A 115,343-nucleotide genomic window follows, 5' to 3' on the forward strand; every position below is an offset into this window, starting at 1 on the left:
CTGATCCAGCAGGCCCAGGTTCTGGTTGTTGACATAGGCGTTCGCCAGGTGGCCGTTGGCCGGGTTGCGCGAGACCAGCTTGCACAGCGGGTTGTTGGCCGTCGGGTTGGTGATGTAGCAGCTGGTCAGGGCGTTGACCGGCTGGATGACGCCGATCGCCCCGGTCAGGTTCAGCTGGTAATAGTCGACCGTGATGTTCAGGTGGGGAATGAAGGTGGGGGTGATGACCGCCCCGATGGTCTTGGTCTGGCCGGTTTCCGGCTGGATGTTGGCGTTGCCGCCGTAGAAATACTGGCCCTCAAGGTACGACGGCGCGAAGGAATTGGTGGAGCCCACCGCCGGCGCGCCGAAGCGGGCGCACTGCGCGGCGTTGCCGGTGCCCAGCACGCAGGGATCGCCGGCGTAGCGCGGCGCCAGGCGGGCCACCGTCACCAGGTTGTTGAACGGCAGGGACGAGGTGGCGGCCGCGTATTCGCTGAAGTTCGGCGTGCGGATGACGCGCTGCATGGTGCCGCGGAAACGGATGTTGTCATCCACCGTCCAGGTGAATTCGCCCTTGGGCGTGCCGTCGGCCCCCCACAGCGAGTATTCGGAGTAGCGGTAGGCGCCGCCGACGTCGAAGCCCTTGATCAGCGGCAGGTCCTTCAGGACCGGCACCAGCAATTCGCCGTATATTTCCTTCACGTCGAAGCTGCCGCTGTAGGCGGCCTGCACACCCTGGCGGAAGGTGTTGCCCGTCAGCAGGGCGGAATCCTGCGTGTAGTTGCCGGTCTCGTTGCGGTACTCATAGCCCAGGGAAAAGCCCACCGGGCCCGCCGGCAGGGAGAACAGGTCGGCCGAGGTGCCGCTCAGCACGCCCGAGCCGATCAGCTGCTCGCGGGTGCGATGGAAGGCGTCGAAGGTCAGGCCCAGCTGCTTCACGCTGGACTGGTTGGGGCCGAAGAAGTCGATGGTGTTGGCCAGCGAGGCGACGTTGTTCACGCCGGCGGCGCTGGTGACCAGGCCGTCGCCGGTGATGGGCGAATCTTCGGTGGAACGGCCGTACTGCACATAGGCATCCCACTTGATGTTCTTGGTGATATCGCCGCGCAGGCCGGTCTGGACCTGCTCCGTCTCGCGATCGGTGTGATAGGTGATCAGGCCCAGCTCGGCCAGCGACCGGGTGATGCGCATCTGCGCCGTGCCGTTGACGAAGGTCAGCTGGTTGGCGATCTGCGGCGTCAGGAAGGGGTTGTTCTGGCTGATGGAAACGACCTGGTCGATGGACGGCGGATTGGGGCCGGGCGTGCCCGACTCCTCCGTCTTCGCGCGGGTGTACATGGCGCGGCCGTAGAGTTCGACATTGTCGAACAGGTCATAGTGGTAAAGGGCGGTGGCGTTGTAGCGGTTCAGCGGCTCGATCAGCGGGTATTCGCTGCTGATGTTCGAGGTGGCGGACGGGCTGGTGGTGAACTGGCCGCTGCCGTCGAAGCCGAATTTGCGCCCGCTGGCCACATCGGTGAAGACGCCGCCCACGTTGGGAATGGTGCTGGCGGGGGTCAGCGCCCATTTGCGCGACCCGGAATCCACCTCATCCCGCTTGGTGTAGTTCAAGGCGACGACGACATGGCCGCGGCCGTTGTTGATGTTGCCGCCGAAGGTCAGGTCGGCACCGTATTCGGAGCCGCCATGCTGGGCGCTGCGGTCGGTGACCGTGCCCTCGATACCCTCGAAATCGCGATCCAGGATGAAGTTCACCACGCCGGCCACGGCATCGGCGCCGTAGACCGCGGCCGCACCGCCCGTCAGCACGTCCACCCGCTTGATCAGCGCCACCGGGATGCTGCCGACGTCGACGGAGTTGCGGAAGCTGAACGGCGTGGCACGGGTGCCGTCGATCAGCACCAGCGACCGGCTTTGCCCGAAGTTGCGCAGGTCGAAGACCTGGGCGCCGAAGGCATCGCTGCCCTGGGATGAGGCGCGCACGCCACCCGCCAGCTGCGGCAGCTTGGTCGAGAAATCCTGCACCGTCAGCGCCTGCTGCAGGCGAATGTCCTCCGACGAGGTCGAGGCCACCGGGCTGGCCGCCGTCAGGCTGGGCCGGGGAATGCGCGTGCCCGTCACCACGATTTCTTCCAGGCCGGAATCCGCCGGCTCGGCGCCGGCCGTGGCGGTGGTTTGCGCGTAGGCGCCGCCGGCCAGCGCCGGCAGGAAAAGCAACGGTGCCGCCAACGCGGCACGCCAATGTTTGTTCCGCATGCTCCAAGCCCCCCTGTTTTTTGATCGTGGACATACCACTTTGCGGCATATCTCTCGCCGATTAATACCAATCGAAGCCAACTTGCGTCAAGCGCTTCGTTGCAGATTCCCTACCATGCTAGCAATAAGGCGAAGGGATTCCGGATAGATCTGCGTCGACAGAGAGAGATGCCGACCAAGAGGTGGACTCTATTGGTCTACATTGACGCCAGACACCTAAGACCAGTCAGCCCAGCATGTCCCGCGCGGCCAGCAGGGCGTCGGCCAGGCGGTCGACCTCGGCAGGCGTGTTGTACAGCGCGAAGGAGGCGCGGCAGGTGGCGGTGACACCGAAGCGGGCCAGCAGCGGCTGGGCGCAATGGGTGCCGGCGCGCACGGCAACGCCGAAGCCATCCAGGATGGTGGCGACATCCAGGGGATGGGCGCCGCCCAGGGTGAAGGCTAGGATGGGCCCCTTCCCCGCCGCCGTGCCGATCAGGCGCAGTGAGGGGATGGCGGCCAGACGCTCCTGCGCGTAGGCCAGCAACCCCGCCTCATGCGCGGCGATGGCGGCGGGACCCACGCCGCGTAGGTAGTCCAGGGCGGCGCCCAAGCCGATGGCCTCGACGATGGGCGGGGTACCGGCCTCGAACCGGTGGGGCGGCTCGGCATAGGTGACGGTGTCGCGCGTCACCTGGCGCACCATCTCGCCCCCACCCAGCACGGGCGGCAACCGCCGCAGCCACGCCGCCTTGCCGTAGAGGGCGCCGATGCCGGTGGGGCCGTAGAGCTTGTGACCCGTCAGGACATAGAAATCGACATCCAGGTCGCGCACGTCCGCGCCCAGGTGGACGGCCCCTTGCGTGCCATCGGCCAGCACGGGGATGCCCCGGCCGTGGGCCAGGCGCACAATGTCGCGCAGCGGCGTCACCGTGCCCAGGACGTTGGACATGTGGGTGATGGCGACCAGCCGCGTCCGGGGCGTCAGCGCCCGTTCCACCGCGTCCAGCGCCAGGCCGCCCTCCTCATCCACATCCACCCATTTCAGCACGGCGCCGTGACGCTCACGCAGGAAATGCCAGGGGATGATGTTGGCGTGATGCTCCATGACCGAGAGCACGATCTCGTCCCCCGGCTGGACGATGGCCTCGCCAAAGGCGTGGGCCACCAGGTTGATGGCCTCCGTCGCCGATTTGGTGAAGACGATCTCCTCCGCGCTTTCCGCGTTCAGGAAGGCGCGGACGCTGTCCCGCGCCCGCTCGAACCCGTCCGTCGCCCGGTTGGCCAGGGTGTGGGACCCACGATGGACATTGGCGTATTCGGCGTAGATGGCCTGGGTCATGCGGTCCACCACCGCGCGCGGCTTCTGCGCCGAGGCGGCGTTGTCCAGATAGACCAGCGGCCCGCCCTCGACCTCCAGCGACAGGATGGGGAAGTCGGCGCGCAGGCGGTCGACGTCGTATGGGGTCGTCACGGTTCCGTCCATCACCGCCTCCCTTCCCTGGCTCCCGGCCGTTCAGATGGTGCCCTGGTCGCGCAGCCGCTCGACCTCCGCATCGTCGGCGCCCAGCCATTCCTTCAGGATGTCGCCGCTGTGCTCACCGATGGCCGGGGCGCCGTGGCGCACGCTGGTGGGCGTTTCCCACAGGCGCACGGCCGGCGCCTGGAAGGGGACGGAGCCCAGGACGGGATGGGGCACGTTGATGATCTGCTCGCGCGCCACCACCTGGGGATTGGTGACGACATCAGCGATGGTCGCCACCCGCTCGCACGGCACCTCGGCCTCATGCAGGCGGGCCAGGATGGTTTCGCCGTCCAGGGTCAGCGCCCATTCGTTGATGATGCTTTCCAACAGGCCGACATTGGCGTTGCGCGCCACGAAGGTGGAAAAGCGCGGGTCCTGCACCAGGCCCGGCATGCCCATGGCATTGGCGAAGCGGGGGAAGTGGGCGTCGTTGCCGGCCACGACGTAGATCCAGACGCCATCGCGGGCGCGGAAGCAATGCGAGGGCGAGAGGTAGCGGTCGCGGTTGCCCAGGCGCGGCGGCGCCGCCCCGTTCAGCAGATATTCCGGGATAGCCGTGGTCATCAGCGCCATCCCGCTGTCCATCAGCGTCGCCTCCACCACCTGGCCCCGCCCCGTCTTCCCCCGCGCCTGCAGGGCGGCCAGGGCGCCGATGGTGGCATAGAGGGCGGTGGTGTAATCACAGACGAAGACACCGGACATGGTGGGCGGGCCGTCATGGGCGCCGGTCATGCTCATGATGCCGCTGATGGCCTGGGCGGCGCCGTCGAAGCAGGGATGCTGCGCCAGCGGCCCCTTCTGCCCGAAGCCGGTGACGCGCACCAGGATCAGGCCGGGGTGGGCCTCGCTCAGCACATCCCAGCCCAGGCCCATGCCCTCCAGCGTGCCCGGCCGGAAATTCTCGATGAGGATGTCGGCCTTGGCCGCCAGGCGGCGGATCAGGGCCTGGCCGTTCGGGTCGCGGAAATCGACGGCGAAGCCGCGCTTGTTGCGGTTGGCGGACAGGAAGAACAGGGTGTCGCCGGCCACAGCCTCCCCCACGCGGCGGCCGTCCTCGCCCCCATCGATGCGTTCCACCTTCACCACGTCGGCGCCCAGATCGCCCATCAGCTGGCCGCAGAACGGACCGGCGATGTATCGCGTCATGTCAAGAACGCGAATACCGTCAAGTGATCCCAGCATAGTCACCTCGCCTTTTTCTATAGAACGACCAGACACGATAGGCTGTTGAAATCATCATGCCGATGAGCAATAGTATCCGAAACAGGAGGCAGCCATGCGCATCGCTTATTTTTCCTGGCTTCGCGCCAAGACCGGCACCGCATCGGAACAAATAGACTTGCCGCAGAACTGTAACACGGTGAACGATCTGATCGATTACCTGTCTGGCCGGCATCCGGCCCTGGCGGAAATCGCCACCGCGCAGGGCAGCCTGCGCTACACCGTCAACCGCCGCTATGTCGAGAAATCGCATCCGCTGACGGCGACGGATGAGGTGGTCCTGTTCCCGCCCGTCACCGGCGGCTGACCGGCTTTTCCTTCCTGGGCCGCCCCGCAGCAGGGACAATTCTCCCGGCGTGGCAGTTCCACCTTGGTGACGTCGCAGCTCCAGGCGTCATACATCGCCAGGGTGCCGGACAGGCTGGGCTCCACGCCCAGAATCTCCTTGATCACCTCGATGGCCTGCAGGGCGCCCATGACGCCCACCGCCGGGCCCAGCACGCCGATTTCCGAACAGCTGGGCGCCAGCGCCGGCACCTCGGGATAGAGACAGCGAAAGCAGGGGTGAGAGCCCCCCAAATGGGATTTGAAGGTGGTCAGGATGCCGTCGGCCAGTTGCACGGCGGCGCTGACCAGGACGATGCCGGCCCGGCGGCAGGCGGCATGCACCGCGTCGCGGGTGGCGAAGTTGTCGCAGCCGTCGGCCACAATGTCGTACTGGGCCACCAGCGCGTCCGCGTTCCCCGCGTTCACCGGCACCGCGTGTTCCACCAGCCGCACATGCGGGTTGATGCGGGCCAGCGTGAGGGCGGCACTCCGCACCTTGGGCATGTCCAGCCGGTCGACGCCGTGCAGGATCTGGCGATGCAGGTTGGACGGCTCGACACAGTCGTAATCAGCGAAGCCCAGCGTGCCCACCCCCGCCCCGGCCAGGTACATCAGCAGGGGGGAGCCCAAGCCGCCGGCGCCGATGACCAGCACGCGCGCAGCCTTCAGCCGGGCCTGGCCAGCGGCGCCGATCTCCGGCAACACCACCTGGCGCCGATAGAAACTGGCCTCATCAGGAACGGTCGACATCACCCAGGCCTCCGGTTCCGGTTTTCTTGATGGCTCAGGCCGCGGCGGCGGCCTCGCGGATGCGCTTCACGATCAGATGCACGCCGTTGGCCCGGCTGGGCGCGAGGTTGCGCCCAACGGCCAGCCGGTCCAGCACCGCTGGACTGTGGGCCAGGATCGCGGCGGGCGGCCGGCCGTCATACAGCCGCAGCACCAGGGCCAGCAGGCCCCGCATGATCAGGGCGTCGGAATCCGCCCGGATACGCAGGGCCGCCGGCGTCCGCTCGATCACCAGCCACAGTTGCGACTGGCAGCCGGTGACCTGGTCCTGGTCCCGGCGCTGCTGCGGCGGGATGCCGTCCAGGGCGCGGCCCAGGTCCATCAGGTGCTTCAGGCGGGCGGACCAATCGTCCAGCCCGGCGAACTCCGCCTCCAGCGCCGCGGCGGCGGCGTCGATGTCCGCGACGGTGAATACGGTGGGGTCGGCTAGGTCGGTCATGGGGTCCGCCCCTGCCCTCAGCGCTTGTGCCGCGCCACGATGCCGCCCGTCATGGGCGCCTTAACCCCCGTGGTCTTGGGGAAGCTGATGGGCAGGCCGGCCAGCACGCGGGCGGCGAGATAGGCGAAACACTCCGCCTCCACCGCGTCGCCGCGCCAGTCCACCGCCTCGGCCGGCACGGCCTCGATCTTGGCACGCTCGCCCAGGGCGGCCATGATGGCCGGGTTCTTGCGGCCGCCGCCACAGACGATCAGCTTGGTCGGGCGGGTGGGCAGCAGGTCCAGCGAGCGCCCAACCGTGCCCGCCGTGAAAGCGGTCAGGGTGGCGGCGCCATCCTCCAGCGACAGGCCATCGGCCATGTCGGCGGTGAAGTCGTAGCGGTCCAGCGACTTCGGGTATGCCGCCGACAGGTAGGGATGGTCCAACAGGCGGGCCAGCCGCGCCTCATCCACCCGGCCGCGCCGGGCGATGGCGCCGTCCACATCCATCTCCCCAGCCCCGTGGCGCATGATCCAGTCATTGATGGGACCATTGGCCGGGCCGGTGTCGAAGGCCTCGAAATGGTCCTTGCCGTCCCACCAGGTGACGTTGCCCACGCCACCCAGGTTCAGGGCCGCGACCTCAGGCCCGGCGTGGACCCGCTTCAGCAGGGCGGCGTGGTAGCTGGCGGATAGGGGCGCGCCGTGGCCGCCCGCGCGCATGTCGGCAGTGCGGAAGTCATAGACGACGTCGATGCCCAGGATGTCCGCCATCAGCTGACCGTCGCCCAACTGGCGGGTGTCGCCGAAGCGGCCGGGAACCGGCGCGCGGTGCAGCACCGTCTGGCCGTGGAAGCCGACGGCCGCCACCTCATCCGGCCGCATGCCGTTCTCAGCCAGGAACTGGGCCACCGCCTCGGCCTGGGCGCGGGACAGGGCCCGTTCCGCCTCAGCGAAAATCGGGGGCTCCGCGCCCTCGAAGCGCCAGGTGAGCGCCTGGGCCACCGCCTCCCCCAAAAGGCCGCGCAGGTCCGTCGGATAAGGGGCCAATTTCCAAGGACCAAAGTCGAACACATGGACGCCATCCGTGCGGATGCACGCGATATCGATCATCCCGTCCAGCACTGTGCCCGTCATCAGGCCGATGGCCCACATCGGTTGCATTCATCAATCTCCCTGAGTTCCCAAAGGTTCTTCACTGTATCACGCCCGCGCACCATCCCGGCGTCAGGCGTATTGGCGGGCAGGCTCGCGCCCGTCCGCACGCCGCAACGCGGCGGTATGCTTGGCGTGGATCTCACCCTCCGGCTTGCGGCAGCCGGCGCAGAGCAGGATGGATTGCCGCCCGTCCTCCGCCATGCGGCGCCGGAAGTCGACGGCGCGGCCCACCACGGTTTCGGCCGTCTCCGTCATCAGGTTGCCGACGACGCCCTGGGCGCCGTGGCTGATCACGCAGATCGACGTCTCGCCATCCGGAGCCATGCACAGGGTGTGGCCAGCCCAGAAGCAGGCGCCGGTGGGCACGGGCAGGGACGGGTTGATGTCCTGCGACATGCGCCGGTGCAGCGCCTCGTCACTTTCCAGGTCATCCAGCTCCCGGATCTTGTGGTGGGCGCCGCCCGGCAGCAGGGGCGTGACCTTCACATGGTTGTCCACCCGCGCCACCAGCTCCAGGAACTCCGAATCATAGTCCTCAAGCGGTTCGTTGAGGTCGATCTGGTACACCCCCACGCGGACATGGCCATGGTCCCGGCCGCGCAAGTCCAGCAAGGTCCGCAGGCCGCGCATGGTCTTCTGGAACGAGCCCTCACCCCGGTTCAAATCATGGCTGGCCTGGTTGCCGCCATCGATGGACACGTAAATGGTGTGGGAGTAAGGCACCGCCAGAATTTCCTTAACCCGTTTGGGCGTCAGCAGCGTACCATTTGTATGCCATTGGAGGGGGGAGTGGGGCAAAAGTCGCCGCGTAATGGCCAACAATTCAGCGAAATACGGATTCATCAAGGGTTCACCACGCCAATTCAGGTGTATTCCCTTGACCTTCATCGCTGATGACGTGGCCAGTTTTATCAGTACTTGTTCAAGATCATCAGGCTCCAGATCCAATTTCCCATGGCTTTGCTTTGTATAGCAAAGACGACAGGACAAATTGCACCGGGTTGTCGGATCCAACCATAGCCATATTGGATGTATCTGGTCAGACTGGTCATGCAATGGTTTGAACAACGTACACCTCCGACCGTTTATTGTCATACAGGGGCGGCCCGTTGAGCCCCAGGCGGGAAGGATGTCGTGCCCAGATGTGTACCAGATTAATACCATAAAGACATCACTAAATTCACACGATATGGGTGGAAAAGATTTAAGGCGGCGAAGAGACTGGCCCGGATCGCGGAAAACGGGTGGCCCGGGACGCGAGGCAGAGACGCGAGGCCAGGCCGCCACGGGCCCAGGCCATCACGGGCAAGGAGGAGGAACGGTTGCTGCAGGTCTGCGCGTTGATTTCGGATGCCGGCGGCCCCTTGCCCAACGAGGACGCGGCCGGCCATCACGGTGATTGGGCTTGGGTCATTGACGGGGCCACGGGCGTCAGCGGCGCCACCATCGAGGGCTTGAGCGACGCCGCCTGGTTCGCCCGCGCCGTGGACCAGACCCTGCGCCGTGTCCTTCCCGACAGCGGGCACCTGCCCACCGATGCCGTGCTGCGCCGGGTGGTGGAGGACTGCACCCAGGCCTTCGCCCAGGCGACGCGCGATGTTCCCCGGGCGTGGCACGAGCGGCCGTCCGCCGCCTTCGCCCTGCTGCGGCGGTTGGGCGAGCGGCTGGAGATGACCACCCTGGGCGACTGCCAGATCATCCACCGCGCCGAGGACGGCCAAGCCCGCGTCTTCGGCGCCTCCGCCATTCCCGCCTTCGAGGAACGCACCCTGGCCGCCGCCCGCCGGGCGCTGGATGAGGCGCCCGACCTGACACCGGCGGGCCTGTGGGACCAGGTGGTGGACCAGTTGCGCGCCAACCGCCGCTGCATGAACGCCGGAGGCGGCTATTGGGTGCTGAGCACCGACACGGACGCCCTGGCCCATGTCGACCGTGCCACCATCCCAGTGGACGGCGGCCCAGTGGCGCTGGCCAGTGACGGCTTCCTGCGCCTGATCGACATGTTCGGCCGGGCGACGGCGGCGGATTTCCTGGGCCTGGACGATCAAGCCAAGGCGGAATCCGCCCTGCGGGACCTGCGGCGCATCGAGGCCGCGGACGATCCCCACCATGGCCATCTGCGGCTGAAGCGGTCAGACGACGCCAGTTTCATCCTGGTGCGCCCAGCCTGAAGATCAATCCGACGCCCGCCCCGCCAGCGCCAGGGCGCCTGTCATGGCATCACCCAGGGTGGGTGACAGGCGGCGGCGCACGTCGGGGGCCAGCCAGGCCTCCAGGGCGCTGGCCAGGCCGCCGATCAGGCTGACGCGCGGCGCCCCTTCGGCCAGCAGCGCCCGCACCAAGCCGTTCACATGCTCCGCCGCGTCCTGCACCACGTGGCGGGCCACGGCGTCGCCCTGGTCGGCCTGACGCAGCACGAGGGGGGCGAAGGTCGCGTAGTCGGTGGCCGTCGACCGGTCCATCCACAGCACCACCTCCGCCGGGTCATCCTGGAAGCGGGCCATCAGCTCCCGCGTCAGGACGCTGCCGCCCTCGCGCCCGTCATGGGCGCGCAGGCTGTGCTGCAGGGCCCTCAGGCCCAGATAGGCGCCGCTGCCCTCGTCGGAGATGGGGAAGCCATAGCCGCCGAACTTCATCTCCCGCCCGTCGATACGGCCGATGGCGCATGTGCCGGTGCCGACGATGACGATGCCGCCATCCCGGCCCCCGTGCGCGCCCAGGCAGGCGATCATGGCGTCGCTGGTGAAGGCGATGCTGGCATAGGGGTGGCGGATGGCCTCCAGCGCCGCGCGGGCGCCCTTGCGGCCGATGCCGGCCACGCCCACGCCGGCGCGGATGCGGCCCACCTGCGTCCCATTCAGTCCGGCCTCCTCGATGGCGTGGCGGGCCGCCGTCTCGATGGCCTGCCACGACGCCTCGATGCCGAAACGGGTGGCGGCAGGGCCGGCGATGCCCTGCCCCAGGACGGTGCCGGCCGCATCCTCCAGCCGCGCGCGGCAGCCGGTGCCGCCGCCGTCCACGCCCAAGTACAGCGCGTCGTCCATCAGCCGGGCACCCGCTCGATATCGGCGCCGCAGCGCACCAGCTTGCGCGCCAAATCCTCATAGCCCCGGTCCAGGTGATAGACGCGGTTCACCACCGTCTCCCCCTCCGCCACCAGCCCCGCCAGGATAAGGCAGACCGAGGCGCGCAGGTCCGTCGCCATGACGGGCGCACCGCGCAGCCGCTCCACCCCGCGCACCAGCACGGATGTGCCCCGCAGGGTGAGGTCGGCGCCCAGGCGCGCCAGTTCCGGCACATGCATGAAGCGGTTCTCGAAGATGGTCTCGCGGATCATGGCCGCCCCCTCCGCCACCGACATCAGGGCCATGAACTGGGCCTGCAGGTCGGTGGGGAAGCCGGGATAGGGTTCGGTCGAGACGTCGGTGGCGCGCAGATGCCCCGCCCGTTCCACCATCAGGCCCCGGTCGGTGGGATAGACGCTGACCCCCGCCCGCTCCAGGATCTGGCATTGCACCGCCAGGTGCTCCAGACGGGCGCCAATCAGTTCCAGCCGGCCGCCGGTGATGGCGGCGGCCACGGCATAGGTGCCGGCCTCGATGCGATCGGGAATCAGCGTGTGCGTCGCCGGACGGAAGCTGGCCGGCCCCTGCACCAGGATGCGCTGCGTGCCAGCACCCTCGATATGGGCGCCCATGGCCACCAGGCAGGCGGCGAGGTCCGCCACCTCCGGTTCGCGCGCGGCGTTCAGGATTTCCGTTTCGCCCCGCGCCGTCACGGCGGCCATCAGCGCCGTCTCCGTGGCGCCCACCGAGGGCAGGGTCAGGACAATGCGGCCTCCAGCCAGGCCGCCGTGCGGCGCCCGGGCGGTGACATAGCCGCCATCCACCGCCACCTCGGCGCCCAGGGCGGTCAGCGCCTTCAGGTGCAGGTCGATGGGCCGCGCGCCGATGGCGCAGCCGCCGGGCAGGGAAACGCGGGCGTGCCCGAAGCGGCCCAGCAGGGGCCCCAGCACCAGGGCCGTCGCCCGGGCGCGACGCACGGTGTCGTAATGCGCCTCGGCATTCACGGCGGCCGCAGCGTCCAGCGTCACCTGGTGGGCCTGTCCGCGCGTCACCCGCACGCCATAGCCGCCCGCCAGCACCTGCATGGTTTCCACGTCGGTGATGGCCGGCAGGTTGGCCAACGTCACCGGCCGATCACTCAACAGGCTGGCGGCGATCAGGGGCAGCGCCGCGTTCTTGGCGCCAGCGATGTCCACCGTGCCAGCCAGCCGCCGCCCGCCGCGGATGATCAAGCGATCCATGAGGTTTTCCGCATCCTAGCCGTTCGCCCCGCACACCCTGTCTATCATGCCAGTTCGCCAAGTGGTGACAAACTGGTTTTATACTGTTAGCCTCGGCACCGATCCCAATCGACCGAGCAGAAGTCCAACCGCGATGCCTGCTGCACCGATCCATCCAAGCTTGACCCCAGATCAGGCCCCCGATCAAGCCGGCCCGACCCAGACCGCCGGCGCCACCTGCGAAATCTTCATCAACCGCCGCCGCTTCGCCATCGGCAACCAGATGGTGACCGCCGCCGACATCGCCGCCCTGATGGGCGTGCCGGCGGACAATGCGGTGGTTGAACGCAGTGACCCCACCGGCGAGTGGGTGGCCCTGCCCCTGGCCGACACCCTGGACATCCACTCGGGCGACACCTTCCTGGTCACCCGCCAGTTCGTGATGGGTGGGCATGGCTGAGCGACTCTCCCCGAACGGCAAGCCCTACCGCGCCACGCCCACAGGCTTGCTGCGCCTGGCCTCACCGGAGAAGGAGGCGCTGTTCGCCACCGCCTTCACGGGACAGCCGGATCGGGAGGGCGGCTGTTTCGCCCGTTTCGGCTGGAGGGTGACAGGCACGCATCTGGCCATAACCCTGGCCGCCATCGACACACCGCTGCCGGGCGATATCGAGGGCGGCGGGGCAGAGATCAAGATCACGGCCAACGCCCTGCGCCGCGCCGCCCTGGCGGCCAGCGACCATCCGCTGGCCGTCGGCTTCATCCACGCCCATCCCGCCAGCGTGGCGCCCAAGCCCAGCGCCCTGGATGACGAGATGGACCGCTACATGGCCGGCTATTTCGCCGACCTGGTCCCCGGCCGCCCCTTCGTCAGCCTGATCGTCGCCAAGATCGGCAACGACACCGCCATTTCCGGCCGCATCTTCTACGACGACGCCTGGCATGAGATCGGCCGCGTGGCGGCGGAGCGGGACCCCACCGTGATGGCCTGGCCGCAGGGGGAACCACCGCCGGAGCCGCCCATCCCGCCGGAGCGGGTGGCCCGCCTGACCAGCGCCTTCGGGCGGGAGGCGTACCAGCGCCTGCAGCGTTCCACCGTCGCCCTGATCGGCGCCGGCGGCACCGGCTCCGCCGCCATTCCCATCCTGGCGCGGGCCGGCGTGGGCCGCCTGATCATCATCGACAGCGACCACGCCTCGGAATCCAATCTGGAACGGCTGCACGGCAGCACCCCGGCCGACGTGGCCAACCGCGTGCCCAAGGTCACCATCGCCAAGCGCTCCGTCGCCGAATATGCCCCCGGCACGGTGGTGGAGGCCATCAACGGCCGCCTGCCGCAACCCGAGGTGCTGGACGCCGTGCTGCAGGCCGACGTGCTGATGGGCTGTACCGATCAGCATTCCAGCCGCATGGCGGTGGCCGATATCGCCACCCGCTACCTGATCCCGGCGGTGGATTGCGGCGGCCTGATTGAGGGGCGCGACGGTATCGTCACCGGACAGCTGGTGCAGATCGTCCGCTTCCTGGCGGCCGACCCCTGCCCCCGCTGCCGCGGCATGATCTCCGCCACCCGGGTGATGCAGGAGATGCTGCCCGTGGTGGAGCGACTGGCCCCGGCGGACCAGGCGGCCCTGGCGGCGGCGCGTGGCGAGCGGCCGGACCCCATCCTGACCGCCGTGCCACAGATCGACACCGTGGGCTACATCACCACCACGGCCGGAACGCTGGCGGCGGGTTTCGTCATCGGCTGGCTGACCGGCCGCTTCTCCCCCACCTTCGAACGGCTGCAACTGGATCTCGTGTCGGACTGCCTGGGCGCCGTGGATCGGCCGCAGCGCGCCCGGCCGGGGTGCAGCTGCACCACCACGCGCGGCTATGCCGACCAGGCGGCCGACGCGGCGCCGTTCCAGCCACCCGCCCACTGGCCCGCCCCAGTCCGGCCGTAAGGGGCCGCCTCTAGAATCCCGGCCCGGCCACCGGGCGGTGGCAGGAACAGCCGACGAAATGGCTCGACAGCGCCTCCAGCGAGCGCAGCTGCGCGCCGTTGGTCACATGGTCCTCCCCCGCCGCCGGCTCCACCTCCAGCACCAGGTCGCCGTCGGTGCCGAAGCGGGCCGGCAGGTCGGCGAAGGGCAGGCTGCCGGTACCCAATTCCAGCCCTTCGGAGGAGATGGCGCGCACCAGGGCGGCCGCATCCAGGCCCGGATCGGCGCAGGCGCGTTCATCTAGGCGGATGGCGTCGGAGACGTGCAGATAGCTCATCCGCTCATCCACGAAATCGAAGGGATCCAGCCAAGCCGTCCGGTCCAGGTCATCAGCGGTGATCCAGCCGAAACGGGCGTCGCCGTCGGTCAGGCGCGGCTGGGCGCGGCGGCGGTTGAACAGGTTGGCCGACAGGGTGGCGTGCGCCACGTCGATGAACGGCTCCACCCCCGTCAGCCCGTGCCGGTCCAGCGCCTCGCGGAAGCGTGCAATCTCCCACGGAAAGAAATGGTCCAGCGGCCCGGTCATGTAGGTGCGGCCGTCGCGGGGCAGCAGGGAATAGTGGCCGACATTCTCCACCAGCAGCCGCATGCCGCCCGCCAGGCGCGCCAGGTCGCGCACCGCCTCCTCAAAGCCCTGCGCGGCCTCGTCCCGGTCGTGGGCGCGGGGCGGGGCCTGGCCGAAGACCATATCGAAATAGCGGTGCAGGACGACAGCCTGGGCCCCGATCTCTGCCGCGAAGGCCAGAGTATGCCGGCATTGGTCGGCATCGAAGCCGACCCGGGTGACCAGGGGCACCGACTGCGGCGGGATGTGAACGATCAGCGCGTCCACCGGAAATTCCTGTCGCAACCGGGCGATATTCTGCCGGGCGAGGGCGAGACCGGCGGCGGAGGTCACGTCCCGCTCCCCAAAGGTGTGCAGCTCCAGCCGTACCGGTCGCCCCTGGGAGACGAGATAGGCGGCGCGCGCGGCCAGTTGGCCGTAATCGGCCACGGCGGCCTTCAGGACAAGGTTGGGCATGCTCACCTCCCCGCCGGATCGCTGACGCCAGGGTGGCACGGCCGGCCAACCTGGACAAGCTGGTATTCATATGGTATGCAACCAGTGGTCCGGCGGCCTGCCTCAGGCGGGGTTGCCGACCCTTCCGTTCAGGACAAGAACACCGGGGGCAGGCCCCATGCCGGAAACAGGGTTGGAACCAGTGTTGGATGCGCCGCCGGTGGCTGACGACCTGTCGCCCGTCGGCATCCTGGACCGCACCCGCCAACTGCTGCCCCTGGTCGACAACCTGAAGGCGGAGGGGGAGCGTCAGCGCCGAGCCCCCGCCGCCCTGATCGACGCCATCAAACAGGCTGGCCTGTTCCGCCTGTTGCAGCCCCGCCGTTATGGCGGCGCCGAATGTCATCCCGCCACCTTCTTCGCCGTGCAGGCCGCGTTGTCTGCCGGGGACATGTCCGTCGGCTGGCTGCAGGGCGTCATGGGCATGGTGGCCTTCCACCTGGCGCTGTTGCCGGCGGAGGCGCAGGACGATGTCTGGCGCGATGATCCGACGGCGCTGCTGGCCTCCAGCTACATGCCGGCGGGCAAGGCGACCCGGGTACCGGGCGGCTTTCGCCTCACCGGCCGCTGGGGTTTCTCCAGCGGCGCCGACCACGCCGACTGGTTCATGCTGGGCGCCATGGCGGTGCTGGAAGGAGAAGGGCCGGAGCATGTTATTTTCCTGGTGCCGCGCGCCGACGTGCGCATCCACGACACCTGGGACACCATCGGGCTGCGCGGCACGGGCAGCCACGACGTGTCGGTGGAGGACGGCTTCGTCCCCGCCCACCGCCGCCACGGCGTGCAGGAACGTTTCCTGATTGGGGGACCGGGCCGGGCGGTGAACCTGGCGCCGCTCTATCATATTCCCCTGCCCCAGATGCTGTTCCGCGCCATTTCCACCCCGGCGCTGGGCGGCCTGCGCGGCATGCTGGACGCCTTCATCGAGCATAGCCGCCGGCGAGCTGGCCCCAACGGCGGCGGCCCCCTGGTGGACCCCGTGGCCCAGCTGGCCTGCGGCGAGACGGCGGCGGAGCTGGATGAGATGACCCACACCCTGGAAGGCAATTTCGACCGTATGCTGGACCATGCCCGCCAGGGCCGGGACGCGCCCATCCCCGACCGCATGCTGTATCGCGTCCAAGCCACCTCGGTGGTGGAACGATGCGACCGGCTGGCACGGCGCCTGTTCAAGGCCGCCGGCGCCTCCGCCCTGTCGGTCGCCAACCCGCTAGGGCGCGTCTGCGCCGACATCCAGGCCGCCCGCCAGCACGCCGCCAACCAATATGAGATCTATGGCCGGACGCTGGGCGCCCACCTGTTCCAACTGGACGTGAAGGATACTTTGCTTTGAGCGGACAGCCGGACCAAAACCCCTCCCCGCCCCTGCCCTTCAGCCTGGGCTACGACGACCGGGATGAGGAAGAGATCATGCGCCGCTGGCGCGCCATCCTGCGGTCCAACAAGTGGAGCCACGCCGCTTATCTGGAAGAGTTCGAGGATGCCTGGCGGGCGTGGAACGAACTGCCGGCGGTCGCCTTCGACAATTGGGCCGGCGGCGCCATGGCCGTGCTGGACCATTTCAAGGTCCGGGGCGCCACCGTGCTGTGCCCGTCCAACACCTTCCTGGCCACGCCCCGTGCCGCCCAGCTGTCGGGGGCGGAGGTGGTGTTCTACGACTGCAACCGCCACGATTTGTGCGGGTCCTTCGATGATTTCGTGGCCAAGGCGGAACGGCATCGTCCGGCCCTGGCCTTCATCGTCCATATCGGCGGCCACATTGCCTTCGACATCCACAAGATCGCGGCCTATTGCCGGGACAAGGGCATCATCCTGGTGGAGGATTGCGCCCATGCCGTAGGCGCCGACTGGAACGGGCAGAAGCCGGGCAGCTTCGGCGATGCCGGCATCTTCTCCCTCTACGCCACCAAGACCATCACCACCGGCGAAGGCGGCGTGGTGGTCAGCCGCCATGAGGACGTGCTGCGCCACGCCCGGTCCTACCGCGATTACGGCCGTGGCTCGGGCTACAAGGTGCAAAGCCTGAACCACCGCATGGATGAGTTCCGCGCCGCCTTCGGCACCGTTCAAATCCGGCGCATGCCGGAAATCGTGGCGTGGAAGCAGACCTACGCCCGCGATGTGCTGGACCCGCTGTACCCCGACCGGGTGCGCCTGCCGGAGGGCATGAGCAGCGGCTTCTACAAGTACATCGTCTTCCAGAGCATCCCCACCTCGACCGGCAAGGTCTACGAGCTACCCTGCCATCGCATCATGGGGGTGGAGGCCGACCTGCCGAACACGGAGTGGGTGGCCAAGAACCACTGGTGCGTGCCGCTGTATTACCCTCGCTCATCGCCGGATTAAAGGTCCCCGGAGTGAGGGGAACCGGGAAGGCGGGTCCCTCCCACCGCCTTCCCGGTTCGTTTTCTTAAATGACGCGGCGGATCCAGCCATCCACCAACGGGGCCTGGGTGCCGCGCTGCATGCCGACCAGGCGTTCGCGCAGGCTGGCCGTGGTCGACCCGCCCTCGCCATTGCCGATGACGAAGTCGCCCTCGGCCGTGCGCACGGTGCCGATGGGCGCCAGCACGGCGGCGGTGCCGCAGGCAAAGGCCTCGCGCACCCGGCCGGTGGCGGCATCCTCCTTCCACTGCGCCAGGGAATACGGCTGCTCCACCACCGTGTGGCCCAGGCTGCGCGCCAGCTGGATGATGCTGTCGCGGGTGATGCCGGGCAGGATGGTGCCGCTGAGCGGCGGGGTCAGCAGACTGCCGTCGTCGCGGACGAAGAAGACGTTCATGCCGCCCAGCTCCTCGATCCAGCGATGCTCCGCCGCGTCCAGGAACACCACCTGGTCGCAGCCGTGCTTGCTGGCCTCCAGCTGGGCGATCAGGCTGGCGGCGTAGTTGCCGCCGCACTTGGCCGCACCGGTGCCGCCGGGGGCGGCGCGCGTGTAGTTCTCCGGCGCCCAGATGGTGATGGCCTTGGCCCCGCCCTTGAAATAGGCGCCTACCGGGCAGGCGATGACACAGAAGACGTACTCCGACGCCGGCCGCACGCCTAAGAAAGCCTCGTTGGCGAACATGAAGGGCCGGATGTAGAGGCTGCCGCCCTCGCCGCCGGGGATCCAGGCCTGGTCGATCCGCACCAGCTGTTCCACCGCCTCCAGGAACAGCTCCTCCGGGATCAGGGGCATGGCCATGCGGCTGCCTGAGTCCCGGAAGCGCTTGGCGTTGGCGTCGGGCCGGAACAGGGTCACACCGCCGTCCGCCGCGCGATAGGCCTTCATGCCCTCGAAGATTTCCTGGGCGTAGTGCAGCACGGCGGCGGCCGGATCAAGCGCGAACGGCACCCGCGCCGTGACCTTGGCGTCATGCCAGCCCTGGCCTTCCGTCCAGCGGATCGTCACCATGTGGTCGGTGAATACCTTGCCGAAGCCGGGGTTTTCCAGGATGCGGGCCAGGGTAGCGGCATCGGTCGGATTGGCGGTGCGCTCGATGGTGAAGGTCATGGTGGTTCCAAATGTGCCGGGATCAGATGTGGATAGCGTGGCCCAGGGCCTTCAGGGCGCTTTCGTGCACGCCCTCGCTTAATGTCGGATGGGCGTGGATGATGCCGGCCACATCCTCCAGTACGGCGCCCATCTCCAACAGCGTGGCGAATTCGCCGGCGAGTTCGGAGATGTGGCGGCCCACGGCCTGCAGGCCCAGGATGCGGTGGTCGGCCTTGCGCGCCACCACCCGGACGAAACCGCCGTCGTCGCCCGCGTCCATGGACAGGGCGCGGCCGTTGGCGGCCCAGGGGAATTGGCCCACCACCGTTTCCACCCCCGCCGGCACCTCGTCGGGGCCTAAGCCCGCCGTGACGATCTCCGGCTCGGTGAAACAGACCGCCACGATCGATACGGGGTCGAAACGACGGCGCTTCCCGGCGATGATCTCCGCCACCATCTCGCCCTGGGCGGACGCCTTGTGCGCCAGCATGGGCTCGCCCACCACGTCGCCGATGGCGTAGACGCCCGTCGTCGGCGTGGCGCAGCGGTCGTCCACGGCGATGAAGCGGCCGTTCATGGCCAGGCCCATGGCCTCGCGCCCCCAGCCCTCGGTATTGGGCCGGCGCCCGACCGTGACCAGGATATGGTCAGCCGGCAGCACTTGGCGCTGGCCGTCCCGGGTCTCGATAGCCAGGCCCTCGCCTTCCTGGCCAATGGCCTTGGCGCCCAGATGCACCGTGACACCGTGCTTTTCCAGCCAACGGCGCACCGGCTGGGTCAGCTGGGCATCGTACAGCGGCAGGATGCGGTCCTGCGCCTCCACCACCGTGACCTGGGCGCCCAGCTTGGCGTAGGCGATGCCCAGTTCCAGGCCGATATAGCCGGCACCCACCACGACCAGCCGCTTGGGCACCGCCGACAGCGACAGGGCGCCGGTGGAGGAGATGACTTTACCACCGAACGGCAGGTTGGGCAGTTCCACCGGCAGCGAACCAGTGGCCAGGATGACGTTCTCCGCCACCACGGTGACGGGGCCGTCCGCCGTCTCCACGGTGCAGCGCTTGGCGTCGCCGAACACCGCTTTGCCGGCCAGGGTGCGCACCTTCGCCCGCTTCAGCAAGGCGGTGACGCCGCCGTTCAGCCGGTCGACCACGCCCTCCTTCCAGGCCATGGTCTCGGTGAAGTTCAGCGCCGGCCTGGCGTCCAGGTGGATGCCGAAGCGGCCGGATGAGGCCGCCGCCAAGGTCATTTCCTCATAGAGGCCGGCGGCGTGGATCAGCGCCTTGGACGGGATGCAGCCGCGGATGAGGCAGGTCCCGCCCAGGCGATCAGCGTCCACCAGTACGGTGTCCAGCCCCAGCTGGCCGGCGCGGATGGCGGCGACGTAGCCGCCGGGCCCGCCGCCAATGACAAGCACGCCAACATTGAGGACGGGTGTCTTGATGGTCTCGGCCATGACGTCAGTCCATGAAGATGAGGGCGGGGTGTTCCAGCAGGCGCTTCAGCCGCTGGATGAAACGGGCGGCGTCATAGCCGTCGACGATGCGGTGATCGAAGGAGGACGACAGGTTCATCACCTTGCGCACGGTGATGAAGGACCCATTGACTACCGGCCGTTCCACCAGCTTGTTGGGGCCGATGATGGCGACCTCGGGATGGTTGATCACCGGGGTGGCGGCAATGCCGCCCAGGGCGCCTAAGCTGGTCAGCGTGATGGTCGACCCGCTCAGCTCATCCCGCGCGGCAGTGCCGTCGCGGGCGGCTTTGCTGACCCGCACCAGCTCGGCGGCGCAATCCCACAGGTCCCGCGTCTCGGCATGGCGCACCACCGGCACGATCAGGCCGTTGGGCGTCTGCGTGGCGATGCCGATGTGCACGCCGTCATAGGTGTGCAGCACCCCGGCATCGTCGTCGTAGCGGCTGTTGATGTGCGGGAACTCGGGCAGGATGCGCACCACCGCCCGCATGAAGAAAGGCAGCAGGGTCAGCTTGGGCTGGTCGTCCCGCTTGTTCTCGTTCAGGTCCTGGCGCAGGGCCTCCAGCTCCGTCAGGTCGCATTCCTCCACATAGGTGAAGTGGGGGATGCGACGCTTGGAGTCCTGCATCTTCTCCGCGATCTTGCGGCGCAGGCCGATGATCTTGGTCTCCTCCACGCCGTCCCGCGCGGTGTAGCGCGCGTCACCCGTGGGGATGGCGCCACCGCCGGCGATGTAGGCGTCCAGATCCTCCGGCGTGATGCGGCCGCCGGGGCCGGTGCCGGGCACGTACTGCAGCGGGATGCCCAGCTCATGCGCCCGCCGCCGGGTGGCGGGGGCGGCCAGGGGCGCATCCTCGGCCAGGCGGGTGGTGAAGGCCGCCGCCTTCGCCGGCTGGGGCTTGGGCTGCTCCACCGGCTTGGGTGCGGGCTTCGCTTCACCCTTCACCGGTTCCGGTTTCGGCCCAGGCTTGGGTTCCAGCTTGGGTTCCGGCTTGGCCTCCGCCTTGGGTGCCGGGCGGGCGGCGTCGGCGTTGCCGGCGCCCTCGACCTCCAGTTCCACCAGCACGCTGCCCACGGCCATCATCTGGCCGACCTCGCCATGGATGGCGGTGACCACGCCGTCCACCGGCGCGCTCATCTCCACCGTGGCCTTGTCGGTCATGACATCGACCAGATCCTGGTCCTCGCGCACATGGTCGCCCGGCTGCACTCGCCATTTGACGATCTCGGCCTCGACCACGCCTTCGCCCACATCGGGCAGGCGGAACAGGTAGGTGCCCATGGGTCAGTCCTCCATGACGCGCTTCAGGGCGGCGGCAAGGCGCGCGGGCCCGGGGAAATAGTCCCACTCGAAAGCATGCGGATAGGGCGTGTCCCAGCCCGCTACCCGGCCGATGGGACTTTTCAGGTGATAGAAGCAACGCTCCTGCAGCAGGGCCGACAGCTCGCCCCCGAAGCCGCCGAAGCGCGAAGCCTCATGCAGGATGACGCAGCGGCCGGTCTTCCTGACCGAGGCGACGATGGTGTCGATGTCCAGCGGCACGATGCTGCGCAGGTCGATCAGCTCGGCATCCACGCCCGATTCCTCTATGCCCGACTTGGCCACGTGCACCATGGTGCCATAGGCCAGCACCGTGGCCTCACGCCCTTCCCTCACCACCGCCGCCTTGCCCAGCGGCACGGTGTAGTGCCCCTCCGGCACGTCCGAGCCGGGGGACTCGGCCCAGGTCTTCAGCGCGCGGTCGTGGTGGCCGTCGAAGGGGCCGTTGTAGATGCGCTTGGGCTCCAGAAAGATGACGGGGTCGTCATCCTCGATGGACGCGATCAGCAGGCCCTTGGCGTCATAGGGGTTGGAGGGGATGACCGTCTTCAGGCCCGTCACGTGGGCGAAGATGGCCTCCGGGCTCTGGCTGTGGGTCTGCCCGCCGAAGATGCCGCCGCCGTAGGGGGAGCGCACGGTGATGGGTGCCCAGAACTCCCCGCCCGAGCGGTAGCGCAGGCGGGCAGCTTCCGACACCAGCTGGTCGAACGCCGGCAGGATGTAGTCGGCGAACTGGATTTCCGCCACCGGGCGCAGGCCGTAGGCGCCCATGCCGATGGCGGTGGCGATGATGCCGCCCTCGGAAATGGGCGTGTCGAAGCAGCGCTTCAGCCCGTGCTTCTTCTGCAGTCCGTCGGTCACGCGGAAGACGCCGCCGAAATAGCCCACGTCCTCGCCGAACACCAGGACGTCGGGGTCCCGGCTCATCATCACGTCCAAGGCGGAGTTCAACGCCTGGATCATGTCCATCTTGGGCATGGGATCAGACCCCCAGTTCACGGCGCTGTTCCAGGACGCGCCAATCGGGCTCCTTGAACACGTCTTCGAACATCTCGCGCACGGGCGGCTTGGATTGGCCCAGCGTGCCGATGCGTTCGCCTTCCTTCACCGCGGCGCGTACGCCGTCGGCCAGTTCAGCCTCCATCTGGGTGTGGCGCTCCGCCGACCATTCGCCGCGCGCGATCAGGTGGGTCTTCAGCCGTTCGATGGGGTCGCCCAGGGGCCAGCACGCCGCCTCCTCCGCCGGGCGATACTTGCTGGGATCGTCGCTGGTGGAATGGCCGGCGGCGCGATAGGTCACGAACTCGATCAGGGTGGCGCCCTTGTTGGTGCGCGCCCGCTCCGCCGCCCACACGGTGGCGGCCCACACCGCCAGGAAGTCGTTGCCGTCCACCCGCAGGCCGGGCAGGCCGTAGGCGATGGCCTTGGCGGCAAAGGTGGTGGATTCCGCCCCGGCGATGCCGGCGTAGCTGGAAATGGCCCACTGGTTGTTGGTGACGCACAGGATGGCCGGGGCGCGGTAGACGGCGGCGAAGGTCAGCGCCTCATGGAAGTCGCCCTCCGCCGTGGTGCCGTCGCCGACATAGGCCAGCGCGATCCTGGTGTCGCCGCGATAAGCCGAGGCCATGGCCCAGCCCACCGCCTGGCTGAACCGGGTGCCCAGATTGCCCGACAGCGAATAGAAGCCATAGTCGCGGGCGGAAAACAGGATGGGCAGCTGGCGGCCCTTCAGCGGGTCGCCCTCGTTGGAGAAGATCTGGTTGACCAGGTCGAGCATGGGATAATCCCGCGCCCACAGCCAGCTCAGCACCCGGTACGTGGGGAAGCACATGTCGTCGCGGTCCAGCATCATGGACTGGGCGGCGCCGATGGCCTCCTCCCCCGTCGACTTCATGTAGAAGCTGGTCTTGCCCTGGCGCTGGGCACGGAACATGCGGTCGTCGAAGGCGCGGGTCTGGGCCATGACCTTGAGGCCGCGACGCAGCGTCTCGGCATCCAGGCCGGGATCCCAGGGGCCAACCGCGTTGCCTTCGTCATCCAGCACGCGGATGAGGCCGTAGGGCAGGTCGCGCATCTCCGGCTCCGCCACGCCGGGATCCGGCCGCCGGATGGCACCGGCGGGGGAAAAGGGCAGATGGTCGAAGCGGGGCGCCTGGCCCGGCCGGGCCGGCGGCTCCGGTATGTGCAGCTGTAGCGGCGGCCGGTTCGACGCGCCGATTGGGTCTTGGGGTGACATATTTCCTGGTCCCTCCCGTGCCTTCCTGTTGCCCCCAAGGATGTGGGGTGGGACCTGGAAAAAAAATATCTGATACGTCTTAAGTCAGCCCGTAATAGAAATGGACAACGCGCGAAACGGGGAGATTTTAGGATGGCGATTGCGTTGGACCGTCTAGACCGGCGTATCCTGCTGGCCTTACAGGAAAATCCCGACATCTCCACCGCCGACTTGGCGGCCCAGGTCGGCCTGTCGCATACCCCCTGCTGGCGCCGGCTGAAGCGACTGGAGGAGGAAGGCATCATTCTGGGCCGGGCCCTGCTGCTGAACGCCAAGGCCCTGGACCTGCCCATCACCGTCTTCGCCGAGGTGCGGCTGAAGCAGCATGACGAGGACACGCTGGAGGCGCTGGAGCAGGTGGTGCGCACCCGGGCGGAGATCGTGGAATGCTTTTGCATGGCCGGCGGCGAGGGCGACTACCTCATGCGCATCATCGTCAGCAGCGTGGAAAGCTATGAGCATTTCCTGAAAAAGGTGCTGTTGCACCTGCCGGGGGTGGCGGCCGTCAATTCCCGCTTCGCCCTCAGCTGCGTCAAGCTGACCACAAGCCTGCCCATCGTGGCCTGAAAAACGCCGCGGGCCGGGCAGGAAAATCAGCGCCAGGCGTAATTGAAGCTGAGGGAGATGCGTTCCTCATCGGCGCGGTTCAGGGCCACCTCATGCCGCAGCCAGCTTTCCCACATCAGCAGGGTACCTTCCTGCGGCGCCACGGCGATGGTGGGCTGCAGGGTGCGGTCGGCCTTGGCCTTGCGCGGCGGGGCCGCCATCATGAAGGGCAGGCGCGGGTCCTCGAACTTCAGGACGGAGGCGCCGGCCGGCACCCGCACATAATAGGTGCCGCTGATGACGCTGTTGGGATGGATGTGTGACCCGTGGGAACCGCCGGGGTCCAGCACGTTGATCCACAGGCTGTCCAATTCCAGCTTACGCCCGCCCAGGTCCCAATCCTGCACCTTGGCGAAGGACTTGGCATGGCGGTCCAGCTGGGCCTTCAGCTTCTTCAGGATGGGGAAGCGCCAGATGAGGTCGTCCAGCGAGGCATAGCTGGTGTAGCCGGTATAGCCGTGCTTGTCCGACCAGCGTTGCCCCGCCCCGTCATCCTCCGCCGCTGTCCGGCAGCAGGCCGCCACCTCTTCGTTCAGGGGCAGCATCTCCACCAACTCAGCCCGGTAGATGCGGGTGACGAACAGGGTATCGATGGTGGCGGCGGGCGCGGAGGCGGGCGTTTCTTCGGTCATGCCCAGGGCTTTAGCCGGGCGGCGCGGTGGCGTCAATCGCGCCGGGAGAAAAAGGCCGGCGCCTCCCCGATCAACCCGCCTAGACCGAAAACAGTAGGCTGCGGGCCCGCACGCTTTGGGTATAAAGGAACCCCTGGGGGCGTTCGCCCTTGTCACCAGGACATGTCCCAAAACGAAGATCGGCCCAGGCACCCGCCCCGCATGCGGAGGCCCCGGGACCGGCACCGCCCACGGAACGCGCATCCCATGCAGTTGGCCACCGACGCGCCACCACCGGACGTCCGCAAGGACGACCCCCATGCCGGCATCGGCTTCACCGAATTCGTCCTGATGGTCTCGGCCATGATGGCCATGAACGCGCTGGGCACCGACAGCATGCTGCCGGCGCTGGGCCAGATCGGCCGCTCGCTGGGTGTGCTGGAGGAACCGCGCTGGCAGTGGATCGTCACCGCCTTCCTGCTGGGCTTCGGCGGCGCGCAGATCCTGTATGGGCCCATTTCCGACCGTTACGGCCGCCGGCCCATCCTGCTGTGGGGCATCGTCTTCTACGCCCTGGGCAACTTGGCCGCGGCCCTGGCCCCCACGTTCGAGCTGCTGCTGGCCGTGCGCGTGGTGCAGGGCATCGCCGTCGCCTCCACCCGCATCGTCGTCGTGTCCGTGGTGCGCGACTGCTACGCCGGGCGGCAGATGGCGCGAGTCATGTCGCTGGCCTTCATGATCCTGCTGGCCGTGCCCATCCTGGCGCCCAGCCTGGGGCAGCTGATCATGCTGGTGGCGCCGTGGCGCGCCATCTTCGCCTGCCTGGCGGCCTATGCCCTGGCGGTGGTCTTCTGGCTGTGGCGGCGCCTGCCGGAAACACTGCACCCGGAATACCGCCGGCCCATCGACGTGCCCACCATCCTGTCCGCCGTCTGGCAAACGGTGACGGACCGCCAGGCCATCGGCTACACCCTGGCGCAAACCCTGATGATCAGCGCCGTCTTCGCCTACCTCAACAGTATGCCGCCCATCTTCGAAGAGGTGTTCAAGGCGCCGCAGCTGTTCCCGCTGATCTTCGCCCTGACCGGCATGTCGTTGGCCGTGTCCGCACTGCTGAATGCCCGCATTGTCGTCCGCTTAGGCACCCGGCGCCTATCGCACAGCGCGCTGCTGGGCTTCATCCTATTCACCGGCATCCACACCATCATCGCCCGGCATGGGGAAAGCCTGCTGGTCTTCACCGTGCTGCAGGCCCTGACCATGTTCTGCTTCGGCCTGGCGACCAGCAACTTCGGCGCCATGGCCATGGAACCGGTGGGCGCCATCGCCGGCACCGCCGCCTCGGTCCAGGGGTTCATCAGCACGGTGGTGGGGGCCCTGGTGGGCTTCGTCATCAGCCAGCACTTCGATGGCACCACCCTGCCCCTGGTCGGCGGGTTCCTGTGCTGCGGCGTCGGCGCGCTGGCCATCGTGCTGGTGACGGAACGCTTCCAGCTGTTCCACCCGCGCATGGGGAAATGACCGGCGCCCGGCGTTTCAGGGGACTACTTATGCTCCGGCTTGTCTTCGGCCAGAGGCTGGCCCTCGTGCAGGTAGGGCGGCGCCTCGATCAGGACGAAGACGATGCGGCACGGGGTGGTGGCGCTGGGGTTGCGCCATAGGTGCATGGTGCCGCGCTGGATGATGATGCCGCCGGTGCCCACAATGGTCTTGACGCCGTCGTCCAGTTCCAGCTCCACCTCGCCCGACAGGACGATGCCGTAGTCGATGCTGTTGGTGCGGTGCATGGGCGAGGAGCTACCGGGCAACATGTCCACCACCCGGATGACGGAACCCTGGTTCAAGGTCAGGCCGGCGTCGCGCAGGCGACCGTCCGTCTCGTCATTGTTGTCGGCCGGGACGGTGGGCGTGGTCCAGATCAGGGTGAAGGCGGCATCGCCCGAGGGGATGCGCCGGGTCGGGAACTCATCGTCCGATTTGAAGATGGCGCGCGCGCCGGCGTCGTGCCCCGTCACCACGCGGCGGATGGCGGGCAGCCCTGAATCACTGATCATGGCATCGAGCTTTCTGCAGGGAATCAGATATCGGCCAGCAGCGCCATCTGCGCCTTGGCCATCATGGCGCCCATGATTTCGGGCGAGACGTGGTCTTGCTGCGCCTTGCCGATGGCGACACTGCTCTCCACCACCAGGCGACAGCGTTCGAAGCGCCGGTCGGTGAAGGCCCGGAAGGCGGCGGCCAAGTCGTCGTGGCGGGCCAGTTCCTCCACCAGGACCAGGGCGTCCTCCACCGCGATGCCGGCGCCGGACGCCAGGTGCGGGGTGGTGGCGTGGGCGGCGTCGCCGATCAGGATGCTGCGGCTCTTGAACCACTGATGGGGGGGCAGCAGCACGGCCTCCAGCGGGCGGACGTTGACCCAGGAGTCCGCGTTCAAATTCTCCCGCAAGATGCCCACCGGGCCGCCGAAGGGGGCCAACAGCTGGGCCAGCTGCTGGTAGGCCGTGGCCTCATCCACCCGGCGCATCTCGGGCACGTTTTCCAGCAGCCACAGGTACATCAGGTCCTGGCTGACCGGCACCAGGCCGCAGGTCACCGGCGCGCCGACAAAGAAGTGCGAGCGGTCGATCTCAGGCGGGCGCCTGGCCACCACGCGCCAGCAATACTGGCCGGTGTAGGTGGGCTTGGGCGCGTCGGGGAACAGGAAGGACCGCGCCTTGGAGAAGGCGCCGTCGGCCGCGACCACGAAATCATAGGTGCCGGCGCCGCCGTCGCTGAAACGCACGTCCACACCATCGCCGGTGTCGGTCCATTCGGTGGCGGTCAGGCCCAGGCTGACCCGTACCCCCGCCTCACGCGTCAGCCGCGACAGCAGGGCGTGCAGGTCGGGCCGCATGATGCCGCCGGACACCGGCAGGTCGGGCTGGATGGGCCTGTCTTGCAGGTCGGTCACGGCCATGCCGTTGGGAGCGCACAGGCGCCCGCCCTTCGTCACATGGAAGCCCTGGGCCTTGAGGTCGTCCAGGATACCCAGGGTCCGGAAGGCACGGTATGTGGGCCCCGTCACGGTGATGCCGGCGCCATAGACACGCCAGTTGGGATCGGCCTCCACCACATGCACGGGCCACCCGGCGCGGCTGGCCAGGATGGCGAAAGACATGCCGCCGATGCCGCCGCCCAGGACAAGGATGGGGGCGCGGTCCGCGCGCGGTAAAGACTGAGGCATCGCCAACTTCTCCCGTTTCTTCCCTAGCGCGCCCTCTCGAAGGGGGCGCGTCATGGGCGATCCTAGAAGCCGCTCATCTATTGTTAAAATTGATTTGGAAGATATCTTGGCAGCTGTCCGGCCGATGGATTCAGCCTGTGCCGCCGGTACCGCTGTCGGCCGGACCGATGGGAAAAGTCGCCACGCCGGCCAACGACGCCTGACGGCCGACGGCCGGCCGGCCTACTCCGCCGCCAGCACCTCGCGCACCACCGTCTGCAGCTGCCGGCCGAACACCGGCTTGTACAGGATGGCCGCGGGATGGTCCTGGTTCATGCGTTCCAGCATCGCCGGTTCGCGCGAGGCGGTGATGAAGATGACCTTGGAGCCGACGAACTCATGGATGGCGAGAGCCGCGTCCACGCCGTCGCCCACGCCCTTCAGCCGCATGTCCATCAGCACCAGGCGGGGCCGTTGGGCCTTGGCCAGGGCGATGGCGTCGGCGGCGGTCGCGGCGGTGCCGCACACGATCAGCCCCATGTCCTCGATCTGGATGCTGAGGGTTTGGGCGATCAGGAATTCGTCATCCACGACCAGGACGCAGTCTTGCAGCCGATCGCTCATGGCGCCGCCATTTCGACGGGGGAACCCGCCACATCCACCACCGGTGTCGGCAGGATGATTTCCGCCCGTGTGCCCTTATCGAACCGCATCTCGATCGTTCCGTCCAGCTGCGCCACCAAGCCCTTTACGATGGTGCCGCCCAGACCGCGCCGGTAGCCGCCCCCATCTTCCCCCGCCGGTGGAGAGGTCGGGATGCCGTCGCCGTCATCCGCCACCACCAGCAGCACGCCTCCCTCCTCCCGGCGGCGCATCGCTATTGTGATGGTACCACGCCCTTCCGGGAAGGCATGTTTCAGCGAGTTGGTGATCAATTCAGTCACCAGCAGGCCCAAGGGGATGGCGAAATCCAAATTGACCGTCAGCGGGCAGATGGCGATGTCCAGCCCCACCCCGTCATCCGCCCCCGACAGCAGGATGTTGCGGGCCAGTTCATCCAGGAAGGGCGCGATGTCGAAGCTCTCCAGGTCGGGGGAGGCCATCAGCTGCTGATGCACCAGGCCCAGGGCATAGACCCGGCTGCGCAGCCCCATCAGCGCCTGGCGTCCATCCGGATCCTTCAGCTGCAGGGCCTGCATCATCACCAGGCCGTCGATGATTTGCAGGTTGTTCTTCACCCGGTGATAGACCTCGCGCAACAACAGGTCGCGCTGTTTCAAGGCGGCGGTACGCTCGGCCACCACCAGTTCCAGGTCCGCCTTGGCCTCGCGTAGCGCTGCCTCCGCCTCCGCCCGTTCGGTCACGTCGATCAGCACCCCGGTGGCGCGGGTGGGGGCCCAGGTGACCGGATCGCGCGCCACGATGGCGCTGCGATGGGATAGCCAAATCCAGCCCCCGCCCCCCTCCGCCGCGTCCGGGTCGCCGTCGGCCCGGCGCACCCGGTACTGCATCTGCACCAGTTCCGCGGCACCGGTCTGCAGCAGACTCAGGCCGGCCGCGCGTTCGCCCCGGTCATCCGGATGAACCCAATCCGCCCACGCGGCGTATTCGGGACCATGCAGGGGGAACCATCTCTCCGCCGGCAAGGTGCCGCCCGTGACCTCCGCCGTGCGCCGATCCACCCAGCCCAGGCCCCGCGCCAAATCCAATTCCCAGATGCCCAGCTTGGCGCCCTCCGCCGCCAGGCGCAGGCGCGTCTCGCTTTCCTTCAACGCCAGGGCCGTCTTGTGCATGGTGTCGATGTCCTCGACCACCGCCAGCAGCAAGGGCGGCAGCCGGGCACCGGCCTTGCGCATCCCCGCGCCACGCACCAGCGTCGCGGACACGCGGCCCCAGACGGGTGTGCCATCCTGGCGCCGGAAGCGCAGCTCGCGGACATAGACGCTGGCCTCGCCCGCCAGCAGGCGCGCCAACTCCAGCCCCTGCGCCGCGCGATCCTCCCCCCACAGCAGGTCGGGCCAAGCCATCCGGCCAGCCAGGTCGGCCCGATTGTAGCCCAGCATGCTGGCGAAGGCGTTGTTCACCCGCAGCATCAACCCGGTCTCCGGATTGACCTGCACCTTGCCCACGGCTGCCGCCTCGAAACTGGCGCGGTATTCCGCCTCGCTGCCGGCCAGGGCCTCCAGCGCCGCCGCCCGTTCGGCCAGGGCCTCCGTGAGCTGGGCGTTCGCCGCGCGCAGTTCGGCCGTGCGCTCGGCCACCCTGCGCTCCAACTCGGAATTGGCGGCCAGCACCTTGGCCTCGCTCTCCCGCAGCAGGGCGGCGGTGCGCTCCTGCTCCTGGATGGTGCGGGTCAGGTCGGCGTTCAGCCGGCCCAGCTGCGCCGGCGTGGGCAGGGCCAGCACGCGCGGCACCAGGGGCCACAGCATGGCGGCGGTGGCCACCGACAGCAACGCCGTCACCAGCTTCACCACCCCCTCCATCCCATAGGCCGGCATCCACAGGGTCAGGATGGACAGCATGTGGGTTAGGCCGCAGGCCAGGATGAAGGCCACGAACAAATGCCCCACCCAGCGGTAGGCCAAATCGTTACGCTTGCGTACGAACCAAGCCAGCGCCAGGGGTATGGAGAAATAGGACAGGCCGATGACGGCGTCGGAACCGGCGTGTAGCCAAATAAGACCCGGCAGCCAACTGAGGCAGAAGCCATGCGGCGTCAGGCCGGATGGATCCAGCAACCAGTCCGTCAAACTCATAAGCGACCTCCGCCACCGGCACATCGCCAAGTCCAGAGGTTTTACCCCCAAACCTTTGCGAGTATGGAACGGTGGCGCCGGGCATCGCGCCCGTCAAGTCGCGCGTTCGATTAGATTGACCAAGTCCTGCACGCACAGGGTGAGGCTTGCGACGCCGGGGCCGGCGTTGGCTGGTGTCAGCGGGCCGCCTCCTCCGCGGCCTCGGTCACCTCGCGTCGAACCAGTTTGTCCAGCAGGGGGAACTGGGGGTCGCCCAGCCAGGCGCGCACGGCGGCCACGTCGGCCAGGGCGTGCAGGGCGGCCGTCGCCTGCTCCGGCCGGCCGACCTTGACGGAGATGCCGCCCAAGGCATGCACGCTCTCGAACGCATGTTCATCCGGCACGTCGTCGCCGATGAAGATGGGACGGCGGCCCTTGAACGGTTCCACGGTCATGAAGCGATAGACGGCATCCCCCTTGAGGGCTGCGGCCGGCAGCAATTCCACGCCCACATTGCCTTCGACCACCCGGTAGCCGTCGGGCAGGCCGGGTAGCGCCGCCTTGGCCAGCCGGGTGATATGGTCCAGGGATTGCGGGTGCGGCCCGGTGTGGATGGCCAACACCGGGCCCTTGCGCTCGATGACGATGTTGGGGGCGCGGCCCAGTTCAGCCTCAGCCCGATCCGCCAGGGCGGCCAGGGCCGGGGGCTCCTCCGCCGCCACCGCCGGCTCGTCCGGAGACAGCCGCAGCTCGATCCCGAACAGCCCGCCGGCGCGCAGCACCATGGGCTGGAACAGCGTGTCGATGGACGCCAGCGAGCGGCCACTGATCACCGCGACAGCCCCGCCCAGCTGGCGGTCCAGGTTGGACAGCAGGGTGCGCAACTCGTCATCCACCACCACGCCGGTGGGGTCCTTGTGGTGTTCCAGCAGCGTCCCGTCAATGTCCAGGAACAGGGCCCAGCGGTCCCCGGCGGCGGGCGCCAGGGCGGGGGACGGCATCGCTTCAGAAATGGCTCGGCTCAACGTTCTTTCCTTTCCCCATGCTGACCAGGCGCACCACGTTGCGGCCCAGGGGTGTGCGACCCAGGGCACCGCGCGCCGAGTGCTGCCTGGCCAGGCGGGCGGTGACGTTGGCGGTGTGGTGGCGTTTGCGCAGGCGGGCGCCGTCCAGCAGCATGTTGCCCGCCCAGCGGTAGATGTTGTTTTCCCGCACCGTTTCGCGCATGCGGCGCATACGCTCACGCTGTTCCTCCGGCGACATGGTCAGGCCGCGCAGCAACGCGTCGGCCATGCCGCAGGTGTCGTACGGGTTGATGATGATGCTTTCGGGCAGCTCCTTGGCGGCGCCGGCGAAGCTGCTGAGCAGCAGCACGCCCTGCTCATCCTCCCGGGCGGCCACGAACTCCTTGGCCACCAGGTTCATGCCGTCGTGCAGGCTGGTGACCATGCACAGGTCGGCGGCCCGCAACAGGCCGTAGACCTCGTCCTTGCCGTAGGATTCGTTCAGCAGGTGGATGGGCTGATAGCCGTCATGGCCGTAGCGGGCGTTCAGCTCGTCCACAAAATCCAGGCACTCCCGCTGGCACTGCTGATAGGCCGGCAGGGCGGTGCGGCTGGGGGCCGCCACCTGCAGGACCACCATGCGGCCGATCCATTCCGGGTGGCGCTTGAACAGTTCCTCCACCGCGCGGAAGCGGTCGATGATGCCCTTGGTGTAGTCGAAGCGCTCCACCCCCACACACAGCTTCATGTCCGGCGCCAGGTTGAAACGGTCGAAGATGGCCCGGCGGCTGGCGGGCACCGGCGGCTGGCGCGACAGTGAGGCCGGCGGCCATTCGATGGAGATGGGATGGGCGTGCACATGGGTGGTGTGGCCGCCGAAGGTGACGGCCGACGAGTCCCGCTCGATCCGGCTTTCGAGGAAGCGGTCCACCGTCTCGATGAAGTTGTTGCAGTAATACTGGGTATGGAAGCCCATGACCGAGCTGCCCAGCATGCCGTCCAGGATGCGTTCCCGCCACGGGCAGATGCCGAAGATCTCGGCGTTGGGCCAGGGGATGTGCCAGAAGGTGATGATGACGGCGTCGGGCAGCCGCTCGCGGATCATGCGGGGCAGCAGGGCGAAGTGATAGTCCTGGATCAGGACCACCGGACGCTCGTCCCGCGCCTCCTCCACCACCACGTCGGCGAAGCGCTGGTTCACCGCCTCGTAAACCTCCCAATCCTCGGCGTTGAAGCTGGGCCGGGTGAAGGCCACGTGGCACAAGGGCCAGAGGCCGTCGTTGGAGAAGCCGTAGTAATAGTGCTTCTCCTCACGCTCGCTCAGCCAGACGCGGCGCAGGGTGTAGCTGGGGTTGTCGGGCGGCACGGCGATGCGGTCGTCCGCGTCCACGGTCAGGTGATCGGCCGAGCCGCTGCCGTGCGCGATCCAGGTGCCGGCGCAGGTGCGCATGACCGGATCCAGCGCCGCCACCAGGCCGCCGGCCGGCGCCCGCAGCTTCACCGCCCCGCCCTCCTCCAAGTCATGGATGAAGGGCTCGCGGTTGGAGACGACGATGACCTGTGCCCCCGTCAGTTCCGTCTTCAGCAGGTGCCGCAGCGTGTCCGGCGTCCAGGTGCCCAGCCGGTCGGTGGCGACGCCCTCGCCCTTGGTGGACCGCAGGGCGCGCTGCGCCGCGGCATGGGCGTCGCGCGCGCCGACCACAGGCGAAGGCGCCCGGTCCCCCTCCGCCAGAACCTGGCGTCGCGTCTCTTCGTAGGTGGGAATGGCGGCCTCCGCCACCGGCGCATGGCGGTTGCGGCTCCAGCGCAGCAGCAGTGCGCTGGAAAGCACAAGGGCCGCAACGGATAAGAGTAGGCTGGCCCCCACCAGGTAGACGGCGGCGGAGTCCTGCGTCAGCAGCGCGCCCAAATCGATGTCCATCATGGTGATACACCCATACCCTATCGGTTAAGAAAACTATGACCTGGTGTTATGATTGCAATAATCAGGTCATATATCGCGCAGATCGAACAGATATAGCCGTAACGGCGTTTTCTATTGCTCCGCCCCTCAGTATTCATGTAGGAATTCTAGAGACGAGATTGTGTTCCAAAAAAGGCAACCGCGGCGGAGGCGGGACCGAAAATCCGCATAGGCAGCGTAAGACCGTGGCGGAGCATCCGCCGGTTCCTTGGTCCCATCGCCGTAGACCTATCGGCCCTTACGAGCGGACGATGAGCGGCACCAGGCCTTCCTCGTGGTCAGAGATGGAGGCGATGACCTGCCCCCCCATGCGCTGGAAGAAAAGATCGACGGTGTGTTCCCCCACCGTCACGCGGCGCACGGTCAGTTGATCGATACCGATGGGCAGCTTGGGGCGGTTGACGTGGATTTCCCCCCGCCAGCCGTCGACCTCGATGCCCAGGCAGGCCTGCAATAGCATGAAGACCGAACCGGCGGCCCAGGCCTGAGGCACGCAGGCCACCGGATAGGCGATGGGCGTCTCCCCCTGTTCACGCGGGAAGCCGCAGAACAGCTCGGGCAGGCGCATACCGAAGCGCACCGCCGCCTCGAAGGTGTCGCTCATCAGCTTCACCACGCCCCCGCGCACGCCATAGCGCGCCAGACCGGCGGCGCAGATGGCGGTGTCGTGCGGCCACACGGAGCCGTTGTGGTAGGACATGGGGTTGAAGCAGACCTCGGTGTCCGCCAGCGTGCGGATGCCCCAGCCGGTGTGGAAGGCGCCGGCCAACAGCTGGTCCGCCACGCGGTGCGCCCGCTCCGGCGAGGGCAGGCCCACGAACAGCAGATGCCCGACGTTGGAGGCGCGCACGCGGCAGGGCCTGCCCTTGCCGTCCAGCGCCAGGGCGTAGAAGCCCATGTCCTCCATCCAGAAATGGGTTTCCACCGCCTGGCGCAGGGCCTCGGCCCGATGCTGCCAGTAGGCGGCCTGCGCGTCCTCCCCCCGCCGCTTGGCCAGGCGGGCCAGGCCGCAATAGGCGGCGTAGACGTAGCCCTGGACCTCGACCAGGGCAATGGGCCCCTCCGGCAGGCTGCCGTCGGCATGCTGGATGCTGTCGAAGCTGTCCTTCCAGCCCTGGTTCGCCAAGCCGGATTCCTCGGCGCGCTGGTAGTCGACGAAGCCGTCGCCGTTCTGGTCGCCCGCCCCTTCCATCCACGCGGCGGCGGCGCAGAGCGAGGGCCACAGCTGGTCGATGAAGGCCATGTCCCCGGTGCGGTCGGCGTAGACCGAGGCCAGGTAGATGTAGAGCGGCGTGGTGTCGACGCTGCCGTAATAGCGGCCGAAGGGCAGCTCACGCAGCACCGCCATCTCCCCCTTGCGCGTCTCATGCAGGATCTTGCCCGGCTGAGCGTCGCTGAAGGGTGCCGTTTCGGTGGCCTGATGGGTGGCGAGGAAGGCCAGCACCCCCCGCGCCAGGCGGGGGTTCAGCCACATCATCTGCAAGGCGGAGATGATGCCGTCGCGGCCGAAGGCGGTGGAGAACCAGGGGATGCCGGCATAGGGGTAGGGGCCGGTGGCCAGTTCCGTCGTCAGCAGGGCGGTGTCCGCCTGGGCGCGCGCCAGCCAGTCGTTGAACACCCGGCCGGAGCTGTAGACGCTGGCGCCGCGGCGGCGCTTGGTGCGCATCTCCAGCCGCGCCCGCACCGCGGCGGCACGGAAGCGCACGCGGCTGGGCGTGTCCGTGCGCTCGGTTCCGACCTCGATGTACAGGACGTGGTCGCCGCGTTTGGGCAGGTTGATGTTGAACACGGCGCGATCGCCCTGCAGCCGGTCGGGGGCCTGACTGAAGGACAGGGTGGACTGGCGGGTCACCTGGTCCAGGCCCTCATAGCTCAGCGTCACGCCGTCGCCGGACAGCTGGGCCTCATGCGTGCGGCCGCGCAGTTGGCGGGTGGAGCCCCGCACCTCGAACATGTCGCGGAAGTCTGCGGCGAAATTGAAGGTCAGCGGCACGACGATGTCGCTGCCGCCGAAATTGGACAGGGTCACCCGCTCATACAGCCGGTTCTGCCACAGGATGCGCGTGCGCTCGATATGGATGACACCCCACAGGGTCATGCCGCCGCCGGGGGCGGGCATGGGCACATTGGTGCTGTTGGCCGTGAACAGGATGTTGTCCTCGCTGAGCGAGGCGCCCAGCAGCGACGGCTCCTTATCGCCGATGCGCAGCTGATAGCGGGACAGGATGCGGGTGTCGTCCACGAACAGGCCGTCGCCCTGGCCCAGGATGTCGCCATGGGCGTCGGCCACGACGAAGCAATCGCCATGCTTCAGCGCGAACAGCTTGAAGGTCTCGCGCGGGCCGCTGCCGTCGGGGCCGGCCAGGCCGATGGCCGGGTCCAACTGTCGTTCGTCGAGGGCTGCCATGGGGTCCGGTCTCACGGCTCAGGGCGACGGGGCGGCGACGGCACGGCCGCCGGGCACGGAGGCGGCCCCGCCGCCCTTCAGCAAGGCCTCATAGGCCGCGACGTAGTTGCGCGCCATGGCCGCGACGGAAAAGCGCCGCTCGAACACCTCGCGGATGCGGGCGCGGTCCAGGGCGCGCACCTTTTCCACCGCATCCACGGCATCGGCGATGGTGTCGACGACGAAACCGGTCACACCCTGGTCGATGATCTCGGGCATGGCGCCGTTGTTCCAGGCGATGACGGGCGTGCCGCAGGCGAAGGCCTCGATCACCACCAGGCCGAAGGGTTCCGGCCAGTCGATGGGCATCAGCAGGGCGGCGGCGTCGCCCAGGAAACCGGGTTTACCGGCGTCGTCGATCTCACCCACGTGCTGAATGACGCGGCCATCGATGCGCGGTTCGACGTGTTCCTTGAAATAGGGACCGTCATCGTCCCCCACCTTGGCCGCCATCTTCAGCGACAGACCGGACTTCTCCGCGATCTCGATGGCGCGGTCCGGCCGCTTGTCGCGGGAAAAGCGGCCCAGAAAGGCCAGGTAATTGCCGGTGCCGCCCGGCCGGTCCGCCGGCGGGCGGTACAGGTCCAGCGGCAGGCCGTGATAGACGGTGGCCAGCCAGTTGGCATCCGCCAGGGGCCGCCGCTGGCGATCCGAGATGGAAATCATGGGGTAGCGCGGCCAAAGCCCGTAGGACGGCGCCAGGTCGACATAGTCCAGGCGGCCGTGCGGCGTGGTCACCGTGCGCTGCGCGCATTCCTTGAAGAAGGGAAAGTGCATGAAGTGGCTGAGATGGAAATGCAGCACATCGAACTCATCCGCGCGGGCCCGCACCTGTTCCAGCATGGCCAGGTGGGCCACCACCGGCGATTTCAACGGCGCATCATCCAGCCACAGGGCCTTGGGCCGCATGGGCACCAGCCTGGCCTTGGTCTGGGAGGCCCCGCTGGCGAACAGGGTCACATCATGGCCCAGGTCCACCAACTCATCCGTGAGATAAGATATAACCCTTTCAGTACCACCATAGTATGTGGGCGGCACCGTCTCATACAGCGGGGCGATTTGCGCAATCTTCATCGACGGTAATTCCCTAAATCGATGATGGAAATTGGCGCACACACCCATGAGTATTGGATGCGCCGCCAAAGGGACCGGCGCAACCGTATCATCGGTTGGTGGTAGCAACCATAATTCTTAATGAATAGGGCATGGGGGCGAGGCCGGCGCCCGAATTTGCCGCGCCGCCGCAATCCGGGCCTTTCGGCCTAGACCTGTTGCCGGGCGTCAGGCGGCGGGCTTGGCCTTGGGCGCATAGCGCTGGCGCTGGGCCTCATCGGCGCCGGGGCCGGCCGCTAGGCGGAAGTCGCGGCTGGTGGCAGGCTTGCCGCTCACCCGGTCCACCAGCACCAGGTCGGCAGGCTGGCCCGTCTGGGTGTCAACCAGTTGCACGGTCGGCCCCTCGGGCGCGAAGTGGCGGTTGCCCCAGGCCAGCAGGGCCAGCATGACCTCGCGGAAATCGCGGCCCCGCTCGGTCAGCACGTACTCGTATCGGGGCGGTCGTTCGCTGTACTGCCGTTTTTCCATCAACCCGGCCTCGACCAGGGCGGTCAGGCGGCGGGTCAGCATGTTGGGGGCGATATCCAGGCTCTTCTGGAACTGGTCGAAACGCGTCATGCCGTGAAAGGCGTCGCGCAGGATCAGGATGCTCCACCACTCCCCCACCCGTTCCAGGCTGCGGGCGATGGGGCAGGTCAGGTCCTCGAAACTTTTACGCTGCATATCGGTCACACCAGGGGTGGCGGATCACGCGTCCGCGACTTTCATGGTGCAAGTGTAGGGCCGCCGCAGTGGACTGCGCAAGGGATTACAGGGTGTGAGGCGCCCTAGAACCGCAAGCCCTGGAACCAGCGGAACAGGGCCTGCAGGCCAGTATACAGGCGCCCGGCGCCGATGGCGTCCATCCAATCCTGCCAGGCCTGCACCCAGCCGGACAGCCGGTCGGTGACCGGGTTGATGGGCAGGCCGTTGACCCAGTCGGCCAGCGGACGGGCGCCCAGCACCAACGCCACCAGGGTGGCCGCCGCCAGCGACAAGGCCACGGACCGCAGGCGGGAGGGGGCCGCCCCCTCGATCACCTCGACCGGGTTGTAGCGGGGGCGCACCGGCGGGGGCACGGGTGTGGCCTCGGCGGGGGCTGACAGGCGGCGGGTCGGGATGGCGTTCATGTCTCGGCCCCGTCAGAACTGGAAATAGATGAAGGGGGCGACGCCCTCGGGCGCGCAGGCCTGGATCAGCACCACGGCCAGACCCACGGCAGCACCCATGGCCGGAAGCGGCAAGCGGCGCACCCCGTCCTCGATGCGCGCCAGCCGGTCGGCGGGCAGGAATTGGCTGGCCAGGGTGCCGGCGATCAGCAGCAGGGTCAGGGGCGTCGCGGCGGTGGGCAGTACCTGCCAGCGGCCAAAGCCCGCCAGGAAATGGCCGGCCACCTCCAGCGTGGGCGAGCGGAAGAAGATCCAGGTGAAGCAGACGAAGTGGAAGGTGGCGACGATGGCCAGGGTCCGCCGCCAGCCGCGCAGGGGCGGCGCCTCCCACTCCCCGATGGTGATGGCGCGCAGGCGGTTCACCAGATGCTCCACCACCAGCATGCCGCCGTGCAGCGCCCCCCAGATGACAAAGGTCCAGTTGGCGCCGTGCCACAGGCCGCCCAGCAGCATGGTGATCATCAGGTTGCGGCAGTGCTTCCACGTGCCGCCCCGGTTGCCGCCCAGGGGGATGTAGAGATAGTCGCGCAGCCACGACGACAGCGAGATGTGCCAGCGCCGCCAGAATTCCCGCAGGGAGCCCGACCGGTAGGGCTGGTCGAAGTTCTGCGGGAAGCGGAAGCCCAGCAGGGCCGCCAAGCCGATGGCGATGTCGGTGTAGGCGCTGAAGTCGCAATAGATCTGCATGGCGTAGCCGTATGTGGCCAGCAGCAGATCCAGGGCGCCGTAACGGTCCGGATCCATGAACACGGCATCGACCAGGTCGGTCGCCAGGTAGTTGGCCACCACCACCTTCTTGAACAGCCCGCCCATGATCAGCAGGTAGGCGCGGGTGGCGCGAATGTCGTCCGGATCCGGCCGCTCCCCGATCTGGGGCAGGAAGTGGCTGGCGCGGACGATGGGCCCCGCCACCAGCTGCGGGAAGAAGGAGATGTAGAGCACCAGGTGCATCAGGCTGGCCGGCCGGCGCAGCGTGCCGCGGTAGAGGTCCACCAGGTAGGAGATGCCGTGGAAGGTGAAGAAGGAGATGCCGACGGGCACCACCATGTCCAGGAAGCCCAGCCGCACCGGCAGGCCCAGTAGGGTGGCGGTGTCGTTCACCGCGTGGCTGGTGAAGTCGGCGTACTTGAAGAAGGCCAGCACGCCCAGGTTCACGGCCACGGCCAGGGACACCGCCAGCGTGCGCCGGGCCGGGGTGTCCTGGCGCACGATGGCGTGGCCGGCCAGATAGTTGAACAGCGTGCTGCCGCCCAGCAGGAAAAGATAGCGCCAATCCCACCAGCCGTAGAACACGTAGCTGGCGGCCGACAGGAAGGCGATGCGCCCCTGCGGGAAGCGCACCAGTGCCCAGGCAACGGCGAAGACGATCAGGAAGAACAGGCCGAAGTTCAGCGTGGGGAACAGCATGGGGGTTCCCTCACCGGCCGGCCAAGGCAGCGGCGGCCGTATCGGGGCGCCCGGCCACCACCGGGCGGGGCGGCACGGCCCCGGGCTGGACATAGCCCTGGTACTGGTCCATCAGCCAGGCGAAGAAGGCGTTGGCCGTCAGGGTGTAGCCTTCCGGCGTCAGGTGCACATGGTCGGCCCGGGCCAGGGGCACGGCCTGGCGCACCCAGCGGTCCATGCCGCAGGCTCCCGGCATCAGTTGCGCCCAATCCCAGAACACATAGTCGCCGGACTTGGCGCCCTGGGCCTGCAGGGCCCGCACCCGGCCCAGCATGGTGGGCGTGTACCAGGCGCATTTCCCCAGGGGCGGCGGGGTATCCTGGCAGGGGAAGACGGCATCCTTGTCCGCCACCTTCTTGCAGGCGGCGGATTCCGCCTGGCCATCCAGGGGGCCCAGGACGACCACGGCCACCGGCCCGGCGTTCAGCCGGCGCAGGGCCGCCTTGAAACGCTCCTGATAAGCGGACAGGTCCAGGTCGCGGTCGAAGCCTTCGTTGGTGCCATAGGCCAAGATGACCAGGTCCGGCTTGCGCCTGGCCAGTTCCAGCGCGACCGTCTCAGGGTTCCAGCGGTCCATCGTGGTCAGCCGGGCGCCCACCACACCGGCACTGTCGAACACCACACCCGGCTTGGCCCGGTCCAGCGACCAGCCGGCGATGTCCACCGGCCGGCCATCGGCCGCAACCAGCTTCAGCTGCTGCGCCTGGCCGGCGGTGGGCAGGCTGATACAGTCGGCCTGGCCGGCGGGACCTTGGGTGGAGATCTGCTTCACCACCCGGTCGTCGATCAGCACCAGCAGATCACCGCCGCCGGGCTGCCGCACCACGGTGACGCCGGCGATGTCGAAGCCCAAGCCGTCCTTGGGTGTGACGGCGATGGCCGCCCCGCGCGCGCGGCTGCGAGCGATGAAACCGGTCATGCCCCAGCCCGGCGACGGGGTGTCGCTGAGGCTGTTGAAATACTGCCACTTGCCTTCCTGGGTCACCGCCACGTCGGCGCGGCGCGATCCGATGTAGGGCTTGCCCGCCGGCATGTAACCCGGTCCGGCGGAGCCGAAGCGTTCTTGCAGGGCGTCGCGCAGGCGGGTGGTGAAGACGCCGCCGGCGGTGTGGCTGTCGCCCAGTTGCAGGATATCGACCGTGCCGCCATGCCCAGCCTCGATGGCTGCCAGCCGCTGGAACAGCCGTTCAAAGCCCGGATTGCCGTCGTACGGCGAGGGTACGCGGGCCGGCGGCGCCAGCGGCAGGGTTCCGGTAGCGGCCACCTGGGTGGCCCCCTTCGGCAGGGGGGAGGCGGAATGGCCAGCGGGGGTGCCACTGCAGGCCGCCAGGGCGGCCAGCATCAGGCTGAGGGACGCAAGACGGCGGCGCATGGAGGTCAGAGCTGCCGCGCCGGGGTGGCCATGAGCGCCCGGCCGCGGGAGCCGATGGACGAGCCGGCCGCGGCGCCCGTGGCGGCACCGGGCTGCTGGCTGATGGGCGGGCTGGCCGGCAAGTCGGCGGGCATGGGCTTGGCGATGGGGGCGTCGGAAGGGGTGGAGGTGGTGACGGCCGCCGGCGTGACCGCCGGAACGGGGGCCGGGGCGGGGGAAGCAGCCGGCGCCATCGGGGCGGGGGCGGGCGGGGCGGCGGACGCGGCCTTGACCGCCGGCTTGGCCGCTGGCGCCCCGGCCAACTGCAGCCGGGTCAGCACTTTGCCCGCCACCAGCTGGTAGCCAAAGCCGGTAAAGTGGATGCCGTCGTCGGACCGCAGTTGCTGACTTTTCTGGCGGCTGTCGTCGATGCGCGCCATGAAGTTGCCGTCGGCGTCCAGATAATCCTGGTACAGCGGCAGGAACACGGCGCCGTACTTGCCGGCTTCGGTTTCATAAAGGCCGGTCATGAATTTGGCGTCGTCGTTCGTTTCCGGCTTGCGCATGACGGGCAGGCCCACCCACACCGTCGTGACATGGTGTTCCTTCAGCGTCTGCAGCAGCCAGTCGATGCGCTGCGTGTAGACGTTGGTCCAGCCCGGCGACTTGAAGAGGTAACCCTTGCGGTTCTCGTCCCGCACGCCCTGCATGTCGTTGGCGCCGAACATGATGACGGCGTAGCCGCCCTCCCCCGCCTCATCGATCTGGCGGGCGGTTTCCGCTTGCCAGCTGGCATAATCGGGCCGGGTCAGGCCGGCGCCCAGCTGGGAATGGCGAACCAGCCGTGTCTGCGGCTGGGATTTCAGCCGTTCGTACAGCCCACTCCACACCCCATCGGCCAAGGAATCGCCATAGACGGAAATCGTGACGCCAGCGGGGGTGGCGGGCGGTTGGGGGACCGCTGCGGGCGGGGCCACCGGCTCGGCGCGGGCGATGGCTGCGGACAAACCGAAAAATGCACTAAAAACAATAACGAACCGGCGGTTCATCGAGGGCCCCTGACTGCCGAACCTAATGAATCCCATGAGGGTGGTGCGGACGGCGTCAATACAGCCGTCCGCATCGTCATACCGGGAGTCCCGGCGCCTGTCACGCGCCGGCTGGGGATAGCTCCAACGCCTATGGATCAAGCCGTCAGGAACAGGGCCTGTTCCTTCTGTCGGCGGGCGGCGAGCCCCGGCAGCGTGACCAGCTGGCCGTTCACCGTCGCCTTGTCCCAGACCAGGAACTGTTCGGCGGCGCCAGCGTAATCGCCCTGGTTCAACAGACGCAGCAGCGTGGACTGGGTCAGGGCACCGACACCCAGGTTGAACGCGAAATCCGTCAGCGCGGCGTATTGGTTGTCGGTCAGCGGCACCGTCACCGCCTTGCTCACCCCATTGCCGGCGGTGGCCAAATCCTGGGCCAGCAGGTCCTGGGCCTGATCCTCGGTGATGGTCATGTCCGGCGTGACGTCGGGCCCGGTATGGCCATACCCGATGGTCAGGCGGCCGGCTGGGCAACGATAGGCGGTCAGTCGCAGTCCCTCGGACTGTTCGGTCAAGGCGATACCCGCGGCATTCACGGTCCTGGTCATTCCCACTCATCCCCGCATCAAGAAGCACAATTCAGGCTTGCCCTTATAGCCCCACCTTACACGTCACCCCACCGGAAAGCCGAGCCTTGGGGCGTCAATTTGCCTAAACGGTTGCAAATCTCCGCCTTTAGACCGCCATCCTTTGGGCACATTGGGGGGAGAGTATCGGTATCGTATTATCAGTCCCTTAAGGTCCCCACCGCCCCATCCGGCGCGGGCGGGTTACCCTGTAAGAACCAGCCTTCACAGAAAGGGCTCACACCATGTTCCGTCTGCGCCTGCCCCGCCTTCATCGCACCCCTGGGGGGCGCGCACGTTTGGCGGCGGCCATGTTCACCGCCCTGGTGGCCTTGCCCGTCGCGGCCAAGGCGGAATATGCCTACACCGCCAGCGGCACCATCCTGCGCGCCGGTCCGGGCGGCGGTTACCCGGCCATCGCCAGCCTGCCGCCCGGGGTATCGCTGAACGTCTATGGCTGCCTGGCCGGCTGGTCGTGGTGCGACGTGGATTTCCAGGGCTATCGCGGCTGGCTTTACGGCGGCAGCCTGATGTACCCCTACCAGGGCCAGCGGGTGTACCTGCCCCAGTATGGCGGCGTGATCGGCCTGCCCATCATCACCTTCTCGTTCAACGACTACTGGGGCCGCTACTATCGTGACCGGCCGTGGTTCGCGGACCGGCACCGGTGGGAGCGCTTGCCCCCGCCCCGGCCCATCTACCACCCCGGCCACGACTTCCGCCCCGGTCCGGGCCCAGGCCGGCCCGGCTGGGATCGGTGGGATCATCATGACTACCGTCCGGGCCCCGGACCCGGCCGGCCCGGCCCCGGACCCGGCGACCATCACGACGGCCCCGGCCCTGGCCGCCCCGGTCCCGGTCCTGGCGGTGATCATCATGGCGGTCCGGGGGGCGGCCCCGGCGGCGGTCCCGGGGGCGACCATCACGGCGGCGACCACCGGGGCGACGGGGACCACGGCCCCCATCGTTGACGGTCCGACCAGCCTCAGCTGGCCATGACGATGACTTCCGCCGGGCTCCCCGGCAGCGCCTGCGGGCCGTGCGACGCCGCCCGCAGGCGCAAACGGACCTGGCCGCCGGTGCCGACCGGCGCGCCCGTGACGTGATAAGCCGTGCCGGTGACGCGCCCCTGCCAGATCCAGTCGTCCCCGGCGGCCCCCTCCGCCGCGGCATAGACATCGTGATATGCCGCCGCGGGCTCAGGCGCCCATCGCAGGCGCGCCTCGGCCCAACGCCCGTCCACCGAAGCCGCACATGCCTCCACCGTCAATCCACGCGGCGGCGGCATCGTGACGCCGGCAGGCGGCGGTCCGACATAAAGCTCCCCAATGCGGATGTCGACCGGCAGCGGCGCGGCCGCCGCCGAAGCCGCCCCTAAAAGCACAGCCGCGATCGTCCGCCCGCGATAAGGCGCCAGCGGCAATGTCAGGCGCGACCAGCCCCCTGGAAGCGCTTGCCGGTGCGCGCCCTCCAGGGGCAGCCATGCGGGCGTGGCCGGCGCGTCGGCGAAAACAAGCCCCAGCCGCAGGGCACCGGCGCCCTGCCCCTTCAGCACCAGTTGGGCCACGCAGCCGGGCACGCCGTCTACCGCCAGCGCGGTCTTATACAACCACACCCGCGTCGCGTTGGCCGGCCCCAGCGCACCCGTGATGGCCAGGGACGAGCCGCCGTCGAACGCGGTGTCGTAGGCATAATCCACCGCCAGCAAATCCGCCCCGTGGGAGGCTGGGCCGGCCATGGGCTCGACCCGCCATTGCCAGGTGGGAAGGATGTCCTGGATGCCCAGGTTGAACCAGGGCCGATCCGCCACGACGGCGCCGCCGACATGGAAACGATCCCCTTCGCCGGTGTTGAACCGGGTGAGGAACGGGAAGGCGCCGATGACCGAGCGCTCGGCGATGAAATTGGCGACGCCGTAGGTCATGGGCAGGTTCAGCTGGTCCGTTGGCTTGGGCGCCGCCGCGTCATGGTCGGTGTAGCGGTGGCGCCCCCGGGGGCCGGGCAGATAGGCCCGCGCCTGCGCGGCGTCCGGTGCGTTCTCGTGCGCGGGATTCTGCGATTGTCCGCTGAAGAACATGCGCTCCAGCGTGCCGAGAATACGCCGGTCGGCCGTGGCGCCAGCCCCCTCCCCCGGGGCCAGCAGGGACGTCCGCACGGCGCGCAACAGGGTGCGCAGCCCATCCTCCACGCTGTAGACCTGCAAGCCGCCATAGGCGTAGGCGCCGTCGTTGGGGTGGATGACCCGGGGTGCCGCGGCGCCCAAATAGCCCGGCCCGGGGTACAGTTGAAGCCCGAAGTAAGCCACGGCGCGGGGGTCGAAGCCGTTCGCCAGGCAATAGCCGCGCACCTCCAGCGGCGCCACCGGCGCGCCGGAGCAGCAGTTGCCGGGCCCACCGTAACGGCTCCATCCCTGGTCCAGCATGGCGCTGTCAGGGAAAGCCTGGCCCGGCCGGCCGTCGCGGCGGCGCATGAGCCAATTCATGTCGGTGCCGCCGTCATAAAATTGGATGTGGAAATCGGCCAGGCCGCGCCGCTTCGCCTCGTCGCGCATGGCGGCGATCCAGTCCAGGACCTGGGCCTCCGCCGCCTCCGTCCCGTTCTCGAAGTTCACGAAATAGCCGTCGAAGCCGAAATAATCCGCCAAGTCGACCATACGGCGCGCGACCTCCGGCATTGGTACCGCGCTGCCGTCATAGAGACGGTGGTCGGGCTGGAAGATGGTGCCGAGGGCGAGGGCGCCGTTGCGGTGAGCCACGTCGACCAGCGCGGGATTGGGGATCATGCCGGTGCCGCGCCAGCCCACGATGATGTCGTGATAGGTGAAGATGCGCGGCACCTGCACGCCGCCCGGAAGCGGGGTGCCGTGACGCCGGCGCATCAGCGTTTCCTCGGGAATGCCCGCCGCCAAGGGGCCGTAGCAGTCGGACAGGCTGGCGACACCCGGCACCGGATCCAGTGCCGGATGGGCCTGGGTGGCGGCGAAGGGCGCGATACGGCGCGCGCGCTTTACCCGCGACTGGAAATAGGGTGCGTCGGCGTCGTCCCTGGGATCGTAGTCCATCAGCGCCTGGAACGCGTCCCACCCGGACCCGGCCGGGGCCAAGGGGTAGCGCGGCAGCAGGCGGCCGCCCCCCGCGGCCTCCCCTCCCGCGCGGGCCGCCGAAAGCGGGACAGGCACGGTCCCGGCCGCAAGCGCCGCCAGGGCCAGGGACGCGAAACCACGGCGCGTCAGCCCCGATGATCCAGGCAAGGGTCCCGCCAAGATATCCCCCATGCTGAGGCTCCTCAAAGGAATGGCCCCGCGCGACGCCTGCCGCACGGGGCCGGTACCGGCATCAGAACGAGACGGTGAAGCCCATCTGCACCATGCGGCCCAAGGCGTCATAAACCTGGGGGATGGTGTTCGAGCGGGCCAGCGAGATGTTGTAGGAGTTGGCCACGATGGGCGGCATCTTGTCCGTCAGGTTGTTGACGGTCAGCCGCAGGCTGATCTGGTCGTTGACCATATAGCCGACGGCCACGTCGAAGTAATCGTAGGACGGGATGTAGGTGAAGGTGGTGACACGGGTGGACGCGCTGGCGCCCAGCGCCGGGTCGTTGCTGTTGGCGGCGTTGGTGACGCCGGAAATGTGGCGCCAGTTGAGGGAGATGCTGTAGGCGCCGCCATCGCGCATGTAGGTGCCGCGCAGGTTGTGCGTCCAGGCCGGGAACGGCTGGTTGCAGCGCGGACCAAAGTAACCGACGCAGCTGGCGGCCAGCGAGTTGGGCGTGTCCTGACCGCCCGTGCGGGTGCTGAGCGAGCCGTTGAAGTCGAAATCGAGATGACCGCCCAGCTCAGCCACCGGCAGCAGATACTGGGCCTGGAAGTCGTAGCCCTCGGCGAAGGTCTTGTAATTGTTGGTATTGCCGTAGGTGACGAAGCCGGTACTGGGCGTGCCGCCGCGAACGGTGTCGTAGCTGGTGAGCGACCCGTCCGGGTTGCGGCTGAAGTGGCTGCAGTAATAGGCGGTGGCGAACAGCGCGCAGCTGCTGCTGTAGAAGTCGTCGTAGTTAAAGCCGATCGAGCTGTCGATCATGATCAGGTACCGGTCGGCCGACAGGGTCAGGCCGGGCAGGAAGCTGGGCTTCAGCACCGCGCCGTAGGTCAGGGTGTGGGCCGTTTCGGGGTCCAGCACGAAACCACCCTGGCGCGCCAGGCAGGCGTTGTCATCGCACTGCTTGATGTGCCCGTACTGGGCGGCGGTGACACCGGTCAGCTGGCACGCGGCGAGGCTGGCCGTGGGGTTGCTGCCGGCGCAGATGTCGGGGCCGCCCGAGGTGAAGTCGATGGCCTGGTTGTTCTCATAAATGTTGGGGGCGCGCGCCGCCTTGTTGTAGCTGGTGCGCAGGGTCACGTCCGGCACCGGGGCATAGGTGCCCTCGATCTTCCAGGTGGTGAAGGTGTCGGGATTGGTGTCGTACTTCGACCAGCGATACCCGCCCTGGGCGGACAAAAGGTGCACGAAGGGCTTGTCCTGCACCAGGGGCGCCTGCACCTCGATATAGCCTTCCTTCACGCTCTGGCTGGCCTTGAAGTTGCTGCCATACCCCGCGTTGCTGACGAAGGCGTCGTCGACGGTGTTGTTCTCCATGTCCTTGCGGTATTCGGCGCCGAAGGCCACCGCCAGGCCATCCTTCGCCAGGGGGCTGGTGACGCCATAGCGCCCCAGGTCACCGTTGACGTTGACCGTGGCGTCCCACAGGACGCCGACCTGTTCCTGCGTGCCGCCATAGCCGCCCTCATAGAAGTTGACCAGGGACTGGCTGCCGCCGTTGGCGACGAAGATGTTGGCGGGGACGCAATTGGGGCTGGTGCCGGCCACCTTGGCGGCGCAGGTAGGCGTGCCGTTGACGTTGACGACGTTCAGGGAGTCGGCCTGGGTCTGGTAGACCGGGTTCTCGAAAGCCGGCTTGTAGGTCTTGTCGAACCGGGCATACACGCCGCCGACGTCATAGTGCCAGGCGTCCCAGACCTTGCCGCGGAAACCGGCCGAGACGCGCTGGTTCTCGTTCAAATAATAGTCTTTCAGCTGCGCCGTGCTGTCGAACTGGTAGCGCACCTCGGTCGGCATCAGGGCGCCGGTGCCCGCCAGGGAGCCGCACAGCGCCTGCTGCTGCTGCGCCGACATCAGGGGGTTGTTGCAGTTGATGTTGTAGGCGGACTCGCCGAACGTCGACGGCGAATACAGCCGCGAGGTGCGGAACTGGTTGTAGGAGGTGTCGCTGGAAATCAGGTAGGAGCCATAAAGCTCCACGGAATCCGTCAGGTCATAGTTCAGGAACAGGCCGCCGTTGATGCGTTCATCCTGACGCTGCAGGTAATAATCCTGGTACGAATTATAGGCATAGGTCTGGTCGCGGGTGACGAAGGTCTGCGAGCCGTTCTTGGCGTTTGAGAAGACTTGGCCTGCGTTGTCCCCTGACTGCGGGCTGAAATAGCCGTACTTGGAATAGGTGGAGGTCTGGCAGGACAGCGGGCCGTCGGTGGTGGACTGGATCAGGCCGCAGGCGGAAAAGTCGCGGTCCTTGTACAGAACCGGCTCCGTCCGGCGATAGTCGGCGAAAGCGCGCACGTTCAGCCGCCCATCGGCGAACTTGCCGCCCCAGGCGGCGTTGAAATCCCCGCGCCCGCCGTCCCACGCCTGGCCGTCGGGCGAGCCGATGCCGTATTTGTCCGCCACCGGCTGCACGATGGTGCGCTGGTTGTAGTGATCGTAAAGACTGTAGTTGCCGCTGACCTGGAAACCGGTGAATTCCTTCTTCAACATGAAATTCACCACGCCGGCCACGGCGTCCGAGCCATAGGCGGCCGAGGCGCCACCACTGAGCACGTCAATACGCTCCAGGAAGGCGACGGGGATGATGTTGATGTCCAGGCCGATGTTGGTGGCCACGCGCTGGCCGTCGATCAGCGTCAGGGTGCGGCCGAAACCGATGCGCCGCAAATTGATCTTCTGCGCGCCGTCACTGTCCTGATAGGTCTGCTGGTTGTCAGGGGACACCTGGGGCAGGCGGTTCAGGATGTCCTCGACGTTCAAGGCGCCCGACTGCTGAATTTCCAGCGATGTCACCGAGGTGATGGGCGCCGCCGAGGTGATGTTGGGCCGGGCCGCAATGTGCGAGCCTACGACCACCACCTCCGTCAATTCGGAACCGTCGGCCCCGCCGTCGGTATTTTGCGCCACCTGCCCGCCCGCCGACGCGGACTGGCCCCCCGCCATCATCGGCAGGGCCACGACGCCTAGGACGGTGCCCAGCGTCAGGGATGCGATCCTTCGTGAAACCATCGTGAACTCCCGTTCTGCTTCGTTGCGTTTTTATGTTTGATAAATTTATTTTCATTAATCGTAGCATATGTGAAATCAGTTTCAATGCTAAAATGAAACCAGTTTCATAGGGTGCTTGCCGTGCTGGCGGAGGCGGACGGGAGCCTGGAAGGCGTCCAGAAGGCCGCATACGAATTCTTGTTGTGGTTCGCCCCCCCTCCTGTGCCATGAAGGACACGGTGGCTGGGGTTCCGGCCCCATGGACGAAGCCTGCGCAACGCCTTACAAGCGCAGGGAAATCAAGGGACAGGGAGGGGACGTATGGTGCCGGTTGCAGGCATGGCCTGGGTCGACTACGCCATCGTGGCGGTGTATCTCATCGGCATCGTCTCATTGGGGCTATACCTGGCCCGCCGCCATTCCTCGACCGAGGATTTCTTCCTGGCGTCGCGCGGCACCACTTGGCCCGTCATCGGCCTGGCGCTGCTGGCCTCCAACATCTCATCCACCACGCTGATCGGGCTGGCGGGGGCGGCCTACGGCACCGGCATCTCGGTGTACAATTACGAATGGATGGCAGCGGCCGTCCTGGTGTTCTTCTGCGTCTTCTTCCTGCCCTTCCTGCTGCGGTCCAAGGTCTACACCCTGCCGGAGTTTCTGGAGCGGCGGTACAGCGGCCTGGCGCGCAGCTATTTCTCAGGCCTGACCCTGTTCCTGAACCTGGTGGTGGACACGGCCAGCGCCCTCTACGGCGGCGCCCTGCTGTTCAAGCTGCTGCTGCCCGGCGTGCCCCTGTGGCAGATCGTGATCGTGCTGGCGGTGTCGGCCGGCATCTACACCATCGCCGGCGGCCTGCGCGCCGTGATTTACACCGAGACCATCCAGGCCGTGCTGCTGCTGACCGCGTCATGCGTCATCGCCGTGCGCACCTTCCTGAAGGCCGGGGGCTGGGATGCGGTGATGGGGGCGGTCGACCCCGCCAAGCTGTCGCTGATCCGCCCCTTGAGCGACGCGGCCGTGCCCTGGCCCGGCCTGCTGACCGGCGTGCCGCTACTGGGTTTCTACTTCTGGTGCACCAATCAGTTCATGGTGCAGCGCGTGCTGTCGGCCAAGGATGAGAACCACGGGCGCTGGGGCAGCCTGTTCGCCGGTGCCCTGAAGCTGCCGGTGCTGTTCCTGATGGTGCTGCCCGGCACCGCCGCCATCCTGCTGTACCCCAACCTGAAATCGCCGGACCTGGTGTTCCCCACCCTGCTGTTCGGCCTGCTCCCTGCCGGCCTGGTGGGCCTGGCGGTGGCCGGCTTCATGTCGGCACTGATGTCGTCCATCGCTTCCACCTTCAATTCGGCGTCCACCCTGTTCACCATGGACTTCGTGCGCCGCTGGCGGCCGGAGATGCAGGGCGCCGCCCTGGTCCGCGTGGGCCGGATGGCCACCCTGGTCATGGCCGTGGCCGCCATGGCCTGGGCGCCGCAGATCGAGCATTTCGGATCGCTGTGGCAGTACCTGCAGGTCATCATCGCCTATGCCGTGCCGCCGGTGATGGCGCTGTACCTGGTGGGCATCTTCTGGCGCCGGGCCAACGCCGCCGGGGCCGCCGCCTGCATCACCGCCGGTGTCCTGGGCGGGGCGGCCCTGTTCGTGGCGAACACGGTGCTGGACGTCGTCAGCATCCACTTCCTGTACGTGGCGCCCCTGCTGTTCGTGTTGTGCGCCATCGTGCTGGTGCTGGTCAGCCTGGCCACGGCGCCGGACGCGGCGGAAAAGTCGGCCGGCCTGGTCTGGACCCCCGCCTTCTTCCGGGAGGAAAGCGTGCGCCTGGCGCATGAGCCCTTCTGGCGCAACTACCGCGTCCTGGCCGGCCTGCTGCTGGCCGCCACCGCCGTCATCGTCTACACCTTCCGCTAAGGGCCCCGTCCATGGTTGATCCGCTGCGGGTGTTGCCGCCCGGCACCATCCGCCCTGACCTAATGGATCCCGAGCCGCGACGCGCATTGCGGGGACGCGGGACCGATTGCTATCATCCGCGCCCAGGGGAGCACCAAGAGGCCGGAAGCAAGGGGATGCGGGTCAAGCGTCCGACATCGTTCGACATCGCCGAACTGGCCGGCGTGTCGCAGTCCACCGTGTCCCGCGCCCTGCGCAACGACGCGATGGTCAGCGAGGACACCCGCCAGCGCGTGGCCCAGGCGGCCCGCCTGCTGAACTATAAGGTCGACGTCAACGCCCGCAATCTGCGCTCGCAGAAGACCAACACCCTGGCCCTGCTGCTGTATGAAGACCCGGTGACCAGCCAGTCACTGATCAACCCCTTCTTCCTGTCCATGCTGAGCAGCATCACCAAGGCGTCCGCCCGGCGCGGCTATGACCTGCTGATCAGCTTCCAGCAGTCCAGCGACGACTGGAGTGCGGACTACGCCGCGTCCAAGCGGGCCGACGGCCTGATCTTCCTGGGCTATGGCGACTATCTGCGCTACGTCGACAAGATCAGCCGCCTGGATGAGGTCAGCACCGCCTTCGTCACCTGGGGCCCCGTGGTCCCGGGCCAGCCCGGACACTTCATTGGGTCGGACAACATCCAGGGCGCCCGCGAGGGCGTGCGCCACCTGATCGCGCGCGGCCGCAAGCGCATCGCCTTCCTGGGCGACATTTCCGAGCATTGCCCGGAATTCCGCGACCGCTACACCGGCTATGTCGAGGCGCTGGGCGAGGCGGGCCTGCCGGTGATCGAGGCGCTGTACGCCGATGCCGCCGCGTCGGAGGAGGTCGGGCACCAGGCCATCCTGAACCTGATCGGCCGCGAGGGGCCTATCGACGCCGTGTTCGGCGCCTGCGACCTGCTGGCCATCGGTGCCATGAACGGCCTGCGCGAGCGATCCTTGCGCGTGCCCGAGGATGTGGCGGTGGTGGGCTTCGACGACATCGTCGCCGCCCCCTTCACCTCACCCCCCCTGACGACCATCCGCCAGGACACCGCCGCCGCCGGCGAACTGCTGGTGGAAAACCTGCTGCGCCTGATCGACGGCCGCCCCATCGAGACGACCCAGATCACCACCAGCCTGGTGGTACGGGGCAGCTGCGGCGGCGCCTGACCCCTTCGGGATGGCCGGCATACCCCGGTTGTTGCCAACATCCCAGGCGTACGGTATCCCGGTGGTGGGGACCGCAAGGGGGGACGTCGTTGGGGCGACCGGGCATACACCCCGATTGGAGTTGGACGTGCTGCAACGACCCAGCTACAGGCAATCCCTGATTTCGCTGCTGTCGGATCTGACCGGGCCGGACACCCGCGCCGCCGGGCTGGACGCGCTGGAGGCTGCCGGCTATCTCACGCCGGCGCTGCGGGAGGTTTGGGCGGCCGAACTGGCCCGGCCCAAATACGCCACCCGCTACCTCAGCGAAATCGTCTCCCAGGAAAAGGTGCGCATCGAAAAGCTGCTGCGCCAGGTGGGCGGGGAGCTAACGGCGGTCAAGACCCGCGCCGTCATCGCCAATTTCAGCCAGGCCCTGCAGGTCTGCAAGCAGGGGCATCGCCTGGACCCCGACCGCATCCGGCGGTCGCGCATCCTGGACTTCGGCGCCGGCGTATGGTCGTCCCTGTCCGCCTCCATCATGCTGTACGCCATCGGGTTCGAGCAGGCGGACGCGTTCGAGCCCTTCCCCATCGCGCCGGACATGGTGGCGGAGAGCGTCTTCCAGACCATCCGCTGGCTGTATGACACGCCGGACGCCTTCGCCGTCTTCGGCGCCACGCCGGCGACGATGAAGCAGCGCGTGGCCGCCCTGGATTTCTCCGGCCTGGAGGAAAAGCTGGACGGCCTGAACGCCGGCGGCCCGCGCGTGATCGATTTCGGCCCCGTCCGGCTGTTCAACAACACCGACATGATGGACAACGGGTATTACGACCTGGTGTGCAGCAATTCGGTGCTGGAGCATGTGGAGGACATGCGCGGCGCCCTGACCCGACAGCGGGAGATCCTGAAAGACGACGGCGCCTGCGTGCACACGGTGGACTTCACCGACCACCGCGCCATCTCGGCCGACCGGGAGGACATCGAGCATTCCTTCCACATGTACTACGACGGCATCCTGGACGAGGTGAACGGCCTGCGCGCCGGGGACTTGGAATCCCTGTTCGTGCTGAGCGGCTTCCACGGCAGCATCGTGCGGCTTATGGCGGCGCCTGACGGGTATATCGACCACACCCGCCTGCACCCCCGCTTCGCCCACTATTCCCCGGCGGACTTGGCAGCGGCGGTCAGCAGTTACGTGCTGACGAAGGTTTAGCCCCAGAGCGGGTGGCGGTGCTGAAAGCCCCGGAGCCGGCTTGGCTTCGGGGCTTTCATTTCCTTACGGCTTGGTCGCGTAGCGCACCGCCACGGGGGCGTAGAGGTCCCAGACCCCGCCGTCGTGCAGGGAGCGCAGCAACTTCACATACTCAGCATGCGCCCAGGCCAGCGGCGTCGCGCTGTCGGTGCCGGCACCGGCCTTGTAGCCGCGGCCGCCGTCGCTGCCAACGCCATCCCACACCTGTTCCGGGATCATCAGGCCCTGGTTGGCGAAGCGCTCCATAGCGCGGACGTAGGTGGCGCGGATGGCCTCCACCTCCGCCGGCTTGGCGCCGCCGGCCTTGGCCGCCGCCAGCGCCAGCTCGTAATGCCCGCGCTCCCCCGTCAGCAAGGGCCAGACGCGGCCGCGCTGGGTGGGGGTCATGCTGCCGCTGACGGCGTAGTTGGCGCCGGTCGCCCGGTCCTCGCCATAGCCGTCGTTGCCGTAGCGGCGCCAGCCGGGATAGGCCGTGGGGTCGCCGGCAAAGTGGAAGGTATACTTGACGCGCAGGTTCTCCGGCAGCGTCTCGTCATCCAGGACGGCCAGGCTGGCCTTGATGACGGGGTCGCTGGGCGCCCGCACACCATAGCGCACCAGCTCCAGGAAGCCGCCGTCGACATAGGCATCCTCCGTCAGCGCCTGCTGTCCGTTCCGCACCGCCAGGGGCGTGCGGGCGTTGGGCTGCCCGGTGGGCGCGATGCGCAGGTAATACCCCGCTTTCGATCCTTTCGGCGCCAGCTGGCCGTTGGTGGTGACCGTCGCGGCCTCCAGCCCGGCGGAATAGGTGTCGGCAGCGGCGTAGTAGCGCTTCACCGACGCCTCATCCCCCGCCTGGCCCGCCAGTTCAGCCGCCGCCGCCAAGCCGGCGATGACCGCCGCCGTGGTGGAGGGGGAGTTGCCGGCCTGCTCCTCCCAGCGTTCCTGCTGGGTTACGGGCGGGCGGATGGTGGCCTTGTTCCAGCCGATGCCGGCGGTACCGCCCTTGACCAGGAAGTCGGCGGCCGGCTTCACCATGCTGGTGTAGAGCGCCGTGACATCGGCGTCGCTGATGACGCCGTTGCGCCACAGGCGCCAGGCCAGCATCAGCGGCATGGCGGTCTGATCCAACTGCACGCCCACCCATTCCGGCGTGCCGTCCACATGCGTCTTCTGCAGGAACCAGCCGCCGTCGCCATGGTTGCCGGGCGTCTTCGGTCCCACCTGGATGGTCTTCAGGTAGGTCAGCGCCGCCTTGGGCGTCTCGCTGTCGCCCAGGGCCAGCAGGGCCATGGCGCACTGGTAGAAGTCGCGCGGCCACACCGCCTTGTAGCCCGTCGCCGGCTTGTCCGCCTTCTGCGTGTCGCCCCAGGGCGCGGACAGCGACGCGATCAGCGCGCCAGGATGGGTCTTATCCTCCTGCGCCTTCAGCACCAGGGCACTGGCGTACAATAGCTTGCCGCCATCCATGGCGACCTTAGCCAGGTCCGGCAAGGGCGCCAGCTTGGCCTGGTATCCTTCCCAGCCGGCATCATACGCCGCCTGCACAGCGTCGTGCCCGCGCTTCAGCGTGGCCGTGGCGGCGGCGTCCGCCGCCTTGGCGCTGTCGCCGAAGCCGACGACGATGTCGAAGGTTGCTTCCCCCGTCACGGGCGCCAGGGCGCCCGCCAGGGCCACGTTGCCGGCCTTGTCGCCGGTGGTGGTGTAGCTGCCCTCCAGCTTGCCGGCCTTTTGCAACTGGGTCAGCCCGTCGGAAGCGCCGACGAAGCCCACGCTGGCGGTCTTGAAGCCCGGGGCGGCCTTCACCACCAGATGGCGGTCGCCCTCATAGGCGTGCAGGGCGCCGTCGACCACATCGGCCTTGTCGCCGCCACCGGTGCCGGCCATCTGCGGGTCCACCAGCAGAAAGGGGGTGACCGTACCGCCCTTGGCCCGCACCGTCACGCGCACCACCAGCGTGTCGGCGGCGGGGTCGGTGAAGACCTGTTTCTCGATCTCGTACTTGCCGTTCCTGGCCTTGTTCACGACCTTGTAGGCCAGCGAGCGGGGACGGCCGGCGGCATCGACATCCAGATAGCTGGTGGTGCTGTCGGTATCCTTGTCCTCCACATCCAGGAAGCCGTCGCCCTGGATGGCGAGCTTCAGCTCGCGCAGCTGCACCTCATGGATCAGGCCGTACATGGTTTCCGTGACCACCCCCTTGGCCAGCGAGAACCAGACGCGCGACGGCACCGCCTTGCCCGCTTGCGCATCGTAGGCGTGATACGCTGTGCCGATGCCCGTCTTGCCCGCGTAGGCGCCCGTCGCCGCCTGCCCCGGCGCACCCGGCGCCACGGCGGCGAAAGCGGCCCCCGTCATGCTGGAGGCCAGCAGCATCGCCATCAGCGCGGCCGCCCGTTTCCGTCCCATCGTCTTATTGTTCGTCATTCCATCACCAGGCTCAAAAGACAGCAGGCCCCACTGTCCCCCGCAGTGCACTGCACAGGGCCTTGAATACGTATGGGAGGTGCTGGGTGGAAGGGGGAAATACGTATGTGGCTGCGGCTAACGTGGTCGGGCCTGACGCTGGCGTAGCGCACGCACTTTCGGCGGATGAGGATTGCTGAAACAGCCGTATTGGCAAAATCTCCCCAATAGTGAAATTTCGCGCAGCCTAGCCGACTCCATCTTCTATCGCCTTTAAATATCCGCGCAAATACATATAATAAATGCAACTGCGGACTCACCTCCTCCAAGAGCGTAATTTGACGCTCCGCTCCCTCGGGCTTATAATGGAGGTAGTGCTTTAAGGAAGACCCATGGCACCTGTAGATACATCACTGGAAATGAAGCTTGGCGAAGTCGCGCTAGAGGCAGGCTTCCAGTCTGGCCGGCGAATGGTCGTTTCCTTCAAATATGAAGACGTAGACGACGCACAGAAGGTAACGGCATATAATGTCCATGTGATCGTGGGGCGACATGACGCGGCCAAGCTCCACAAGTCCAGGCAGGAAGCCGCTGCGGTAGCCAAGGCGGTAGACGCTGGTCAAGGCCCATTCGATAAACTTTTGGCTTTAGGCGGTAAAGGGCGGACGCGGCCTCACAGCCCCACGCATGAAGAGCTGCTAGCACGCATTCGTGAGTTCCGTGGGGATGAGTAAAGTCCTAGCCGGAACAAGCCGACTATATATCGACGCAAATGTGTTAATATACTTCATAGAGGGCGCCCATCAAGAGTTGGAAGAAGCGGCAAGGCGCGCTTTTTCCTATGCGAAAGTGTCGAGTATTAAGCTAGTCACCAGCACGCTTACGCTGACAGAGTGCCTATATGGCGCTCACATTCGGGGCGATGCAGAGCTGGCATCCGATTATGGGTCGGTGCTTCAGGGCGGCACCTTCGAGCTTGTGCCGGTTGACGAGGACATAGCGAAGGACGCCGCAGCGATCGGTGTGGCACTGGGTATGAAGTTGGTAGACGCGACCCATGTTGCCACGGCTCGGGCCGTCGGCTGTGACGCAATCCTCACTAATGATGAGGGCATGCGCGCACCCCAAGGCTTGCGAATTGTAAGACTTTTTGAGCTGAAAACGGAGTGAATGCTCCGCTATACGTAAGAAAAATAACAGATCAGATAAAGAATCTCTGAGTGGTTCTACCTGCCGGGCAACGGCACGGGATGATCAAGACCGCCATGGGCTCAGCGCCCCTTGCCTGCCACCAGCTGCACGGCCGCCCCGCCGCCGCGCGCCAGGGGTAGGGTCAGCGTGTCGCCCTGGTGGACGGTGCGGGTCTCCACAATCATGGGGTGGCCGTCGGTGTGCCAGTCGGCGTTGGGGCCATCGCGGTAGATGTGGGCGGTGTAGTCGCGGCCGGCGTCCAGGAAGTCCAAGGTCACGGTCAGGGTGCGGGGCTGGTCGTCGCCGACGCTCCCGACGTACCAGTCGTCGCCACGCCGATCTTTGCGGGCGAAGGTGGCGTACTGCCCGACCTCGCCATTCGGCACGCGGGTGTCGGACCAGTCGACCGGCACCGCCTTGATGAAGGCCAGGGCATCCGGGTACTTGGCGTAGTTCTCCGGCAGGTCGGCCAGCATCTGCACCGGGCTGTACAGCACGACGTACAACGCCAGCTGCTTGGCAAGCGTCGAGGCGATGGGCGTGTCGCCCTTACCGCGCAGGCTGACCACGCCCGGCGTGAAATCCATCGGCCCAGACAGCATGCGCGTGAAAGCAAGCGTCGCCTCATGGTTGGGCGGATTCTTGGGCTCGCCCCAGGCGTTGTATTCCATGCCCCGCGCCCCTTCCCGCGCCACCCAGTTGGGATAGGTGCGGCGCAGGCCGGTATCCTTGATGGGCTCATGGCTGTCGATGGCGATATGGCGCTTGGCCGCCTCCGTCACCACCAGCAGGTGATGGCGGGCCATCCACTGACCGTCGTGCCATTCGCGTAGGGTGGTGCCATCCGGATCCACCCGTTCCACCTGGCCTGCGTCGGCGACGTAACCGGTCTTGATGACACCGATGCCCAGGCCCTGGGCGTAGTCCAGCGCGGCGCCCAGCTGGCTCTCGTAATGGCTGACGCCACCGCCCGTCTCATGATGGCCGATGATACCGACTCCCCTGGCCTTGGCGTAGGCGGCGACTCCGGGCAGGTCCAGGTCCGGCGTCGGCCTCTTGAAATCGAAATCGTTGCCGTTACCGAACCACTGGCCGTCCCAGCCCACGTTCCAGCCCTCCACCAGCACGCCGGGGATGCCGTTGGCGGCGGCGAAGTCGACATAGCGGCGGACATTGGCGGTGGTCGCCCCGTGCTTGCGGCCGGTGGACCAGGTGCTGTGGTCCAGATGCATCTCCCACCACACGCCCACGAACTTCTGCGGCGTGAACCAGCTGACGTCGCCCAGCTTGTTGGGCTCGTTCAGGTTCAATTCCAGGTGGGACTGGTAGAGGCCGCCGGCGCTGTCGGCGAAGATCAGGGTGCGCCAGGGCGTGGTGAAGGGTGCGGCGCGCACCACCTTGGGCCCTTGCGCCCCCGGCGACAACACGGCCTTCAGGCGGGTGCCCTCCACCCGCCGCAGCCACATGGACGAATAATCCACCAGGGCCGCCTCGTGCAAGGCGATGTGGGTGCCGTCGGCCAGCCGGATGGTCAGCGGCGTGTGCGCCTGGGCGACCGCGTCCAGGCGCGTGTGCTGGTACAGGTATTCATAGCGGTTCCACTCGCCGCCCGGAATCCACCAGGCCTCGGCGGAAGCGGCCCCGGGGCCGGCGACGGCGAACTCGGTCAGCTCATCCGCGATGCGCGCGGTCTTCAGTTGTGGCTGGTCGGGAAATTCGTAGCGGAAGCCGACACCGTCGTCGTAGACGCGGAACACCACGTCCAGCTCGCGCGCCGCCCCCGCCTTTTCCTTCAGCCGCACGCGCAGTTCGTTGAAATGATTGGCGATGGTGCGCCATTCACCCCAGGGCTGTTCCCAGGTCTCATCCACCGTGCGGCTGGACTGGCCGGCCAGGGTGAAGCCGCGTTCCATCTTCGGCGCATCGGTGAACAGGAAACCCAGGCGAGAGGGGGCGATGACCTCCGCCCCACGGCGGGTGACGGCATAGGCGGGGCGCCCCTCCCCATCCAGCTCCACCCGCAGGGCAAGAGTGCCGGCGGGGGAGGCGATGGTGGCCACGACCTTGGCCGGTGTTTCCGCCAGGGCCGGCAACGCCACAAGCACCACCGCCAAAACCACCAGCGCCCCCAGGCGCCTTGTCAGGGAAACCATCACCACCGCCCTCCCATTTTATTTTTACGGCCGCGACAGCACCAGCCCGCCGAAGGGCGGCAGGGTCCAGCCCTGGGTGCCGGACTGGGGTTCACCCACGCTGTCCACCACCGGCCAGTTGGCGCCCTCAGGCGTCGTCCACGCCCCGGGCCCGAAGTTGAACAGGCACAGCAGCGTCTCGTCGCCATGGCTGCGTTCGAAGGCCAGCACGTGCTCGCCGGCCTCGACAAAGCGCATCTCGCCCACCGCGAGCGCCTCATGGCCTTTACGCAGGCCCAGCACCCGGCGGGTCAGCGCCAGATGGGACTGGGGGTCGGCCTGTTGCCGGTCCACCGCCATGGCGTCATGGTCGGCGCCCACGGGCAGCCAGGGCTGGGCCGTGCTGAAACCCGCGTTGGGGGCGCCGGACGTCCACGGCATGGGCGTGCGGGCGCCGTCACGGCCCAGGGTCAGGGGCCAGTTGGCGATGGCCTCGGGGTCCTGCAACTGCTCGAACGGGATGGCCACCTGGGTCAGCGCCAGTTCCTCCCCCTGGTAGAGGAAGATGTTGCCGCGCAGGGTGACCAGCAGCAGCGCCGCCATGCGGGCGAAGGCCGCGCGGTCCTGGGGCTGGGCCCAGCGGGAAACGCAGCGCGGCGCGTCGTGGTTGGAGAAGGCCCAGCTGGGCCAGCCCAGGCCGGGTTCATCCGGCCACAGCGCCAGCGCCTTGCGCACCAGGGCCGGCGTCAGGGCGTCGGCATAGAGGAAGCTGAAGTCATAGGCGCTGTTCAGCCGCGTGTTCCCGGCGGTGAAGGCCTTCATCTCGCGGTCGGCACCGGGGCCGCCCACCTCCGCCACCGTGAAACGGTCGCCGCCGTAGCTGTCCAGCACGCCGCGGATGCGCTCCAGGAACTTCGGGATGTCCGGGTGGGACATGTTCCTGGTGTGCAGCTGGAAATCGAAAGGCCGCGTGCGCACGGCATGCGTATCCGGGTTCACCGGGTTATCGGTGAAGGCCGGGTCGTGCATGGAGAAGTTGATGGCGTCCAGGCGGAAACCGTCCACCCCCCGGTCCAGCCAGAAGCGCGCCACGTCCAGCAAGGCGTCCTGCACCACCGGATTGTGCACGTTCAGGTCCGGCTGCTCGGTCAGGAAGTTGTGCAGGTAGTATTGGCCCCGCCGCGCATCCCAGGTCCAGGCCGGGCCGCCGAAGACGGATTGCCAGTTGCAGGGCGGGCTGCCGTCGGGCTTGGCATCGGCCCAGACATACCAGTCGGCCTTGGGGTTGGTGCGGTCCTGGCGGCTTTCCTGGAACCAGGCGTGCTGGTCCGAGGTGTGGGAATAGACCTGGTCGATGATGACCTTGAGGTTCAATTCATGCGCCCGCGCCACCAGGGCGTCGAAGTCCTGCAGCGTGCCGAACAGCGGGTCGACATCGCGGAAATCGGACACGTCATAGCCGAAGTCGCGCATGGGGGAGGTGAAGAAGGGCGACAGCCAGATGGCGTCCACCCCCAGGCTGGCGACATGGTCCAGGTGCCGGGTGATGCCGGGCAGGTCGCCCACCCCGTCATTGTTGGCGTCGGCGAAACTGCGCGGATAGATCTGGTAGATCGCCGCCCCGCGCCACCAGGGTCGGGGGCCGCCCGGTCCGGTATGGGTGGGGTGTTCCATGGTCATGAAGCCTCTCCAGATGCGCAGACAACGTAATCAAGCGGGGCCAGCTGGACAGCATAGCTGCCAGGGGCGGTAGGGGCGCGGCCACATGAGCCGTGCAGGGCGGTGAAAGTGGTCCACTGGCTGCCGACCTCAACCTGGGCGCTCACCGGTTGGGTCCCGGTGTTGACGGCCACCAGCACCTCCCGCCCCGTGGCGGGGTCGATGCGCGAGACGGCGAACAAACCCGGCTTTTCACCGGCGTAGCGCACGACGCTGCGGCCGCGGCGCAGCGCCGGCTCCGCCTCGCGCAGGCGCGCCATCTCGGCCAGGGCTTTATAGAGCGGGTGGTCGGGGTTGAAGCTCGGCGTGGCGGTGGTAGCCGTCGTGCCCACCAGGCGTTCCGCGTTATAGGACGCAACCCGGCTGCCGAACATGTCCTCGCGGCCGGCGCGATCCTCCCCGCCGCTGAAGCCCTGCTCATCCCCCGAATAGACGACGGGGACGCCGCGCTGGGTGAACATCAGGGCGTTGGCCAGGATCACACGCTTCAGGATCTCATCCTCGCCGGCCTGGGGAAAAGCCTTGCGGGCGAAGTAGGCGAAGCGGCCGTGGTCATGGTTGCTGACGAAGGTGGGCAGCTGGCGCGCCGCATCCTCACCGCCCTCGTACAGGGCGTCGCCGTCCAGCATCAGGGCCAGCCTGTCGGTGCCCTTGGTGCCGGCCACCGTGTCGACCACGGCGCGGCGGAAGGCGAAATCCAGCACGGCCGGCAGCTTGTCCACCCGGGTGTGGCGGGCCAGGATGGCCACCCGGCCGTCGGTGTCCGCCACCTCGCCAAAGATATGGAAATGGGGAATGCCCTTGGCCCTGGCGCGTTCCAGCATGGCGGGCACGAAGGCCTGCCAGAATTCCGGATTCACGTGGCGGGTGGTATCGATGCGGTAGCCGTCGATGCCGTAGCGGTCGATCCAGGCGCCGTAGATGTCGATGAAGCCCCGCACCACGGCCGGGTTCTCCGTCATCACATCGTCCAGGCCGCCGAAGTCCCCATAAAGGGAGCTTTCTCCCTTGAAGGTGGAATTGCCGCGGTTGTGGTAGTAGCGGGGGTCGTTCAGCCACTCCGGCGCCTTAACATGCCGTTCCGCCTCGGGCACGAAAGGCGTGTAGGCGTAGGCGGGGTCCGTCAGCCGCGCGAAGTTCTCTTCCGTCTGGACCTCGTCGCCCTGGAAGCCGGCGTTGATGGCCGGACCGGCCGGGCCGCCCTTGCGGGTATAGGGATAATCGGCCTTGGAGCGGTAGGGACACGGCTTGCCTACACATTCCTTGAATTGGATGACGTCGGCCGTGTGGTTGATGACGATGTCCAGGTAGACCTTCATGCCGCGCGCGTGCGCCGCGTCCACCAGGGCCTTGAAGTCGTCGTCGGTGCCCAGATGCGGATCGACATGGGTGAAGTCGGTGATCCAATAGCCGTGATAGCCGGCGGACTGGTGGCCGGGCGCGCCCTGCACCGCCTTGTTCCTGAACACCGGGCCGACCCACAGGGCCGTGACGCCCAGGCCCTGGATGTAGTCCAGCCGCCGGATCAGGCCCTTGAGATCGCCGCCGTGATAATAACCGCTGTCGGTCGGGTCATAGCCGGTGACCGACCGGTCGCCGGCCCGCCCGCCGCCCAGGCCACCCGTGTCGTTGGTGGTGTCGGCATTGTCGAAGCGGTCGGGCAGCAGGAAATAGACCACCTCATCCTCCGCCAGGCGGTCGCGATAGTCGGCAGCCCGCGCCGGGGAGATGCCGGCCGGCAGCAAGGTCCCGGCGGCGATGATCATGGTCGTGGCAAGCAGCGCCAGGCGGCGGCTGAAGGGCGTCATGCGGTCCTCGTCAGGCTGTCGGCCTTGCAGTGGTGGGCGATGAAGTCGGCATGGGTGGGCATGGCGTCCACCTCGCGCGCCACCGCCGCCTTGATGTCGTCCAGGAAACAGTGCAGATCCTCCTCCGACAACTGGTCGGCCAGGGGGTGGTGATCGCGCGGCCAGACCCCCTGCCCCAGGAAGACGTGCAGCCAGCTGACCTCGCTGAACAGTTCGTCGTGGTCGCGAGCGACACGGCCCAGCGCCCGGAAGACGCGCATGCGACGGGCCAATTCCTCAGGCACGGGCCGGTCCCGGCACGCGCGCCAGAAGGGGCTGTCGGCGCGTTCCGTGGCCGCGTAGTGCAGGATGATGAAGTCGCGGATGCGCTCATACTCGATGGCCGACGCGCGGTTGAACTCGTCCGCCACGGCGGGATCGACCCCCCCGTTGGCCAACGAATGGTTGGGCAGCAGCGTGATCAGCCGGGAAATCGCCGACTGGACCAGGTGGATGCTGGTGGATTCCAGGGGCTCCATGAATCCGCTGGCCAGGCCCACGGCGACGACGTTGCGGTTCCAGAAGCGGCGGCGCCGGCCGGCGGTGAAACGCAGCTGCCGCGGCTCGGCCAAGGCCTCGCCGTCCAGGTTGGCCATGAGCGTGGCGGCCGCCTCGTCATCGCTGACATGGCGGCTGGAATAGACGTAGCCGTTGCCGGTGCGGTGTTGCAGCGGAATGCGCCACTGCCAGCCGGCGGGCCGCGCGGTGGAGCGGGTGTAGGGCGTCAGGGCGGCGGCCGACCCATCATGCGCGCTGGGCACGGCCCAGGCGCGGTCACAGGGCAGCCAATGCGTCCAGTCCTCGAACCCGGTGTTCAGCGCCTGCTCGATCAACAGGCCGCGAAAGCCGGAGCAGTCGATGAACAGGTCCCCGGCGATGCGGGTGCCGTCCGCCATCTCCACCGCGTCGACGAAGCCGTCGTGGGCGCGCAGTACGGTGCGGACGATTTTGCCCTCCGTCCGGCGCACACCCCGTTGTTCCGCGAACCGCCGCAGATAGCGGGCGTAAAGCCCGGCATCAATGTGGAAGGCGTGGGCCAGCGGCTCAAGCGGGCTTTGCCGGCGCGGGTCGGGCTGGATGAAGCGCCCGCGCCGGGCCGCCACGCTGTTCAGAATGTAGGGTTCCCAATCATCCGTCATGCCCAGGCGGTGGGCGCGCAGCCAGAAATCCTGGAAATGGCCCAGCCCCAACGAACGGCTGAAAGCGCCGAAGCTGTGCAGGTAACGGTGTCCTGGCCGCAGCCAGTCCACGAATTCAATGGCCAGCTTGATGGTGCCCTGGGTCTGGCGCAGAAAATCGTTTTCGTCCAGGCCCAAGGCGCGGTTGAAGATCGCGATGGGGGGGATGGTCGCCTCGCCCACGCCCACGGTTCCGATCTCTTCGGATTCCACCAGGTGGATGCGGTGGCCACCAGGGCCGAGGATGTGGCTGAAGAGGGCGGCCGCCATCCATCCGGCGGTGCCGCCGCCGACGATGACGATGTCGCGGAGGGGGGCGAACGTCATGGCCCGTCTTCCAGGTCGCTGTTGCCGGTACGTCCCCGCAGGGGCGAGGAAAAGGGTGAGGCGGGCCCCGGGACCACCTGGGTCTGGGCCCGCCTCACGAGGGCTCGGGGAGAAAGGCGAGAGGCGCCCACCGGCCGGGATGCCGGCGGGAGACCCCACCCTATCGGCTCAGTACTTGTAGGAAGCGCCGAGCAGATAACGAACGCCGTACTTTTCGTACCGCCAATTCTGCGTGGTATCGCCGTTGTAGTAGGTGATGACCGGCTCGTCGGTCAGGTTCTGGGCCTGCAGGACGATGGAGAGGCCCTTCAGGGCGCCTTCGCCGAAGTCGTAGCTGACCTGGGCATCGACCAGGGTTTCCGGCACCGCCAGGTCAAACTCGCGGCCTTGGCCGAAGCCGGTCTGTTCCGACAGGTAGCCGGAGCGGTGAGTGACCGAGACACGGGCGCCGAAGCCGTGGTTCTCGTAGTAGAGGGTGCCCTGCTCCGTCCACTTGGAGTAGCCGGCCACCGGCAGGCTGCTGTTGCCGGAACCCACACCCTGCGACCCGGCCTGCAGGTCGGTCTCTGTCCAGCCGGCGGCGCCGTTGATGCCGAAGCCCTCCAGCTTGGACCACACCATGTCCAGCGGCACGGCGAACGCGGCCTCCACGCCCTCGATCATGCCGCCGGTGCCGTTCACCGGCACGGTGACATAACCCAGGTTGGTGCTGGACCCGGCGGTGGAGTTGCTGGTGACGCCGGTGAAGTCCGTCACCGTGCTCTTGTTGTAGATGTTGTTTTCCAGGTGCTTGTAGAACGCCGCCAGCGACAGGTAGCCGGCACGGTTGAAGTAGTATTCGTAGGACAGGTCGACCGCGTCGGCGTACCAGGGCTTCAGGTACGGGTTGCCGCCGTTGCCGCTCCACGGACTGTTGTTCAGGTTGCCGCCGGTATAGCCGGCCTTGGAGCTGTCGAAGCTGTAGGCCAGGTTGGCCTGCATCTGGTCCATGCGGGCCCGCATCATCTCGCGGGCGGCACCCAGGCGGATCTGGTGGTCCGGGTTGGGCAGCACGAAGGACAGGTTCAGGCTGGGCAGCAGGTCGTTGTAGGCGATGCCCTGGGTGCGGGGGGCGTAGACGCCGGCGGCGGAGTTGGCGGTGCTGACGGCAATGCCCGTGGACGACTGGTCGGTATGGACCAACTGCAGGCCGACGTTGCCGGTGACCTTCACGCTACCCAGGTTGCCATCGACATCGGCCTTGACGAAGGCGGTCGTGACCTTCTCATCCACGGTGTAGTGGCTGTCGCCGGTGCAGTTGGCGCGGTACTGACCGCAAGGAACCAGGCTGTAGACGCCGCGGGACAACAATTCCACCGGGTTGTAGGCGACGGTGTTGCCCAGGCCGATCCAACTGAGGTCGGCGGTGCCCACCATGGCCCAGGACGGAATGGCGGCGCTGGCGCCCCTCACCCCGGTCAGCGGGTCGACCGGCGCGGTCAGGTTGGACGTCAGGGTGACGTACCATTCCGGCTGGTAGTATTCCTTGTTGCGCTCGGTGTAGTTCACGCCGATGTCGACGTCCTTCAGGAAGGCGACTTCGTGGAAGTCCTTCTTCAGGTCGCCCTTCAGCGAGTACAGGTCGTCATGCACCCGCGGCTTGTTCAGATAGCCATTCTGGGCATAGGGGGTGGTGCCGCCGTTCCAGTTGTTGGGATCGGTCAGCTTGATCAGGTTGGGGTCGGCGTAATTCAGGTTGTGGGTGTACTGGTACCCGGCCTCATTGGTGCCGACATTGGTGAACCCGATGGTGTCGGTGGCGCCCGACGACCCGCTGGAACCGGTGCCGAAGTAGGATTCGAAGCGGGTGGTGGTACGGTCGGCCAGGCTGTAGCCGGCGTCCAGGGTGCCGGTCCAGTCGCCCTTGGTGTACCGGCCGTTCCAGCCGATGGAGTACAGGTCGGACTGGGTGCTGCCCTCGTCGCTGCGGCCCACGGCCTTCACGCCGCTGAAGGCGCCGCTGGTGATCATGTTGCCAACGGTGGTGTAGCCGGGCAGCAGCGCCACAGGCGGCTGCGCGCCGATGGCCGAGCCGTTGCCCCACTGCAGCGGCATCTCGACGCCGCGCTGCCACTGGTAGTCCTGGTAGTGGGTGTAGAAGAAGTCCAGCGACGTGGTGAAGTTGTCGGTGGGCTTGTACTGCACCGTGCTCATGATGCCGGTGCGGTTGAACTCTTCGGAGTTGGCGCGCACCTCGTCACCGCCGATGACGTAGCTACCGTTGGATAGCTGCGGGTAGCCCCAGACGCGCGAGGTTTCCTGCTGCGTCGGCGAGTTCAGGTGGGCGATGGACAGCGACACGCCCAGGGTGTCGTGGGCGAACTGGTCGATGTAGGTGGCGCTGGCGCGGTAGCCCTTGTCCTCGCTGTCGGAGTTCAGCTTTCCGATGGAGGTCTGCTCATACCGGGCGGAGGCGGACAACACCTGCTTGCCGTAATCCAGCGGGCGCACGGTCTGCAGGTCCACGGTGCCGGCCAGGCCCTGGGCGGTGAAGCCGGCCTGCGGGGTCTTGTAGACCACGGCGCTGCTGATGATTTCCGAGGGGTACAGGTCGTATTCGACGCTGCGGTTGTTGCCGGTGGACACCTGCTCGCGCCCGTTCAGGGTAGTCAGGGTGAAGTCCGGGCCCAGGCCGCGCAGGCTGATCACCTGGGCGCGGCCGTCGACACGCTGGGCGGCCAGGCCGGGCAGGCGGGCCAGCGATTCAGCGATGGAGTTGTCCGGCAGCTTGCCGATATCCTCAGCCGAGATCGCTTCCACGATCTGGCTGGCGTCGCGCTTCGCCTCGATCGCCGTTTCCAGCGAGTGGCGGAAGCCGCTGACGACGATTTCCTGCATGTCGTCGTTGGCGGCGGCGGCATCGGCCGGCGCGTTCTGCGCCAGGGCGGACCCGTGCATCATCAGCACGGCGGCGCTGACACCCAGGGCCAACCTGGCGGCCAAACTGATCTTCGTGTTCCTCATGGCACCCTCCCCTTAAGTCTCGCCTTACGCGGGCCGTTACCCGGCCCAGTTGCTGCTGTTCTTCAAAGCGCCCGCCCGAACGGGCGGATACCCCCCGGGTCGCCCCGGCGTGAACGAAGGCTGTGGCCGCCCCGGGTCGACGGGGCACCTTGCACGACGTCATGAATGTCACGGTGTGGATCAGAGATGGTTCAGGTACGATTGTCCCAAGCATTTCAAACGCCTGGCCGTATCGCTTCCACCTGAACGTGCATCAACCTGGATTTGGGTGCTTGGGCACCCTGGCCCCGTATCCTCCCGAATTTGTGACGATCATAGTGGGGGGCGGATTTTTGTAACATAGTGCGCATACGTATGTGCAACGATCCAGTAACAGTCACATACGTATTCACACAGGAAAGTGGCCGTTAACCAATTCTGCTTCGCTCACCCAAATATTCACGTGTGCACGTGCACAATGAAAAAGGCCGGACCCTTGCGGATCCGGCCTGGCAATTACAAAACAACCATCAAACGGGGCAGGCTCATTCCGCCCGGAGAGCGGTGGTCACGGCAGCGCGCGCCGCGGTCAGCGCGGGGGCCAACGCCGCCAGTACCGCCACCACGAGGGCGATCCCCAGGCCCGCGGCACCACCCCAGACGCAGGCCTGGTAGTCGAAGGGGTAGCGGATGATGCTCTGGCCAAAGCGGGCCACCACCGGGCGGCTGATGAGTGGCGCCAATGCCCCGGCGACGCCCCAGCCCAGGACGGCGATCAGCACCGCCTCATAGATGAACAGACGCACCAGAGTGGCGCCGCCGCCGCCCATGGCCTTCATCACCCCAATCTCGCGCGCCCGTTCCGCCACGCTGACACCGATGCAGGCCGCCAAGCCCAGTACACCGGTAGCCAAGGCCAGGGCGGAGATCGCCATGAGGATGAGGGTGATGAAGTCCAGATGACCATCGATGATGGCCTTCAGCATCCCCGCCGTCTCCGCCTCCCCCACCTGGATGCCGGCGGTGGTCAGATCGTCCTGCAATTCCTGGGCGGCCTGGCGCTGGTCCGCGCCCGGAGCCAACGCCAGGTAGACCAGGTCGGCATCCGCCGGGGACGGGCGCAAGGCGTCCATCACCGCCGCCGGGGCGTAGATGCGGCCCGGTCCGAATTCCCGCACCACGCCGATCACGGTGACCGGTGCGGCACGGTCCCCGGCGCGCAGTTGATAGCCTCCCCCCAGTTGGAAAGCCGGCACGTCAGCCAGCAGCTTCTGCGTCACGACGACACCGTGGGGCTGCGTCCCGTCCAGCCACCGCCCGGCCAGCAGGTCGGGACGCAGCAGGCGGGTGTCCGCCGGCGGCGCCACCACGGGGATGGCGTTGCCCAGGCGCGCCCCGTCGGCGCCCAACGGGATGGCGGGGATTGCCCGCCAGTACTCCGCCGCGCGTATCTGGGCCCGGCCGGCCAGCAGCGGGCGCAGGCGGTCCGCCGGATAAGGCTGGCGCAGCGCCAGTTGCACGTCATAGGGCTTGGTCCGCGCCACGGCCGCCGCCGTGCCCTGCATGGAGGCGCGGACGTTCAAGGCCGTCAGGAAAAAGGCCAGACCGATGGCCAACACCAGGGCGCTGAGCAGGGCCGGGCGGGGCCGCCGCAGCACCGTCCCCACCGCCAGACGGGGCAGCAGGGGCAGGAACACGGCGCGGCCCAGCATCCCCACGCCCCAGCCGCCGCCCTGACCTTCGGCCCGTATCAGGGCCAGGCGCACAGGCAGGCGCACCGTCCGCCCCACCCGCCAAGTGGCCACCGCCAGGGGCGTGCCGACACCGAAGACCAGGATGACGGCTGCCACCCAGAGGGGCGGCCGGGGCGTCAACAGGTCGAAATTATTGCCGGCGGCCAGGAAACGGGCCATGACCGTGCCCACGGCCAAGGCGGGCCAGAGGCTGGCCAGGGCCGCCGCCAGGCCCAAGGCGCCCGCGGCCAGCAGATAATCACGCAGTACCTGCCCCGGCCGGGCCCCCAGGACCCGCAATACCCCCACCACCCGCCGTTCCCGCGTCATCATCCCGTCGATCAGGTTGACCACCAGCACCATGCCCATGACCAGGGTGGTCAGGGCCAGGCCGGCCATCAGCACCATCAGCGCGTCCAGCTGGTTCTGGTGGCCGTAGACCGGCATATCCTGGATGTCCATGCGCCGCACGGCCACGCCCGCCGCCGCCAGCATGGAGTCCACCGCCGGGGCCAGCGCGCCGGCGCTTTCCGGCCCGCTGGACGCACGCGTGGTCAGCAGCAGGCGGGTGCCGTCCAAGGCCTGGCCCCAGGCGGCCAGGGTGGCGCGGGTGACGTAGCCGTAGAGCACCATTTCCATGCGCGAGGGATGCTGGCCGGGATCGAAGACATAGCCGCTGAAGGTCCCGCTGGCGGTTCCGCCGCCGGCGAAACGCAGCGGCAGGGCCGCACCCGGTCCGCCTTCCATGAAATAGCGCCCATCGCGTTCCAGCAGCAGCCCGCCGGTGGGGGGCGGCCAAGCCTCCTTGGGCAGGCCGGCGTCGGGGGCGAACGTGGCCACCCGCAGGTCGCGGAAGTCGTCCACCACCGCCAGTTCCAGGGGCCACCAGCGGCCCGGCCTGGTTTGCACCCGCGCCATCACCAGGGGGCGCTCCTCCACCGCCGCCACACCGGGCAGGGCCGCCAGCCGGCGCAACACCTCCGGCGACACCGCATCGGTGCGCAGCACCAGGTTGGGCGGGTTGGTGCGGCGATAGCCGGCGTCCAGGTCCGTGCGCAGCAGGGAGTAAGCGGCCACCACCGCGCCGGCGACGAACAGGCCGATGGTCAGGCCGGCAAAAGCCATGAGGGTACGGCCCCAGCGCACACCGAAGTCGCGCGCCACCTTCTTCAGACGCACGGCGGTCATGGCGCGCCCTCCGCCATCCCACTTTCCATCACCTGGCCATCCTCGACCCGTAGCACGCGGTGATAGCGGTCCAGCCCGCCGCGTTCATGGGTGGCGACGATGACCGTGCGCCCATCGGCCACGCAGCGGTCGAACAGGGCGGTCACGCGCTCGCCATTGGCGCGGTCCAGATTGCCGGTGGGCTCGTCCGCGACCAGGATGGGCGGGTCGTTGGCCAGGGCGCGGGCGATGGCCACGCGCTGCTGCTCGCCGCCCGACAGGCGGCCGGGCGGGCGGAAGACGTGGTTGGCCAGGCCCATGTCGCTCAGCAGGGCCAGGGCCCGCGCCCGGCGCGCCCTGGGCGGCACCGTGCCCACCAAATCCATGGCCAGCACGACATTGTCCAGGGCGGTCAGGGTGGGGATCAGTTCGAAGAACTGGAAGACGATGCCGATGCTGGCCCCCCGGAAACGGGCCAGCGCCCCCTCCCCCAACATCTCCAGCGCCGTGCCGTTGACGCGGACGGAGCCTTGGCTGGCCCGGTCCACCCCGGTGATGAGGTTCAGCAGTGTGGACTTGCCGGAGCCGGACGCCCCCGTCACCGCCACATACTGCCCCCGGTCGATGGTGACGGTGGCGGGCCGCAGGGCGGCGTATTCGTCAGGCCCTTGGCGGAACGTCCGCCCGGCGGCCAGCAATTGAATGACAGGCGACACGAGAACCCCCTCTGTCGTTGAAGAGGGGGCAGCATGGCGGGGCCGTGTCAGGCGCCTTTGCCGCGATTGTCAGGAAAGTGTGGGGAAAGCCATGGTGGCGGTGGTGCCCACGTCCACCGTGCTGTCCAGCGTCAGCCGGCCGCCCTGCGCCACCACCAGGCTGCGGGCGATACCGAGGCCCAGGCCGGCGCCGCCGGTATGTCGGCCCCGGTGGCGGTCGACACGAAAGAAACGGTCGAAGACGTAGGGCAGGTCGGCCGCCGGGATGCCCCGGCCGTTGTCGGTCACGGTCACCCCCCAGCCCGCGTCGTCGGCCCACAGGCTGAGGGTGATGCGCGCGTCCGGCCGGCCCTGGGTGGCGGCCACGGCATTGTCCACCAGGTTGCCCAAGGCCTGGAACAGGCGTTCGGCGTCGACGTGGACGGTGGCGTCCGCGTCCACGCTCACCGACACTCCGATGCCGGCGCCCTCGATGCGGGATGAGAGCCGGGCGAAGGCGTCGCGCCCCCAGTCGGCCAACGGCACGGCCTGCCGCATCAGGGGAACGGGCCCCTCCTCCGCCCGTGCCGCCTCCAGGATGTCGCCGATCAGGCGATCCATCAGCGCGATTTCCGCATCCATCTGCGCCAGGTGCGGGTTCGCCTGTTCCGGCCGGCGGGCGATGGTTTCCCCCAATGCCCGCAGCCGGCCCAAGGGGGAACGCAGTTCATGCGACACGTCGGCCAGCAGCCGGCGCTGCCGCGTCTCGGCGTCGCGCAAGGCCTGCGACATGTCGTTGAAGGATTTGACCAGCCCCGCCAGTTCGCGCTGGCGCGGCGGATCCAGCGTCTCCCCGAAATGCCCCCCAGCCACGCGGGCGGCCAAGGTGGACAGACGGCGGAAGGCTGCCGTCAGGTCGCGCACCGGCGGCCAGATCAGCAGGGCGGCCAGTCCAATGAACACCAGCACGACGGGCACGAACTCCACATGGAAGGGTAGCGCCGGTTGGCCGGCGCGGCTCAGGACCAAGGTATCCCCGCCGGGCAGCGGGGCGGCCCCCACCAGAACCTCCAGATCCTGGTGCCCCGCGCCGATCAGCCGGGGATCCAAGGGTGGCTTGTCGGGGCGGCTGTCCGCAACGACGCTGCCGTCCGCCGCCAACACGGTCAGGCGCACGCGGCCGTGCGCCGCCCGCCAGGCCTGGACGACGGTCGCCGGGTCCTGGTCCACAGGCCAGTGGCTCCCCTGCCAGCGGGCCTCGTCCTGCAGGTCGCGCTGCCAATCGCCGTAGAGGAAGCGCGCCTGGAAGTGGAAGGACAGCGTCACCAGGATGCCCAGGCAGACGGCAACCAGCAGCAGCGCCCGCCAGAACATCAGGCGGAACAGGCCCGGCCCCCTCATAACAGGTGGAACCGGTAGCCCACGCCCCACACCGTGCGGATGAAGGTGGGGGCCTTGGGGTCGTCGCCAATCTTGCGGCGCAGGTTGCTGATATGGGTGTCGACGGCGCGGTCGAAGGCGTCCGTCTCCCCGCCCCGCACGCATTCCAGCAACATGTCGCGGCTGAACACCCGCCCGGGCTCCCCCGCCAGGCGGGCCAGCAGGTCGAATTCGGTGCGCGTCAAATCCAGGGCCTGGCCATGCAGGCTGGCGGCGCGGCTGCCGGCGTCGATGCGGAAGGGACCGGCATGGTGGATGGCCGGCGGGGCCGCCATCGGGCCCGCCCGGACGCAGCGGCGCAGCACCGCCTTGGCCCGCGCCTCCAGCTCCCACAGGCTGTAGGGCTTGGGCAGGTAGTCGTCGGCGCCCAGGTCCAGGCCGCGGATGCGGTCGGCCTCTTGCCCCCGGGCGGTGACCATGATGATGCCAATGTCGTGGTCGCGGCGGATACGGCGGCAGAGGGACAGGCCATCCTCCCCCGGCAGCATGATGTCCAGCACCGCCAGATCGACAGGATGCGCCCGCAGATGCGCGTCCGCCGCCGCCGCGTCCGCCGCCCAGTCGATCTGGAAACCGCTGTCGGCCAAATGGCGCACCACCAGGGGCGCGAGCCGGTCATCATCTTCCACCAGCAGGATGCGGCCCTGGCGTTTCAGACCATCGTCGGGCGGGGGTGGGATCATGGAGGCGGCCTTTGACAGCGATGTATGCACGCCCGACGATAGCGTGAAACGCCGGCCCCGCGACATAGTCGCAATCTTACGGCCTAAGCAGCCTGCCTGCTGGTCGGGCCTCGCCTTCTCCCCTATCATTCAGAGCGTTAACCAAACCTGCCTGCCCAAAAGCCCGCGCCCGGTAGACCCGGAAACGCCGGGCCCATCTGGAGGGAAAGCATGACGAAGTCCATTCTGCGCGCCGCCCTGCTGTCGGCCGCGATGGCGGTCGCCACCACCGCCCCGGCCCTGGCCGCCGGCGCCCCGGTCGTCACCACCGTCCACCTGATCACCGCCACCGGCGTGGGGGCCGCCATCGGCACCATCACCGCGACCGAGGGCAGCGGAGGCCTGGTGCTGACGCCCAAGCTGACCGGCCTGCCGCCAGGGGTGCACGGCTTCCACCTGCACGCCAACGCCTCGTGCCAGCCGGGGGAGAAGGACGGCAAACCCGGCGCCGGGCTGGGCGCCGGCGGCCACTTCGACCCCGCCGGCACCGGCAAGCACTTGGGCCCCACGGCCGACGGCCATAAGGGCGACCTGCCGCCGCTGACGGTCACAGCTGATGGCAGCAGCGCGCCCGAGCCGCTGACGGTGCCGCACCTGACGCTGTCCGACCTGGCCGGTCATGCCTTTGTGATCCATGCCGGCGGCGACAACTTCTCCGACACGCCGGAACCCCTTGGCGGCGGTGGCGGCCGCATCGCCTGCGGCGTGGTGGGCGAGAAGTAGGACCCCCCGCCACAGACGAGCAAAGCCCCAGCGGAACCCTCTGCTGGGGCTTAATTTTTTGCAGTTCGCCTAAATTTTAAGCTGTGTAACAAATCCTGACGCGCCCCCTTGTGGGGCCTCTTCCGCCCCGCCTATAGTAGTAGGCATAAAGGCAGGCCGGTGCGGCCAGGCCGGTAATGAAACCGGGAGGGTGCTGGCGGGGAATCGGTGCCGCGAGGCCTGCTGTGTTCCCGATAGGATCGGCACCACCCCGAAAACGCGGGGGCGTTATGGGTGACGAGGCGGAGGCCGGCGGAGGCCGACCGGAGGCAGAGGATCAGGCGCGCGGCCTGAACGCGGCGGCGGTCCGGGCCATGGCGGCGGGCCAGCCGGCGCGGGCTGTGGCCCTGCTGGAAGAGGCGCTGTCCTTCCTTCCCGGTCAGGTGCCGCTGTGGCTGAACCTGGCAGGTGCCCACCGCGCGCTGGGCCAGCCCCAGGTCGCCTTGTCGGCACTGGACCGGGCGCTGGCGCTGGACGCCCGGAACTTCATGGCCCTGCTGATGCGCGCCTCGCTGCTGGACAGTATGGGTCAGCCGCGCCAGGCGGGGGCAGCCTACGGCACCGCCTTGCAGTTGGCGCCGCCGGACGCCGTGCTGGACGCCGCCACCGCCCGGGCCGTGGCCCGCGCACGGGAACGCCATGCGGAATACCTCGCCGACCTCGACGGCTTCCTGAAAGGAGAGATCGACGGCGACCTGCGCCGCTGCGCCAGCGGGGAGGCGCGGCGCATGGCCCGCTTCGTCGACATGGCGCTGGGGCGCACCAGACCCTATCATCAGCAGCCGGCGCAGTTCTTCTACCCGGGCCTGCCGGCCATCGAGTTTTTCGACCGCGAGGAATTCCCCTGGCTGGCGGAGCTGGAAACCGGGACCGACGCCGTGCGCGCGGAACTGGCGGGTGTCCTGCGGGACGGGGACGATCCCCAGCGGTTCGTGCCCTACATCGCCTATCCCGAGGGCCTGCCCCTGGACCAGTGGGCGGAGCTGAACCATTCCCCGCGGTGGAGCGCCTTCCACTTCATGCATTACGGCCGGCCGCACACGGAAAATCGCGCCCGCTGCCCCAGGACCGCCGCCCTGCTGGACGCCATGCCCCAGCCGCAGGTTCCGGGCAAGTCACCCGCCGCCATGTTCTCGATCCTGAAGCCGCGCACCCGCATTCCCGCCCACACCGGCGTATCCAACACCCGGCTGGTGGTCCATCTGCCCCTGGTGGTCCCGCCCGGCTGCGGCTTCCGGGTCGGCAACGAAGTGCGGGAGTGGAAGGTGGGCGAGGCCTGGGTGTTCGACGACACCATCGAGCATGAGGCATGGAACGACAGTGACCAGACCCGCGTCATCCTGCTGTTCGACATCTGGCACCCGCACCTGAGCGCGGCCGAGCGCGAGATGATCACCCGGGTCATGACCGGCATTGATCGATTCAATGGTGACGGTCCCGCCCAGACCGGTCAAGAAAGCGGCCTTTAGGCTGGCGTCGGCTTGGCCAAGCTATGCCAAAGCATACAGTGAGCACGGCCGCGCATCGGTCCATATGACCGGGCGGTGACCGGTCCCAGCGGGCGCGTCCGGAGCGCGTCCCCCTTCCCCCTTTTTCGGACCGGGGCAGGTGGCACGCGGACCCTTATGACTTTCCATTCCTCCCCTACCCCTACCTCAACCCCGGCGCTGACGACGATGCGGCGGGACGGAGCGCTTGACCCGGACCACGCTTTGGAGGGCGGCATTCCGCGTCTGGGCCAATTCGGCCGCCGGGGCCTGCTGGGTGCGGCCGTGCTGCTGACCCTGGCCGTGCTGGCGGTGGCGGGGGCGCAGCTGCATCACGACGCCGACGCGCTGGTTGCCGACCTGCAGCGCCAGCTGCTGGCCCGGGCCCTGACCCTCACCCCGGCGCTGGAACAGGCGCGCACCATTGGTGACGGCGTGGCCACGCGCCTGTCGGGGACGCGGGCGGAACCCGGCAGCATCCAAGGCCTGCCTGCCAACGACGCCGTGCGCTGTGACGAGCGCTTGGCCCCCGACCCCGCAGCGCTGAACGCCCACCTGATCCTGGCAGCGCCTGACCAGCGTCCGCCCGCCGGCCCCACCGCCTGCCTTCTGTCCTTGCTGCAGAGCATCAGCCTGCTGGCCAGCGGCACGCCCATCAGTTCGGTCACCGTGATCGGGCCGGACTGGGCGCTGACCTATCCCGACATGCCCCGGGGCCTGCGCGACGACGTGACCGGCGACCGCTTGATCGCCAGCATCCGCGGCCTGGCGCAACGCGCGCTGAAGACCGGCCAAGGCATGATGAGCCCGCCCTATCGCAGCATGGTGGCAGGCCGGGGCGTCACCGCCGCCTATCTCACCCGATCCAGCGACCGGCCGGACTTCCTGGCCGTCACCGTCAGCCTGTCACTGGAGGGAATGTGGCGGGCGATCGGGCCCCTGCCGGACCTTCCCGGCAACGAACTGCTGATCGTCGATGCCAAAGGCACCATCGTGTCGCGTGGGGGCGCCCCGGCGGAGGCCGTGCTGCCGGACCCCAAGACCGGCGATCGTCCCAGCCTACCCTTGGCCGAGGTGCGAAAGGCCCTGGGGGGCGCGGGCCAGCCGGTGCGCGACGGCGCCTGGCTGACCGCCGCCCTGCCCCTGACCAACCTCGGCTGGTCGCTGGTGGTCCGCGTGCCCTGGGGGGATTTCCTGTCGGCGCTGCTCGGCAGCAGCCTGTGGCCGCTGAGCAGCGCGATCCTGCTGCTGGCCGGCATCTGGCTGGCCTACGGCGCCGCGTCGCGCCGGCTGCTGGCCCCGGCCATCCTGCTGGAGCAGCGCCTGCACAAGGCGGTGGGCGAATTGCGGCTGACCTTCGACAACATGACGGAAGGCTTGTGCCTGCTGGACCGCGAGGGCCGGGTGAGGGCGGCCAATGCCCGCCTGGCCACCGTGCTGGACCTGCCGGAGCATCTGACCCGGCCCGGCGCCACCCTGGCCGAGGTCAACGCCCACTTGGCCACCCTCTACCCCGCCGGCATACGGTTGTTGACCATGCCCATCCTGCTGGCCCGCCTGGCGGAGGGTGGCGGGCAGTACAGCTTCGACGCGCCCCTGCCCGGTGGCCGGCGCTGGTATGAGGCCCGCTTCCGGCTGGTCCCCGGCGGCGACATGATCGTGGGCCTGGCCGCCGACATCACCGCCCGCAAGCGCGACGAGCTGGCGCTCACCGCCGCCAAGGAGCGCGCGGTGACGACCCTGGCCCAGTTGCAGGAGACGCAGGACCAGCTGGTGGAAAGCGAGAAGATGGCCGCGTTGGGCGGCCTGGTGGCCGGTGTGGCGCATGAGGTGAACACCCCCATCGGCGTCGGTGTCACCGCCGCCAGCACCCTGGCGGAGCGCACCCGCCTGCTGGCCGGCGCCTTCGCCGAGCGCACCATGACCAAGGAGATGCTGGACGACTACCTGAAGCGGGCGGCCACGCTGACGTCGCTGATCCAGGAGAATCTGGACCGCGCCACGCGGCTGGTGCGCAGCTTCAAGCAGGTGGCCATCGACCAGCACCGCGACGCCGAGCATGAGGTGCGGCTGAAGCAGTACCTGGAGGACGCGCTGGTCAACCTGCGGCCGGAGCTGCGGCGCGGCCGGCACACCCTGGCCATTGAGGGGGACGGCGAGATCATCGTGCGGGCCGTGCCGGCCCAGCTGTGGCAGGTGGTCAGCAACCTGGTGCTGAACGCCGTGATGCATGCCTTCCCCGACCAGGAGGGCGGCACCGTGCGCGTCACCCTGGCCCGCTCAGGCCCCCGCGCCATCCTGGAGGTGCGCGACGACGGCATCGGCATGACCGCGGAGGTGCGCCACCGCTGTTTCGAACCCTTCTACACCACCAAGCGGGGCCAGGGCGGCAGCGGCCTGGGCCTCTCCATCGCCCATACCCTGGTCACCAGCGGCCTCAACGGCCGCATCTCCGTGGACAGCGCCCCCGGCGCCGGCACCACCTTCCGCATCGAAATGCCCCTGGTCCTGCCTCCTGCCAATTCGGCGGAGGCCGCGCCTGAAGCCCTCACCCGGACATCGCCATGATGACCTTCGACGACCTGTTCGCCCGGCCGCCCGCCGACCCGGTTCCGCCGGCGTCCCCCGTGGCGCCCCCCGTGGCGCCCTGGAAGGTGCTGATCGCCGACGATGACGCGGCCATCCACGCCGTCACCGAGCTGGCGCTGGAGGGGTTTCGCATGGACGGCCGGCCGCTGGCCTTCCTGCATGCCTATTCCGGGGTGGAGACCCTGCAGTGCATGGCGGAACATCCGGACATCGCCGTGCTTCTGCTGGACGTGGTGATGGAAAGCGACAGCGCCGGCCTGGACGCGGCCAAGGCGGTGCGGGAGCGGCTGGGCAACCGCCAGGTGCGCATTGTGCTGAACACCGGTCAGCCGGGCTCGGCGCCCGAGGCCGACATCATCGCCCGCTACGACATCGACAATTATCGTGAGAAGGGGGAACTGACGGAGCGGCAGCTGTTCACCCTGATGTATTCCTGCCTGCGCGGGTACCGCGACATCGCGGCGGTAGAGCAAAGCCGCCAGGGTCTGCGCAGGCTGGTCGACGCCTTGCCCCGCATCTTCCACCTGACCGCCGCCGACCGCCTGGCCCGCACCTGCCTGGAGCAGCTGGCGGGCCTGACGGGAGGGGTGGGGCTGAACGGCGTGGTGCTGGAGCAGGATCGGCCCGACGGTCCGGCCCGCGCCCTTGCCGCCTGCGGCCGGTTCGCGGAGTGGGCGGAGGATGGCCCCCTGCCCCCCGATGTGCTGGCCGCCCTGACGCTGGACGGCAACCTGCGGGAACACGACCGCTGGAGCGAATGGCTGCCCACCGGCGGCGGCGGGCGCCGCCTGCTGTATCTGGATGGTGTCGCCGCCGCCACACCCCTGGGCCGGGACCTGCTGGCCCTGTTCGTACGCAACCTGGCCGTGGCCTTCGACAACCTGCGCCTGAAGGAAGAGATCGAAGAGACCCAGCGCGAGATCGTCTTCCGCCTGGGCGAGGCGGTGGAGACCCGCAACCAGGAAACCGGCAACCATTTGAAGCGGGTGTCGGAGGCGGCGGGCATGATCGCCGCCTATCTGGGTTATGATGAGACCATGGTGTCGCGGGTGCGCTACGCGGCCCCCCTGCACGACATCGGCAAGATCGGCATCCCCGACCACATCCTGAACAAGCGCGGCCAACTGGATGCGGAGGAATGGAAGGTCATGCAGACGCACGCCGACATCGGCTGGCGCATGCTGAAGGACGCACGTCAGGACATCCTGCGCGCCGGCGCCGTCATCTCCCTTCAACATCATGAGAAATGGGATGGGACGGGCTATCCCCGCGGCCTGCGCGGGGATGAGATCGACCCGCTGGCCCGCATCGTCGCCGCCGCCGACGTGTTCGATGCCCTAGGCAGCCACCGGCCCTACAAGACGCCCTGGCCCCTGGAACGCATCCTGGAGCATATGGTCAAGGAGCGGGGCCGCCATTTCGACCCCACCGTGGTGGACGCCATCCTGGCGTTGGCGCCGGCGCTGATGGAAAGCCGGACGCGTTACCCGGATATCGAGCGGTAGCCGGCACCTCCGGTGCCTTCCCCCCGGGCGGCCTTGCGGTTGCGGTTCACCACCATCTCGTCATACAGGGTGGTGATGGTGCGGCTGCCGGTGCGCACGAAGAGGCCCGGCACGGCAGCGTGCACCAGACAGGCCAAGCCCGCCAGCACCATACGGCCGCCGAAGGATGCCGCCATGACGGCATGCTCACCGTAGTTTTCCTGGACCGACCGCGGGTGGTCGATAAACAGCTTGCCCAACATGGTCCGCATCTTCCCCTGTCATTCGGTGCCAATGACATCAGCATAACCCGGACGGCCTTGAGAAAAATCCCAAACTGTCCCACTGTTGCCGGAATGTATGGTGAATTCATCCCATGAAATGGCGGTTATATGGATCATCTTGACAAAATCGACATCCGGCTTCTGCAGTTACTGCAAGAGGACGCCTCGCTGTCCATCGCCCAGTTGGCCGACACCGTGGCCCTGTCGGCCAACGCCTGCTGGCGCCGGGTCAAGCAGCTGGAGGAGGCCGGCATCATCCGCCGCCGCGTCGCCCTGCTGGACGCCGACCTGCTGGGCTGCGGCATCACCGTGTTCGTCGCCATCCGCACCAACCAGCATGACGAAGATTGGCTGGAGACGTTCGCCCGGGGCGTGGCGGACATCCCCGAAATCGTGGAGTTCTACCGCATGAGCGGCGACGTCGATTATCTGCTGAAGGTGCTGGTGGCTGACATTCCCCATTACGACCGGGTATACAAGCGCCTGATCAAGGTGACCAAGCTGACCGACGTCAGTTCCAGCTTCGCCATGGAACGGATCAAATCCACCACGGCAATCCCCCTGCCGGTCCCCCTGCCGCGTCCCTAAAGGGGCATACGCCAAAGGCAAGATCGCCAGCCGGGGAAAACTGCGTCATGTTCCGTTTCTGTTTTGCCCCATCCGTGTTGCGAAACGCGGTGGGTTTTTTTATGGGCGGTTGGCGCGTCGCGGTTTCGTGAGGGTGCCGGGTTTGATGAGGGCGTAAGCCGTGGACATGCTGCTGCGACAGCGGGTGCGACTGGCGGGGCTGGCGGCCCTGGGTGGCATCGTCGCCCTGCTGTTGATCATGCAATCCATCTTCGCGGAGGTGGTGAGCAGCGAGAGGTGGGTGAACCACAGCCATCAGGTCCGCACCACGGCGACCCTGGTGCTAAGCCACATCCTGTCGGCGGAATCAGCCCAGCGCCTGTACCTGCTGGTCCACGCGCCAGAGGCGCGCGACCGCTTCCAGGGCTATCGCGACGACACCACCAACCAGTTGCTGGCGCTGACCACCCTGTTGAGCGACAACCCGGACCAGGTGCGGCGTGCATCCACCCTGACGGCCCTGGCCAATGCGCGGCTGGATGCGCTGCAGGTGCTGATGCAGGCCCCCACCGGATCGCCCACGGACACCATAACCCTGGAACGGGGCGAATCCCTGATGGCCGAGGTGCGGGAGCAGGTAGCCATCATCGACGGCACCGAGCAGGCGCTGCTGGTGCAGCGGCAAGGCCGGGTCAACACCCTGCGCCTGCTGTTCGTGGCCGGCAGCGTCGTCATCTGCCTGGTGGCCGGCGGCCTGGTCTGGCGCCTGTCCAGCGGCGCCATGACGGAGGCGGACCGCGAAAGCCGCATGCGCCAGCAGTTGCAGGACATGCTGGACGAAAAGGGCCGCCTGCTGCGCGAGATCAACCACCGCGTGGGCAACGGCCTGGCCATGATCGGTACCCTGCTGCAGCTGCAGACCCATGACACCAAGGACCCGCAGGCCGAACGCGCCCTGGCGGAGGCCCGCACCCGTGTGCTGGCCATCAACGAGGTCCACAAGCGCATGCTGCAGGCCGAAACGGTGGACGAGGTGGAGTTCGGCGCCCTGCTGCCCGCCTTCTGCCGTGAGGTGGCGGCGGAATACGGGGCGCTGGACCGGGTGCAGGTGACCAGCACGCCCGTGCTGCTGCCGGTGGAGACGGGTGTCGCGCTGGCGCTGATCCTGAACGAGATGCTGACCCCCACCCTGCGCCGGTCGGACGAGCTGTGCAGCCCCGTGCAGCTGACCCTGGCGGTGGTGGACAACCGGCTGTCTTGCATCATCGACGACCCCAGCGGTCAGTTGCCCACCGATATGGGAGCCGCCCGCCTGGCCGGCATCGGCATGACCGTGGTCCAGGCGCTGTGCCGCCAGATTGGCGCGGAGATGGCCTTCGATAAGGCCGGCACGCAGTTCTACATCTCCATCACCGTGCCCCGGGCGCGCAAGGTGCAGGCGGCCTGAAAGCCGACCGCGCGGGCCACGTCTAATTTATTGAAAAATCGGATCTGCAACGATCCTGTCTTGCGGCTGTGCCTGTATTTCCCGGTGGCTTTCGCTATGATGGCGCGACCCTGACGTTTAGCCGGAAAGGCACAACGGCTTGCCAGCCCACTACCTGAAGCTGCACGGCAAAGGCCTGCGCGCCCGGCTGCAAATCCTGCTGCTGGTGGTGGTGGCACCCCTCACGGCCCTGTCCATCGCCGACTACGGCGCCCGGCGGTCGGAGGCCATCGCCGGCGCCCAGGCCCAGGCACTGGGCCTGGCGCACGCGGTGGCCGGGCAGCAGGCGATGCTGATCGCCCAGGCCCGGCATATCGCGGACACGCTGATCAGCGAAAGCGCGCGCCTGCCGCTGGAGGAGTGTGTGCAGGACGCGCGGCTGATAAAGGCGGCCCATCCCTGGATCACCAACGTCAATCTGATGGGACCGGATGGCCAGGCCTTCTGTTCCTCCTCCGCGCCACCCTTCCAGAGCTTTGGCGACCGCGACTATTTCCAGACCCTGATCAAGACCGGCCAGCCGACCATCAGCGATTTCCTGATCGGCCGCACCTCGGGCCAACCGGTGATGGTGGTGGCGCAGATGCAGGCCACCCCCAAGGGCGGCGTCGCCCGGGTGGCCAGCACCGCCATCAGCCTGCAATGGCTGGAGGACATGGGCCGGCAGTTGGTGGAGACGCGGCACGCCGTGTTCCTGGCGGTGGACCGCCATGGTCATATTCTGGCGCGCTATCCGGAGGCCGGTGCCGAGGTGGGGGATGGCGAACCTCGCTCGCCCTTGATCGGCGCCATGCTGGCCACGCCGGACGGCAACGCCGACACGGTCGATTTGCATGGCGTGGGCCGGCTGTTCGGCATCGCCAGCGTGGGGGATACTGGTGCCCGCGTGGCCGTCGGCCTGTCCAAGGCCGATGTGCTGGCCGCCGCCAACATCGATTTCCGCCGCAACCTGGTGGTGGTTCTGGCCGTCACCCTGCTGGCCTTCGCCGTGGGTGTGGCGGGGTTGGAGCTGTCGGTCCTGCGCTGGCTGCGCGCCCTGGGCGACGCGGCGCAGCGCATCGCTGCCGGCGACCGCGCCATCCACATCGACAGCCCCGGCAGCGGGCCGGAACTGGAGGCCGTGGCCCAGGCCTTCAACGCCATGGCTGACGCCGTCGCCCGGCAGGAGCAGGAACTGGTGGCGCGGGAGGAGCGTTTCCGCGACCTGACGGAGGTGTCGACCGACTGGTACTGGGAAACGGACGAGACCCACCGCCTGACCTACATCTCCGACGGGGTGCAGTTCGTGGGCATCGACATGACCCAGTTGCTGGGCCGCACCCGGCGGGAGCTGTCGACCAATGCCGACGCCGCCCACTGGGTGGTCTACGAGGGTTTCCTCAACACACGCACCCCCTTCCGCGACTTCACCTATTCCGTCCCGGGCCCAAACGGCCAGATCCGGCACGTGGAAATCTCCGGCCGGCCCTATTACGCGCCCAACGGCCGCTTTCGCGGTTTTCGCGGAGTGGGGCGCAATATCACGCCCCTGGTGGAGGCGCGCCAGCACCTGCAGGAACGCGACAGGCTGCTGACCACCATCCTGGAATCCATCGACCAGGGCATCGTCGCCTTCGACGCCCAGCTGCGCCTGTCCATCCGCAATCGCCATTTCCTGGACCTGATGGGGCTGAAGGCGGGGGATTGCCCGCCCGGCCTGCCCCTGGGGGAGGTCGAGCTCCTGCTGAAGGATGGCGCCGCCGACCCGCTGGCGGGGGTGCGCTCGCCGGAGCCCATGACCTATGAGCTCACACGGGCCGATGGCAGCACGCTGGAGGCGCGGGCCATCCCCATGCCGGGCGGCGGCTTCGTCGTCAGCTATATGGACATGACGCTGCAGCGGCGGCAGGTCAGCGACCTGATCGACGCGCGGGACCGCCTGGCGGCGCAGGCGCGCGAACTGCGCACCCTGGCGGAGGAGCTGGACGCAGCCCGCCGCGCCGCCGAGGCGGCCAACGCCGCCAAGTCGGACTTCCTGGCCAACATGAGCCATGAGATCCGCACGCCCATGAACGGCGTCATGGGCATGGTGCAGCTGTTGCTGGAAAGCCCGCTGACCGCCGACCAGGCGACCTACGCCGCCATCATCCGCGACAGCGCCGAGGCCCTGCTGTCCATCATCAACGACATCCTGGACATCTCGAAGCTGGAAGCGGGGCGGGTGGAGCTGGAGGAGGTGCCCTTCGCCCTGGCCGACGTCACCGCCGGCGTGCTGGCCATCCTGGAACCACGCGCCCGCGACAAGGGCATCCGGCTGGAAACGATGGTGGTGGGGGCGGCCCCCGGCCATTATCGGGGCGACCCGTTCCGCCTACGCCAGGTCCTGCTGAACCTGGTGGGCAACGCCGTGAAGTTCACAGAGAGGGGATCGGTCACGCTGGAGGTGGAGGTGGGCATCGCCAAGGACGGCCTGGTGCCGCTGCACTTCGCCGTGCGCGACACCGGCATCGGCATCAGCGCGCCAGCCCAGGCGCAGTTGTTCCGCAAGTTCGGACAGGCGGACACCTCGATCTCCCGCCGCTTCGGCGGGTCGGGTCTGGGCTTGGCCATTTCCCAGCGGCTGGTGGCGCTCATGGGCGGCGCCATCACCCTGGACAGCACGCTGAACCAGGGCAGCACCTTCGCCTTCACCGTGCGCCTGCCGGCGGCGCGCGCCAAGGATATGCCCAAGGCGCAGGCCCTGCCCCCGATACAGGGATCGCCATCGGCCTCGCCCCTGCGCCCCAGCCGACCGCCCAAGCCCATCCGGCCCGGCCTGCCCGCCGGCAACGGCGCCCGGCTGCTGGTGGTGGACGACAACTCCATCAATCAGACGGTCGCCCGGACCATGCTGGAGAAGCTGGGCTATCGTGTCACCCTGGCCGGCGACGCCCGTACAGCCCTGGATCTTTACGAGCGCGAAACCTTCCACGCCGTGCTGATGGACATCCAGATGCCGGAGATGGACGGCGTGCAGGCCACCCAGCGCATCCGCGACATTCAGGAAGGAACGGGCCGGCCGCGCACCCCCGTCATCGCCATGACGGCCAACGCCATGGCCGGCATGCGCGAGGAATATCTGGCCGCCGGCATGGACGACTACATCGCCAAACCCTTCGCCCTACCCACCCTGGCCACCACTGTGGCGCGCTGGGTCGCGGCCGGCGGGCCGATCGAGGACAGTGTGGAAGCAGCCGTTCCCGCCACCCCCGCCGCTTCAACCTCAGTACAGGTCCCGGTATCGGCCCCGGTATCGGTTTCCCCGGTATCGGTTCCGTCGGCACCGGTGGCCGGTCCGCCCGTGCTGGACCCGGCCCCGCTGCGCCAGCTGGCGGAGCTGTTGGACACCGACACCCTGGCCGACCTGGTCATGTCATCGGTGAACGAATGCGAAGCGCGGGTGGCGGCGCTGGAGGCCCTGGCGAACACCAGCGACACCGACGCCATGGCCAGGGCCGCCCATACCCTTATCGCCACGGCGGGCGATATCGGGTTGCGCCAGATGCAGGCAACGGCCACCCGCATCCAGACCTGCGCGCGCGCCGGCAAGGCGGACGAGTGCCGGCCCGAAATCGCCGCCCTGGCGGCGGCCTTGCCCGCCAGCCTGGCCGCGGTGGCCGCCGTGCTGAAGCCGCTACTGAAGAGGAACGAAGGGTAATACCAAGCCGGCGGCGCCTTACACCTGGCGCTCACCCGCCCACCATTCGTCCGCCGTAGGCAGCGTGCCGTAGCTTTGGCGCAGGGCGTTGGACCAATGGTCGCGCACATGCTGGAAATAGCTGTCGGTCTCGGTGATGCGGCGGTGGATGCGCAGCTGCATATCGTCGCGATGGTAGACCGCAAGGTCGATGGGCATGCCGACAGACAGGTTGCTGCGCAGGGTGCTGTCCATGGAAACCAGCACCAGCTTCACCCCGTCCTGCACCGGCGTGTCGTAAGAGACGACACGATCCAGGATGGGCTTGCCGTACTTGTGCTCCCCGATCTGCAGGTAGGGCGTTTCGGGCGTCGCCTCGATGAAGTTGCCGGGCGAATAAATCTGGAACAGGCGCATGCCCCGGCCCCGGATCTGTCCCCCCAGCAGGAACGACGCGTCGAAGCCCACGCCCTGCGCCTTCATGGCCAGGCCGTCGCTGTTGTAGACGTCGCGGATGGCGGCCCCCACCAGCTGGGCGGCGCGGAACATGGACGGGACGGTGGCCAACGTTTCCGGATCGGCATCGCCGATGGAAACGCCTTCGTGCAGGCGGTTCACCACCGACTGGCTGATGGACAGGTTGCCCGCCGTCAGCAGGACCATGCAGCGCTCACCCGGGGTTTCGAACCGGTGCATCTTGCAGAAGGTGGAGATGTTGTCGACCCCCGCGTTGGTGCGGGTGTCGGAGAGCATCACCAGCCCAGCCTTCAGGAACAGGGCGACGCAATAGGTCATCTTCAGGCCTCGACATGCGGGACGCCATCCTTGACGGGCGGCTTTCTTCCTCAGGTGGGGGATAGGCACCCCGACGAACAGGGCGCCTATCCCCATGCCCCGTCATACCGCGAAACCGGCGGCTGTCACCAGGGGGTGCGCACGTTAAGTATTGGCGACGGCCCGGAAACGCAACGAATGGATCCGGCCGCAACCGGGGCCGGATCCCACCGCGTCGGCTCAGCGGACGTTGAGGTAGAAGCCGCTGATCTCCTGGCCCAGGCGCAGCATGTCGTCGATGAACTGCGTCACGTATTCGTGCAGGCCGAACTGGAAGATGTCCTCCACCCGTCCGTAGCGCAGCCGGGCATGGATCTCGCCCGCCAGGCGGTGGCACTCGCCCCGCTGGCCGCCATAGCGCACGGCCAGGGCCTCCAGCAGGTCCACCACATGGGCCAGGCAGGCCACCAGGGACCGGGGCATTTCCGGCCGCAGGATCAGCAGCTCGGCGATCAGCCAGGGCTTCAGGCGGTCATGATAGACCCAGTGATAGCTGCGCAGGGCGGAGACGGCCCGCAGGATGCTTTGCCACTGATAATAATCCAGCACCCCGCCCACGCCCTCATGGTCCGGCAGCAGGACGTGATACTTGACGTCCAGGATGCGGGCGGTGTTGTCCGCCCGTTCCAGCAGCGTGCCCAGATGGGTGAACAGGTAGCCGTCGTTGCGCAGCATGGTATTGGCATAGGTGCCGCAGAACAGCAGGGAGCGCTGCGCCACCCAATCCATCAGGCCGGGCAGGCTGTCCGCCGCCAGGCGGTCGGCCTTCAAGGCCCGGGTCTGCTGCCAGGTCTCGTTCAGCGCCTCCCACGTTTCCACTGTCAGGGCGGTGCGCACGGCGCGGCCGTTGCGCCGGGCTGTCTCGATGCAGGACACGATGCTGGACGGGTTCTCCGGGTCCAGCACCAGATAGTCCAGCACCAGGGAGGGCACGATCTCCCCATGCTTGGCGAGGTAGCCTGGCTCCGTCCCGGTGGCCACCAGGGTGGAGCGCCACTCGTTGCCCGGATTGTCCAGGGACAGCGACATGTTGGACATGCGGTTGCCCACCTGCACCAGGCGCGCGACGCTGGCCGCCCGCTCCATATAGCGGGCCAGCCAGAACAGTCCGTCTGCGGTACGGCTCAGCATTGGTCAGCGCTCCAGTACCCAGGTGTCTTTGGTGCCGCCGCCCTGGCTGGAATTCACCACCAGGGAGCCCTCGCGCAGGGCCACGCGGGTGAGCCCGCCGGGCACCACCCGGATCTCCCGCCCGTTCAGCACGAAAGGCCGCAGGTCGACATGGCGGGGGGCGATGCCCTGCTCCACGAAGGTCGGGCAGGTGGACAGCGCCAGCGTCGGCTGGGCGATGTAGTCGGCCGGCCGCGCCTTGATGCGGTCGGCGAACACCGCCCGGTCGGCGGCGGTGGATTGCGGCCCGATCAGCATGCCGTAGCCGCCGGACCCGCGCGTCTCCTTCACCACCAGTTCGTGCAGGTGCTCCAGCACGTATTTGCGGTCGTCGTCCCGTTCGCAGAGATAGGTGGGGACGTTCAACAGGATGGGTTCTTCTCCAAGATAGAAGCGGATCATTTCGGGGACGAAAGGATAGATTGCCTTGTCGTCCGCGATGCCGGTGCCGACGGCGTTGGCCAGGGTGACCCGGCCGGCGCGGTAGGCCGCGAACAGGCCAGGCACGCCCAGGGCGCTGTCGGGACGGAAGGTCAGCGGGTCCAGGTAATCGTCGTCGATGCGGCGGTACAGCACGTCCACCCGCTTCGGCCCTTGGGTGGTGCGCATGTAGACGAAGCCCTCGTCCACGAACAGGTCGCCGCCCTCCACCAGTTCCACGCCCATCTCATCGGCCAGGAACGAGTGTTCGTAATAGGCGCTGTTGTAGGACCCGGGCGTCAGCACCGCCACGGTGGGGGCATCGCGGCAGGCGGGCGGCGCCACCGACTTCAGCGTGTCCAGCAGGTCTTCCGGGTAGTGGGAGACGGGCGCCAGCTTGTGCATGCCGCAGAGGTCGGGTAACAGGCGCAGCATGGCCTCGCGGTTTTCCAGCATGTAGGAGACACCGGACGGCGTGCGGCAATTGTCTTCCAGCACATAGAAATTGTCCGCATCCAGTCGGACGATGTCGATGCCGGCCACATGGGTGTAAGCGCCGGCCGGGGGCAGGAAGCCCTGCATCTCGGGTCGGAAGCTTTCGTTCCCCAGCACCATGCGTTCCGGCACCTTGCCCGCGCGCAGGATGTGGCGTTCGCCGTAGACATCGGCCAGGAAGGCGTTCAGCGCCTTCACCCGCTGGTGCAGGCCCAGCGACAGCCTGTCCCATTCGGCCCGCGCCAGCACGCGGGGAATGATGTCGAAGGGGATCAACCGTTCCGGATCCCCACCTTCCGTGTACACCGCGAAGGTGATGCCCACACGCCGGAACAGCGTCTCCGCCTCGCGGCGCTTCAGTTCCAGTTTGTCGGACGGCATTTCGCGCAGCCATCGTTCGATGTCCGCATACGGGCCGCGCACCTCATCCGACATGCCCATTTCATTGAATGGACCGTCTGCTTTCGCCATAAACCCCTTCCCCATCGGTAGGCCCGACTGATTGGTTGAGCAAGAGCCACGCCAACTCGGCCTAGCCTAGGAACTGCCCAGGAAATATGCGTTCCGCCAAGGACGCAAAAGCATGGGCGCCCAATGCGCAGGCATCCGCCCGCCGTTCATCGCCCATAAATTGTGCAGATGCTCTTATAGCCCTGGCCTCCGCCCGATGCGGACCCCGATGCGGACCGTTGCGGCGATATGATCACAGGTTTCCTCCTCAACCGCGCGCCGGCCGCCCTGGCAAACCAAAAGGCGCGCTTATCCTTGTCTGCCTTCAATCGAACAGGCCCTGCGCCAGGTCAAGACCCGGCCAGGACAGTCAAAAGAAGTTCACTTGAGGGAACGGGGTTTCAACCGGCGGCTTCTATCGCTTAAGCCAAATCCCGGCGGCCCATTTCGTCTAGAAAGGCGCTAGCCGCGCGGCTTAGCCCGCGATCGGCATGACGCACCAAAGTGAAGGCGCGCGGGGCCAGGGCCAAGGGCACGGGATGCAGCAGCCCCACCTCGATGCTGCCGCTGGCGACGGAGGCCGACAGCGCCGCCGCGCCGCCGCCCGCCTCCACCGCCGCCCGCACCGCCTCGTTCGAAGGCAGCTCCAGCGCGATGCGCAACCGGGCGGTATCCACGCCCAAGTCCGCCAGGGCCGCCAGGAAGGCGGAGCGGGTGCCCGAGCCCTGTTCCCGCATGATCCAGGGCGTCTCGTGCAGGTCGGCCGGCGCCACCGTCTCGCGGAAGGCCCAGGGATGATGGGGGGCGACCACCACCACCAGCTGGTCCAGCGCCACCTGGTGGGCGGACAGGTCAGGGCTGTCCACCGCCCCCTCGACGAAGCCCAGGTCGGCCGTGCCGTCCAGCACGGCGGCCGCCACCTGCGCCGTGTTGCCGATGGTGAGGTCCAGGTCCACACCCGGGTGCCGGTCGCGGAAGGCCACCAGGTGGCGCGGCAGCCAATAGCTGGCGATGGTCTGGCTGGCCTGCACCCGTAACTGCCCGCGCTGCAGGCCCGACAGTTCGGCCAGCGCCCGTTCGGCCATGTCGGCCCGGGCCAGCACGGCCTTGGCCTCCGCCAGGAACAGGCGGCCGGCCTCCGTCAGGGTGATGCCGCGGCCCACGCGGTTGAACAGGGCCGTCTGGTAGCGATCCTCCAGCGCCGCGACGGCGGCGCTGGCCGCCGACTGTGCCAGGTTCAGGGCGCGTGCCGCCTGGGTCACGTGCTGGCGTTCCGCCACCGCCACGAAGATGCGCAACTGTTCCAGGGTCAAGGGTTGGGCCCGCCGTCAGGGTGCCGCCGGAAGCGGCGGCGTCGCCGCCACTGTAGCGCAGGCGAAGGGTACGCGGCATCATTGTCCGGAAGCGGGCAACCAGGCTGTCCGGAAACGGACAAGGCGCGGTTCCGGACAGCGCCCCGAGGCCTTTGTATTGAGTGATTCCAATGGCTTAAGCGGTGGTCCGCCCTTTGCTTGCGGGCGCGGCGGCCCCGCAAACGGGGTGGGGAACAGGGAAGCGACCATGCTGTACATCGCGGCAAGCCAGGCCATGCGGTCCTTGCGGCAGGTGAAGGCCGACATCGTCATCAGCCTGGCCGGGCTGGTGGTCGGGCTGACGGCCAGCCTGTTGATGGCCTTGCTGATCCGCGACCAGATGGCCTACGACACCTTCCTGCCCGACCATGCCCAGCTGTACCTGGTGGACAGCGTCCTGGCGCCAGTGGATGAGGTCCAGGATCCGGGCCCCCTGGTGCGCTGGCGCACCCCGCCCGATCTGGCCGCCACGCTGGTGGCGGAGGCGCCGGAGGTGGAGGCGGCCGCCCGCCTGCTGGACGACGCCCGCAAGATCCGGCGCGGAAGCGCGGCCTTCCGCGAGTTCGTCACCTGGGTCGATCCCTCCTTCGCCGACATCATGCGCCTGCCGGCGGTGGAAGGCGACCTGAAGGAAAGCCTGGCCGACCCGGGCGCCGTGGCCCTGACGCAGACCATGGCGCGCAAGCTGTTCGGGCCGGAATCCCCCCTGGGGAAGCGCATCGAGCTGGACGAACGCACGACGCTGCGCGTGCGCGCCGTGCTGAAGGACCTGCCGTTCCGCAGCCATATGCGGGAGGTGATGATCCTGGCGTCCTCCGCCTCGCCTTATTCGCCCTTCAGCGCGCCCCAGTCCCGTGTCGACGGGCCACGGGCGGATGACGACCAGGCGGCGGCGCGGACGACGGGCGACGTCTACACCTATGTCCGATTGCGCGACGGCGCCGACCCGGCGGCGGCGCAAGCGACCCTGGATGGGCTGGCGGCCCGGCACTGGGGGGCAGGACACCCCGGCGGGCAATCGCCGCAGCTGGTGCCCATGACCGGTCTGCAGCTACACGCCGGCCTGAACCCCGACCGGCTGAACCGCATGTACATGATCGGCGGCATCGCCCTGCTGACCCTGCTGATCCCCTGCATCAACTTCATCAACATGGCCACGGCGCGGGCCACCCGCCGCGCCGTGGAGGTGGGGGTGCGCAAGATGGGCGGCGCGCGGCGGCGCGACCTGGTGATCCAGTTCATGCTGGAAACGCTGATCCTGGTGGGCATCGCCATGGTCATCGCCCTGTCGCTGACCGAACTGGCCATCCCCCAGGTCAACCGCTTCCTGGACGCGCGGCTGTCGCTGGACGCCGCCTCGCCCGAGGTCGGAGCCATCGTCGCCGGCCTGGGCGCGGGCGTCACGCTGCTGGCGGGGTTCTACCCCGCCCTGGTGCTGGCGGCGCACCGGCCGGTGGCCATCCTGAAGGGCAACGGCCCGGGAACGGCGGCCCCGGTGGTGGACCGCACGGCCCGGGTGCGGCAGATCCTGATGATGGGGCAGTTCATGCTGCTGGTCATGCTGCTGGTGGGGGCGTCCGTCACCTATCGCCAGCAGCAGCTGCTGACCCGCGACCGCGTCTCCTATGACACCGCCGACATCCTGATCCTGGACGCCAACTGCCCGGAATCCATCCGCATCGGCCTGCAACACATCGACGGGGTGAAGGGCGTGGGCTGCACCGGCATGGAAAGCCTGGAGCGCAGCCGCCCGCTGGTGACGGCCACGCTGAACGATGGCCACGCCGTCCGCCTGAACCGCGTGGCGGCCGACCCCGGCTTCCTGCCCGTGTTCCACCTGCCGGCCCTCGCCGGGCAGCTGCCGGACCCCAAACGCCCCAGCACCGTGCGCCACAAGGTGGTGATCAACGAAACGGCCGCGCGGGCCTTGGGCAACGACATGCCGGAGGACGCCATCGGCCAGGCGCTGCACCTGCCGGGCGTGGACGGCGACGTGCAGGTGGCGGCGGTGGTGCCCGACTTCCCCATGGGGTCGCTGCAGGACAAGATCGCCCCCACCTTTTTCGTCAGCGATCCCGGCGGGTACGAGCTGATGTACGTGAAGCTGTCGCCGGGCGACCGCACCCGGACGCTGGCCGCCATCGACGCCCTGTGGCGCCGCATGGGGGAGCTGTCGCCCAGCGACCGCTATTTCTTCGATGATCACCTGAACTCGCTGACCAGCCTGATCCGGCATGAGACCCAGATGATCACCTTCTTCAGCCTGATCAACCTGGGCATGGCCTGCGCCGGCATCTACGGCCTGTCGGCCGTGACGGCGGAGCGGCGGACCAAGGAGATCGGGGTGCGCAAGGTCTACGGTGCCTCGCTGGCCGACATCCTGCGCCTGCTGTTGTGGCAGTTCGCCAAGCCGGTGCTGCTGGCCAGCGCGCTGGCCTGGCTGCCGGCCTACCTGTTCCTGCACCGCTGGCTGGCCGGCTTCGCCTATCACGTGGACATCGGCCCCTGGACCTTCCTGGGCCCCACCGCCCTGGCCCTGGCCATCGCCGCCGCCACCGTGGCCGGCCAGACCATCCTGATCGCCCGCGCCCGCCCGGTGCTGGCGCTGCGGTACGAATAGGGGCCCGCCAACAGCGCCGGCGGGCCCGTCGTCAGAGGGGCGAGGATCGCTTCACGCCCATACCGTGACGATCAGCACCAGGCTCAATCCTGCGATGAACAGGCTGGCCAGGGCGCCCAGGGCCAGGGGGGCGAAGCCCTTGGCGGCCATGCGGCCGACGTGTGTGTGCAGGCCCATGGCGGCCAGGGCCAAGGTCAGCAGGCTGGTGGTGACGCCGGGGGCCCAGTCCTTCACCACGGCGGGAACGGCGTGCAGGCTGTTCAGGGCGACCAGGGCCACGAAGCCCAGGATGAACCACGGCATGGGCATGGGCTTGCCACCCGTGCCTTCCCGCCGGCGGCGCAGGGCGCCCAGCGACAGGACCAGGGGGGCCAGCATGGCCACGCGGGTCAGCTTGGCCACCGTGCCGAACTCACCGGCCTGCTGGCCCGACTGGAAGGCGGCGGCCACCACCTGGGCGATCTCATGGATGGAGGCGCCGGCCCACAGGCCCACGGCGCGGGGCGCCAGGTGCAGGGCGGCACCCAGGGCCGGGTAGCTCAGCATGGCGATGCTGCCGAAGACGGTGACGCAGGCGACGGCGTAGGCCGCGTCCTCGTCATCCGCCTGGGTGACGGTGTTGGCCGCGACCACAGCCGACGCGCCACAGATCGAGGTACCGGCGGCGATCAGTTCCGCCAGCGGCGCCGGTACGCCCAGCCAGCGGCCCACCGTCTTGGTGAAGACGAAGGTGGCCACCAGGCTGAGGGCGATGATGGCGACGCCCGTGGGCCCCACCGCCGCCACCTGGGCCGCCGTCAACTGCAGGCCCAGAAGGGCCACGGCGATGCGCAACAGGCGCTTCAGCACGAAGGTCACCCCGGCCTGCGTCACCCTGGGCAGGCCCACCGCGCTGCGCAGCGCGATGCCCACCACCACGGCCAGGATCATGGGGCTGAACAGTCCCAGGGCCGGCACCCGGTGCAGGGCAAGGCCGGCCGCGGCCGGGATGAGGCAGTAGACCAGGCCCGGAACCAGGCGGGTGGCTGAGGACAGCGCGGGCCAGCGGACAGCGGATGCGGCGGCGGTGTGGGCGGTGTGGACCATAATGGCGGTGCCTTGATACGAAAGGGGCGCGACCCCACTGGATCGCGCCCCCCAAACATCGCCATTTCACACAAAACCATCCAACAGATTGTTCTGTTGATATCGATCTTCTTTTCAGATCAATCTGCGGCGACCTTGTGGTGGTGCCCGTGCGTCTTGCCGGCCACCTTGCCCTTGGCGGCCTTGCCCGCCACCTTCACCGTCCTGGCATGGGCATGGGCCGTCACATGCCTGCCGGCGTGACCCGAGGCCACGCGCTGGTGCGCGGCGGCGGCGTGGCCGCGCCGCTGCACCGGTGCCACGGCCACGTGCACGGTGCGGGCCCGGCCGGCATGGGCGACGCGGCCCGTGCCACGGGCGCGGGCCACCCGGGTCAGGGGGCGGCCGGCGGCCAGCGCCACCAGCTTGGGGTCGGTGTCGCGGTTGGCGAAGGCGTTGTCCAGCAGGGTCGCCATCAGCGTGTCGCGGGTCTTGGCGCTGCTGCCGCCGAACACCACGCCAAACAGGCGGCGCCCGTCATGCACGGCCGAGGACACCAGATTGGAACCGGAGGCGTTGGTGAAGCCGGTCTTCATGCCGTCCATGCCGGGGTAGCGGTACATGAGGCGGTTATGGCCGGTCAGGTGGCGTCCCTCGAAATCAAACTCACGCGTGGCGAAGTAGTGATAGTCCTGCGGGAAATCGCGATGCAGCGCCATGGCGAGGCGCGACATGTCACGCGCCGTCGTCACCTGCTCGCGATCGGGCAGGCCCGAGGCGTTGCGGAACACGGTGTTGGTCATGCCCAGCTGGTGGGCCTTGTCCGTCATCATGCGGGCGAACACCTGTTCGCTGCCGCCGGCCAGGGCTTCGCCCACCACGGTGGCGCCGTCATTGGCGGAAATGACGATCATGCCCAGGACGCAGTCCTTGACGCTGACCGTCTGCCCGACCTCCAGCCCCAGCTTGGTCGGTTCCTTGTTGGCGGCGTTGCGCGACACCGGCAACTCATCCTCCCAGTGCAGGCGCCCCTGGTGGATGGCCTCGAAGGTGAGGTAGAGCGTCATCATCTTGGTCAGCGACGCCGGATGGTTCTGCTCATCCGGGTTCACGGCGTTCAGCACCTCTCCCGTGCCGCCGTCGACCACCAGGGAGGCATAGCCCGCCTGCGCCGGGTGGACCGCCCCCAAGCCGACGGCCACCGCCCCCAGCGCCGCGACGACAGTCCCCAGCCGGCCCAGAACACGCCGCGCCACCCCAATCGCCCCCTTGAAACCCACCGTGCCGCTCCTCTCGCCCTAGGGAATGGAATACTGTCCCTAGGGGTAGAAGATTCAACGGATTCTGTCCAGGTATTGGGTGGAATAAAGATGACGCAACAAGATAAAGGGTGATTCACCCGGCTGTGGGGGCGCCAGCCGCCAGGCTACCCGGTCACCAAAACAGCAGTTTCGATCCCTGCGATTGGCGCTACCATTGGTGGCCCGCTACCCACCAGGCCGCCGCCATGCATCCGTCCCCCGTCCCCGGAACCCCCGACGCGCCCTGGCGCTACTGGCGTCCTGGGGACGGCGCGGCCGTTGAAGTGGGAACGGTGCGCGGGCGCGACGTGGCCCTGCCCGTCCATTTCCATGAGGAGGACCAGGTGACCATGGTCCTCCTCGGCGTGCGCCGCTTCGTCGTCGCCGGCGTCCCGGTCGAGGTGGCGGCGGGCCAGGCCGTGCGCATCCCCGCCGGCGTGCCCCACCTTTCCCTGCCCAGCCCGGCGGGCGTGGTGTGCACCAACCTCTACCTGCCGCCGGGCACCCCGCGGCCGCCGGCCGACATTGACGCCGGTTGGGAAACCGTGACCCGGGCGGCGGCGCTGGCGGGCCTGAGCCGTGAGGGCTATTCCCGCCGCTTCAAGCGGTTGCACGGTATGGCGCCGCAGCGGTTCCGCCTGCTGGACCGGCTGAACGCCGCCCGCGCCCTGCTGCGCCAGGGTGAAGCCATCGCTGCCGTGGCGGCCGACACGGGCTTCGCCGACCAGAGCCACCTGGGCCGCTGTTTCCGCGGCACCTTCGGTGTCACGCCGGGACGCTATCGCGCCGGCTGAGGTCACACCCGTTCTATAGCGCGGCGCGGCGCACCGTTATCGGTGGTGCCACCTTCACCCTTTTGGAAAGCCGCGCCCCATGCCATCCCTCGCCCCATCCCTCGCCACCGTGCTCTCGTGCTTGCTGGTGGTCGCCGCCGGTGTCAGCCTGGCCGTGCAGCAGGTCCTGAACGCCAATCTGCGCATGGCGCTGGGATCACCCTGGTGGGCGGGCTTCACCAGCTATCTGGTGGGGATGGCGGCCATGCTGCTGCTGGCGCTGACGATGCCCGGGCCCCGGCCGACGGCGGCGGCATTGGGCGCCACACCGGGGCCGGCCTGGGCCGGCGGCCTGTTCGGCGCCGCCTTCATCGCCACCGCCATCCTGATGATCCCGCGCTTGGGCGCCGCCACCGTCCTGGCCTTGATCGTGGTGGGGCAGATGCTGTGCGGCCTGGTCATCGACCATATCGGCGCCTTGGGAGTGACCCCGCACCCCGCCGGCGTCGCCCGGCTGCTGGGCGCGGCGCTGCTGATCCTGGGCGTCGTCCTGGTACGCCGATAGCGACCTGCCGGTGCCGCCGATGCATGATATCGGAAACCCCGATTTTACCGCCCTGTCCCCGCCTTCTAGTTTAGGGGCGCCATGGTTCGGAGGCCGGCGGGAAAAGCCCACCCCGGACATGCCAGGAGGATAACGGACCGGCGCCCGCGCCCGTCCCCAGGGAGGGTATTTGACGTGGCTTCCAAAAGTCGGACGGCCGGCCCGGCGCAGGGGCTGGCGCTGCTGCTGCCCAGCACGATGTCGGTGATGGGTGTCGTCGTGCTAGCACCGGTGCTGCCGCAAATGCTGGCGCATTTCAAGGACATGCCCCAGGCCGATTACTGGGTGCCCATGATCCTGACGACACCGGCGCTGTGCGTGGCCCTGTTCTCCGCGCCCGCCGGTTGGCTGGCCGACCGCTTTGGCCGCCGCCGGCTGCTGATGCTGTCCATGCTGCTGTACGCCGTCTGTGGCGTCGCCCCGCTGGTCCTTGATGATTTCCGGGCCATCCTGGCCAGCCGCGTGGTGGTGGGGGTGACGGAGGCAGCCGTCATGACCCTGACCACCACCTTGATCGGCGACTACTTCAGGGGGCACCAGCGGGAGAAATGGCTGGCGCTGCAGACCGCCGTCGCCTCCATCTCCGCCGTGGCGCTGTTCGTCATCGGCGGCGCGCTGGGCGCCATCAGCTGGCGGGCCCCTTTCGCCGTTTATGCCAGCAGCCTGCTGCTGCTGGCCGGCATCCGCTTCTTCACCTGGGAGCCGGAGGAGACCGAGGACGTCCTTCACCATCCCGAGGCGCACCGGACCGTGGCCCTGCCCTGGGCGCGCCTGGGCGGCATCTGCGCCATTACCGCCTTCGCCGCCGTGCTGTTCTATACCGTGCAGGTGGACCTGTCCCTGGCGCTCACCGGCCGGGGCGTCACCGACCCCGCCGCCATCGGCGGAATGACGGCGGCGGCCAGCCTGGCGGTGCCGGTGGGCACCATCGCCTTCCAACGCCTGTCCGGCCTGCCGGTGGCCATGCTGTTGCTGATGGCCTTCGCCCTCTGCGGCGCGGGCTTCAGCGGCATGGCGCTGGCGACCGGCCATGGATGGCTGCTGGCCTCCGTGGCGCTGGCCCAGTTCGGCTGCGGCCTCATCCTGCCCACCCTGCTGACCTGGGCCCTGCGCGGCCTGGCGTTCGAGATCCGCGGCCGGGCCACCGGCCTGTGGCAAGCGTCCTTCTTCGTTGGGCAGTTCCTGAGCGCCTTCGTGGTCACCACCCTGTCCCATCGTTTCGGCGACATCTTCAGCGCTTTCCTGGGCCTGGCCATCGCCAGCGGCATCGCCGCCGCGCTGGCGCTGGGCGGTCTGGCGCTCATGGGCAACCGCGCCCAGGAGACAATCGCGCCCGGGGTGCGCTGACGGTCCGGTCTTCCTTACTCATGCGTCCAGCAGGTCAGCCACCGCCTCACCGATGGCCAGCGAGGAGGTCAGCCCCGGGCTTTCGATGCCGAACAGGGCCACCAGGCCCGGCAGGCCGTGGGCCGGCTGCCCGTCCAGGCGGAAGTCGGGCTGCGCCTCGCCGGGCCCATGGATCTTGGGCCGCACGCCGGCGTAATCCGGCACCAGGGCGCCGTCGGGCAGGCCCGGCCAGAACCGGCGGATGTAGCGGTAGAAGCCGTCGGCACGGCCGGGATCCACGCGATAGTCCGGCGCCTCGACATATTCCAGGTCGGGGCCGAAGCGCGCCTGCCCGCCCAGGTCGCGGCGATAGTGCACGCCCAAGGCGCCGGGAATGGGGGGTGGATAGACCAAGCGCTTGAACGGCGCCCGGCCATTGAGGGCGAAGTAGCTACCCTTGCCGTAGTGCGCCCGGGGGATCAGGTCGGCCGGGAAGCCCTCGATACGGGCCGCCACATCCTGGGCCGACAGGCCCGGCGCGGTCACCAGCAGACGGGTGGTGACGGTGGTGGGATCGCGCCCGCCGGTGCGCACGGCATAGCCGCCGCCCCCCAGGGGGGTGGCACCCAGCACCGGCGTGCCGGTGACCACGGCGCCATCCCGCCCCTCGATCTCTCCCCGCAGCGCCACCATGTAGCCATGGCTGTCGAAGATGCCGCTCTCGGGCGAGATCAGGGCGGCCACGGCGCGCAGGTCCGGCTCCAGCGCGTGCACCTCGGCCGCGCTCAACCAGCGCATGCCTTCCACGTCGTTGATCCGGGCCTGGTTCAGGATGCCCTCCAGCCGGGGCACCTCCGCCTCTTCCGTCGCCACCACCAGCTTGCCACACTTGTCGTAGGTGACGCCGTGGGCATCCAGGAAGGGGTACAGCATCCGCCGCCCGGCAACGCAGAACCGCGCCCGCAGGGATCCGGTGGGATAGTAGAGGCCGCCGTGCGCCACCTCGGAATTACGGGAGGACACGCCTTGGCCGATGGCGTCCTCCGCCTCCAGCACCGCGACGGTCAGGCCGCGCAGGGCCAGGGCGCGGCCGCAGGCCAAACCCACGGCCCCCGCCCCCACAATGATCGCGTCGAAATCCGTATCCGCGCCGGCCATGCCTTGCTCCCGTCCTATCCGCGGTCAAATCTGCCCGGACGGTGCCGCGTCGCGCAATGCCGCAGGCATAAACACTATTTCAAACCTTTAAGATAATTGTCGGCCAAGGGACGGGGGCGTATTACCTTGGGGATGTTCGTTTACCTGCCGGAAATATCCGCAGGCCATAATGGATGCCGTTGGCGCATGGGCTATGGGGTTGGAAGCATGGGGTTGAGCACGGCTTGCCACGGCGGTCTTCGGGGCAGGGCATGACACCGGCGGAAGAGGATCGTGCCCGCACGCTGACCGACTTGGTGGACCGACTGTCCCCCGAGGCCGCGCGCAAACTGTTCGAAGAGGTCGACTCCAGCCCGGACCAAAGCCGGACCATGGTGCGCCGCGCCCTGATCCACAAGCTGAACGCCCAGCGCCAGGCCCACGCCCGGCGCCAGTTCACCCAGCTGTTCGAACCTTTCCTGACCAGCGACCCCTGGCTGCTTCGCGAAGAGTTCCACTGTCCCGGCAGCATCCACCCGCTGGACGTGGGCGGCCTGTGGTCCGCCCTGGCCGCCAAGCCGCTGGCGCCGCTGAGCCGCTCGGTGGATGAGATCCTGTCGGCCCTGGCCCAGGAACAGCCGCTGTTCGTGGTGCTGCGCACGCCCAAGGCCCTGGCCCTGCGCGAGGAATTGCGCGTGGCCGCCGCCGCGCGGCTGTCACAGACCCTGCAGGACAAGGCCGCCACCAAGGATTTGCTGGAGGCGATGAACGCCTGGCGCCGGACGGAGGCGACGCGCAAGAACCTTGGGGTGGTGCCCCGCCCGCTGGTGCTGGCCGACCTGTCGCTGCTGTACATGCTGCTGGAGAACGGCGGTCCCTATTCCCGCCTGGTCATGGGCCTGAACGGCAATGACGACAATGGCGGGGCCGACGGGGCGGCGGCCGTGCTGTCCTTCCAGGCGCCGGGGGTGCCCGCGCCCCAGGCCAGCCAGCTGACCCTGCTGATGCCCCTGGTGCTGCTGAACCGTCACCGCGCCTACCGGCAGATGAGCGGCTATCTGGTGCAGGGCCCCCCCGACTGGCAGCCGGTGCTGCTGTCGGCCCTGGTGCGCCATCTGGCCCGCACCTGCCAGGTCCTGGCTGACGAACTGGGCGCCCTGGCCGGCGCCGGCGAGGTGGCCCGCCGTCCCCTGGTCGTCGCCTCAGAACGGCGCGAGTTGCTGGAGCGGGAGCTGGTCTACCTGGACGACCTGTTGACCCTGTTCGACGAATTCGACCTGCTGCGCGATGGCCGTGAGGCCAGCCTGGCCCACAGCACCCTGGACACCATGATCAAGAAGGTGGAAGGCGCGCTGTACCCCTACCTGTCCACGCGCGTGTCGGTCACGGCCCATGCCAAAGGCCGGATGGCGCTGGACCATGCCGCGCTGGCCTGGGCGCTGGGCTACACCATGCGCTGGCGCAACACCCTGACGCGCAGCCTGCACTGGGGCACCCGCTACAGCGACTTCCGCGAGCGGCTGGTGGAGGATCTGACGGACGCCTACCGCGCCGCCTTCTCCCGCACCGAGGCGGGCGACAGCCGCGAGCGGCTGGGCCAGGCCGTGCGCGCGGCGGAGCTGTCGCAGGCCGTCGGCGCCGATTTGCGCGAAAGCATGACCCTGCTGGACCAGGGGCTGGTGCAGACGGCAACCGACCGCCTGCGCGACGCCACGCCCATGACCGGCGCCGAGATGGCCCTGATCACCACCCTACTGGTCAAGGCGCAGAACGAGCTGCGCCGGACCAAGCACTGGCGCGATGCCAACCTGGTGAACTTCGTCACCCTGGCCGAGGGGCGCGGGCTGAAAGGTTGACGCCTACGCCCGCGCCAGCCGCCGCGCGCGCTGCTTCAGATCGCCCACCATGGACGCCAGGGTCAGGCCCAGGCCGCCGGCCAGGACGTACCAGGCGGGGCGGATGCCGGCGTCCCAATCGAAGCTGAGGTTGGCTTCCAGCACCAGATCCGGGGGCAGATGACGCACGGCCCAGAAGCCCAACGCCTCCGCCCCCGCCGTGCCGAGGGCCGTCAGGACGCTTAGCCCCAGCAGCACGGGTACCGAGCGCGCCCGACCATCCGGCAGCACGCGGTTCAGCAGGCGGTAGGCCAGCAGCCAGGCCAGCCAGCCGGCCATCAGGGTGGGCACCGTCACGTCGGCCTTTTCCTGCAGGAAATAATGGACCAGGCCCAGGATGGCGATGGGATAGACCAGGGCGTGCAACCGGCGCCAGCGCGGCCCCCCCAGCCGCTTGATCATCCCATCGGTGGAGGTGACGCCCAGCGCCACCAAGCCCAGCAGCGCCACGAAGCCGATGGTGAGGTAGACGCGGCGCGCGATCTCGGACGCGATGTGCAAAAGGTCCAGCGACTGGTCGGCGGCGTAGCCGCCCAGGTGGACCACGGCGTAGAGGCAGGCGGCCACGCCGATGCGCCGCCGCACGGTCATCAGCGCCGGCCAGCGGGCGATGCGCGCCAGCGGGGTCACCAGCAGCGACAGTAGCAGGAAGCGGAAGGTCCACACGCCCACCTCATGGATGAAGGCGTTGTAGGGCCGGGGGCCCAGCTGCCCCATGATGGCGTCATAGGCGACGAGGGCCATGGGCAGGCAGAGACCCGCCAGCACCAGGGTCATCAGCCAGGAATAGCGGCCGGCCCTGTCCTGCCACAGGCGCCAGTTCATGCCCAGCTCCCGGGGAAGCCGCTGCAGTATGCAATACTGTTTGCAAAACTGACAGCAAAAGCGTCGGACATCTCTGTTGCATAACGCATTATCTTCGCCTTTTCAGAGGGATGGAGCCGACGCGCCACCCTCAGTTAATTCCTTATTTACCGTACCGCGCGCGGCTATCCGCCGCATCTGGCCCGGTCCTTGCTTTAACCAGTCCCCAAAAGGGCTGCAAGCCCATCGGAACCGAGGACCTTTCATGACCCGCCTGTTGACAGCCCTGATCCTGGGCTGCTTGGCATGGGCCGCCGCCATCGCGCCGGCCCGCGCCGCCACCGCCAGGAACACCATCGGCCTGAAGGCCGCCGTCGTCACCGCCTGCACCGTGGATGTCACCGACCTGGGCGTCGCCCTGGATGTGGTGGGCGGGGAGACCAAGCGCCAGGTAGGCAGCGTGGTTGAAAACTGCAACGATGCCAAGGGCTACACCATCACGGTCAACTCCGCCAACAATGGCAAGCTGCAGTCGGGAAAGAACACGGTCACCTTCACCACCCTCTATGACGGCACCAGCGGCAACGGCAGCGGCAGCGTCTCGGTCACCCGGTCCAAGGCCACCTTCGCCAAGACGGCCGCCCTGGCCGTGACCATCGCCGGCAACGCCAAGACCATCGCCGGCCACTACACCGACACCCTGACGGTGACCATCAAGGCGAAGTAAGGCGGCGGGCCCTGACCGCCCGTCTGCACAAAATCTGCACAAAAGACGCTGAATATCTGCTGACCGGCGCCCGCAGGGCTGCACGGTCGCGTCGCATAACGGCGGCATGACATCCGCCGGAACCCCACCCCTGACTCCCACGCCTGTCCCCCTGCCGCCGTGCGTCCTGCGCGACGGATGGTGGCTGGCGGCGAACCCGCGCCCGGGTTCCTGGGGCCCGACGGCCGTCATCCTGCCCTTCAAGACCAGGAAGACCCCGGCCCCATGACCGACACCATCCCCGTCACGACCGCCGGTGCTGCGCCTGGCGGCGACGCCCCCGGCTTGCCTGTCGCCGGCTTGGCGACGCTGGCGAGCCATTTGTTTCATGACGCGCCGCTGGGCATTGCCCCGCCGGTCTTCCTGACCCGCCACGCCGATTGGCGCAGCTGGACCGTACGCGATCAGGGCTTGCGGGACTATCTGGCCGCCCATCCAGATGGTATCGATCAGACGAGCCAACCATGATGGGCATCATGCACCGCATCCTTGTCGTCGATGACGATCCCCACATCCGTGACGTCCTATGCTTCGCCCTGGAGAAGGCGGGCATGGCGGCGGAGTGGGCGGGCAACGGCGTGGACGCCCTGGACTTGGCCACCCGCAACCCGCCCAGCCTGGTGGTGCTGGACGTGGGCATGCCGGAGATGGACGGGCTGGAGGTCTGCCGCCGCCTGCGGCGCGCCTCCGACGTGCCCATCCTGTTCCTGTCCGCCCGGGATGAGGAGATCGACCGCGTGCTGGGGCTGGAGATGGGCGGCGACGATTACGTCACCAAGCCGTTCAGCCCGCGTGAACTGGTGGCCCGCGTCAATGTCATCCTGCGTCGCGCCCGGGGCGCGACCGTGGTGGCAACGCCGCAGGAGGACGCCCCGCCCCTGACGCCCTGCCCCATAGTCAGGGGCGCCCTGATGCTGGACAGCGCCGGCCACCGGGCCACTATGGCCGGCCGTGAGCTCGGCCTGACGGCCCGCGAATTCATGATCGTGAAGACCCTGGCCGGCCGGCCGGCGGTGGTGTTCAGCCGCAACCAGCTGATGGACGCGGCCTATCCCGACAACATCCACGTCTCCGACCGCACCATCGACAGCCATGTGCGCAACATCCGCGCCAAGTTCCAGGCGGCGGGCTGCGAGGACGCGGTGGAGACGGTGCACGGGGTGGGCTTCCGCCTGGGCCCCTGCACCACGGGCACGGCGCCGTGACACCCCTGCGCGTCCGCGCCAAATGGCGCCCATCGCTGGGCATGATCGTGGTGGCGGTGCTGCTGGCGGTCGCGGCATTGCCCCTGGCCGGCCTGTTCTTCTTCCGCCTTTATGAGAACCAGCTGGTCCGTCAGACGGAGGCGGAGCTGATCGCCCAGGCCAGCGTGCTGGCCGCCGCCTACGCCGACGCGGTGGAGCGGCTGGACCCACCGCCGGCCCTGTCGCCCACCCCCCTCACATCCCTGACACCAGAGGAGCGCTTCCACCCCATCGAGCCGGCGCTGGACCTGACCAGTGATGATGTGCTGGGCGCCCGGCCGGCGGCCGTGCCGGCCACCGCCGCCGTGGACCCGGCCCTGCAGGCCATCGGCGCCCAAATCTACGCCATCGCCTGGCGGGCGCAGGACCAGACGTTGGCCGGCGTGCGCGTGCTGGATTTCAACGGCACCATCCTGGCCGGGGCGGAGGAGGTAGGCCTGTCCCTGGCCGGCGTGCCGGAGGTGGCGGGCGCCCTGGCCGGCCAATACCACGCGGCCCTGCGCGTCCGCCGGTCGCAGCATGAACCGCCGCCGCTCTATTCCATCAGCCGGGGGACGGGGGTGCGGGTGTTCGTGGCCCTGCCCGTCATCGCCCATACCCAAGACGGCGACCGGGTGGCCGGCGTCATCTACGCCTCGCGCACACCCAACAACATCTTCCGCCACCTGTATGGAGAACGGCGCAAGGTGGCCCTGGCCGGCGGCTGCATTCTGGCCGTCATCCTGATCATCGCCTTCGTTTTTTCCCGCACCATCACCCGCCCCATCCACCAACTGGTGCGCCAGACGCGGGAACTGGGCACCCGCGGCCTGGATGAGGGGCCGGCCGACGCGCCACACTACGGCACCCGGGAAATCGCCCTGCTGTCGCAAAGCTTCCACGACATGGCGCAGCGCCTGTCCGACCGATCGCGCTACATCACCACCTTCGCCGCCCATGTCAGCCACGAGCTGAAGTCGCCCCTGACTGGCATCCAGGGAGCGGCGGAGCTGCTGCACGACGATTTGGAGGGGGAAGAGGCCATGGATGCCAGCCAGCGCCGGCGCTTCCTGGGCAACATCCTGGCCGACACCCGCCGCCTGACGGCCCTGGTGCAGCGGCTGCGCGACCTGGCCCAGGCGGACAACCCGGTGCGCGGTGGTCGCACCAGCCTGGCCGCCGTCTGGCCCGAGTTGGCGGCCCAGTTCCCCCGCCTGGCGCTGACCGTCAGCGGTGAGGACGCCGCCGTCGCCATGTCGGCGGAGAACGTGATGATCCTGTTCGGCCACCTGGCGGACAACGCCGGCCGCCACGGCGCTACCGCGCTGGACATCGCCGTGGCCTTCCGCGACTGGGCGGTGGTGGTCACCGTGGCCGACAACGGCCACGGCATCTCCCCCGCCAACCGCGACCGGGTGTTCGACGCCTTCTTCACCACCCGGCGGGACAGCGGCGGCACCGGCATGGGCCTGCACATCGTGCAGTCGCTGCTGCGCTCGCACGGTGGCGACATCCGCCTGGGCGATGCGCCGGAAAGTGGCGGGGCGGTGTTTGAGGTGACCCTGCCCCGGGCCTGACACCGGGCGCGTCCGCCAGACGCCCGCACGTTATTTCCGGCCGCCCAGCGCCGCCGCCGTATCGGCCACCAGCGCCACCACCAGGGCGATCGCGCCGCAGAGGAAGATCAGGGCGTAATCCTGGCCGCTGTGGTTGAACAGGTAGGAATAGCCGTAGCCGGCCAGCGCCTGGAACAGGGCGAAGGCGGTCGTGGCGCGGCTCCACGCCGCCTGCTGCTGCTTGTGACTGTGCGGCAGCAGTTCGCGGATTCGGCCCAGCACCAGGGGCACGATGCCGGCGGTGAAAATGCCCAGCACGACGGTGGCGGCGGCGATGGCGGCGGGATGGCCGCTGACCGCCAGCAGGGCCACCGCCCCCGCCTGCAGGACCAGGGACAGACGATAGGCCAGCCCCGCACCCAGGCGGTCGGCCATGGGGCCGCTGACCAGGGGGCCGGCGATCGCGGCGATACCATACAGCACCCAGTAGAACGCGCCGACGTCCGCCCCCCGGCCCAGGCCGCGCGCGACATAATCGACCAGCAGCACCATGACCGGCACCAGGCCCAGGGCGTTCAGGGCGTATTCGGCGTAGAGCACGCGCAGGATACCGCCGGTGCGCCCACCCTCCGCCTCACCCGCTGTCGCGATGGGGGCCGGCAGGTCCCTCGCCGGCCAGCCGAACCAGCTGAGCACCGTCAACAGCAGCGACAGGCCGCCCAGGCCCACCCAGGTCTGCACCAGGCCCAGGCGCAGCAACGCCGGCACCACGGTGCCCGACGCGGCGATGCCCAGCCCCAGGCCGACGAAGATGATGCCGCTGACCAAGCCGCGCCTGGCCGGCGGGATGTGCGGCAGGATGGATGTGGCCACCAGCACCATGATGGCACCGCCGGCCAGTCCGGACAGGAAGCGCCAGACGAAGAACCAGGCGAGCGACACGGGGAAGGCGCAGGCGAAGAACGCGACGGTGACCGCCAGCATCATCAGGCGCAGGACCCAGCGGCTGGTCAGGCCCGCAGCCAGGGGCCGGCCCAGCAGCGCGCCCGCCAGGTAGCCGGCAAAGTTGGCCGCCCCCAGGGTAACCACGTCGCCGGCCGCGAACCAGTGGGCGGCGATCAGCGGCGGGATCAGGGGCGTGTAGGCGAAGCGCGCCAGGCCGACGGCGACCAGGCTGCCGCTGAGCCCGGCGATGGCGGCCATCCAGGACGCGGCGGACAAGCCGGGGGCGTTCCGGGGGACGGCGCCGTCCCCGGTGGTGAAGGTGGACATGGAATGAACCGCCTATGCTGCGGCCGGCCGCGGACGGCCCGGCGCTATTTGATGGTGGGTGTGTTGGTCGAGGTCTGGCCGAACAGGATCTTCTTCCCCTCCTCCGTCACCGTGGGACGGGTGCGCAGGGGCTCCCCCTTGGCATAGGCGCGGACGGTGGCGGGACGGGCGGCCACGGCCTCGAACCAGCGCTTCAGGTCGGGGAAGTCGTCCAGGTTCTGCTGCTGGCGCTGCCACGGCACGATCCAGGGGTAGATCGCCATGTCGGCGATGGAATAGTCGTCACCGGCCACGAAAGGGCGGCCCGCCAGGCGGCGGTTCAGCACGCCGTACAGGCGGTTGGTCTCATTGACATAGCGGGTCATGGCATAGGGGATGCGTTCCGGCGCGTACTGCACAAAGTGATGGTTCTGCCCGGCCATAGGCCCCAGGCCGCCCATCTGCCAGAACAGCCATTCCATCACCGTCTTGCGGCCGCGCACGTCGGCAGGGATGAAGCGGCCGGTCTTTTCCGCCAGGTACAGCAGGATGGCGCCGCTTTCGAACACGGTAATGGCATCGCCCCCGTCAGCCGGCGCGGTATCGATGATGGCCGGCATGCGGTTGTTGGGGGAGAACGCCAGGAAGTCCGGCTTGAACTGGTCGCCGGCGCTGATGTCCACCGGGTGGATGGTGTAGTCCAGCCCCGCCTCTTCCAGGAACAGGGTGATCTTGTGGCCATTGGGGGTGGGCCAGTAGTACAGCTCGATCATCGAATACCTCACGGGATGGGCGGGGGCTCGCAGGGGTCCAGCAGGGCCAGGGCCGGGCGGGCCATGCTCTCAAGCTGGTCACGGTCGGCATGCAGGCGCGCCATGACGCGCATGGCCACCACCACGCTCAGGAACAGCTGGGACAAGTCTTCCGCCGGCTGGGCGGGGGATATGGTGCCGTCGGCCTGGCCCGCACGCAGGTGGCGCAGGAAAAAGGCGCGGATTTCACCCAGGCCGCCGGCCACCTCCTCGCGGATGTCCGGGTCCTGGGCCGTCACGTCCAGCGCGGCGTTGATCAGCATGCAGCCCCGCCGCTGCGGATCACCCAAGGAGCGTTCGACGACATCGGCCAGGTAGCCGGACACCGCCTGGCGTGGCGGCAACCGGTCCAGCCGGGCGATGCGCTGGCTCAGCGTCCCGCTCAGATACTGGTCCAGCGCCTTCATGAACAGGCCGCGCTTGTCGCCGAAGGCGTTGTAGAAGCTGGCCGTGGTCAGCCCCATGCGCGCTGCCAGATCCCGGGTGCTGGCGGCGCCATAGCCCTGGGACCAGAACCCATCGACGGCGGCCTGCAGCGCCACCCCCTCATCAAACTCGCGCGGCCGCGCCATGGCGGTCCCTCCTCAAATCCGGAAAGAACCGCCGTACGCCCATGCGGGGCGGTTCTGTATCGCTCGCTCCAGTTAAATTAGAGCACCCGATACAGAACACAAGCCCCATCGCGCGAAAATCAGTGTGCCGTGAGATGAAAGACGGCAAGGCAGCGCGCCCCGGCCCGCTCAGCAAAACTCGCGCAATAGATGCGTTTGAAAACAAATTTATATTAATAGTTGATATTCTAGTCGAAAATTCTATGATCGAATCCCGACGGCTTCGCCACTCCCAGACAATCGAGGAAGGCGCGATTATGGCTCAAGGCTCACCCCCGTCCGCTCTTTCGGAAGATGAAAAAGCCAAGTTCTTGGCCTGGCCCCCACCGGTCACGGACCGGACCTTCGAACTGGGTCTGGTGTTGGGTGGCACGGTATCCGCTGGCGCTTACACCGCCGGCGCCCTGGATTTCCTGATCCAGGCGCTGGATCACTGGCATGGGCAGAACCCACCGCACAAGGTGCTGCTGCGCCTCGCGGCGGGCACCTCCGGCGGTGCCGTCTGCGCCGCCGTCCTGGGGGTGTCGCTCAACAAATCCATTACGCCTGTTCGCCAAAGCCAGGCCGAATTGAACGTCGAAGGCAACGATGCCCGCAATGCGCTGAAAGACGCATTGAAGGACAATCCGTTCTGGCAGCTATGGGTCGAAAGTCTGGATCTGAATCCCATGCTGGATACGGACGATCTAGACCAGGATCAGCCCGCAAGGGCGCTGCTGAACGACACCCCCATCAAGCACGCGATGACAGCGGTCCTGCAGCGCACGATCACCCCTGGCACTCTATCCCGGCCTTGGGTCGCCAACCCCTTCCGGGTGGCAACGACGGTCTGCAATCTGCGGGGCGTGCCCTACACAGTGGCCGGCGCGCCCATCATCGGCCCCTACAGCGGCAACGCCTTCGTCGAACATGACGATTATGCCTGGTTCGCCTTGAGCGATCCCAACCGCCCCGCGCCCCAAGACTTGCGCCCCAACGAATTCCACCTTCCCCGGCCCCCCGCCGAGCAGAATGGCAGTTCCTACGACATCCTGGGCCGGTTCGCCCGCGCCTCCGGCGCCATGCCGGTGGGGCTGCCGTCACAGGAACTGAGCAGGCCGGCCATCCATTATCTCTACCGGCCCTATACCCGCGTTAATGACTACGGCGTACCCGGCATCGGTTGGCCTAAACCGGACTGGTCGGAACTGCCCGAAGTGCTGGCCGGCGGTGATTACACATTCACCGGCGTCGACGGCGGGACCATGAACAACGACCCCGTCAAGATCGCCCATGACGCACTGGCGGGTGTCGGGCAACACAACCCCCGGCCCCCCGGCCAAGCCAACCGCGCGCTGCTGCTGATCGATCCCCTGGTCGACAAACCCACCCATATCGAGGCAGTCGACGGCAGCTTGGTGGCCACGGTCAAAGCGGTGATCAATACCTTCGTCCATGGCAGCCGCTATCTGACGGCAGACCTGGATCTGTTCCAGGATCGGGACGTGTTCAGCCGCTTCCAGCTTGTCCCCAACCGCCTCGCCGAAAACGGACTGCCCATTCCCGGCGACAAAGCGCCCCTGGACAAGGACAAGAACGCTCCCGTCGGCGAGGCCGCCTTAGCGGGAACCGACCTGTTCGCCATGGCGGGTTGGTACGCGCGACCCTTGCGCGTGCACGATTACCTGCTGGGCCGCTTCAACATGGCGACCTACCTCCGCACCGAAATGATCTTGCGGGCGAGCAATCCGGTGTTCGACGGTTGGTTTCCCGACCGACTGGATCTGCTCAAGGATTACGGGCTCACCGAACGCGGCACCCCCTTTCCCGGGGAGGTGCAAGCGGGCACCGACCGCGCGGTCTTCTTCCTGCCCATCATTCCCGTTCCGGAAGGGAGCTTTGGGGTTCAGCCGCCCGAATGGCCGACCGACGCGCTGGACACCGAAGATTTGGAGGCCTTGAGCGACCGCATCGATCAACGCGTGGAAGTGCTGCTGAAGAAGGTGCGGGCAGACAGTCTGCCGGGCTTCGGTCCCTGGCTGTTGTCGCTGGTGGCCAGCGGCGGCATCGCCTCAGCCCTCACCGACCGCATTATGGACGACCTGAAGAAGACACTGGCAGACCGCGGACTGATGTCCACGCCGCCGGAAAATCCACCGGATGTCCCCGGCCCCTGACCCGCCTCACGCCCCCCACACGTCGCGCGCGAAGCGCAGGACGTTGCCGCCCAGGATTTTATCGATGCGGGCTGCCTTGTGGCCGCGCTTGGACAACAGGTCGGCCAGGTGGGCGAACTGGCCCGGGCCGCGCAGGTCGACCACGAAGGGGTAGGTGTCCTCGGACTCGCCGGTGGCGCTGATGCCGGCGGCACGGCGCCGCTGGATCTCCTCGCGTAACACGGCGCGGTAGCGGTCCAGGTCGTCGATGCCGGTGACGTCGCCGTCGGTGCCGATGGCCACGTGGTCCTCGCCGCAGACGTCCAAGGCGTGCTCGATATGGCGCACCACGTCCTCGGCCTTGGCGTGGCCGTCCGGCGTCAGGAAGGGCATGAAATAGATGCCGACCACGCCGCCGCCCTGGGCCACGCCGCGCAGCTCCGCATCCGTCTTGTTGCGCGGCAGGTCGCACACGGCACGGCAGCCGGTGTGGCTGATGGTGATGGGGCCCTTGGCCACGGCCAGGGCGTCCAGGCAGGTCTTCTCGCCACTATGCGACAGATCGACCATGACCCGGGCGGCCTGCAGCCGCTCCACCGCCTGTCGGCCAAAGTCGGTCAGCCCGGTGTTGGGCGCCATGGAACCGGCGCCCAGCGGGTTGGCGGGGTTGTAGGTCAGCTGGATGATGCGCACGCCGAGATCGGCGAACAGCTCCACCCGGTCCAGATCGCCACCCAGCTGCACCGCGTTCTGGAAGCCGTAGATGACGCCCAGCTGGCCCTGGGCCTGCGCCGCGACGATGTCGGCGGCGGTGTGGACCTTGCACAGCGCGCCGGGATGCTGGCGGATAAGCCGGTCCCAACGGCCAATGTCACGCACCGTGAACTCGAACGGGTCCATGGGGCCGGAGACATACCCTAGGGTCAGGTTCACGGCCGTCAGGCCGGACTGGCGCACATCGGCCAAGGCGCGGGCGTCCACCTTGGCCTGCGGCGTGTCCGGCAGCCGGGCCGCCGCCGACTGCGGATCCAGCGCGGCATCCACCTCGATGTTGGGGTTGGAGAAACCGCCCAGAAAATTGATGACAGGCGCACGCAAGGAGGTCTCCGCGACAGGCTTGCCGGCAGGGGGGCCAGCGGAGGCGTCGGGGGCGCGACTGCGCGCCAGTACCGGGCCGGCGGCCAACCCGCCGCCCAAGCTCGCCATTGCACCCGCCAGCACGGCGCGGCGATCCATCATTGTCATCCGGTCCCCATTTCCCGTCAGGCGCCCGCCCTGCCGCCGGGTCGCCACCCTCACGATTGCGCAAAGCCTGGGAAAAAGGAAGGACGACGTGGCCCCTTCCACAGCACGCCATCCCGCCGCCCGGCCACCGTTTGTCATCCGCGCCAGACTGTGCCTTGATGACGGGCGCCGCCTGCGGCCACTGGAGGGGAAGTGCACGGATGTCCAAACCGGGCTTGCGGGTCCTGATCATCGGCGGCTACGGCACCTTCGGCGGCCGAATCGCCACCCTGCTGGCGGATGAGCCGGGCCTGACCCTGGTCATTGCCGGCCGGTCGGCGGGCAAGGCCGCCACCTTTTGCGCGGCCCTGGCGCGGGCACGCGGCGCCACCCGGCTGTCGGCCCTGGCCTTCGACCGCGACGGTGACCTGACGCCCCAACTGTCGGCCGCCGCGCCCGACCTGGTGATCGATGCCACCGGCCCCTTCCAGGTCTATGGCGACGCGCCCTACCGCGTGGTGCAGGCCTGCCTGGACCTGGGCCTGCCCTATCTGGACCTGGCGGACGGCGCCGACTTCGTCATGGGCATCCAGGCCTTTGACGGGGCCGCCCGCGCGCGCGGCGTTCCCGTGCTGTCGGGGGTCAGCAGCTTCCCCGTGCTGACGGCGGCGGCCGTGCGCCACCTGACGCCGGGCTGGACAGCGGTAACGGGCATCACGGCGGGCGTCGCCCCCTCCCCCTACGCCGTGGTGGGCGCCAACGTGCTGCGCGCCATCGCCAGCTATGCCGGCCGGCCCGTGCCCCTGATGCGCGACGGCGCCTGGACCCAGGGCCAGGCCATGACGGAGGTGCGGCGCCGCACCATCGCCCCGCCGGGCGTCCTGCCCCTGCGCAACACCCGCTTCGCCCTGGTGGAGGTGCCAGACCTGCGGGTGCTGCCGCCCCTGTGGCCGGAGATGCGCGACATCTGGGTGGGGGCGGGCACGCGGCCGGAAAGCGTGCACCGGGTCATGACCACGCTGGCCTGGCTGGTGCGCCTGAAGGTGCTGCCCAGCCTGCTGCCCCTAGCGCCCTTGTTCCACTGGGGCGCCGGCATCCTCCGCTGGGGGGAACATCGCGGCGGCATGGTCGTCGAGGTCACGGGACGCGACGCTGAGGGCCGTCCGGCCACCCGGTCCTGGCACATGGTGGCGGAGGGGGATGACGGCCCCTACATCCCCGCCATGCCGGCCGCCGCCCTGGTGCGCCGCTGGCTGGCGGGATTGCCCCCGCCCGCCGGCGCCCGCGCCGCCGTCACCGACCTGGAATTGGCGGACTATCAACCCCTGTTCGCCCCCCGCGACATCCACACCGGCGTGCGCGATACGCCCGGGCCGGAGACGCCCCTGTTCGCCCAGGTGATGGGCACTGAGGCCTGGGACCGGCAGCCCGCCGCCTGGCGCGCCCTTCATACCCTGCCCACCGATGGGCCCGGTATATGGCGCGGCTGTGCCGCCGTCACCCGGGGGCGGAGCCCGCTGGCCCGCCTGGCCGCCCTGGTGGTGGGCTTCCCGCCCAGCGGCACCGACGTGCCCGTCACCGTTACCCTCAGCCGCACCGCAGAGGACGGCGAGCTGTGGGTACGCGACTTCGCCGGCCGTCGCTTCGCCAGCCGGCAAAGCCTGGGCCGGGGCCGCAACGAGCATCTGGTGGTGGAGAGCTTCGGCCCCGCCGCCTTCGCCATGGCCCTGGTAGCCAACGCCGATGGCGTGACCCTGGTCTTGCGCCGCTGGACCCTGTTCGGCCTGCCCCTGCCCCTGTGGCTGGCACCGCGCAGCGACGCCACCGAGACGGTGGCGTCCACGCCGGGCGGCGACCGCTTCCACTTCAACGTCCGCCTCAGCCATCCGCTGGCGGGACTGATCGTGCATTACCGGGGGTGGCTGGGGCCCGGCTGATCACGCCGCCCCCTGCAACCTCACCGCACTATCGGTGATGGCCTGGGCCAGGGCCGCCGCCGGGCCGCGCCCCGTGGCGCCGGGGCCGGCCAGGACGAATTCGACATCCACCAGGGGCGGCAGATGCGGCACCTCCGCCATGCCGCTGGGCAGCATGGCGCGCGGCTGGACGGTGACGCCCAAGCCGGCCAAGGCCGCGGCGCGCAAACCGCTGAGGCTGCCGCTGACACAGGCGATGCGCCAGGGGCGACCGTGGCGTTCCAAGGCTTCCAGGGCGACGGAGCGGCTGATGCTGGGCGGGGTATACAACACCAGCGGCACGGGCTTCGCGGGGTCCAGCACCTCCCCCTCCCGCCCCGCCCAAACGAAGCGGTCGCGCCACAGCGGGCGGCCCAGCGTGTCGCCCGGGCGGCGCTTGGCCAGCACCAGGTCCAGCTCGCCCGCGTCCAGCTTCTGATAGAGGAAGCCGCTGAGGCCCACGGTCAGCTCCAGGTCCACCGCCGGGTGGCGGCGCACGAAGGCGGCCAGCACGTCGGACAGGTGGGAAATGACGAAGTCCTCCCCTGCACCCAGCCGCACCCGGCCGCGCAGGTCGGCGCCGGCGAAGTGCTGGCGCGCCCGTTCCTCCAGCTCCAGCATGCCGCGAGCGAATTCCACCAGCGCCTCGCCATCCGCCGTCAGGCGCACGGTGTGGGTGTCGCGCACGAACAGGCGGCGGCTCACCGCCTCCTCCAGCCGGCCGATCTGCTGGCTGACGGTGGACTGGCGCAGGCCCAGCCGGCGGCCGGCCTCGGTAAACCCTTGGGCGCGCGCCACTTCCATGAAGGTGCGCAACAACGTGGTGTCCAGCATGCCCATCCCCGGCGACGATACGATCATTCATGAATATGATCACAATAACAATTGTAAGCAGTCTTCAAGATGGACCGTCCAGCACTTTATGATGGTGCGTCATCTTGTTCCGCCCTTGCCCCGGAACCGCCGCCCGTACAAGGTTGTCAGCCCATGTCCGTCCCCGCCGCACCAGCCCCCGCCGCAACCGCCCCTGGCCCATCCATGCCCTCCTCCCGGAAGCCCTCTACGGCTCTGCTGTGGCTGGCGCGCCTGAAGCCCGACACCTTCACCCTGCTGCTGGTGGGCACGGTGGTGCTGGCCTCGTTCCTGCCGGCCAAGGGCGCCATGATCGGCGTGGCCAACGGGGCCACGGACGTGGCCGTCTTCCTGCTGTTCTTCCTCTACGGCGCCCGGCTGTCGCGCGAGGCGGTGATCGGCGGGCTGACGCAGTGGCGGCTGCATCTGCTGGTGACGCTGTGCACCTTCGCCCTGTTCCCCCTGGTGGGGCTGGCGCTGAAGCCGCTGGTGAACCTGGATATTCTGACGCCCGACCTGTATCTGGGCGTGCTGTTTCTCTGCACCCTGCCGTCCACGGTGCAGTCGTCCATCGCCTTCACCTCCATCGCCGGCGGCAACGTGGCGGCGGCCATCTGCAGCGCCTCGGCCAGCAACCTGCTGGGCATGGTGATCACGCCGGTGCTGGTGGGCCTGCTGCTCAGCAAGGCGGGCGCCGGCTTCTCGGCCGACGCCCTGACCTCGGTCTTCGTGCAGCTGTTGCTGCCCTTCGTGTTGGGCCAACTGCTGCGGTCCCGCATCGGGGGCTGGGTGGCGCGCAATAGGAAGGTGCTGGGCCCCGTCGACCGGGCCAGCATCCTGCTGGTGGTCTACGGCGCCTTCAGCCACGCGGTGAACGAGGGCATCTGGCGCCAACTGGACGTGGCCAGCCTGGTGAAGGTGGTGCTGGTCGACGGCGGCCTGCTGGCCCTGATCCTGGTGCTGACCACTGTCATCAGCCGCCGCTTCCACCTGTCGCGGGCCGATGAGATTGCCGTGGTGTTCTGCGGGTCCAAGAAAAGCCTGGTCAGCGGCATCCCCATGGCCAACGTGCTGTTCGCCGGCCATGCCATCGGGATGATCGTCCTGCCCCTGATGCTGTTCCACCAGATCCAGCTGATGGTCTGCGCCGTGCTGGCCCGGCGCTATGCGGGCAGCCATCCGCCGGGGTATGTGGTGGCGGAATAACCAAGCCTTCCCGAGAGATGCCCCGCCGGCGCCTGAGGTAAAGGAACACCTAACACTCCGGCAGGTTAACCGCCAGGCCGCCCAGGGACGTTTCCTTGTACAAATCCTTCATGTCGGCGCCGGTGCGCCGCATGGTCTCGATCACCCGGTCCAGGCTGACCTTGTGGGTGCCGTCGCCCATCAGGGCCAGGCGGGCGGCGTCGATGGCCTTGATGGCGCCCATGGCGTTGCG

The 115,343-nt window shown here is 68.3% G+C and carries 90 protein-coding genes (2 of these 90 only partly in view); 33 read left to right on the plus strand and 57 right to left on the minus strand.

Annotated elements, in window-relative coordinates; translation table 11 throughout:
• The 3 genes from Y958_RS27215 to Y958_RS27225 all read right to left on the minus strand — a co-directional run.
• Window positions 1-2,238, minus strand: the 5' portion of a protein-coding gene (locus tag Y958_RS27215; RefSeq protein WP_088874977.1) for a TonB-dependent receptor plug domain-containing protein. 495 nt of this gene lie to the left of the window's left edge; only the first 2,238 of its 2,733 coding nucleotides appear in the window; its start codon is at window positions 2,236-2,238; the stop codon falls past the left edge of the window.
• Window positions 2,239-2,464: 226 nt separating this feature from the next.
• A complete protein-coding gene (locus Y958_RS27220; RefSeq protein WP_088874978.1) occupies window positions 2,465-3,703 on the minus strand; it encodes a cysteine desulfurase in 1,239 nt (412 codons plus the stop codon).
• Between the two features lie 30 nt (window positions 3,704-3,733).
• Window positions 3,734-4,888 (minus strand): CaiB/BaiF CoA transferase family protein, encoded by a 1,155-nt coding sequence (locus Y958_RS27225; protein ID WP_186291519.1) that lies wholly within the window; start codon window positions 4,886-4,888, stop codon window positions 3,734-3,736.
• A gap of 130 nt (window positions 4,889-5,018) precedes the next feature.
• Between Y958_RS27225 and moaD the strand changes: the two genes are divergently transcribed.
• A complete protein-coding gene (gene moaD / locus Y958_RS27230; protein ID WP_088874980.1) occupies window positions 5,019-5,270 on the plus strand; it encodes a molybdopterin converting factor subunit 1 in 252 nt (83 codons plus the stop codon).
• On the opposite strand, the gene Y958_RS27235 is transcribed toward moaD, so the two are convergent.
• From Y958_RS27235 to Y958_RS27250, 4 genes are all read right to left on the minus strand, one after another.
• The gene (locus Y958_RS27235) at window positions 5,198-6,040 is read right to left on the minus strand and encodes a HesA/MoeB/ThiF family protein (protein ID WP_088874981.1); all 843 of its coding nucleotides are present in this window, start codon (window positions 6,038-6,040) and stop codon (window positions 5,198-5,200) included. The two genes, moaD and Y958_RS27235, sit on opposite strands and share 73 nt — an antisense overlap.
• A 34-nt stretch (window positions 6,041-6,074) precedes the next feature.
• The gene (locus tag Y958_RS27240) at window positions 6,075-6,518 is read right to left on the minus strand and encodes a SufE family protein (RefSeq protein WP_088874982.1); all 444 of its coding nucleotides are present in this window, start codon (window positions 6,516-6,518) and stop codon (window positions 6,075-6,077) included.
• Between the two features lie 17 nt (window positions 6,519-6,535).
• Window positions 6,536-7,651, minus strand: coding sequence for an anhydro-N-acetylmuramic acid kinase (locus Y958_RS27245; protein WP_211098803.1), 1,116 nt, complete (start codon window positions 7,649-7,651; stop codon window positions 6,536-6,538).
• 72 nt (window positions 7,652-7,723) lie between these two features.
• Window positions 7,724-8,818, minus strand: coding sequence for a radical SAM protein (locus tag Y958_RS27250; RefSeq protein WP_088874984.1), 1,095 nt, complete (start codon window positions 8,816-8,818; stop codon window positions 7,724-7,726).
• 158 nt (window positions 8,819-8,976) lie between these two features.
• Between Y958_RS27250 and Y958_RS27255 the strand changes: the two genes are divergently transcribed.
• On the plus strand, window positions 8,977-9,825 hold the full coding sequence (locus Y958_RS27255; protein ID WP_186291521.1) for a protein phosphatase 2C domain-containing protein: 849 nt from the start codon (window positions 8,977-8,979) through the stop codon (window positions 9,823-9,825).
• 3 nt (window positions 9,826-9,828) lie between these two features.
• On the opposite strand, the gene Y958_RS27260 is transcribed toward Y958_RS27255, so the two are convergent.
• Together Y958_RS27260 and murA are read right to left on the minus strand one after the other, a co-directional pair.
• Entirely contained in the window at window positions 9,829-10,698 is an 870-nt protein-coding gene (locus tag Y958_RS27260; RefSeq protein WP_088874986.1) for a glucosamine kinase nucleotide-binding domain-containing protein, read from the minus strand.
• Window positions 10,698-11,960, minus strand: coding sequence for a UDP-N-acetylglucosamine 1-carboxyvinyltransferase (murA, locus tag Y958_RS27265; protein WP_088874987.1), 1,263 nt, complete (start codon window positions 11,958-11,960; stop codon window positions 10,698-10,700). Before murA ends, Y958_RS27260 begins: the two co-directional genes overlap by 1 nt.
• 160 nt (window positions 11,961-12,120) lie before the next feature.
• On the opposite strand from murA, the gene Y958_RS27270 reads away from it, so the two are divergent.
• Together Y958_RS27270 and Y958_RS27275 are read left to right on the plus strand one after the other, a co-directional pair.
• Complete coding sequence (locus tag Y958_RS27270; protein WP_145727727.1) at window positions 12,121-12,399, plus strand: multiubiquitin domain-containing protein; 279 nt, start codon at window positions 12,121-12,123, stop codon at window positions 12,397-12,399.
• Window positions 12,392-13,885, plus strand: coding sequence for a HesA/MoeB/ThiF family protein (locus Y958_RS27275; RefSeq protein ID WP_088874989.1), 1,494 nt, complete (start codon window positions 12,392-12,394; stop codon window positions 13,883-13,885). The genes Y958_RS27270 and Y958_RS27275 overlap by 8 nt, the downstream gene beginning before the upstream one ends.
• Before the next feature lie 10 nt (window positions 13,886-13,895).
• Here Y958_RS27275 and Y958_RS27280 read toward each other — a convergent pair whose 3' ends face one another.
• Window positions 13,896-14,945, minus strand: coding sequence for a TIM barrel protein (locus tag Y958_RS27280; RefSeq protein WP_088874990.1), 1,050 nt, complete (start codon window positions 14,943-14,945; stop codon window positions 13,896-13,898).
• 181 nt (window positions 14,946-15,126) lie between these two features.
• Between Y958_RS27280 and Y958_RS27285 the strand changes: the two genes are divergently transcribed.
• Together Y958_RS27285 and Y958_RS27290 are read left to right on the plus strand one after the other, a co-directional pair.
• Window positions 15,127-16,317, plus strand: a complete 1,191-nt coding sequence (locus Y958_RS27285; RefSeq protein WP_244909696.1) for an acyl-CoA dehydrogenase family protein — start codon at window positions 15,127-15,129, stop codon at window positions 16,315-16,317.
• On the plus strand, window positions 16,314-17,330 hold the full coding sequence (locus tag Y958_RS27290) for a DegT/DnrJ/EryC1/StrS family aminotransferase (RefSeq protein WP_211098735.1): 1,017 nt from the start codon (window positions 16,314-16,316) through the stop codon (window positions 17,328-17,330). The genes Y958_RS27285 and Y958_RS27290 overlap by 4 nt, the downstream gene beginning before the upstream one ends.
• 64 nt (window positions 17,331-17,394) lie before the next feature.
• On the opposite strand, the gene Y958_RS27295 is transcribed toward Y958_RS27290, so the two are convergent.
• The 5 genes from Y958_RS27295 to Y958_RS27315 are packed head-to-tail and all read right to left on the minus strand — an operon-like array spanning window position 17,395 to window position 23,493.
• Window positions 17,395-18,477 (minus strand): branched-chain amino acid aminotransferase, encoded by a 1,083-nt coding sequence (locus Y958_RS27295; RefSeq protein WP_088874992.1) that lies wholly within the window; start codon window positions 18,475-18,477, stop codon window positions 17,395-17,397.
• A gap of 22 nt (window positions 18,478-18,499) precedes the next feature.
• Window positions 18,500-19,915, minus strand: coding sequence for a dihydrolipoyl dehydrogenase (gene lpdA / locus Y958_RS27300; protein WP_088874993.1), 1,416 nt, complete (start codon window positions 19,913-19,915; stop codon window positions 18,500-18,502).
• 4 nt (window positions 19,916-19,919) lie between these two features.
• Entirely contained in the window at window positions 19,920-21,218 is a 1,299-nt protein-coding gene (locus Y958_RS27305; protein WP_088874994.1) for a dihydrolipoamide acetyltransferase family protein, read from the minus strand.
• A 3-nt stretch (window positions 21,219-21,221) separates the two neighbouring features.
• Window positions 21,222-22,235 (minus strand): alpha-ketoacid dehydrogenase subunit beta, encoded by a 1,014-nt coding sequence (locus Y958_RS27310; protein ID WP_088874995.1) that lies wholly within the window; start codon window positions 22,233-22,235, stop codon window positions 21,222-21,224.
• A 4-nt stretch (window positions 22,236-22,239) separates the two neighbouring features.
• Complete coding sequence (locus Y958_RS27315) at window positions 22,240-23,493, minus strand: thiamine pyrophosphate-dependent enzyme (protein WP_088874996.1); 1,254 nt, start codon at window positions 23,491-23,493, stop codon at window positions 22,240-22,242.
• Window positions 23,494-23,625: 132 nt separating this feature from the next.
• Between Y958_RS27315 and Y958_RS27320 the strand changes: the two genes are divergently transcribed.
• Window positions 23,626-24,099, plus strand: a complete 474-nt coding sequence (locus Y958_RS27320; RefSeq protein ID WP_088874997.1) for an Lrp/AsnC family transcriptional regulator — start codon at window positions 23,626-23,628, stop codon at window positions 24,097-24,099.
• 26 nt (window positions 24,100-24,125) lie between these two features.
• Here the strand turns inward: Y958_RS27320 and Y958_RS27325 are convergent, their stop codons facing one another.
• On the minus strand, window positions 24,126-24,770 hold the full coding sequence (locus Y958_RS27325; RefSeq protein WP_088874998.1) for a TIGR02466 family protein: 645 nt from the start codon (window positions 24,768-24,770) through the stop codon (window positions 24,126-24,128).
• A gap of 246 nt (window positions 24,771-25,016) precedes the next feature.
• Between Y958_RS27325 and Y958_RS27330 the strand changes: the two genes are divergently transcribed.
• Window positions 25,017-26,270, plus strand: coding sequence for a multidrug effflux MFS transporter (locus tag Y958_RS27330; protein WP_004274446.1), 1,254 nt, complete (start codon window positions 25,017-25,019; stop codon window positions 26,268-26,270).
• Between the two features lie 23 nt (window positions 26,271-26,293).
• On the opposite strand, the gene Y958_RS27335 is transcribed toward Y958_RS27330, so the two are convergent.
• From Y958_RS27335 to Y958_RS27410, 14 genes are all read right to left on the minus strand, one after another.
• Complete coding sequence (locus tag Y958_RS27335; RefSeq protein ID WP_088874999.1) at window positions 26,294-26,803, minus strand: cupin domain-containing protein; 510 nt, start codon at window positions 26,801-26,803, stop codon at window positions 26,294-26,296.
• A gap of 23 nt (window positions 26,804-26,826) precedes the next feature.
• The gene (locus tag Y958_RS27340) at window positions 26,827-27,972 is read right to left on the minus strand and encodes an FAD-dependent monooxygenase (RefSeq protein ID WP_186291523.1); all 1,146 of its coding nucleotides are present in this window, start codon (window positions 27,970-27,972) and stop codon (window positions 26,827-26,829) included.
• A 222-nt stretch (window positions 27,973-28,194) separates the two neighbouring features.
• On the minus strand, window positions 28,195-28,575 hold the full coding sequence (locus Y958_RS27345; protein WP_088875001.1) for a response regulator: 381 nt from the start codon (window positions 28,573-28,575) through the stop codon (window positions 28,195-28,197).
• A complete protein-coding gene (locus Y958_RS31650) occupies window positions 28,572-30,707 on the minus strand; it encodes a sensor histidine kinase (protein ID WP_186291524.1) in 2,136 nt (711 codons plus the stop codon). Before Y958_RS31650 ends, Y958_RS27345 begins: the two co-directional genes overlap by 4 nt.
• Before the next feature lie 176 nt (window positions 30,708-30,883).
• Window positions 30,884-31,687, minus strand: a complete 804-nt coding sequence (gene otsB, locus Y958_RS27365; protein WP_088875002.1) for a trehalose-phosphatase — start codon at window positions 31,685-31,687, stop codon at window positions 30,884-30,886.
• Window positions 31,688-31,691: 4 nt separating this feature from the next.
• Entirely contained in the window at window positions 31,692-33,614 is a 1,923-nt protein-coding gene (locus Y958_RS27370) for an alpha,alpha-trehalose-phosphate synthase (UDP-forming) (protein WP_211098736.1), read from the minus strand.
• A gap of 277 nt (window positions 33,615-33,891) precedes the next feature.
• Window positions 33,892-36,060, minus strand: coding sequence for an amylo-alpha-1,6-glucosidase (locus Y958_RS27375; protein WP_088875003.1), 2,169 nt, complete (start codon window positions 36,058-36,060; stop codon window positions 33,892-33,894).
• An 18-nt stretch (window positions 36,061-36,078) separates the two neighbouring features.
• Complete coding sequence (locus Y958_RS27380) at window positions 36,079-37,173, minus strand: glycosyltransferase family 4 protein (protein ID WP_088875004.1); 1,095 nt, start codon at window positions 37,171-37,173, stop codon at window positions 36,079-36,081.
• A gap of 207 nt (window positions 37,174-37,380) precedes the next feature.
• Window positions 37,381-37,875 (minus strand): winged helix-turn-helix transcriptional regulator, encoded by a 495-nt coding sequence (locus tag Y958_RS27385; protein WP_088875279.1) that lies wholly within the window; start codon window positions 37,873-37,875, stop codon window positions 37,381-37,383.
• A gap of 104 nt (window positions 37,876-37,979) precedes the next feature.
• Complete coding sequence (locus Y958_RS27390) at window positions 37,980-38,321, minus strand: hypothetical protein (protein WP_088875005.1); 342 nt, start codon at window positions 38,319-38,321, stop codon at window positions 37,980-37,982.
• Between the two features lie 12 nt (window positions 38,322-38,333).
• Window positions 38,334-39,767, minus strand: coding sequence for an MBOAT family O-acyltransferase (locus Y958_RS27395; protein ID WP_088875006.1), 1,434 nt, complete (start codon window positions 39,765-39,767; stop codon window positions 38,334-38,336).
• Window positions 39,768-39,777: 10 nt separating this feature from the next.
• Window positions 39,778-41,178, minus strand: coding sequence for a GDSL-type esterase/lipase family protein (locus tag Y958_RS27400; RefSeq protein ID WP_088875007.1), 1,401 nt, complete (start codon window positions 41,176-41,178; stop codon window positions 39,778-39,780).
• A gap of 5 nt (window positions 41,179-41,183) precedes the next feature.
• Window positions 41,184-42,164, minus strand: coding sequence for an SGNH/GDSL hydrolase family protein (locus tag Y958_RS27405; protein WP_186291525.1), 981 nt, complete (start codon window positions 42,162-42,164; stop codon window positions 41,184-41,186).
• A 179-nt stretch (window positions 42,165-42,343) separates the two neighbouring features.
• Window positions 42,344-42,793, minus strand: a complete 450-nt coding sequence (locus Y958_RS27410) for a lysozyme (protein ID WP_088875009.1) — start codon at window positions 42,791-42,793, stop codon at window positions 42,344-42,346.
• Between the two features lie 329 nt (window positions 42,794-43,122).
• On the opposite strand from Y958_RS27410, the gene Y958_RS27415 reads away from it, so the two are divergent.
• The gene (locus Y958_RS27415; protein WP_088875280.1) at window positions 43,123-43,782 is read left to right on the plus strand and encodes an SH3 domain-containing protein; all 660 of its coding nucleotides are present in this window, start codon (window positions 43,123-43,125) and stop codon (window positions 43,780-43,782) included.
• Window positions 43,783-43,796: 14 nt separating this feature from the next.
• Here the strand turns inward: Y958_RS27415 and Y958_RS27420 are convergent, their stop codons facing one another.
• Window positions 43,797-46,085, minus strand: a complete 2,289-nt coding sequence (locus Y958_RS27420) for an endo-beta-N-acetylglucosaminidase (RefSeq protein WP_186291526.1) — start codon at window positions 46,083-46,085, stop codon at window positions 43,797-43,799.
• Between the two features lie 61 nt (window positions 46,086-46,146).
• On the minus strand, window positions 46,147-49,137 hold the full coding sequence (locus Y958_RS27425) for a TonB-dependent receptor domain-containing protein (protein ID WP_088875011.1): 2,991 nt from the start codon (window positions 49,135-49,137) through the stop codon (window positions 46,147-46,149).
• A gap of 300 nt (window positions 49,138-49,437) precedes the next feature.
• Between Y958_RS27425 and Y958_RS27430 the strand changes: the two genes are divergently transcribed.
• The 3 genes from Y958_RS27430 to Y958_RS27440 all read left to right on the plus strand — a co-directional run bounded on the left by Y958_RS27430 (window position 49,438) and on the right by Y958_RS27440 (window position 53,403).
• Window positions 49,438-51,024: a sodium:solute symporter gene (locus Y958_RS27430; protein ID WP_088875012.1), complete on the plus strand. Its 1,587-nt coding sequence runs from the start codon at window positions 49,438-49,440 to the stop codon at window positions 51,022-51,024.
• Between the two features lie 155 nt (window positions 51,025-51,179).
• The gene (locus tag Y958_RS27435; RefSeq protein ID WP_088875013.1) at window positions 51,180-52,208 is read left to right on the plus strand and encodes a LacI family DNA-binding transcriptional regulator; all 1,029 of its coding nucleotides are present in this window, start codon (window positions 51,180-51,182) and stop codon (window positions 52,206-52,208) included.
• Between the two features lie 127 nt (window positions 52,209-52,335).
• Complete coding sequence (locus Y958_RS27440) at window positions 52,336-53,403, plus strand: methyltransferase domain-containing protein (RefSeq protein ID WP_186291527.1); 1,068 nt, start codon at window positions 52,336-52,338, stop codon at window positions 53,401-53,403.
• Between the two features lie 63 nt (window positions 53,404-53,466).
• On the opposite strand, the gene Y958_RS27445 is transcribed toward Y958_RS27440, so the two are convergent.
• On the minus strand, window positions 53,467-55,848 hold the full coding sequence (locus Y958_RS27445; protein WP_088875015.1) for a glucan 1,4-alpha-glucosidase: 2,382 nt from the start codon (window positions 55,846-55,848) through the stop codon (window positions 53,467-53,469).
• Between the two features lie 371 nt (window positions 55,849-56,219).
• Between Y958_RS27445 and Y958_RS31655 the strand changes: the two genes are divergently transcribed.
• Complete coding sequence (locus tag Y958_RS31655; protein ID WP_145727725.1) at window positions 56,220-56,561, plus strand: hypothetical protein; 342 nt, start codon at window positions 56,220-56,222, stop codon at window positions 56,559-56,561.
• Window positions 56,554-56,997, plus strand: coding sequence for a type II toxin-antitoxin system VapC family toxin (locus tag Y958_RS27455; protein WP_088875017.1), 444 nt, complete (start codon window positions 56,554-56,556; stop codon window positions 56,995-56,997). Before Y958_RS31655 ends, Y958_RS27455 begins: the two co-directional genes overlap by 8 nt.
• 101 nt (window positions 56,998-57,098) lie before the next feature.
• Here Y958_RS27455 and Y958_RS27460 read toward each other — a convergent pair whose 3' ends face one another.
• From Y958_RS27460 to Y958_RS27500, 9 genes are all read right to left on the minus strand, one after another.
• Entirely contained in the window at window positions 57,099-59,171 is a 2,073-nt protein-coding gene (locus Y958_RS27460; RefSeq protein WP_088875018.1) for a glycoside hydrolase family 97 protein, read from the minus strand.
• Window positions 59,172-59,195: 24 nt separating this feature from the next.
• Entirely contained in the window at window positions 59,196-60,830 is a 1,635-nt protein-coding gene (locus Y958_RS27465) for an alpha-glucosidase family protein (RefSeq protein ID WP_088875019.1), read from the minus strand.
• Entirely contained in the window at window positions 60,827-62,677 is a 1,851-nt protein-coding gene (locus tag Y958_RS27470; RefSeq protein ID WP_211098738.1) for an alpha-amylase family glycosyl hydrolase, read from the minus strand. The genes Y958_RS27465 and Y958_RS27470 overlap by 4 nt, the downstream gene beginning before the upstream one ends.
• The gene (locus Y958_RS27475) at window positions 62,674-64,221 is read right to left on the minus strand and encodes a tryptophan halogenase family protein (RefSeq protein WP_088875020.1); all 1,548 of its coding nucleotides are present in this window, start codon (window positions 64,219-64,221) and stop codon (window positions 62,674-62,676) included. The genes Y958_RS27470 and Y958_RS27475 overlap by 4 nt, the downstream gene beginning before the upstream one ends.
• Window positions 64,222-64,389: 168 nt before the next feature.
• Window positions 64,390-67,224, minus strand: a complete 2,835-nt coding sequence (locus Y958_RS27480) for a TonB-dependent receptor (protein WP_040842874.1) — start codon at window positions 67,222-67,224, stop codon at window positions 64,390-64,392.
• 524 nt (window positions 67,225-67,748) lie between these two features.
• Entirely contained in the window at window positions 67,749-70,124 is a 2,376-nt protein-coding gene (locus Y958_RS27485) for an FtsX-like permease family protein (protein WP_088875021.1), read from the minus strand.
• Window positions 70,121-70,819 (minus strand): ABC transporter ATP-binding protein, encoded by a 699-nt coding sequence (locus Y958_RS27490; RefSeq protein ID WP_088875022.1) that lies wholly within the window; start codon window positions 70,817-70,819, stop codon window positions 70,121-70,123. The genes Y958_RS27485 and Y958_RS27490 overlap by 4 nt, the downstream gene beginning before the upstream one ends.
• 69 nt (window positions 70,820-70,888) lie before the next feature.
• Window positions 70,889-72,199 carry a sensor histidine kinase gene (locus Y958_RS27495; protein ID WP_145960804.1) on the minus strand — a complete coding sequence of 437 codons (1,311 nt, stop codon included), beginning with the start codon at window positions 72,197-72,199 and terminating at the stop codon, window positions 70,889-70,891.
• A complete protein-coding gene (locus Y958_RS27500; RefSeq protein WP_186291528.1) occupies window positions 72,196-72,921 on the minus strand; it encodes a response regulator transcription factor in 726 nt (241 codons plus the stop codon). The genes Y958_RS27495 and Y958_RS27500 overlap by 4 nt, the downstream gene beginning before the upstream one ends.
• Window positions 72,922-73,131: 210 nt before the next feature.
• Between Y958_RS27500 and sodC the strand changes: the two genes are divergently transcribed.
• From sodC to Y958_RS27520, 4 genes are all read left to right on the plus strand, one after another.
• Window positions 73,132-73,683 (plus strand): superoxide dismutase family protein, encoded by a 552-nt coding sequence (gene sodC, locus Y958_RS27505; RefSeq protein WP_186291529.1) that lies wholly within the window; start codon window positions 73,132-73,134, stop codon window positions 73,681-73,683.
• A 269-nt stretch (window positions 73,684-73,952) separates the two neighbouring features.
• The gene (locus Y958_RS27510) at window positions 73,953-75,191 is read left to right on the plus strand and encodes an aspartyl/asparaginyl beta-hydroxylase domain-containing protein (protein WP_186291530.1); all 1,239 of its coding nucleotides are present in this window, start codon (window positions 73,953-73,955) and stop codon (window positions 75,189-75,191) included.
• Window positions 75,192-75,398: 207 nt separating this feature from the next.
• Entirely contained in the window at window positions 75,399-77,777 is a 2,379-nt protein-coding gene (locus Y958_RS27515; protein ID WP_186291531.1) for a sensor histidine kinase, read from the plus strand.
• A complete protein-coding gene (locus tag Y958_RS27520; RefSeq protein ID WP_088875027.1) occupies window positions 77,774-79,303 on the plus strand; it encodes a response regulator in 1,530 nt (509 codons plus the stop codon). Before Y958_RS27515 ends, Y958_RS27520 begins: the two co-directional genes overlap by 4 nt.
• On the opposite strand, the gene Y958_RS27525 is transcribed toward Y958_RS27520, so the two are convergent.
• A complete protein-coding gene (locus Y958_RS27525) occupies window positions 79,282-79,554 on the minus strand; it encodes a DUF6356 family protein (protein WP_244909632.1) in 273 nt (90 codons plus the stop codon). The two genes, Y958_RS27520 and Y958_RS27525, sit on opposite strands and share 22 nt — an antisense overlap.
• 120 nt (window positions 79,555-79,674) lie before the next feature.
• Between Y958_RS27525 and Y958_RS27530 the strand changes: the two genes are divergently transcribed.
• The 3 genes from Y958_RS27530 (at window position 79,675) to Y958_RS27540 (ending at window position 85,295) form a co-directional block, all read left to right on the plus strand.
• On the plus strand, window positions 79,675-80,154 hold the full coding sequence (locus tag Y958_RS27530; protein ID WP_088875028.1) for an Lrp/AsnC family transcriptional regulator: 480 nt from the start codon (window positions 79,675-79,677) through the stop codon (window positions 80,152-80,154).
• Window positions 80,155-80,320: 166 nt separating this feature from the next.
• Window positions 80,321-81,580, plus strand: a complete 1,260-nt coding sequence (locus Y958_RS27535; protein WP_088875029.1) for a sensor histidine kinase — start codon at window positions 80,321-80,323, stop codon at window positions 81,578-81,580.
• Window positions 81,581-81,719: 139 nt separating this feature from the next.
• Entirely contained in the window at window positions 81,720-85,295 is a 3,576-nt protein-coding gene (locus Y958_RS27540; protein ID WP_088875030.1) for a response regulator, read from the plus strand.
• A gap of 18 nt (window positions 85,296-85,313) precedes the next feature.
• Here Y958_RS27540 and Y958_RS27545 read toward each other — a convergent pair whose 3' ends face one another.
• From Y958_RS27545 to Y958_RS27560, 4 genes are all read right to left on the minus strand, one after another.
• The gene (locus Y958_RS27545; protein ID WP_088875031.1) at window positions 85,314-86,069 is read right to left on the minus strand and encodes a proteasome-type protease; all 756 of its coding nucleotides are present in this window, start codon (window positions 86,067-86,069) and stop codon (window positions 85,314-85,316) included.
• A 219-nt stretch (window positions 86,070-86,288) separates the two neighbouring features.
• Window positions 86,289-87,239, minus strand: a complete 951-nt coding sequence (locus Y958_RS27550; protein ID WP_040846308.1) for an alpha-E domain-containing protein — start codon at window positions 87,237-87,239, stop codon at window positions 86,289-86,291.
• 3 nt (window positions 87,240-87,242) lie between these two features.
• Window positions 87,243-88,664 (minus strand): circularly permuted type 2 ATP-grasp protein, encoded by a 1,422-nt coding sequence (locus Y958_RS27555; RefSeq protein ID WP_040846310.1) that lies wholly within the window; start codon window positions 88,662-88,664, stop codon window positions 87,243-87,245.
• Between the two features lie 401 nt (window positions 88,665-89,065).
• Entirely contained in the window at window positions 89,066-89,956 is an 891-nt protein-coding gene (locus Y958_RS27560; RefSeq protein ID WP_088875032.1) for a LysR family transcriptional regulator, read from the minus strand.
• A gap of 247 nt (window positions 89,957-90,203) precedes the next feature.
• On the opposite strand from Y958_RS27560, the gene Y958_RS27565 reads away from it, so the two are divergent.
• Window positions 90,204-92,615 (plus strand): ABC transporter permease, encoded by a 2,412-nt coding sequence (locus Y958_RS27565; RefSeq protein WP_186291532.1) that lies wholly within the window; start codon window positions 90,204-90,206, stop codon window positions 92,613-92,615.
• Window positions 92,616-92,666: 51 nt separating this feature from the next.
• Here Y958_RS27565 and Y958_RS27570 read toward each other — a convergent pair whose 3' ends face one another.
• Window positions 92,667-93,701 carry a YeiH family protein gene (locus Y958_RS27570; RefSeq protein WP_088875034.1) on the minus strand — a complete coding sequence of 345 codons (1,035 nt, stop codon included), beginning with the start codon at window positions 93,699-93,701 and terminating at the stop codon, window positions 92,667-92,669.
• Between the two features lie 119 nt (window positions 93,702-93,820).
• The gene (locus Y958_RS27575) at window positions 93,821-94,936 is read right to left on the minus strand and encodes a D-alanyl-D-alanine carboxypeptidase family protein (RefSeq protein WP_211098739.1); all 1,116 of its coding nucleotides are present in this window, start codon (window positions 94,934-94,936) and stop codon (window positions 93,821-93,823) included.
• A gap of 251 nt (window positions 94,937-95,187) precedes the next feature.
• Here Y958_RS27575 and Y958_RS27580 point away from each other — a divergent pair, with 251 nt between their 5' ends.
• The 3 genes from Y958_RS27580 (at window position 95,188) to Y958_RS27590 (ending at window position 97,705) form a co-directional block, all read left to right on the plus strand.
• Complete coding sequence (locus Y958_RS27580; protein WP_088875035.1) at window positions 95,188-95,775, plus strand: AraC family transcriptional regulator; 588 nt, start codon at window positions 95,188-95,190, stop codon at window positions 95,773-95,775.
• A gap of 79 nt (window positions 95,776-95,854) precedes the next feature.
• A complete protein-coding gene (locus Y958_RS27585; RefSeq protein WP_088875036.1) occupies window positions 95,855-96,319 on the plus strand; it encodes a DMT family transporter in 465 nt (154 codons plus the stop codon).
• Between the two features lie 174 nt (window positions 96,320-96,493).
• Window positions 96,494-97,705 (plus strand): MFS transporter, encoded by a 1,212-nt coding sequence (locus tag Y958_RS27590; protein WP_186291533.1) that lies wholly within the window; start codon window positions 96,494-96,496, stop codon window positions 97,703-97,705.
• A gap of 18 nt (window positions 97,706-97,723) precedes the next feature.
• On the opposite strand, the gene Y958_RS27595 is transcribed toward Y958_RS27590, so the two are convergent.
• Window positions 97,724-98,842 carry an NAD(P)/FAD-dependent oxidoreductase gene (locus tag Y958_RS27595; RefSeq protein ID WP_040848994.1) on the minus strand — a complete coding sequence of 373 codons (1,119 nt, stop codon included), beginning with the start codon at window positions 98,840-98,842 and terminating at the stop codon, window positions 97,724-97,726.
• 251 nt (window positions 98,843-99,093) lie between these two features.
• Between Y958_RS27595 and Y958_RS27600 the strand changes: the two genes are divergently transcribed.
• Window positions 99,094-100,677, plus strand: a complete 1,584-nt coding sequence (locus tag Y958_RS27600; RefSeq protein ID WP_088875038.1) for a hypothetical protein — start codon at window positions 99,094-99,096, stop codon at window positions 100,675-100,677.
• Between the two features lie 3 nt (window positions 100,678-100,680).
• On the opposite strand, the gene Y958_RS27605 is transcribed toward Y958_RS27600, so the two are convergent.
• Entirely contained in the window at window positions 100,681-101,541 is an 861-nt protein-coding gene (locus Y958_RS27605) for a protein-methionine-sulfoxide reductase heme-binding subunit MsrQ (protein ID WP_088875039.1), read from the minus strand.
• Window positions 101,542-101,785: 244 nt separating this feature from the next.
• Between Y958_RS27605 and Y958_RS27610 the strand changes: the two genes are divergently transcribed.
• The 4 genes from Y958_RS27610 to Y958_RS27625 all read left to right on the plus strand — a co-directional run bounded on the left by Y958_RS27610 (window position 101,786) and on the right by Y958_RS27625 (window position 105,086).
• Window positions 101,786-102,247 (plus strand): hypothetical protein, encoded by a 462-nt coding sequence (locus Y958_RS27610; protein WP_004273910.1) that lies wholly within the window; start codon window positions 101,786-101,788, stop codon window positions 102,245-102,247.
• Between the two features lie 264 nt (window positions 102,248-102,511).
• Window positions 102,512-102,754 carry a hypothetical protein gene (locus Y958_RS27615; RefSeq protein ID WP_088875040.1) on the plus strand — a complete coding sequence of 81 codons (243 nt, stop codon included), beginning with the start codon at window positions 102,512-102,514 and terminating at the stop codon, window positions 102,752-102,754.
• 8 nt (window positions 102,755-102,762) lie between these two features.
• Window positions 102,763-103,491, plus strand: a complete 729-nt coding sequence (locus Y958_RS27620) for a response regulator transcription factor (protein WP_211098740.1) — start codon at window positions 102,763-102,765, stop codon at window positions 103,489-103,491.
• Window positions 103,488-105,086, plus strand: coding sequence for a sensor histidine kinase (locus Y958_RS27625; RefSeq protein WP_211098741.1), 1,599 nt, complete (start codon window positions 103,488-103,490; stop codon window positions 105,084-105,086). The genes Y958_RS27620 and Y958_RS27625 overlap by 4 nt, the downstream gene beginning before the upstream one ends.
• Window positions 105,087-105,116: 30 nt before the next feature.
• Here the strand turns inward: Y958_RS27625 and Y958_RS27630 are convergent, their stop codons facing one another.
• Genes Y958_RS27630 through Y958_RS27640 form a run of 3 tightly spaced genes read right to left on the minus strand, consistent with a single transcriptional unit; the run spans window position 105,117 to window position 107,700 of the window.
• Complete coding sequence (locus Y958_RS27630; RefSeq protein ID WP_186291534.1) at window positions 105,117-106,337, minus strand: YbfB/YjiJ family MFS transporter; 1,221 nt, start codon at window positions 106,335-106,337, stop codon at window positions 105,117-105,119.
• A 44-nt stretch (window positions 106,338-106,381) separates the two neighbouring features.
• Window positions 106,382-107,089 carry a glutathione binding-like protein gene (locus Y958_RS27635; protein WP_088875042.1) on the minus strand — a complete coding sequence of 236 codons (708 nt, stop codon included), beginning with the start codon at window positions 107,087-107,089 and terminating at the stop codon, window positions 106,382-106,384.
• An 8-nt stretch (window positions 107,090-107,097) separates the two neighbouring features.
• Window positions 107,098-107,700 (minus strand): TetR/AcrR family transcriptional regulator, encoded by a 603-nt coding sequence (locus Y958_RS27640; protein WP_088875043.1) that lies wholly within the window; start codon window positions 107,698-107,700, stop codon window positions 107,098-107,100.
• Between the two features lie 242 nt (window positions 107,701-107,942).
• On the opposite strand from Y958_RS27640, the gene Y958_RS27645 reads away from it, so the two are divergent.
• Window positions 107,943-109,895 carry a patatin-like phospholipase family protein gene (locus tag Y958_RS27645; RefSeq protein WP_186291535.1) on the plus strand — a complete coding sequence of 651 codons (1,953 nt, stop codon included), beginning with the start codon at window positions 107,943-107,945 and terminating at the stop codon, window positions 109,893-109,895.
• A gap of 6 nt (window positions 109,896-109,901) precedes the next feature.
• Here the strand turns inward: Y958_RS27645 and Y958_RS27650 are convergent, their stop codons facing one another.
• A complete protein-coding gene (locus Y958_RS27650; protein ID WP_211098742.1) occupies window positions 109,902-111,113 on the minus strand; it encodes a dipeptidase in 1,212 nt (403 codons plus the stop codon).
• Between the two features lie 206 nt (window positions 111,114-111,319).
• Between Y958_RS27650 and Y958_RS27655 the strand changes: the two genes are divergently transcribed.
• The gene (locus Y958_RS27655; RefSeq protein ID WP_088875046.1) at window positions 111,320-113,035 is read left to right on the plus strand and encodes a saccharopine dehydrogenase family protein; all 1,716 of its coding nucleotides are present in this window, start codon (window positions 111,320-111,322) and stop codon (window positions 113,033-113,035) included.
• Here Y958_RS27655 and Y958_RS27660 read toward each other — a convergent pair whose 3' ends face one another.
• Entirely contained in the window at window positions 113,036-113,887 is an 852-nt protein-coding gene (locus Y958_RS27660; protein ID WP_088875287.1) for a LysR substrate-binding domain-containing protein, read from the minus strand.
• A gap of 204 nt (window positions 113,888-114,091) precedes the next feature.
• On the opposite strand from Y958_RS27660, the gene Y958_RS27665 reads away from it, so the two are divergent.
• Entirely contained in the window at window positions 114,092-115,111 is a 1,020-nt protein-coding gene (locus tag Y958_RS27665; RefSeq protein ID WP_088875047.1) for a bile acid:sodium symporter family protein, read from the plus strand.
• A 49-nt stretch (window positions 115,112-115,160) separates the two neighbouring features.
• Here the strand turns inward: Y958_RS27665 and Y958_RS27670 are convergent, their stop codons facing one another.
• Window positions 115,161-115,343, minus strand: partial view of an L-serine ammonia-lyase gene (locus Y958_RS27670; RefSeq protein ID WP_088875048.1) — the 3' end only. Its footprint extends 1,200 nt past the window's final position; only the last 183 of its 1,383 coding nucleotides appear in the window; the start codon falls outside the window, past its right edge; the stop codon is at window positions 115,161-115,163.

The organism is Nitrospirillum viridazoti CBAmc (genome assembly GCF_000730165.1).
GTDB lineage: Bacteria > Pseudomonadota > Alphaproteobacteria > Azospirillales > Azospirillaceae > Nitrospirillum > Nitrospirillum viridazoti.

Excerpts from the sequence above, each read along its gene's own strand:
- Y958_RS27465 (WP_088875019.1), bottom strand. The coding sequence starts at position 60,830 with ATGACCATGGAACACCCCACCCATACCGGACCGGGCGGCCCCCGACCC.
- Y958_RS27225 (WP_186291519.1), bottom strand. The coding sequence starts at position 4,888 with ATGACGCGATACATCGCCGGTCCGTTCTGCGGCCAGCTGATGGGCGAT.
- Y958_RS27570 (WP_088875034.1), bottom strand. The coding sequence starts at position 93,701 with ATGGTCCACACCGCCCACACCGCCGCCGCATCCGCTGTCCGCTGGCCC.
- Y958_RS27410 (WP_088875009.1), bottom strand. The coding sequence starts at position 42,793 with ATGACCAGGACCGTGAATGCCGCGGGTATCGCCTTGACCGAACAGTCC.
- Y958_RS27500 (WP_186291528.1), bottom strand. The coding sequence starts at position 72,921 with ATGATCCCACCCCCGCCCGACGATGGTCTGAAACGCCAGGGCCGCATC.
- Y958_RS27495 (WP_145960804.1), bottom strand. The coding sequence starts at position 72,199 with ATGAGGGGGCCGGGCCTGTTCCGCCTGATGTTCTGGCGGGCGCTGCTG.
- Y958_RS27620 (WP_211098740.1), top strand. The coding sequence starts at position 102,763 with ATGCACCGCATCCTTGTCGTCGATGACGATCCCCACATCCGTGACGTC.
- Y958_RS27260 (WP_088874986.1), bottom strand. The coding sequence starts at position 10,698 with ATGGACGACGCGCTGTACTTGGGCGTGGACGGCGGCGGCACCGGCTGC.
- Y958_RS27390 (WP_088875005.1), bottom strand. The coding sequence starts at position 38,321 with ATGAACGCCATCCCGACCCGCCGCCTGTCAGCCCCCGCCGAGGCCACA.
- Y958_RS27550 (WP_040846308.1), bottom strand. The coding sequence starts at position 87,239 with ATGCTGAGCCGTACCGCAGACGGACTGTTCTGGCTGGCCCGCTATATG.
- Y958_RS27315 (WP_088874996.1), bottom strand. The coding sequence starts at position 23,493 with ATGTCACCCCAAGACCCAATCGGCGCGTCGAACCGGCCGCCGCTACAG.
- Y958_RS27445 (WP_088875015.1), bottom strand. The coding sequence starts at position 55,848 with ATGACGAACAATAAGACGATGGGACGGAAACGGGCGGCCGCGCTGATG.
- Y958_RS27220 (WP_088874978.1), bottom strand. The coding sequence starts at position 3,703 with ATGGACGGAACCGTGACGACCCCATACGACGTCGACCGCCTGCGCGCC.
- Y958_RS27435 (WP_088875013.1), top strand. The coding sequence starts at position 51,180 with ATGCGGGTCAAGCGTCCGACATCGTTCGACATCGCCGAACTGGCCGGC.
- Y958_RS27320 (WP_088874997.1), top strand. The coding sequence starts at position 23,626 with ATGGCGATTGCGTTGGACCGTCTAGACCGGCGTATCCTGCTGGCCTTA.
- Y958_RS31655 (WP_145727725.1), top strand. The coding sequence starts at position 56,220 with ATGGCACCTGTAGATACATCACTGGAAATGAAGCTTGGCGAAGTCGCG.
- Y958_RS27580 (WP_088875035.1), top strand. The coding sequence starts at position 95,188 with ATGCATCCGTCCCCCGTCCCCGGAACCCCCGACGCGCCCTGGCGCTAC.
- Y958_RS27600 (WP_088875038.1), top strand. The coding sequence starts at position 99,094 with ATGACACCGGCGGAAGAGGATCGTGCCCGCACGCTGACCGACTTGGTG.
- Y958_RS27585 (WP_088875036.1), top strand. The coding sequence starts at position 95,855 with ATGCCATCCCTCGCCCCATCCCTCGCCACCGTGCTCTCGTGCTTGCTG.
- Y958_RS27335 (WP_088874999.1), bottom strand. The coding sequence starts at position 26,803 with ATGATCAGTGATTCAGGGCTGCCCGCCATCCGCCGCGTGGTGACGGGG.
- Y958_RS27610 (WP_004273910.1), top strand. The coding sequence starts at position 101,786 with ATGACCCGCCTGTTGACAGCCCTGATCCTGGGCTGCTTGGCATGGGCC.
- Y958_RS27595 (WP_040848994.1), bottom strand. The coding sequence starts at position 98,842 with ATGGCCGGCGCGGATACGGATTTCGACGCGATCATTGTGGGGGCGGGG.
- Y958_RS27430 (WP_088875012.1), top strand. The coding sequence starts at position 49,438 with ATGGTGCCGGTTGCAGGCATGGCCTGGGTCGACTACGCCATCGTGGCG.
- Y958_RS27635 (WP_088875042.1), bottom strand. The coding sequence starts at position 107,089 with ATGATCGAGCTGTACTACTGGCCCACCCCCAATGGCCACAAGATCACC.
- Y958_RS27395 (WP_088875006.1), bottom strand. The coding sequence starts at position 39,767 with ATGCTGTTCCCCACGCTGAACTTCGGCCTGTTCTTCCTGATCGTCTTC.
- lpdA (WP_088874993.1), bottom strand. The coding sequence starts at position 19,915 with ATGGCCGAGACCATCAAGACACCCGTCCTCAATGTTGGCGTGCTTGTC.
- Y958_RS27385 (WP_088875279.1), bottom strand. The coding sequence starts at position 37,875 with ATGCAGCGTAAAAGTTTCGAGGACCTGACCTGCCCCATCGCCCGCAGC.
- sodC (WP_186291529.1), top strand. The coding sequence starts at position 73,132 with ATGACGAAGTCCATTCTGCGCGCCGCCCTGCTGTCGGCCGCGATGGCG.
- Y958_RS27665 (WP_088875047.1), top strand. The coding sequence starts at position 114,092 with ATGCCCTCCTCCCGGAAGCCCTCTACGGCTCTGCTGTGGCTGGCGCGC.
- Y958_RS27640 (WP_088875043.1), bottom strand. The coding sequence starts at position 107,700 with ATGGCGCGGCCGCGCGAGTTTGATGAGGGGGTGGCGCTGCAGGCCGCC.
- Y958_RS27245 (WP_211098803.1), bottom strand. The coding sequence starts at position 7,651 with ATGTGGGCCATCGGCCTGATGACGGGCACAGTGCTGGACGGGATGATC.
- Y958_RS27565 (WP_186291532.1), top strand. The coding sequence starts at position 90,204 with ATGCTGTACATCGCGGCAAGCCAGGCCATGCGGTCCTTGCGGCAGGTG.
- Y958_RS27615 (WP_088875040.1), top strand. The coding sequence starts at position 102,512 with ATGACCGACACCATCCCCGTCACGACCGCCGGTGCTGCGCCTGGCGGC.
- Y958_RS27425 (WP_088875011.1), bottom strand. The coding sequence starts at position 49,137 with ATGGTTTCACGAAGGATCGCATCCCTGACGCTGGGCACCGTCCTAGGC.
- moaD (WP_088874980.1), top strand. The coding sequence starts at position 5,019 with ATGCGCATCGCTTATTTTTCCTGGCTTCGCGCCAAGACCGGCACCGCA.
- Y958_RS31650 (WP_186291524.1), bottom strand. The coding sequence starts at position 30,707 with ATGAGTTTGACGGACTGGTTGCTGGATCCATCCGGCCTGACGCCGCAT.
- Y958_RS27235 (WP_088874981.1), bottom strand. The coding sequence starts at position 6,040 with ATGTCGACCGTTCCTGATGAGGCCAGTTTCTATCGGCGCCAGGTGGTG.
- otsB (WP_088875002.1), bottom strand. The coding sequence starts at position 31,687 with ATGCCGTCCCCCGCCCTGGCGCCCGCCGCCGGGGACCGCTGGGCCCTG.
- Y958_RS27415 (WP_088875280.1), top strand. The coding sequence starts at position 43,123 with ATGTTCACCGCCCTGGTGGCCTTGCCCGTCGCGGCCAAGGCGGAATAT.
- Y958_RS27630 (WP_186291534.1), bottom strand. The coding sequence starts at position 106,337 with ATGTCCACCTTCACCACCGGGGACGGCGCCGTCCCCCGGAACGCCCCC.
- Y958_RS27555 (WP_040846310.1), bottom strand. The coding sequence starts at position 88,664 with ATGGCGAAAGCAGACGGTCCATTCAATGAAATGGGCATGTCGGATGAG.
- Y958_RS27520 (WP_088875027.1), top strand. The coding sequence starts at position 77,774 with ATGATGACCTTCGACGACCTGTTCGCCCGGCCGCCCGCCGACCCGGTT.
- Y958_RS27280 (WP_088874990.1), bottom strand. The coding sequence starts at position 14,945 with ATGCCCAACCTTGTCCTGAAGGCCGCCGTGGCCGATTACGGCCAACTG.
- Y958_RS27650 (WP_211098742.1), bottom strand. The coding sequence starts at position 111,113 with ATGATGGATCGCCGCGCCGTGCTGGCGGGTGCAATGGCGAGCTTGGGC.
- Y958_RS27645 (WP_186291535.1), top strand. The coding sequence starts at position 107,943 with ATGATCGAATCCCGACGGCTTCGCCACTCCCAGACAATCGAGGAAGGC.
- Y958_RS27330 (WP_004274446.1), top strand. The coding sequence starts at position 25,017 with ATGCAGTTGGCCACCGACGCGCCACCACCGGACGTCCGCAAGGACGAC.
- Y958_RS27475 (WP_088875020.1), bottom strand. The coding sequence starts at position 64,221 with ATGACGTTCGCCCCCCTCCGCGACATCGTCATCGTCGGCGGCGGCACC.
- Y958_RS27375 (WP_088875003.1), bottom strand. The coding sequence starts at position 36,060 with ATGGCAGCCCTCGACGAACGACAGTTGGACCCGGCCATCGGCCTGGCC.
- Y958_RS27310 (WP_088874995.1), bottom strand. The coding sequence starts at position 22,235 with ATGCCCAAGATGGACATGATCCAGGCGTTGAACTCCGCCTTGGACGTG.
- Y958_RS27340 (WP_186291523.1), bottom strand. The coding sequence starts at position 27,972 with ATGCCTCAGTCTTTACCGCGCGCGGACCGCGCCCCCATCCTTGTCCTG.
- Y958_RS27295 (WP_088874992.1), bottom strand. The coding sequence starts at position 18,477 with ATGACCTTCACCATCGAGCGCACCGCCAATCCGACCGATGCCGCTACC.
- Y958_RS27380 (WP_088875004.1), bottom strand. The coding sequence starts at position 37,173 with ATGAAGATTGCGCAAATCGCCCCGCTGTATGAGACGGTGCCGCCCACA.
- Y958_RS27400 (WP_088875007.1), bottom strand. The coding sequence starts at position 41,178 with ATGCGCCGCCGTCTTGCGTCCCTCAGCCTGATGCTGGCCGCCCTGGCG.
- Y958_RS27240 (WP_088874982.1), bottom strand. The coding sequence starts at position 6,518 with ATGACCGACCTAGCCGACCCCACCGTATTCACCGTCGCGGACATCGAC.
- Y958_RS27325 (WP_088874998.1), bottom strand. The coding sequence starts at position 24,770 with ATGACCGAAGAAACGCCCGCCTCCGCGCCCGCCGCCACCATCGATACC.
- Y958_RS27525 (WP_244909632.1), bottom strand. The coding sequence starts at position 79,554 with ATGCGGACCATGTTGGGCAAGCTGTTTATCGACCACCCGCGGTCGGTC.
- Y958_RS27370 (WP_211098736.1), bottom strand. The coding sequence starts at position 33,614 with ATGATGGACATCGATTTGGGCGCGCTGCTGACGCAGGACTCCGCCGCC.
- Y958_RS27535 (WP_088875029.1), top strand. The coding sequence starts at position 80,321 with ATGCTGCTGCGACAGCGGGTGCGACTGGCGGGGCTGGCGGCCCTGGGT.
- Y958_RS27510 (WP_186291530.1), top strand. The coding sequence starts at position 73,953 with ATGGGTGACGAGGCGGAGGCCGGCGGAGGCCGACCGGAGGCAGAGGAT.
- Y958_RS27305 (WP_088874994.1), bottom strand. The coding sequence starts at position 21,218 with ATGGGCACCTACCTGTTCCGCCTGCCCGATGTGGGCGAAGGCGTGGTC.
- Y958_RS27470 (WP_211098738.1), bottom strand. The coding sequence starts at position 62,677 with ATGACGCCCTTCAGCCGCCGCCTGGCGCTGCTTGCCACGACCATGATC.
- Y958_RS27605 (WP_088875039.1), bottom strand. The coding sequence starts at position 101,541 with ATGAACTGGCGCCTGTGGCAGGACAGGGCCGGCCGCTATTCCTGGCTG.
- Y958_RS27515 (WP_186291531.1), top strand. The coding sequence starts at position 75,399 with ATGCGGCGGGACGGAGCGCTTGACCCGGACCACGCTTTGGAGGGCGGC.
- Y958_RS27275 (WP_088874989.1), top strand. The coding sequence starts at position 12,392 with ATGGCTGAGCGACTCTCCCCGAACGGCAAGCCCTACCGCGCCACGCCC.
- Y958_RS27660 (WP_088875287.1), bottom strand. The coding sequence starts at position 113,887 with ATGCTGGACACCACGTTGTTGCGCACCTTCATGGAAGTGGCGCGCGCC.
- Y958_RS27480 (WP_040842874.1), bottom strand. The coding sequence starts at position 67,224 with ATGAGGAACACGAAGATCAGTTTGGCCGCCAGGTTGGCCCTGGGTGTC.
- Y958_RS27345 (WP_088875001.1), bottom strand. The coding sequence starts at position 28,575 with ATGAGCGATCGGCTGCAAGACTGCGTCCTGGTCGTGGATGACGAATTC.
- Y958_RS27530 (WP_088875028.1), top strand. The coding sequence starts at position 79,675 with ATGGATCATCTTGACAAAATCGACATCCGGCTTCTGCAGTTACTGCAA.
- Y958_RS27655 (WP_088875046.1), top strand. The coding sequence starts at position 111,320 with ATGTCCAAACCGGGCTTGCGGGTCCTGATCATCGGCGGCTACGGCACC.
- murA (WP_088874987.1), bottom strand. The coding sequence starts at position 11,960 with ATGGATCGCTTGATCATCCGCGGCGGGCGGCGGCTGGCTGGCACGGTG.
- Y958_RS27420 (WP_186291526.1), bottom strand. The coding sequence starts at position 46,085 with ATGGGGGATATCTTGGCGGGACCCTTGCCTGGATCATCGGGGCTGACG.
- Y958_RS27485 (WP_088875021.1), bottom strand. The coding sequence starts at position 70,124 with ATGACCGCCGTGCGTCTGAAGAAGGTGGCGCGCGACTTCGGTGTGCGC.
- Y958_RS27545 (WP_088875031.1), bottom strand. The coding sequence starts at position 86,069 with ATGACCTATTGCGTCGCCCTGTTCCTGAAGGCTGGGCTGGTGATGCTC.
- Y958_RS27460 (WP_088875018.1), bottom strand. The coding sequence starts at position 59,171 with ATGGTTTCCCTGACAAGGCGCCTGGGGGCGCTGGTGGTTTTGGCGGTG.
- Y958_RS27455 (WP_088875017.1), top strand. The coding sequence starts at position 56,554 with ATGAGTAAAGTCCTAGCCGGAACAAGCCGACTATATATCGACGCAAAT.
- Y958_RS27250 (WP_088874984.1), bottom strand. The coding sequence starts at position 8,818 with ATGGTATTAATCTGGTACACATCTGGGCACGACATCCTTCCCGCCTGG.